Genomic DNA, 87,806 nt, shown 5'->3' on the forward strand with positions numbered 1-87,806 from the left:
AAATGCACCACAATTTTATCGGTAACTTCAAATTCTGAATCTTTTCTGATGTTCTGAATCCTGTTTACAAGTTCTCTTGCAATCCCTTCATTTTTCAATTCTTCAGATAGTGTAATGTCTAAAGCAACTGTAATATTTCCAGAATTTGCAACCAGCCAGCCTTCAATATCTTGTGATGTAATTTCTACATCTTCTTTGGTTAAAGTTATGCTATTTCCTGATAATTCAATAATTGTGAAACCACTAGTGTCCAATTGATTGATTTGATCTTGTGATAAATTCTGTATCTGTTTGGAAATCAATCCCATATCTTTACCAAAACGGGGACCAAGTGTCTTGAAATTAGGCTTAATTTGCTTGATTAGAATACCTGAAGCATCATCTAAAAGTTGGATTTCTTTCACGTTTACTTCCGCTTTTATAAGGTCGGAAATGGCTTCGATTTCGGTCTTGAAATTAGCGTCAAGTACTGGAATCATTACCTTTTGCAACGGTTGACGCACCTTTATCATTTCCTTTTTTCGGAGCGATAAAACCAAGGACGAGATGGTTTGTGCTTTCTGCATTTTGCTTTCTAACGATTTATCAACAAAGTTTTCAACTTGTTTTGGAAATTCCGCCAAATGTACACTGTCAAAATTTTCCGACTGTGTTGCCTGTGTTAAATCTCTGTAAAGCTTGTCCATAAAGAATGGAGCGATCGGAGCACCCAATTTAGCAACCGTCAAAAGACACGTATATAACGTTTGATACGCCGCGATTTTATCTTGGGCATATTCGCCTTTCCAGAAACGTCTTCTGCACAAACGAACATACCAGTTGCTCAAATTTTCCTGAACAAAATCAGAAATGGCTCGGGCCGCTTTTGTAGGTTCATATTCTGCATAAGCATCGTCCACCACTTTTATTAACGTATGCAATTCAGATAAAATCCAACGGTCGATTTCTGGCCTTTCGTTTAATGGAACTTCTGCTTCCGCATATTTAAATCCATCAATATTAGCATATAAGCTAAAAAACGAATATGTATTGTATAATGTTCCGAAGAATTTTCGGCGTACCTCTGCAACTCCTTCGATATCAAATTTCAAGTTGTCCCAAGGGTTTGCATTCGAAATCATGTACCAACGGGTGGCATCCGGACCGTATTCTTTAATTGTTTCGAAAGGGTCGGTTGCATTACCAAGACGTTTGGACATTTTTTGTCCGTTTTTGTCTAGAACCAAACCGTTTGAAACTACATTTTTATAGGCGATTTTATCAAAAACCAAAGTTCCAATTGCGTGAAGCGTATAAAACCAACCACGAGTCTGGTCTACACCTTCTGCAATGAAATCAGCTGGGAAATCTTTGTTTTCATCAATCTTGTCTTTGTTTTCAAAAGGATAATGCCATTGTGCATAAGGCATTGCACCAGAATCGAACCAAACATCAATCAGGTCGCTTTCGCGTTTCATTGGTTTTCCAGAAGCCGAAACTAATGTGATTTCATCGACTACATTTTTATGCAAATCAACCAAATCATAATTTTCTTCCGACATATTGCCGATTTCAAAACCTTTGAACGGATTTTCTTTTTGAAAACCAGCTTCGATTGATTTTTCAATGGCGTTGTATAATTCTTCGACAGAACCAATTAATATTTCTTCTTTCTTGTCTTCGGTTCTCCAGATTGGCAACGGAATTCCCCAATATCTTGAACGGGAAAGGTTCCAGTCATTGGCGTTTTTCAACCAGTTTCCGAAACGGCCTTCACCTGTAGATTTTGGTTTCCAGTTGATGGTATCGTTCAAATCGAACATTCTGTCTTTTACATCCGTCACTTTGATGAACCAAGAATCTAATGGATAATATAAAAGCGGTTCGTCTGTTCTCCAACTGTGTGGGTAACTGTGCTTGTAATTGTTGACAACTTGAAAAGCTTTATTCTCTCTTTTTAATTTTAAAGCTATCCTCTTGTCAACATTCAAATATTCTTTTAATTCTGGAATAAACTTTTTAAGACTTTCTTTTTGTTTAATGAGATCATTTTCCTTTTCTTGAATAGAAAGATAATCTTCCTTAACATATTCCCCTGAAAAACCAAAATCTTCATCGAGAATTTCTTTTCTAAATTTTCCTTGCAAATCTACTAATGGAACTGGTGTTCCGTTTTCGTCTAAAACCAACATTGGTGGCACTTCTGGCGTTGCTTCTTTTGCAACTTTTGCATCATCAGCACCAAAAGTTGGAGCCGTGTGAACGATTCCTGTTCCGTCTTCCGTCGTTACAAAATCTCCAGAAATTACTCGGAAAGCATTTTCAGGATTTTGGTAAGGTAAAGCATAAGGCAATAATTGTTCGTAACGGATTTCCAACAAACTTGACCCTTTACAAGTATCAAAAACCAAGTATGGTATCTTTTTTGAAATATTCGTTAAATATTCCATTCTAGATTTCAATTCTTCTTCCTTTGATTCGTCATCAATCGAATTTTTCAAAACAAAGAGTAATCTATCTATCTCAGCATTAACAGAATCTTCAAAAACATCAAAACTTTTATCTAACAAATCAATCAAAAATAAATCATCATTGTTTATTCTGAAAAATCTTTTATCAAATTGTTTTTCAATTAATTTTTTTGCTAAAATTACATTTGTTTCATTGAAAGTATACTGATTAAATGTCCTAACAAGTACATAATCAATATTCTTACCAACAGTAAGAGCCGTATTACTTGGCAGAGTCCAAGGTGTAGTCGTCCACGCTAAAAAATAAACAGTTTTTCTTTCCCATGGTGTAGTCATTAATGCAAAAGCCTTAGCAATAGTGTTTTTTCCTCCATTTATCGCTTTGAACTGTGCCACAATCGTAGTATCCGTCACATCGCGATAAGCTCCGGGCTGATTTACTTCGTGAGAAGACAATCCTGTTCCTGCTTTTGGAGAATAAGGCTGAATAGTGTATCCTTTATATAACAAACCCTTATCATAGATTTGTTTCAAAAGCCACCAAACCGATTCCATATATTTTGGTTTGTAGGTTACGTATGGGTCTTCCATATCAACCCAATAGCCCATTTTTTCGGTTAGATCATTCCACACATCGGTGTAACGCATTACTGTTTTTTTACAGGCTTCGTTGTATTCTTCAATGGAAATGCCACCTAGCTTCCCGATGTCTTCTTTTGTGATGCCAAGTTCTTTTTCGGTTCCCAATTCTACCGGCAAACCGTGAGTGTCCCAACCTGCTTTTCTTTTTACTTGAAAGCCTTTTTGGGTTTTATAACGACAAAAAATATCCTTAATAGCACGAGCCATCACGTGGTGAATTCCAGGCAATCCGTTTGCTGAAGGTGGCCCTTCAAAAAATACGTATGGTTGGTTTCCTTCGCGAGTAGTTACGCTTTTCTCAAAGATGTTTTCTTTTTTCCAGAAATCAAGTACTTCAGACGCTACAGTTGGCAGGTCAAGTCCTTTATATTCAGTAAATTTTGTGCTCATTTTATCGTTTTCTTAAATCAATTTGCGAAAGTAATAAATAGTTGGGAGTTATGGGTTATGAGTTATGAGTTTTTGTTTGCCACGAAGGCTCGAAGACTCAAAGTGATGTTAAAAACGAACAAAAAGTGAAAGAAGCTCAATTATATTTTAATCTTGGCGACTTTACCATATAAGTTAAATAAGGTGATTTAAGTTGGATTGTCTTCGTCGGGTTCGCGTGAGGGATTGCAGTGGAAATCCTTTTCTTTTTTTTCTTTAAAAAAAGAAAAGATTGTAACGGAAAGCCCGACAGCATTTTCAAAAAGGCTATGCACGAACTGAATTTGCCTTTTTGAAAATGGTGGCACGCCCAAATTATGCAAAAACTTCTTTCAGAACATCTAACGATTTTGGCTTTCTGAAACCATCGAGATGCAAAGTATAATAATCGATCAAGATTTTGAGTAAAATTTGCCTTTCGACAGAAGCAAAGACTTTTTGGTCGCTGTCGAATTTGAGGTTCATCAATCTTTTGAGCAGATGCGTTTCGTGATCGGAGAGACTGCTGACGGCGTGAAAGGGTGTGAAAATACCTTCGATCATTTCGAAGAATTTGGCATCGGAATCTGAATTATCGGGATAGAAACCGAGGTATTTTGTGGTTTCCAATAATAAAATTAGATGGAAATTGGCAACTTCGTCGTGGTTGTCGAGCCAAAGTAATGAGGTTTCGAGAAAGGCGAAAAAGTGTTCGTTTTTTTCTTCTTCATGAATGCTATGGTGCAAGATTTCGGAGATGAACATGACAATCGTGCTCTTCACAACATCAGTATGGATGGAATGAAACGGCGATGCGATTTTTATTTCCTTGAAGTTTTCGAGTGTTCCTTTGTTTTTGTGTACGGCTTCGATTTCAAGAATAGAAAGTGGTTGGAAATAGGCGATTTTCTGATTCGATTTTCGGTTGGAAAAAGCATCACGAACAAAATAGCTTTTGAGTCCGTCGGATTGTGTGAAGCATTTTACAATCAGGCTTTTTTCCTGGTACTTTAGGGAAGAAATGACGATTGCTTTGGTTTTGACTTGCAATTTAGATTTTAGATTTTAGATTTTAGATTTCTCTAAACCCATAATTATCGGATGATCATCACTTTTTTTACCTTGGTTTCAATCCCATCTTGGGCTGAAATAAAAATCATATAGACTCCGGAAGCGACTTTATATTTGCCGAAAGCTGTGGTGTCCCATTCGATTGTTCCTCCTTCGGAAACGGTTTCGTGAACGAGATTTCCTTCGATATCGGTAATTTTTATTCTAGCTTTGTCGAGCAATCCGGTGATTTTTACGGTTCCGTAATATTCAGGACGGACTGGGTTTGGATATACTTTTACATTTTGCAGGTTATCATTTCCAGTAGTGGAAAATCCTTTGAAGGAAACCATTCCCTTTGTTGTTGCGAAGAAAACTTCTCCTGTTATTGGATTAATGTCGATATCGTTAATGGAATTACTTGGCAAAGGTGAATTGGTAATTGTAAATCGTTGAAGGATTTGCTGTCCGTTTGAGGAAACTTGGAAAACACCTGATTCGGCTGTTCCGATCCATTTGTTGTTGGCTCCGTCTACGACGATATCGGTTATGAATTGTTCATACATCAGTTCTTGGGCAACACCTTCTTCCATAATGATGATGGCATTTGACGTCATTTGTTCATCTGAATTGTACCTGTCTACACTTGACAGGACGCGTAATCCTTTGGTGGTTCCAATCCAGAGTTGGTTTCGGTTGTCTATTGCTATCGTTCTTGTGAGTCGACTTGGTAAATTACCTTCGTCTCCTTCGGTTATTCTTTTAAAGACATTTGTTGTTTCATTAAAAGCCATTATCCCATGGTTTGAAGTAAACCATTTGGTTCCATTCTTATCAATGACCAGCTGATCATAGTATAAATCTTCTGGATCTTCAAAATCATCCGTTTCAAAACGTTGCCATTGGTTGTTTGTTTTCAAAACTTTGAGTCCATTTAAAACCATACTGTTTGTAATCCATAAATTGCCTGTTTTGTCAAATGCCGCTCCATTTATCCTTACACTAGTATAATTTGGCACAAAAGTTAATGTTTCCGGACCGTTTGGAGCACTATTGGTTTGATCATACAAATAGTTAGGAATGTCATTTTCTATTTTTAATAAACCTGAATGATAGGAACTTATGTAAACTTCGTTTGGATTGGTTGGATTTATCGTAATCTTAGAGAGTGATTTAGCTCCCAAAACATCTTCTTTTGGGATACTGAACCACTTGCTTTCTGTAAATTTTCCGACACCAAACAAATTTGGTTCAAATCCAGAATAGAGGTGGGGATCATAACTTGCATCATATCCTCCAAAAACAGCCCATATATTTTCAGTAGAGGCATTAATTCCGAAAATCGCATTCCGTTCAGGTCCGTTTGGACTTAAAAACTCGAAGGCAAAGGAATTATTCAACGATGTTGTAATTAGCCCGTTTTCCTTTGTACCGATATATACTTTTCCATTTATGACCGTTGCACAGGTAAAAACAGCTTGTACTTCGGTAATTTGATTTGTATTTATTTGTAGTGTTTGTGCAAGTTGCGGATTATAGATATGAACCTGGTTTTGAGTTGTCACGACCAAAGAGCCTTCATTTTCTCTCAAATCCAACGGAAGTTGAAACAATTGAATGAAGGGCTGAAAACTAGAACCATTAAATCGATGTATGTTTGAACTTGTATTAACTGCTACTAATTCAATTCCTATAGCCTCGACTCCAATCCAGTTTCCGGGATTGACATTTATCCATTCATTATAATCTATTAAATTCTCACTTAGAATATTGGCTCTTCGAATACCTGAAAAGGCAGTTGCTGCATAAATAAATCCATTAAAAACAACGGTTTGCATTACCTTAATTTCGGCTCCATTATCTCCAATAAAATAAGTATCTCCAAATTGAAGCGTTGCCAAATTGTATTGTACGACTCCAAAATCGCAGGAAACATAAACAATTCCTTCGTGTTCATGGAAATGATTTATTTTTTTTATGGTAGGATTTATTTGCTTGTTGATGATATCTACAACGGTTTTTATTGATCCATCTGGATTTATGATAATAAGCAATCCGTTTTCATATCCAACAAGTGTCCTATTGAACTTTTCGCTGTGGTAAAGTGCGGAAATTGTCTGACCCGGCAAACCATCAATTGTATTGGTAGTTTTTATTTCGTTTGTAATGTCGCTTTTAGAAAAAAGAGCATTTTCTGATGCTGCAAAAACCCTATCACTAGATTCAGAAACATCTTTGATTTCATTATAACTAAAATAACTGTTCCAGCTTTTACTGTTCTGGGAAAATCCAATTTGTATTGATATAAGGAAGAGAAATGCCGGGAAAAAATATTTCATTACAATTTTATTACTAAGACAAATATACTACAAAACGAATTTATTTGAATTTTAATATAGGAAACAAAAAAAAATGCTCCCAATTGAGAGCATTTTTAAAATATTTATTAAGATTTCTGATTAAACAACACCTTGAGCAAGCATTGCGTCAGCAACTTTTACGAATCCTGCAATGTTAGCACCTTTCACATAATCAACATAGCCTGAAGCATCAGAACCATATTTCACACATGAAGCGTGGATGTCTAGCATAATTCTTTTTAATCTTTCGTCAACTTCTTCTGATGTCCAGCTTAATCTCAAAGAGTTTTGAGACATTTCAAGACCTGAAGTTGCAACTCCTCCCGCGTTTGAAGCTTTTCCTGGAGCAAATAAAATTTTTGCTTTTTGGAAAACTAAAACGGCTTCTGGAGTTGATGGCATGTTAGCTCCTTCTGCAACACAGATACATCCGTTTGCTACCAAAGCTTTTGCTTCATCTTCGTTCAATTCGTTTTGAGTAGCACATGGCAAGGCAACATCACATTTCACTTCCCATGGACGTTTTCCTTCAACAAATTTGGCAGTTGGATATTTTTTCAAATAATCGCTGATTCTACCTCTCAATTCGTTTTTGATTTCCATTACGTGAGCCAATTTCTCAGCATCAATTCCGTCAGCATCATAGATATATCCTGATGAATCCGACATTGTAACAACTTTTCCTCCTAATTGAGTTGCTTTTTCAGCAGCATATTGAGCTACGTTTCCTGAACCAGAAACAACAACCGTTTTTCCTGTGAAGCTATCGCCTCTTGTTCCTAGCATACTTTGTGCGAAGTAAACATCTCCATAACCTGTAGCTTCAGGACGAATCAATGATCCTCCGAAAGAAATTCCTTTACCGGTTAAAACTCCAGTAAATTCATTTCTTAATCTTTTATATTGACCAAACATATAGCCAACTTCTCTTCCTCCAACACCGATATCTCCGGCTGGAACGTCAGTGTTTCCACCGATATGTTTTGCCAATTCTGTCATGAAAGCTTGACAAAAACGCATTACTTCATTGTCTGATTTTCCTTTTGGATCAAAATCAGCTCCACCTTTTCCTCCACCCATTGGCAAAGTTGTCAAACTGTTTTTGAAGGTTTGCTCAAAAGCAAGGAATTTCAAGATGCTTAGGTTTACAGAAGGGTGAAAACGAATTCCTCCTTTGTATGGTCCGATGGCAGAATTCATCTGAATTCTATAACCGCGGTTAACCTGAGTGTTTCCTGCATCATCAGTCCATACAATGCGGAAAGTGATTATTCTTTCGGCTTCAACCATTCTTTCCAGAAGCATTTTGTTCTGGTATTTTTTATTTTCTTCAATAAACGGAATTACTGTTTCAGCAACTTCGTGAACAGCCTGCATGAATTCAGGCTCGTTAGGATTTCTTTTAGCAACTGCTTCAACAAATGATTGAATACTTTGTGACATGATTTTTAAGTTATTAACGTTTTTGAAAACGTTTTCGTTGATGGAGCAAATATACAATTTTATGTAAATAGCAATCGTAGTTTTTTTATATTCGCAGTAAAATTACGCTTTTGTTAAGAAATCTTAATGAAAACAGCTTTTTATACAGCCTATTAAAAGTTTTCGTTAGCTTTTTACTTAAAAACTAACTATTTCTTATATATATTTTATAAGTGATAGATGTTTTTATATATTTGCCAATCCTTACACCTGAAATCTTTTTTTATTATGCTGAAAAAAATAATAACATCAATAGTGATTTTAATTAGCTGTTCATCGGTAAAAGCTCAATATGGAAATACTTACCACGAAATTGGTTTTATGGCCGGTCCTGTGTTTTTTCAGTCTGACTTTGGCGAAAAAGGCAACTTTGATAATGCAATTAAAAATGTAGGTTTCTCTGCCGGTGTTTTTTATTATTTATCTTTAAACAGCAACAGATCGCATTTTGCAGACAATTTCAAACTTCGTCTGGAAGCCTCCTTCATGAAAGTTGAATTACAGCATTATGGAAAATATGTTGAAGGAAATTCATTATTTGCACAAAAACTACGTGCTATGAGTAGTGACCTTAAGGCAGGAAATGTAGGTATTCAACTTGAATACTATCCTTTTAAAACAGATGATTACAGTGGCGCTACTTTTACTCCCTACATTAGTGCTGGTACTCAAATCACTAGTTATAATGTAACTGCAGAATCTTCTTTAGGGCCAATAGGAACCTCTAATACAATGATCAACAAATATATTGATGGTTTTAAAAGCGATTCTGGGATTGCTGTTTCTCTAACCACTAGCCTTGGTTTCAGATATAAATTGGCTGACTATCATGCGGTAATAGTTGATGCGAGATTACAATATTATTTTACTGACTGGATGGATGGAATGAACCCAGACAAAGAAATCTATAAAGAAAATAAAACGAATGATTATTCTGCTACTTTAAATGTAGGATACGTTTATTATTTCAATTAATTTATTCGCCTTTTTCCGCTAATTTTCTTTCGAGTTCTGCTTGAAACTCTTCCATTACCGGCTTCATGGTACTTTCTGGTATATCTGCAATTCTTATATACATCAGTCCATCGACAGCGTTATTGAATAAAGGATCAACATTAAAGGCTACAACTCTAGCATTCTGCTTGATATATTTCTTGATCAATACAGGCAAACGCAAGCTTCCAGGTTCTAGTTCATCAATAATCTTATCGAACTTGTTCAAATCAGATTCTGCTTCATCAAAAATGAAGTCTTTGTCTGCATCTTTAAGCTTTACTTTGTATTCTTTCTTAGGGTGAATGTATTGAGCAATGTAGGGATCATAATAATTCGATTTCATAAACTCAATCATCAATGATTTAGAAAAATCCGAGAATTGGTTGCTAATACTAACGCCACCTATCAGGTATTTATGATCGGGGTATCTTAATGTGGTGTGTACAATCCCTTTCCAAAGCAAAAATAATGGCATAGGTTTTTGCTGGTATTCCTTTACAATAAATGCCCTTCCCATTTCGATAGATTTGTTCATCATATCAAAAAGTTCCGATTCAAAACGGAAAAGTTCGTGCAAATAAAATCCTTCAATACCATATTTAGGATAAATTTCAGAACCTAGTCCCATCCTGTAAGCACCTGCTATTTTTTGGGCATCTTCGTCCCAAAGGAACATGTGATGGTAATATTTGTCAAATTTGTCTATGTCGATGGATTCATTTGTTCCTTCTCCAACTTCCCTGAAAGTAATTTCTCGAAGCCTTCCCAATTCATGAAGAATGTTTGGAATTTTGTCTGCTTGTGCAAAAAACACTTCATAGTTTTTACTTTGCAACAATCTGCATTCTAGCTTTCGCAAATTGATTACTTCCGCTACAATCTTTTCATGGTTTGCAGCAGTAACAATTTGTTTCGGACTTTTAGGTATTTTTAAAGTAGGTGCCGCCAAAAGTTTGCTTTCCTTTTCAAAAGGATTGGCAAGCATATAGGTTTTCTTTCTTAGAAATTCTGAATATTCTTCTATTGATTCATGTTCATTTTGTTCGGCAACAGAAATTGGTTTGCCGATTCGAACTTTTATGATTCTATCTTTTTGCGTTAGTACTTCCGATGGCAATTTTGCCGTTCTGAGCGTTCCGCCTAATTTGGACAACAAATAAAACAACCTGCTGTTTTTTGCATGAAAATAAATAGGCACTACAGGAACCTGGGCTTTTCTGATGACTTTAATTCCGCCTTCTTCCCAAGCTTTGTCAACTACTAATTTTCCATCTTTATAGGTAGAAACTTCTCCAGCAGGAAACATCCCCAAAGGCTTTCCATCACTCAAATGGCGTAAAGTTTCCTTGATTCCAATCACGCTGGATTTTGCATCCTTATGATTTTCAAAAGGATTCACAGGCATGATATAAGGTTTCATCGGATCAATTCTATGCAGAAGAAAATTGGCAATTATCTTGAAGTTTGGCTCTCTTTCAAGCATCAATTTTAAAAGCAAGATACCATCAATTCCACCCAAAGGATGATTGGAGATTGTAATGTAAGCTCCTTCTTTTGGAAGGCGTTTTAAATCTTCTTCAGGTATTTCGAATTTTATCTGGAATTCATCCAAAATGGCATTCAGGAATTCAACATCTTTTAAATGCTTATTCCTGTCGTAAACATCGTTTAATGTCGAAATTTTTAGCACTTTCATCAGTAGCCAGCCTGAAAAAGTTCCAAAAATTCCGTATTTTTCAGTGTTTATTGCTTTTGCAACTTCCTTCGCGGTTACTAAACCCATCTATGCTTTTAATTTATTTGGTAAAAACAAAGATAGCAAAACTTGTTATAAAAGCAACCCTAGAAGGGTCAAGTTTCAATTTCTTTATTTACTCAAATTAGTAGTTTTTTATAAAAATTAAACCTTTTTGCCTACTTTTGAAAAGACAAAATTTTTAAATTATTATGAAGATTATTTCATACAATGTTAATGGCATTAGAGCTGCAATTTCTAAAGGTTTTATCGAATGGTTGCAACAAGCCAATCCTGATGTCATTTGCCTTCAGGAAATTAAAGCAACAAAAGACCAGATTCCTGTTGAAGAATTTGAAAAAGCAGGATATCCTTATCATTATTGGTTTTCTGCACAAAAAAAAGGATACAGCGGCGTTGCAGTGCTTTCAAAAATAAAACCAAACAACGTAGTTTTTGGAACCGGGATTGATTATATGGATTTTGAAGGACGGAATCTTCGTTTGGATTTTGATGATTACTCCGTAATGAGCCTTTACTTGCCTTCTGGAACAAATATTGCTAGACTCGATCATAAATTTATGTTCATGAGGGAATTTCAGGAATACATTACCGAATTGAGAAAAGAAATTCCAAACCTGATAATTGGTGGCGATTACAACATTTGCCACGAAGCAATTGACATTCATGATCCTGTTAGAAACAAAACCGTTTCGGGTTTCCTTCCTGAAGAAAGAGCCTGGATTGATTTGTTTATGAAAAATGGATTCACCGATAGCTTCCGCCATTTCAACAAAGACCCACATCATTACACCTGGTGGAGCTACAGAGCTGGAGCAAGAGGAAACAATAAAGGTTGGCGAATTGATTATATTTTGGTGAGTAATTTAATTGAAAACAAACTGCAAAGAGCTTTGATTTTGCCTGATGCCAAACATTCTGACCATTGTCCGGTTATGATTGAAATTGAATAATAATACAAAAATAAATAGTACTTAAAAACAATTAAAATGATAAAAAAAGTTTCAATAGCCTTGCTTGTTTTGGCTTTATCAACATCTTGTGTTTCTAAAAAAGTGTACAACGATTTAGAAAACAAACTGGCCAACCAAAAAAAGGAAAACCGCAAACTTGCTGATGAAAATGAAGATTTAAATAAGGCAAAAAACCAATTAGAGCTCGATAAATCTTCTTTGCAAAAAGAATATGAAAAGCTAAAAGCCGAACGCGACAAGCTTCTTGCCGATTATACAGCATCGAGCAATAACTTGAAAAACCTGCAATCTTCCTATAATGCTTTAGAGAAAAACAGCGATGATGTCTTGAAGACAAACCTTGACAAAAACCGTGAGTTGCTTGCAAAGCTTGAAGCAAAAGAAAAAGCTTTGGCTGCAGAACAAGCCCGCTTAAACAAATTAATGGCGGATTTCCAAGAACGCTCTAACCGAGTTGCCGAACTGGAAGAAATGATTTCTTCAAAAGAAGCAGCAATGAAAAAACTGAAAGAAACTTTATCAAAAGCTTTGAATGCCTTTGAAGGAAAAGGTTTGACCGTTGAACAGAAAAATGGAAAAGTCTATGTTTCAATGGAAAATAAACTGTTGTTTCAAACCGGAAGTTGGGCTGTTGGAACAGAAGGTAAAAAAGCAGTTGTAGCAGTAGGAAAAGTTTTGGCAGATAATCCTGAAATATCGGTTTTAATTGAAGGTCATACTGATAATGACAAATTTGCTGGAGCAATGGGGCAAATTGAAAACAACTGGGATTTATCTACAAAAAGAGCCACTGCCATTGTTGGAATTCTGACAGAAAACAAAGCCATCAATAAACAAAACCTTACTGCTGCTGGAAGAGGAGAATATTCGCCGTTGGCCCCAAATGATTCTGCCGAAGGAAAAGCTAAAAACCGTAGAATCGAAATCATCCTGACTCCAAAATTGGATGAAATTTCCAAAATGCTGAACGAGTTGTAGTATCAACTAAAACAATTTTATATTGACGAAAGTAAAGAAAATAAAAACGTGGAAAAAAGTAGTAGGGCTGTCAATTTTGATTCCCCTACTACTTTTTGGCGTTTTATGTACCGTCTTGGTTTTCAAAAAAGATGCCGTTGTCGCTGAATTATTAGAAACCCTCAACAAGGATTTCAAAGGCGAAATCGCCATAAAAAGCACAAAAATTTCTCCTTTCGAAAACTTCCCTTACATTTCGATTGATTTGAAAGGCTTAGAAGTCTTTGAAACCAAAAACAATTCAGAAAAGCCCATCGTTAGCTTGCATGATGTTTATGCCGGTTTTGACATTTGGACGATTTTAGAAGGAAAATACGAAGTGAAAACCCTGAAACTAAAAGGTGGTTTTGTGAATATTGTTCAAGAACAGGACGGAACTTTCAACATCATGAAAGCGTTTGAATCTCAAAAGCCAATTGATGATCTTGAGGAAGAATTTCATTTGGACTTGCAAAAAATTCATATCAATCAGGTAAAAATTTCGAAAATAAATAAAGCAGATAGCCTTTCTGTTGATGCAAAATTAGAAAAAGCAATCGTTCGTTTTGAAAAAAATGAAACCCATATCAACATGGGATTGGATAGCGATTTTTATCTGAACATCCTGAAAAACAACGACTCTACATTTGTTAAGAATAAACATTTCGACATTTTTACTGCTTTTTCTTTCCACAAAAAAACACACAAAATCGAATTTGAACCTTCTGAAATTCAGTTTGAAAACGGACTTTTTGGGATGGAGGGAAGTATTGATTTTGATGATGATTTTAATATGGATTTGACTTTTAGCGGTAAAAAACCCAATTTCGATTTGCTCATTGCTTTTGCACCCGAACCTTTATCGGAAACCTTGAAATCTTATGACAATCGAGGCGACATTTTTTTTGAAGCTGCAGTCAAAGGAAAGTCTTCAAATGGTCACAGACCAGCTGTATCGGCTAAATTTGGTTGTAAAGCTGGTTTTTTTGACAACAAAGAAACCCATAAAAAGCTGGACCAAATGTCGTTCACGGCTTCCTACAGCAATGGCGAATCGCGAAACCTTTCCTCCAGTATTTTCAAGCTAACCGATTTTTTTGCCAAACCCGAAGCCGGAATTTTTAAAGGCGATTTGGTGGTTAAAAATTTCATTTCGCCCGAAATAGACATGAAAATTGATTCGGATTTTGACTTGGATTTCCTGACTAAATTTTTCAACCTCAAAGATTTTAGTAACCTTACGGGAAAAGTTGCCTTGAAAATGAATTTCCACGACATCATCGATTTGGCTCATCCAGAAAGAAGTTTGGAAAAACTAAACCAGGCCTACTATTCAGAATTATTGGTTACCAATTTGAATTTTAAATCAGAAAGCTATCATTTGCCAATCCGGAATTTCAATTTGAAGGCAACAATGGACGGCAACGATATTTTTATGGAATATTGCAAATTAAAAGTCGGCAATTCCGATCTTTCGCTTTCGGGTTTCATTAGCAATATTCCGGCCATTTTGCATAAAACCAATCAGGAAGTGAAGGCGAGAGTGCAAATTGATTCTAAAGAATTGGATTTGAAACAACTGACATCTTTCGATACAACTAAACTGAAACCTATTGATGAAAACATCAAAAATTTAAGACTGGGATTGCGTTTTAAAGGTGATGCCAACACTTTTATTCAATCTAAAAACATTCCGCTAGGAAACTTTTTCATTGAAGATTTGTACGGAAAACTAACGCATTATCCTCATACTTTTCATGATTTTGATGCCAAACTTTTTGTGAGAGACAACAAAATCAAAATCAAGAATTTCGACGGAATGATTGATGATAGCGACTTTCACATCACTGGATTGGTCGAAAATTATAATCTTTGGTTAGATGATGAATTGAACGGAGATACCAAATTTGAGTTTGATTTAACTTCAACATTTCTTCGTCTCAAGGATATGTTTTCCTATAAAGGCGAAAATTATGTTCCCGAAGATTATCGCCAGGAAGAAATTAGGGATTTGAAAATTCACGGAAGTCTCGCGCTTCATTTCGACAAGGTCTTGAAGTCGTCTGATCTTCATTTGCAACAGCTAAAAGGAAATTTAAAAGTGCATCCCGTGAAGCTCGAATATGGGAAAGGAAATCTTCATTTTGAAAATGACTTGTTGACTTTCAATCAATTGGAATGCAAAATTGGTTCGAGCGATTTTGCTCTTGACGGAAATTATTACATCGGTTCGGATCCGGAATCCATCAAAAAGCAAGCGTCTTTAAAATTCAAATCCAACAATCTCAATTTTGATGAATTATTTAGTTATAAACCTGTAAAACAAACCGATACAAAACAAATTGATCACGATGATGTGTTTAATCTTTTTGAAATTCCGTTTCGTAATATGAAAATCGATACTGATATTAAAAAATTAAATTTTCATCGTTATAAGGTTGCCCATTTGAAAGGAATTATCCGGGTTCAAGAAAACCACATGGTGTTTTTGGACCATTTGCAATTGAATGCCGCAAGCGGTAAAATCGACTTGACGGGCTATTTTAATGGTTCGGATCCAAAACACATCTACTTCAATCCCGACTTGAAAATCCAGAAAGTGAATCTGGACGAAGTGTTGTTCAAGTTTGATAATTTTGGACAAGACAAATTGGTTTCGGAGAATTTGCACGGTATTTTTACAGGAAGAATAAAAGGTAAAATCTTGATGCATACCGATCTTACTCCAATCATCAACCAATCGGATTTAACGATTGATGTTTCGATAGAAAACGGACGACTTGAGAATTTTGGTCCGATGGATGCACTTTCCGACTTTTTTAAGGATAAAAACCTCTCTAAAGTTATGTTTGACAAATTGGAAAATCGCCTTGAGGTGAAAAATGGTAAAATGATTTTGCCAAATATGCTCATCAATTCTTCTCTTGGCTTTATCGAACTTTCAGGCAATCACGATGTCGATATGAATATGGAATATTACATTCGTGTTCCTTTGAAATTGGTAACGAAAGTGGCTACACAAAAATTATTTGGCAAGAAAAAAGAGGAAATCGATCCGGATCAGGAAGACGAAATCATCTATAAAGACCCGAACAAACGTGTGAGTTATATCAACTTGAAAATTTCTGGAACGCCATCTAATTACAAAATTTCTTTGCAAAAAAACAAGGATATTAAAGCCGGAAAAGGTTTTGAAAAGGACGAAACTTTTCTTTTTGACCCTCTTGAAGATGGTGATAGTTTGCAGGTTGAAAATATTGATACTGTGAATGTGGCAAGATAAAATCTAGAAATATATTTAAAATTACATCATAAAAAAAGGCGGTTGAGAGAACTCTCAACCGCCTTTTCAATATATATGTTTTAATCCTACATCGGTGTCAACCAGCTTTGCGGATTGGCATAAGTTGTATTTTGGGAAATCATAAACTTCAAAACCGTTTTACCAGTATCGCCACTGGTTCGGATTTTCCCTATTGATTGTTTACGGCTCACTTTTTGACCTTTGCTAACCGAAACACTGCTCAAATTATGGTAAACCGTAAAGAAATCCCCGTGCTGTATCATTACCGATTTCTGAACAGGAGAAACATAAATAATGCTGTAAACTTCGCCGTCGAAAACTGCCCTTGCATTGGATCCATCTGTAGTAGAAATTTCAATTCCGCTGCTGTGAACTGTTAGAGAACTAATTTCTGGATGAGGCTGATTTCCAAATTTCAAGGTAACTTGTCCTTTTTCCACCGGCCAAGGCAATTTCCCTTTATTGGCTTTAAAGTTGTCCGAAACAATTTTTGCTTCGGGTGTCAATACAATTTTTGTTGAATTTTCAGTTGCTTTTGTTGCAGCAACAGTAGTGTTTGGGTTTGCTTTTTTTGCAGCAGCGGCAGCTTTTCTGTTCGCTTCGGCAATCGCTTCCTTAATCAACTTATCAATTTTTTGATCGATAACTCTTGTTTCCTGCTGTTTTTTCTTGATTTCGGCAACAATTTTCTTTTTGTCTTTCTTGATAGAATTCGCCAGTTTTTCCTGTTCTTCTTTTTCCTTTTGAAGCACAATACGTTCCTGTTCCTGCTCTTCGATCAGTTTTTGCTTTTCGGTTTTTTGAGTGTCGAGTTTATTGTTCAAATCGGCAAGCTTGTCGCTTTTTACCTTGATTTCTTCGCCTTGTGTTTTCCTATAACTCGTATATTGTTTCATGTATTGAGCTCTCTTATAGGCTTGTAGAAAATTTTCGGAAGACAAAAGAAACATCGCTCGGCTTTGTTCGGATCTACTTTTATAGGACTTTACAATCATTTGGGCATAATCTTCCTTCAAATCCTTCAATTCACGATTGAGTTTGTTGATGGCCAATTGGTTCAGATACATTTCGTCCTTTAGAATCCTCGCCTGTTTTTCGGTAGTTTGGATCAAATTTTCACGCAGTCTTATTTTTTCCTTTTGCTGGATGATAGTCGTCAAGACCGATTTCTGTTTCTGGTCTTGGCTTTGCAACAAACGTTCTTGTTCCTGAATTTCTTTAATAAGCTGTGCTTTTCGCTGTTCCAGTTTCTCTTGTTGAGTCTGGCTCCACGAAAATGAAGTCATAAAAATTAGAAGTAACGTAAGGATGTATTTCGACATATTATAAAAATATTTGTGCAAATCTAATCAATAAAAATTCTATCAAAGCCATCCGGAACGCTATATGGGAAAGAAAGTTCCTCATTAAAAGTAGCCGACTTGTATTCTATGTTTATTTTTGTTGCTGTATTGTCCTGTAGGGCTTCAATGATTAATTGAGTAGGCAAAATGACTTCCGGATAATCCTTATGGCTAGGATAACTCACCTTCAGCATTCGGTTTTTTGATTTTTGGCTTATTTCTTGTTTTTTTATTAGAAATTGTGATGCCTCAAAAAAGAACGCTTTTTCGGTATTTTTATTTGATTTATCGTTTAATTTATAGAAACCGTCTTCAATCGAAGCATCGTATTTTCCATCGTTCAAATCGTCGAAAGCCTGACCAATGAGCATATTTTGAACCTTATTGAAATCCAAATCCGTTCCGAGCCATTTGCTTAAAGTGGTATAATCCCCTTCAAAATATTTGTTTCCTGATTTTTCATAATATTTAACCTCTTTTGGAGTAATCAAGGCTTTTGCCATTGTAATTCCAAAAAAACGGAGGCTCAACAATATTTGTTCGTTCTTTTTGATGCGAATATCGGCAGAAACATTTAGACTTTGCTTATCATCCTTGTAGCTCACATCTGCTTTTATATAAGCTGTTTTAAACTCTTTTTTCACAGCATAATGATTGGAAACAATTTTGTCGGCACTCATCTTTTTGGTTGCTGTAGCTTCGGCAATTACTGCTTTGGATTTACAGGAAACCAAGGTTGCAAGAACTACCAAAAATATAATGTGGAGTAGTACTCTTATATTTTTCAACTTTTTAATCTTCATCGTTTTATTCTTTTAATAATTTATCGGCTTTTTGGAAATAGCTTTCTTTTTTCTTCATGTCGCCCAAACCGTTGTAGGCTTCTCCCAATTGAATATTGAAATTAATTTCCATTGCTTTGTTTTCTACCAGATAATCAATTCCAGTTTCCAGAATGTCTTTTGCTTTCTTGAAATTCTTCAGCTGATTATAGGCCATTCCTGCATAATAATAGAATTCCGGTTTGGAAGGAAACAATTCCATCATGTTTTCGGCCTTTTTGGAGAGTTCCTGAAACCGCTGATTTTCGGCATAAGCCTGAAACAGAAGCATCGTGTTTTCCATATTCGTAGGATTGCCACTTTCTTCCATCTCATAATATTTTATTGCCTTGTTCCAATCTTTCTTATTCTGATAGAACTTCCCGATTTCCTTGGCAACATCCACTCCATTTTCGTTTTCAAAATAAGCAATTGCCTTTTCCAGAGCTGGTTCGTATTTTGGATTTTTTGTGGCAAAAATCAGAAACTCGTTTAAAATTCGATGTTTGATCTTAAGATCAATTTCGTCGCTGTCAAGTACTGTATTCATTGAAGCAACGGCCTTATCTCCCTCATTATTGTTCAGATGAAATTTAAAAAGACTCACTTGAGCCCAAGCCGAAGTTGGAATTTCCTTTTCTAATTCTTTAGCCACTTCAAGTGCTTTTTCCTCTTCATTGCTGTTGGAATACAAATAGATCAGCGAAATGTAATTGGCTTCTTCTTTTGGATGATTCTTGATTAATTCAACCAAATTTTCCTTTTCGGCACCTTGGTATTTTGCCGTCTGAAGGATTTGCATCTTATAGCCGTTTCTCTTTTCAGACTTTCCTACGTTTTCATTCAAATCATTAATCAGAGCCAAAGCCTTGTCGAATTGCTGGGTGTACATATAAAGCGAAACCAAATCCTCTTTATATCCAGCATCAAATTTGATGAGCTTCGTTACAATAATGATAGATTGATTGTAATCCTGTGTCTGATAGCAAACATCATACATCCCGTGCCAGAACCATTTGTTTTTCGGATCGATCTGGGTTGCCTTTTCGAATGCTTCGTAGGCATCCTTGTAACCCTTATTTTTGAGATAATTCTTGCCCAATTCGTTATAGACGTTGGCATTTTGTGGTTCAAGCTTCAGGCATTTTTCTAATGCAACAATGGCCTTGTCATAATTTTCAATGCCTTTTTGTTTTAAAGCTTCAAAGAAAAGTTCTTGAAATTCATCGGTTTCCAAACCAATAGCTTCCGGTTCTGCTTGAGCAAAAACTGAAGTTGGAAAGGAAAAAAGTATTCCAAAGAGTATGATTAGGGCTGTTTTTTTCATTTTTTTTATTCTAAAACCGAATAATCTCCAATACTGATTGATGTAAAATTACCGTCAAAACTCGCATGATTTCCAATCATGGCATTATCCAGATTGGCATTTTTAATGTGTGAATGATTTTGAACCAAACTATTTTTAATCGTAGCATTCGTTACATGACAACCTTTTCCAAGCGATACATTTGGACCAACTGTTGCATTGATTAAGATGACATCCTTGTCAATAAAACAAGGAGGAATTATGGTTGAATTCTCTGATTTCACATCATAATCAACCAAATGTTCTCCGTCGTTGTGCAAGAATCCTAGCATTCTGGAATTGGTTTCGACCGTGACATTCTTGTTGCCGCAATCCATCCATTCATCAACTTTTCCTGGTACAAATTTCATACCCTTTGCCATCATCTGCTTGATTCCGTCGTTGATTTGATATTCGCCACCGTGAATGATGTTGTTGTCCAACACCGATTGCAATTCGTCTTTCAAAACCGAAATGTCCTTGAAATAATAAATTCCGATAACGGCCAAATCCGAAACGAACTCTTTTGGTTTTTCGACCAATTCCACTATTTCGTTGTTTTCATTCAAGTTTATAACGCCAAAAGCTTCCGGTTCATCTACTTGCTTTACCCAAATTACGCTATCGGCGGTTTTATCCAAATCAAAATCGGCACGAATTAGCGTATCTGCATAAGCGATAACGGCCGGACCACTCAAAGAATCCTTGGCACACATAATGGCGTGACCCGTTCCTAGAGCTTCATTTTGATAATAAATGGTTCCTTTTGCACCTAATTTTTCGGCAATTGCAATCAAATCTTCTTCTACTTTCTTACCAAAACTTTCGTGGATTACGAAGGCTACTTCTTCAATTTCTTGATTTAAAACTCCTGCGATATCTTCTACCAAACGATGCACGATTGGTTTTCCTGCAACTGGAATTAATGGTTTTGGAACTGTTAATGTATGTGGTCTCAAACGTGAGCCACGTCCTGCCATTGGAACTATTATTTTCATGTTATTGCCCGCGAAAGCGGGTATCTTTTACATACCTGCGAAAGCAGATATCTTGGTTAATAATTATTATTTTTCTCTTATTGTATTAAAATTGAAATTCCAATTTAAACTAATATCCATCCAAGCTGGATTCATATCTTCAATTAAATTTACTTTCCAATCTCTTTTCCATTTTTTTAATTGTTTTTCTCTGATTGTAGCTTTAAATCCATCTTCCCATTCTTCAAAATAAATTAACTTATTACAATTATATTTAGCTGTAAATGAGTCTGGATAAATTTTTAATTTATGTTCCTTGACACGTTCTAATAAATTATCGGTAACTCCAACATAAATAACACCTTGAGGTTTATTTGACATTATATAAAATACCATAACTTCATTTTTCTCTATTCCTGCGAAGGCAGGAAACTTTTATTTCAATCCTGCTTTTGCGATTATTTATAACTTTTAAATTTTCAATTCACGGGATTCCTGCCTTCGCAGGAATTACTTGACCCCCGTACTCCCAAAACCACCTTCACCTCTTGAAGTCTCAGATAATTCCTGAACTTCAATCCATTCGGCACGTTCGTGTTTTGCAATGATTAATTGGGCAATTCTTTCACCGTTTTCTACAACGAAAGCTTCATTGGATAAATTTACTAAAATAACGCCAATTTCGCCGCGATAATCTGCATCAACTGTTCCGGGAGAATTCAAGACTGTGATTCCTTTTTTTGCCGCAAGGCCACTTCTTGGTCTAACTTGTGCTTCAAAACCAATTGGTAATTCTATGAAAAGTCCGGTTTTAACGATTGCTCTTTCCAAAGGATTTAAGGTTATGGATTCCGTTAGATTCGCTCTCAAATCCATTCCGGCTGAAGCTATGGTTTCGTAATTTGGTAAAGGATGTTGCGATTTGTTTTTGATTTTTATTTCCATCGATGCTTATGCTTTTCTTTTAATGATTTTATTTAATGTTTCTTTTTCATTGTAATAGATGAAATACGTGAATACTAGAATCAGCGGAATTCCAACAAAATAATTCTCTCTAAAGAAATAGAACGAGAGTCCGGAAAACAAGATTGAAATTCCCAAATAGCCTCCAATTTTTTTCATATCATACGGAACCGGATAGTATTTGTTTCCGAGGATATAGGAAATTATCATCATACTTCCGTAGGCTACGATTGTTGCAATTGCTGAACCCATATAGCTGTACTTTGGAATTAAAAGATAATTTAATCCCAAGGTTGATATCGCACCAACAATTGAAATGTAAGCTCCAATTTTGGTCTTGTCGGTTAATTTGTACCAAACCGAAAGATTGTTGTAGATTCCGAGGAAGAAATTGGCCAAGATAATCAGCGGAACAACTTTCATGGCTTCCCAATAGGATTCGTCTTTAATCATTATCATCTTCAATAAATCGGCAAAAACGATTACCGTCAAAAGTATGAGTGAACCAAAAATGACAAAAAACTTGGTTATTATTGCATAGGTCTGTTTTGCATTTTCGTTTTTTGCATGACTGAAGAAAAAAGGTTCGATTCCTAAACGAAAAGCGGTTGCAAACAAAACCATAAATAATCCTAATTTATAACACGCAGCATAAGCTCCAACTTCTGCCTTACCAATGTCTTTTGGAAGAAGATGTTCCAAGATGATTTTATCCAAATGTTCATTTACGGCAAATGCGATTCCAGCAATCAGAATCGGAAAACCATAATACATCATTTTCTTCCAAAGCTGAAAATCAAAATGCCATTTGACGTGGAGATAATTTGGCGAAAGCACCAAAAAAGTGGCTAAACTAGCTATCAAATTTGCCATAAAAATATAGCCTATCTGAAAATCTTCAAAATATAATGTTGCTAGAAAAGTATCAGGATTATTCTGTGCTATTTGTGGAAGATACAACAGGAAAAACAAGTTTAATGCCATATTGATGACCACGTTTCCTATCTTGATTACGGCATAAACGATTGGTCTTTGTTCGGCTCTTAATTTGGAGAATGGAATGATAACCAAGGCATCCAAAACCAAAATCCAAATGGCATAGGTAACAAACTGAACTTCAACATTTATCCAGTTTGAGAGTGTATTCCTGAAAAAAAGTGAAAGAAATAAAAATCCAATTGAGGTCCAGAAAATGGAAATGGTGGAAGTTTCCACAACATCTTTTTTATTATTCTCAGAATTATAAAAACGAAAAAAAGCCGTTTCCATTCCGTAAGATAAAATCACATTGAAGAACACCATATAGGCCAAAAGTATGGTGGTTTCTCCATAATCGGCTTTTACGAGCTTTTCCGTGTGGACCATTACCAACAGGAAACTCAACATTCTCGGTAAAACCGTGGCGAGTCCGTAAATGGCTGTTTGCTTGAAAAGATTTTTATATAAACTCAAAGTATTGTCTCAATAATATCTAACAAAAATAACTATTTCTTTGGGTTTTCGAGTGGGTAAAGTTTTAAATTAAGTATAATACAATTCATTTATATTTGCTTTAAATCTTATCCTTTTAGAATGAACAGAATTATTTTCTCCCTTATTTGCTTTTTTTGTCTTCAGTTTTCGTTTGGACAAGGATTTCCGGTTGCAAAAAAAACACCGATAACGGTTCAAAAACATAGCATTTCATTTGTAGATGAATATCCTTGGCTGGAAAATGCTACTTCTGCTGAAACGCTAGAATGGGTAGAAAACCAGAATTTGGCTACCAATAATCATTATGCAGTAGTCACGAAAAAATATTCCTCTAGATCTAAAATTGCGGAATATGACGACCTTTCAACCAACAGCATGCCTTATAGATCTGGGAAATACTATTATTCAAAATATTTACGCGACAGAGACAAACCTGCTTCATTGTATTACAGAAAAGATTTAAATGATGAACCTCAAGAATTAGTGAATCCCTATCGAATTTACAAAAGCAATAATGTTGTTTTAAACAGTCATCATCCATCGAAATCTTCAAAATATTTAGCCGTGAAAATGAGTTTGGATGGGAGTGACAGGCAGGAAATACGCTTTTGTGACATCGATAAAGTAACAATCTTGGATGATGTGGTAAAAGATGTGAAATTTTCTACAATTGCATGGAACGAAGATAAGGGCGTTTTTTATAAAAAAAACAGCAACAAGAATGTATTTGAAAAAGATTCAACCTATCAGCTTTTTTACCACAAAATTGGAACGACCCAGGAAAATGACAAGTTGTTGTTTGATGCAACAGCACATCAAAGTGATTTTAGTTTTTTAACGAAAGAAAACAAGCTTCTGATCATCGAGAAAAATAAGGAAGAAACTGCAAGAAATTTTTATATCGTTTCCTTAGATACCGAAGATTTCAAACTAGAGAAAGTTATTGAAAATGACAAAACTCCATACGATATTCTTCATTTTTCAAAGGATCGGATTTATTTTTCTTCAATGCAATCGGATTGGGGCGAAATAAAGTCATTCAATCTTTACGATAAAACGGATGAAAAAGTGGTTATCCCGCAAATTTACAATCACCTCCTGACTAGCACTCATTTCTATCAGGATTATATCATTGGAGAATATAAAACGGAGGGCAGAAATTATATGATCGTGTATGATTCGAACGGGAAATTCATTCGAAAATTTGATGTTCCTCATAACATGGATTTTAACATCCGTTATTTTGATAAAGAGGCGAAAGAGCTTTATGTAACATTTTATTCGTATACGATTTCCTATCTTAATTATAAACTTAATTTAGAAACTGGGAAAACCGGAATTTACCTGAATGAATACATCGAATCTAAACCCAGCCTATTTACATTTGATCATTTCGAGACTAAAAAGACAACCTATAAAAGTCGTGACAATAAGGATATTCTAATGACAATCGTACATAAAAAAGGATTGAAACTTGATGGCAACAATCCAACTTTATTAAAAGCCTATGGTGGTTTTGGGGTTATAAGCGGTCCAAGCTATGATACTGGATTATTATATTTCCTAGAAAAAGGCGGTGTTTTTGCTTACGCAGAAATTAGAGGCGGTGGTGATAAAGGAAAAAAATGGCACAGGGACGGAATGGGCTTAAAAAAGATGAATACGTTTAATGATTTTATAGATGCTGCCGAATTTTTAATCAAAGAAAATTATACTAATCCTCAGAAACTTGCCATAACTGGTGGTTCTCAAGGTGGTTTATTAGTTGGAGTTGCAATGACGCAACGTCCTGAATTATTTAAAGTCGCCATTCCAGAAGTGGGTGTTTTTGATATGGCAAAATTCAATGATTATACTATTGGAAGATTTCATAATGATGAATATGGCAATCCTGATGTTGAAGAAGAATTTAATACGATGATGCAATATTCTCCTTTTCACAAAATAAAAGAAGACGTGAATTATCCTATTACATTAATAATTACTTCTGAAAATGATGATAGAGTGCCTCCTATCCATTCCTATAAGTTTGCCGCAAAACTTCAAAATAGAGCTTCTCAAAAGAATCCTATTTATCTTAAAACGCAAAGAAATTCAGGTCATTATGGAAAGATTTCCAATTATAAAGAATATCTGGAAGAAAAGGCAGAGTTTTATAATTTCCTTCTCTATCACTTGAACAATTAATTGTATTAGAGGTCTTTGCAAACCATAAAACGATGAAAACTATTCTTCTCTCCATATTTCTATCGCTTCCGCATTTTTTAATATGTCAAGAGTTTCCTGTTGTCAAAAAAACACCAATAACGGTTACTAAAAATACCGTTTCGTTTCAGGACGATTATCCTTGGCTGGAAGATATGCGTTCCAAGGAAGTAAATGATTGGGTTGATGTACAAAATAAACTCGTTGAGGAGCATTTTACAGAAATTTACAAGAAATACAATCCCTCTTCAATCATAAAAGAATACGATAAATCAACCACCTATAAGATCCCGGAGCGGAAAGGAAAATATTATTATTCCTATTATCGGAAGGAAAATAATAAATCTTCAGCCTTGTATATCCGAAACAATATTGATGAAAAATCAGTTGAAATCATTGACCCCAACACCATCTATGAAGGAAAAAATATAACCATCAACAATCATTATCCTTCTGGAAGTTCAAAATATCTGGCCTATAAAATCCGTATTGATGGAAGCGATAAGGAAGAAATTCGATTTTTTGATTTGGATAAAAGGGAAAAAATGGAAGACGTTCTCTACAACGTAAAATTTTCGAATGTTTCCTGGAATGGCAATCTTGGCATTTTTTATAAGAAGAACAGCAACCAGCAACAATTTGCAAAAGACTCTACCTTTCAATTGTACTATCACAAAATCGGTTTCAAGCAAGAAGAAGACGAACTTATTTATGATGGATCTAATGCTGAAAGCAACATTAGTTTTTTTACCGCTTGGGAAAAACTTTTTGTTATTGAAGACGATAAGAATGATGTTTCAAAAAACTACTACTATGGCAATTTGAAGGACGAGAAAATGGTTTTGGAAAAATTTGTTGAAAATGATTCAACCAATTTTAAATTTTTAAGTTACAAGAACAATCGTATCTATTATTCTACCCAAAAATACAATTGGGGCGAAATCCGTTCGTTTGATTTGAACAATACGGCCGAAAATTCTGTCGTAATTCCGCAGATTTATAATCATCTCTTGCAGAAATCGCTTTTCTACAAAGATTATATCATCTGTAAATATAAAACCATAGGCAAAAATTATTTTATTATTTACGACTATAACGGAAAACTAATTCGGAAAGTTGAAGCTCCACAGGGTTTGGATTTGGATATCATCACGTTTGATGCTTTAAGGAAAGACATTTATTACGGCACCTATTCCTATGTGAATCGATATGAAAACCATCGCTTCAATATTGACACGGATGCAGATATCCTTTATTTTACAAAGTCAACGCCTGCAAAACCGACGCTTTTCCCTTTTGATTATTTTGAAACCAAAACCATCACTTACAAAAACCGTGATAATATTGAGGTTCCTATTACCATCGTACATAAAAAAGGGATTCTTTTAGATGGAAATAATCCCACTTTGCTAAAAGCCTATGGAGGATTTGGAAAGGTAAACAGTCCTAACTATGATACTGGTTTAATTTATTTTCTAGAAAACGGAGGTATTTTCGCTTACGCAGAAATTAGGGGCGGTGGCGAAAAAGGGGTAAAATGGCATACCGATGGAATGGGCTTGAAAAAGATGAATTCCTTCAATGACTTTATAGATGCTGCCGAATTCCTAATCAAGGAAAACTATACTTCTCCAAACAAATTGGCCATTACCGGAGCTTCACAAGGAGGTTTATTGGTTGGTGTAGCAATGACACAAAGACCTGAACTTTTTAAGGTTGCCATTCCTGATGTTGGTGTCTTGGATATGGCGATTTTTCACAATTATTCAATCGGTAGGTTTCATTATGATGAATACGGCAATCCAGAAAAAGTAGAAGATTTTAAAGCTATGATTGACTATTCGCCGTATCACAACATCAAGGAAGGTATCAATTATCCAATAACATTAATTATCACATCCGAAAATGACGATAGGGTTCCACCGGTTCATTCCTATAAATTTGCCGCAAAATTGCAAAACAGGGAAGCTCAAAAGAATCCCGTTTTTATCAAAACCTTGAAAAAATCCGGACACTATGGCAACAATTCTAGCTATGAAAATAGAATTCAGGAAAAGTCAGAGCTTTATGCTTTTCTTTTATATCATTTAAACCAATAAAAAAGCCGAAAACACGATTGTTTTCGGCTAAACTTTTTTAGTCCTTAAGCAATTTAAAACTATGTTGTCCTTCTTCTGCAAATAATTTCACAACATAACTTCCCGTGGCAAGATTGCTAAGATTAACCTGAAAATCAGATTGTCCAATTTCTTTAGAAAATACTTCTTGACCTAGTAAATTATAAACCTTCACATCGTTAATTTTTGAAGAATATTTCACATTCAAGAAATCCTTTACAGGATTAGGATAGGTCGTCAGTGCTTTTTTATCCAAAGTATCTATTCCTAAAGTTGTTATATTTAGTGTGAAATCAAGAGCTTGACCATAAGATGTATCAGGACCAAATTCTTCAAATTCAACTAAAATATTACAAGGATCGGTTATTAAAGTGAAACCAAATAGGGCATCTGTATAAGTTTTTATGATCCTAATTCTAGTATTTCCTGGAACTGCATCTTCAGGAACCGTAATTTCCGTAGTAGCATTTTCAGCATCAGCTCCATCAGAATCATAAATCAAACCAATATAGAAAACCTCTCCTTCATCGTCAAGAATATCATTCTGGTTCCAGTCTATGAATGCCACATATTCGTTTTCATAATCTCCATAAGTATTTCCTTGGACTGTTAATGTGTAATTTTGTCCAGGTGCTACATTTACAACCGTAGTGGTGAAATCTAATAATACCGATGTTAAATCATCATTTGTAATGCTTGTACCGTTGAAATCTACACTGGTAATTTCTTCCACATCGAAATAGTCCTCAATCTCGCAATACGGAGTTGGAAAATTTTGAGCACTAGCTCCAAGTGCCATAAAAGCCAATAATAAAGTAATTTTTTTCATAAATCTATATTTTTTAGTGAATTACTAAATTATGAAAAAAAATAAAAAAAAGCCGACATTTCTGTCGGCTTTCAAATATATTTAACAAATATACTATCCTTTCAAGGCTTCAGCTCCACCAACAATCTCAAGGATTTCGTTAGTAATCGCTGCCTGACGGGCTTTGTTGTACGTCAATTTCAATTGATTTCTCAACTCTGTTGCATTATCGGTTGCTTTGTGCATTGCCGTCATACGAGCTCCGTGTTCTGAAGCGAATGAATCTCTGATGGCTTTGTACAATTGTGTTTTTAATGATTTAGGAATCAAAGTAAGAATGATTTCTTCTTTCTCTGGTTCGTAGATATAATCAACTGTTGAAGCTGCTTTTTCAGAAACGATTGGAGCCAATGGCAAGAATTGTTCTGTTTGAACGATTTGTGTTGCGGCATTTTTAAATTGATTGTACACCAATTCAATCTTGTCGTACTTTCCAGAGATAAACATCTCTGTTAATTGTTGAGCAATTTCAGCAACGTTCTCAAAAGTCAAGCTATCAAAAACAGCACTTTGATTATCGGTAATCTTGCACGTTTTTCCCAGAACGTCGTTTCCTTTTTTACCAATGGCAAAAACATCCACTTGCTTTCCAGCATAAAAATCGGTACGGTTTTTAACTTCCTTGATTACATTGGTATTGAAAGCACCACACAAACCTCTGTTTGAAGTTATGGCGACAATCAGTACTTTTCTTACCGCACGTTGTGTGGTAAATTCCCCCCCAACATCACCATCAAGGGATGCAGAAAGATTTTGTAATAATTCCGTTAATTTTTCGGCATAAGGTCGCATTGCTGTAATTGCATCTTGTGCTTTTTTCAACTTTGCTGCAGAAACCATTTTCATCGCAGATGTAATCTGCATCGTTGATGAAACGGAAGTAATTCTATTACGGATTTCCTTTAAATTTGCCATGTTTATTGTATTAAGATTGAAGTATTAAGTATCAAGACGTCTTAATTCTTGATACTTAGTACTTAATACTTTCTAGTTATATTTCGCTGAAACTTCTTTAGCTACGTTCTCGATAACATCAGTAATTTTGTCATCAAGTTTCCCAGCTTTCAAAGCATCAAGAGTATCTCTGTGTTTTGCGTTCAAGAATTCCAAGAAATCTTTCTCAAATTCCTTCACTTTGTTTACAGGAACATTTCTCAACAAGTTTTTAGAACCTGCATAGATAATAGCAACTTGATCTTCAACCGTGTAAGGATCGTTCAAACCTTGTTTCAAGATTTCAACGTTTCTCTTACCTTTTTCAATTACGTTCAAAGTAACAGCATCCAAATCTGAACCGAATTTAGCAAACGCTTCCAATTCACGGAATTGTGCCTGATCCAATTTCAAAGTACCTGATACTTTTTTCATTGATTTGATTTGAGCATTACCTCCAACACGAGATACCGAAATACCTACGTTGATTGCTGGACGAACCCCAGAGTTAAACAAATCTCCGTCAAGGAAAATCTGTCCGTCGGTAATCGAAATTACGTTTGTTGGGATGTATGCAGAAACGTCACCCGCCTGAGTTTCGATAATTGGCAAAGCGGTCAACGAACCACCACCTTTAACGATTCCTTTGATAGAATCTGGCAAGTCATTCATGTTTTTAGCGATGTCATCATTAGCGATAACCTTACAAGCTCTTTCTAACAAACGAGAGTGTAGGTAGAAAACGTCTCCAGGATAAGCCTCACGACCCGGTGGTCTTCTCAACAAAAGAGAAACCTCACGGTATGCAACTGCTTGTTTAGATAAATCATCATAAACGATTAACGCTGGACGTCCTGAATCTCTAAAATATTCTCCGATTGCAGCACCTGCCATTGGAGCATAAACCTGCATTGGAGCAGGATCAGAAGCATTTGCAGCAACAATAACCGTGTAAGCCATTGCACCTTTTTCTTCTAACATTTTAGCGATTGAAGCTACAGTTGAAGCTTTTTGCCCAATTGCAACATATATACAGAATACAGGCTGACCTGCATCATAAAATTCTTTTTGGTTTAGGATAGTATCCAAACAAACTGTTGATTTACCAGTTTGACGGTCACCAATCACAAGCTCTCTTTGTCCACGACCAACTGGGATCATAGCATCAACTGCTTTTACTCCTGTTTGTAATGGTTCAGTAACTGGCTGACGGAAGATAACTCCAGGAGCTTTTCTTTCCAATGGCATTTCGTATAAAGTTCCACCGATTGGTCCTTTTCCGTCGATAGGAAAACCAAGTGTGTTCACGATACGGCCTACCATTTCTTCACCTACTTTTAGAGAAGCGATACGTTGTGTTCTTTTAGCAGTAGATCCTTCTTTGATACCTGTTGATGGTCCTAAAAGTACCACACCCACGTTATCTTCTTCAAGGTTCAAAACGATAGCTTCAAGACCGTTATCGAATTCTACTAACTCTCCATATTGGACGTTTGATAACCCGTAGATACGAGCAATACCATCTCCAACATTCAATACTGTTCCAACTTCTTCCAGCGTTGCACCAGATTCAAAACCTGATAATTGCTTTTTTAATATTGCTGAAATTTCAGCAGGTTTAATTTCCGCCATAATTATATAAATAACTAGTTACTTAATTCTCTTTTTAAAACTTTTAATCTATTAGCAATTGATGCATTGTATTGCTTGTCGCCTATTCTTAGGATAAAACCTCCGATGATTGACTCGTCAACAATGTTTTCAATTGTAATTTTTTTGTTTGAAAATTCTCTGATTTTTTCTGATACTTTCGCTTCTAATGCTGCATCCATCGGAATGGCTGTAGTTACTTTTGCAACTTCAAAACCATTCATTTCGTCAGATTGCAAAACATATTGTGAAGCAACACTTTCTAAAATCTCGAATCTTTTATTTTCGAACAACAAGTGAAAAAGACCTTTTGTCAATCCATTTGTTGAAGCAAAAACTTCTGTCAAGGCACTTTCTTTAACGCTTACAGAAATCGTTGGGTTTTGAATAAAAGTACTCAATTCCGCGTTTTCTTTGATTGTTGAAGAAATCAAAACCATATCATTATAGACTTCAGTGGCAACTCCTTGAGAGAGGGCCAAGTCTAAAATTGCTTTTGCATAACGAATTGCTGCTCTGGTTCCTGACATGATCTTAGTTTAATTTTACATCACCCAACATTCGCTCTACCAATTTGGTTTGAGCTTCCTTGTTTGATAATTCTTCTTTCAATAATTTTTCAGCGATATCAAGAGACAATGATGAAACTTGAGCTTTCAATTCAGCCATAGCTGCATTTTTCTCAGATTCGATAGCCGCCTTAGCTTGCTCGATCATTCTTTCTCCTTGAAGTTGAGCTTCGTGTTTTGAATCGGCAATCATTTTATCTTTCATTTCACGTGCTTCTTTCAATAAAGCATCACGTTCCATTCTAGCTTCCTGCAAGATGCGTTCGTTATCAGCAGTTAAATTTTGCATCTCTCTACGAGCTGCTTCTGCAGATGCCAAAGCATTGTTGATAGATTCCTCACGGCTTTTTACAGCTCCCAAGATGGGCTTCCAAGCAAATTTTGCCAAAAGAAAGAAGAAAACAATAAAGATAATTGTTGTCCAAAAAATTAAACTCTCTGGTGAAGTTAATTGCATAAGATTGTATATTTAAATTTGTTTGTCTTGTTTTAAAAAAACTTCCTGAAGCCAACCGCTGCAGGAAGTTTTAGTTTTAATTAAGCGATTAACGCAACAACTACTGCGAAAAGTGCAACACCTTCAATAAGTGCAGCAGCAATAATCATAGCAGTCTGGATTTTTCCAGCAGCTTCTGGCTGACGAGCAATAGCGTCCATTGCAGAACCACCAATTTTTCCAATACCAAGACCTGCACCAATTACAGCTAATCCAGCTCCGATTCCAGCTAATACCATAATAATAAATTTATATAGTTAATAATTAATAAAACACAAATTAATGATGATCATGCTCTGCTACAGCCTGACCAATAAATAAAGCTGAAAGCAATGTAAACACATACGCTTGCAACGCTGCAACCAACATTTCCAATACACTCATGAACAATACGAACGCTCCAGAAATTGGAGAAACCGCAACTGTATCAAATATAAAGATCAAGGAAACTAAACTCAAGATGATGATGTGACCTGCTGTGATGTTTGCGAACAAACGAATCATCAAGGCGAAAGGTTTTGTCAACATACCGATGATTTCTACTGGAACCATGATTGGTGCTAACCAAAACGGAACTCCCGGTGTATTCACGATGTGACCCCAATATTCTTTGTTTCCACTGAAAGTTGTAACTACGAATGTAATAAATGCCATTACAAATGTAAAGTAGATATTTCCTGTCAAGTTAGAACTGAATGGGAAGAAAGGAATCAATCCGATAAGGTTGTTGATCCAGATAAAGAAAAAGATAGTCAAAAGATACGGCATGTACTTTGCGTATTTTTTCTCTCCGATATTTGGTCTGGCAATGTCGTCTCTAACGAACGTTACCAGTGGCTCCAAGAAACCAGCGATTCCTTTTGGTGCCTTTGGGTTTTTCTTATACGATCTTGCTACGGCAAGAAACAGGAAGAACAAGATGATGGTAGACATCAACATCGAGAACACATTCTTTGTGATAGAAAAATCTAAAGGTCTTGCATCAAAAGCAAAAGCACCGTTTTTTCTTTCGTCTTCTGTTAATGTTTCAAATTTATCTTTATAGAAAATTACTTCTTTGTAACGAACTAATTCTTGCCCGTTTGCATCTACAACGTGGTGACCTGTATTGTCGTGGTGGAATTTCTCTGAAGAAAAAACCTCTAAACCATTGTTAGTCCATAAAATAACCGGAAGGTAAAAAGAAATCGGATGACCGCCCCAATCAGCAATGTGAAATTCGTGAGCATCTCCAATGTGAGAATTGATTAATTCTTTAGCATTGAATTCTTTTTTCTCGTGAGCCGCTTCACCGTGGTGTTCAGCAACAGCTTCTGTGGTAACATGAGTACTGTCAACAGTAGGATTTGCAAATCCAACGAACGAAATACATGCTACAATAGCAACGAATAAGAACTGAAGTGGTTTATTTGAAATTACCATTATTAAATTGTGTATCTAATTTTACGTTTCAAAAATTTTTGCAAAGGTACATATTTAATTCACAATTGAAAATATATCAATTAATTTTTAGAAAATAAGCCTTTGATTGTACAAATTCGTAATAATGCTATGCTTTACTTCTTGTTTATTAAACGAATTGCAAAAATTGTCTCAAAAAACAAAAATAAAAAATAGGGTATAAAAAAGGCTCCAACATCCGGAATACGGTCAATTGTGTCGGATTGCAACAACGGAATTAAAAAAACCACTGATGCCATCATCTTAATTATACTAATTCCCATAAAGGTATAGCCTGTATAATCTGAAAAATTTTTGTTTACAAAAAGTAAAAACAGATAGGAAAGGATTGTTATGATGATATGGAATACATAAATACTCCAAGTAGAATAGAAAAAAGGAATGCTGGCAAAAAGAGTTGAAACCATGAAATGCTGTCCAAGGAAAAGCACGATTGAAAAAGGAACGAGGTATTTTAAAAAATTTAAAAATGGAGACATTATTCTTTGTTTAAGTTCTTGACCTGCCTTATCACATTGTAAAGTGCTATGAAAACAGACAACAAGGATAATACGATTGTAAAAACGGATGAGTTGGTGTATTTTTCATCCAACCAAATTCCGAGATAGGAAAATGCAAATATAATCACCCCCATTTGGATGGGAATATTTATAAAGGTCAGCCATTTTTTTGATTTATTGTCCTCCTTGTTCTCCATCGTTTGGTTTTGTGTTTTTGATAATGGGTTTCATAAAACAAGATGCACTGAAATCGGCTCCTGGTTCTACCGATAGTTTCCCGCAGATTACTTCTCCGTGAATACTGGCTTTTGATTTTACGTTTAGAATCTCTTTAACCTCTATTTTTCCATCGAATTTACCTTCGATGTCGGCATTCTTGCAGATAATATCGCCGATGACACTTCCTGCCGGACCGATTACTATTTTTCCTTTTGAAGAAAAATTCCCAACAAGCTCTCCATCCAAACGGAAATCGGCCTGTGAAATAATGTCGCCTTTAATGAGCGTTCCTTCAACAATTCTATTGGTTTTTCCTAAAAGGTCTGTGTAAGATTTTGGGCTTTTCTCAAACATTTTTTATGGCTTTTTTGTTTCTTCTTGAGGTTTTGAACTAGGTTGTAAATAAGGTGTCTGTTTCGGTTGCGATTGATTCTTCAATTGCGAAGGTCTTTTGTTTTCTTCCTTTTGCTTTGTCTTATCGTCCTCATTTTCATCTTCAGAAGAAGGTGGCCTCATTGAACCTTGTTCTTCTTTTTGTCTTTCCCTTGCTTTTGCTCTTTCCTTTGCCTTGTCCTTGTTATTTGGTTTTTCTTCTTCAACTGGCACAACTGGTTCGGGAGTTGCAGGAGCTGGTTCTATTTTTGGCCTTGGTTTCAAATATTCTTCTAAATTTTTCTTTATCTGAACAATCTTGTAGTTCTCGCTCGAAATCACAATTGACGGTTCTGTGATTTTATAATCTTTATAGTCTTTTAAAATCGTATTGATATCATTCGCATTAATCTCTGATGGTATTCCGTGAATTACAAGAAATTTTTCGTCCATGGTATAAATATCTACAGAATAGGTCAGTTTTTGAGCAGTTCTTTCAGCGGTGAATTTCTTGATTTTATCTATCAAAACCTTGGTTTTTGGGTCATCGATATTTGTAATTTTATAGATGATGTTCCAGTTTTTGGCAGGTTCGCCATCAAACCTCAATTTCTCCAAATACGGAATGCTTTTCGCCAATAGCTGTTCCGCATCTTTACCTTCTGAACTGTTCGGGTAATTTAGAGCTACAAAATTCAAGGCCTTTTTATATTCTTCAAGTCCCTTGAGTTTTCCAACCGTGTGGGCTTTCAATAATTCAAATTTCGAAACAATTTCTTCTCCTGTAAACTGATCTATCAATGCTTCTGATTCTTCTAAAACGGTAAACAAATCGCCTTGTTCATATTTGGCATATAAATTTTTATATATAACTTCTGGAGATTGGCTCAACGCCGTTTCAGACGGATTACTGCTGTTCAGGATTTGGGCATATCTTGATTCTGGATATTTCGAAATGATCTGATCTTTCATTGCAAGTGCCTTACTCTTATCGATGATTTCATATATTTTATATAAATGATACATCGAAGGAAGCACCAATCGTTCCTCTGGATTGTTTTTCAGCAATTGCTCCAACTTATTGGCGGCCAATTGATATTCCTTGAATTTTTCCTTGTAAATAAGTCCTAATTGATAGTAGGCAAAATTCCTGTCCTTAACGAGTTCGTCTATTTCTTTTTGTTCTTTTGGAAGCTGGCTTATATAAAATTCAGGTGTATATTTTGGTTCAATTGCTTTTTCGGTTTCCTTTTGATTTGGATCCTTATTATCTGCCACAGCTTCTTCGTCTTCAACTTCTTCAACGGTTTTGGATTGTCCTGCAGATAATCTCCAATTGTCCTGCAAGGCTCTTTGCCCCCATTTTTTTCGGAATTCATTTTTTCCGTAAGCAACGGTTGTTGGATTGTAAAAGTAAAATGTTGCTGAAGCGTTTGTTGGTCTTGGTCCTAAATTTTGATCTGGTGGAGCTATCGGAGATCGCGATTCTTCCTTGTTACCCGGATTATTACTGTTCTTTGAATCGCGTGGAGCAACATTATTTCCGCTAGAATTGCCTAATCTTTCGGCTATTTCCTGACGCTTTTTCTCTTCGGCAGTTGCTTTTTCATCGGCAATTTTGAGTTTTGCGATATAATCCTCAAAATACTGTCTTCTTCCGTTCTCAGATAAAGCAACCAAATTCAGTATGCTGTCGTTTTTTTGTGCAATTGCCTCGTATTTAATTACATCTTCAAGATTTTCTCTTTTCTTTTTGATGAATTTATGTTCGCGGGTTCTTGGATCTAATTTTACCAACGTACTGTCATAGTATTTTCCGGCTGTTGGATATTTTGCATTATCGAAATAAATATCGGCAAGATTCCTGTAATTGGAAGCTCCAAGATATTGGTCTTCTGATTTCAATTTTAGCGAGGCATTGTAGTATTTCTTGGCTTGATTGTCATTGTTCTGACCGTCATAAAACAGGGCTACTTGGTGGTTGATGAAGTCCAGATAAGGTCGGTTTTCGCGGTCTTCCAGTAATTCCTTATATTTTTCTACAAAGGCCAAAGTATCGCCTGTTTTGTAATTGAATTGTTTGGCCTGTTGTATATGTGCCTGAATCACATAGCGTCTTGGCGATTTTCTTTTCATGTCAATAACTGACTGATAGGCCACGAACGAGCTGTCCTTTTGACCCAGATCATCAAAAACCTGCCCGAGTATAAAGCGGTATCTTGCCTTTTCCTCATCCGATTTTGTGAATTTTGTTGCCAATCGCAATTTTGCAACCGCACTGTCTTTTTCTTGGAGATTCAGGAACGCTTGAGCCAGAGTTGCATTTGCATCGGCAAAAATCTGGTCTTTGAATTTTATTTCTTTTAATAATCTTCTGAGGTTGGTTACCGCCAATGCGTCGTTTTCCATTCGCATATTGGTTTTTTCACGCCAGATCTTCACTTCATAAATCTTGTCGCTTTCTGGGTATTTGTATAAAACGTAGTTGAAGGCTTCCAGGGCTGGGACGAAACGTTGGTCATAATAACGTGCTTTTCCTAAAAGCAAATGAGCTTCATCCATTTGCGGATTTCGTTCTTTTCCTTCAATATTCATCGAGCGTTTTTGGATGGCCTTGGTTGCTTTTTCTTCGGCTCGTTCAAAATTGGCATTCTTTTTTGCATCTCCAGGCATTCGATTTTCCTTGGAAACGGTCATTCTCTCTATAGGAAGACGTTCCCAAAAATTGTCCTTGTATTGCAGTTTCAACTCTTCGACTCCTTTTTCCAGAGCAACGTTTCCGTGATAGAGCACGTTGTATTTGGTGTTCAGGGCTTGGAATTCTCTATTGACCCACTTGTCCTTTTTGGTAGAACAGGCAATCATCAGAACAATAAATACTATTAGGGAAAAATATTTTAGTAGGCTGGTTTTCAATTTCAAAGCATTTTTATTCATGTTGTAACTCTACATTTTACATCGGTCCTGTCTTATTCGGCATACTATAAATGATTTTCCAACCACGGTTAAAGTGATGCTCCTATCATTAAACTTTTAAAAGGCAATTTTAGTATAATGACTGGTAAAAATACGTTTCTTTTTGATATGTGGAAAAAAAAGGCTGTTTTTTTGTTTTGATGGTTCTTGGATTGTAGTGTGTTGCTTGCGTGAGGGATAGTAGCGGAAACCCCGGAGCCAAAAACAAAATTGTTTCTTGGACTGAAAAAGCGACCAACGGAAGCTCTTTTCAGGCCTTAGAAACAATTTGTTTTTGGTGAGGAGTTGAAGCGGATAGCCCGACCCCGAATTTTTCTTTCGGGGTCACGCCATTATTATAATTTTAAACTGCGAAAAAGGCTTCGAGTTCTCTTAAAGTTTCGGCCGAAGTTTGAATGTCCTTTACGATTTCGCCTTTGTGAAGTGCTACAATTCGGTTTGAAACCTCAACGGTGTGAAGCAAATCGTGGCTGGAAACCAAAACAGTAACGTCTGGATTATCGGCCAAATCCTTGATGATTTTTTTCAGGCGGAACTGTGTTGTTGGGTCTAGATTTGCAAAAGGCTCATCGAGGATTACTACTTCTGGATTACCGATTAAAGTGGCGATGATCCCGACTTTTTTCTGGTTCCCTTTTGAGAAATCGCGGATGTATTTTTTGCTGTTCAATATTTCTCCGTTGAAGAATTCCTCGTGTTTTTTCAACAAGGCATCAACATCGGCTTTGTTTTGACCGCGTAAATCTCCGATGAAATAGAAATATTCTTCGGGTGTAAGGTATCCGATAAGAAAACTCTCGTCAAGGAAAGAGGCTGTGAACGATTTCCAGTTTTCACTTTCGCTTACGATGACATTGTTGTTGTTGATTTTTCCCGAAGTTGGCTGAATCAAATCTAATAAAAGGCTGAAGAAAGTGGTTTTTCCGGCTCCGTTGTTTCCAACAAGTCCGAAGCTTTCGCCTTTTTTGATTTCCAGATGATCTATTTTTAGTACGGTTGTTCCGTTATATGATTTTGAAAGGTTGTTTACTTGTATCATTTTTGAAGATATTTTGTTTGTGGTTTATGCTGATTTTTGTTTGTAGGATTCCAAAGTGGCGTATTTCTCTGATTTGTATATTCTTTCAATCAAAGTGAAAGCCTTGTCTTTGAAAGCAAATCCGAGAATTCCGGCAAGTGCAACAAAAGCCAATCCTGCATTTGGACTGATTAGATAATGCCCGGCGGAATAAAGTGCCATGGGTAATAATAACTGGGGCAGGGAAATCAATAACGTTTTGACATTATAGGCTTTTTTATCGCCAAAAGCACCTTTGCTTGAAGCCAAATCGATTGGTGTTTTGGTGTAGGCTCCGCCAAGAAGTACAAGATGTGAGTTGACTCCGATGTTGTAAATAGCCCCCACAACAATCATTAAATAGCCGTGCAATCCGAAATAAAGATAGAACGAAGCCAGAACGGTTGTAACTCCTGTTGCAATAACCATCAGCCACCATTTTGAGCTTAAATAATTTATATAGGAAATGTTTTGTGTCATCATTAAGGGATAATAGGCACTGTCCCAGCTTGGAACAAATTGTCCGAAAGTGATTAAAAATCCGCCCGAAACAAAGACTCCGCCAAACATGTGCATCACTGGATTGTCATAGCCTTCAATTGCATTGCTAAAGAACAGCAAACCATAAAACAAGAACATCACGCTCATGATAACTGTAGTTTTTGAACGCTTGTTTCTTTTTATTAATTTGATGTCGTTTTTTAAGAACGTTCCTAAAACTCCAAATTGGTTCAGCCAAGTTAGATTTTCTGTTTTAGCAATATCGTGTTTTGAGGCAAGTCCTGCATCCAAATACAAATTACTTTTGAAGAAATTAAAGGTGATGTAATACAGTCCGACTAAAACCAAAATTGGAATCAGAAACATCCATTTGGTATGGAACAATGCGTCGAAGAAATGAACGGTGTATTGTGTTACATCAAAAAGTTGGTAATATTGAGAAAGTCCAAAAGCTGCCAATATTACAAAACCAATTATGAAAAGATTGTCCTTGTTGTTCAATAAAATATTCAGGAAATTATTGATGAAAAGCAATGCTGTTATTGACAAATGCCAAAGTAGAACACTCATAACATCATAACCTTCAACCAATAAAATGATTGAAAAAGGAACGAATAAAAATCCGTGAACAATATTAAAAAAAGAGAGGTAGGTTTTGCCTAATGAAAAATTGACGATGGTTGAGGATTTGATTGGAAAAGTCAATAATGGTCGGATATTCATTACCGGAATCTTTTGCAATAAAAGCCTAATTACTAAATCCATTACGAAATAATAGATTAGGTATTTGTTGATGACATACAATGGATCGGGAAAATTATCCTTCAATCCATAAAAAGCTAAAAAACCCAATCCGACAAACATAACAGCAAAGTAAATTGCTCCAAGAATCATCAAAATTTTTAGGGCTAAATTTTTTGCGAACGAAGCCGACCTGAAAAAGGCTTTCCATTCGAGCATTATAAATTTTTTGAACATAGTTTTTGGTTATTTGGTTTTGAATGTAAGTAGGAAGTTTTTGCCTTTTGTTACAAATTATTTCAGATTTATTTATAAAAAAATCGCCTAAAAAATTAATTTTAGGCGATTCTTATTTAGAATAATATAGGTTGAATTATTGCTTAACGACTTTTATTGTTTTCGTTGAACCTTCTGTTTGAACCCTAACTATATAGTTTCCAGAAGCTAAATTTGACATATCAATTTGACCTGATGTGGCGTTTATAGCTTTAACAATCACTTGTTGTCCTAGAACATTAAATACAGTTACATCTGTAATTGAAGTATTATGTGAGAAATTCAAAACATCAGAAACAGGGTTTGGATAATATGTGAACAATTCTTGTTGCGGATTGTTTACTCCAAGTTCTCCTAATTCGATATTTACATTATCAATGGATGCTGGAGTCTGTACTCCTCCCGAAAAATCATTTCTCCACTCAAATACTAAACGTGCTGTTTGACCCGCCAAAGCACTAACGTTTACAGTGTGCTCCGCAGTGGTAAAATCTGCTGACAAGTTCTTTATTCCTCCTAAAGCTATATTTCCTGTAGCGGGAATCGCTGTTCCAGGAACAATTACATAGGATTGAGGCACTATCCAAGCTCTTAAATAATCGCTACCATCACCAACAGCTCTCCAATCAAATGAAACTATTAACTCTTCTGTTCCTGCAGGAATCTCAATCGATCTGTAAGCATGTGTCAAAGAGGTTGATCCTGTTGCATAAGCATTAGTCACTCCTGAGTCGTTCGATATGAAAAGTGTATTCATACCATCCACTGCATCTCCAACATACCATTTATTGATTTGATTTCCGTTTTGCAACGACCATCCGTGTTCGCTTGTTTCAAAGTCTTCAGAATACGGCAAACTTGTTGCGATTTGTGGAGTCATGAAAGAGAAAGGACCTGCCCAAATACTTGCATCATCACCACAATTTTGACGAACATAGAATTGGTAGGCAACTGCATCATTCAATTGATCTAAAGAATGTGGGTTTGATACCGCTGTTTCCATAGTTCCTGTTCCTAAGACGAATCCTTGAACTCCCCACTCTACATCAAATGATGTTCCTTCGCTAGTCCAAGAAAGCTGAGCCGAAGTAGCTGTTATTTCTTGGGCAGTTAATGCTGTTGGTTGCAAGCAATTTGCTTCAATGATTGTAACATTATCAATTGCTGCTGGTGGTTGAACCCCACCACTACCATCATTTCTAGACTCAAAAACCAATCTTACTACTTGACCTGCATAGGCTGAAGCATCAATTGTGAAATTTGCTTGCACGAAAGAAGTAGAACCATTGAAGTATCCTCCAACTTGCACACGACCGCTTCCTGCTGTGATTTGGGTTCCGTTTACAGGTGTAAATGTTGAAGGAACTACCCAAACTCTAAGATAATCATAGTAATTAGGTCCGAAACCTTCTCCTGCACATCTCCAATCAAATGACAAAGCTATGTTTTGAGCATTATCTGGAATCTGTACGTCTTTAAAAGCATGTGCTACCGAACTGGTTGTAATTGTATAAGCGTTTGTAGCACCATTGTCATTAGAGATGTACATTGATCTTTCACCACCATTATTTACAGCATCACCAACATACCATTTATTTACATTGGTAGCATTATTAAATTCCCAGCTGTGGTCATCATCTTCAAAATCTTCATTATAAGGCAAGATTGCCAAAATCTGAGTTGTTTTGAATGCAAAAGCTTGTGACCATATACTAACATCTTCATCACCACAATCTTGACGAACATAATACTGATAATTAGTACTAGGGTTTAAGTTCTCTAAAACATAAGAGTTGGCAACACCTTCAATTAAAGTACCTGTTCCTAATGTAAACCCACTCGGACCATATTCTATATCGAAAAGGTTTCCGTCGCTTGTCCAAGATAATTCAGCAGAATTAGCAGTTATATCGTCCGCGTCAAGACCTGTCACAGGTGAACAACTTGTAACACTCATACTTACATTGTCTATGGCTCCTGGAGGTTGTGTTCCTCCTCCTCCATCATTTCTCCACTCAAACACCAATCGTACAGTCTGTCCTGCATAGGCTGACAAGTTAACTGCGTTATTATAGGTGTTGAAAGTGTTTGATGCGTTAAAATTACCACCGATTTGTGTTCCGTTTGCAGCGATTATTTGTGTTCCTGCTGATGGCATAAACGTGATTGGAGTTACCCAAACTCTAATATAATCACAACATGTTTCTGCTACACCACGCCAATCAAAGGATAAATCAACGTTTGTAGTACCGTCTGGAATTTCTAATTCTCTAAAGGCATGCACTACAGATGTTGTATGGGAATATGCATTTGTAACGCCATTGTCGTTAGAAATATATAATGCATTTTCAGCACCGTCGTGAGGTGCGCTTCCTAGAACCCACTTGTTTGTTTGATTTCCGTTTGACAAAGTCCAATGGTTTGGTTCTGTCTCGAAATCTATACTATATGGCAAGGTTGCGACAACCTGTAAAGTTGTAAATGTAAAAGGTCCTACCCAGATACTTGTATCACCACCACAATCCTGACGAACGTAGTATTGGTAGGTTGTAGCTGAAGTCAAATTTTCTAGGGTGTGTGGCACTGTTACATTTTGAGTTAATCCTTCTTGATCCTCTTCGGGTGTGAATCCTACCGCTCCCCATGCAACATCAAAAAGAGCTCCATCGCTGGTCCAAGACAAAGTTGCTGTATCTGTCCCTAAATCGCTAACGGCAAGAGCAGTTGGCGGAGTACATGTTGTAACACTAACACTTACATTGTCTATGGCTCCTGGAGGTTGTGTTCCTCCACCTCCATCATTTCTCCACTCAAACACCAAACGTACTGTTTGACCAGCATACTCAGACAAATCAGTTACTACATTGTAGGTATTAAAAGTGTTTGATGCATTAAAGTTACCCCCTATTTGCTTTCTTCCGTTTGCGGCAACGATTTGTGTTCCGGCTGTTGGCATAAACGTGATTGGAGTTACCCAAACTCTAATATAATCACAACATGTTTCTGCTACACCACGCCAATCAAAGGATAAATCAACGTTTGTAGTACCGTCCGGAATTTCTAATTCTCTAAAGGCATGCACTACAGATGTTGTATGGGAATATGCATTTGTAACGCCATTGTCGTTAGAAATATATAATGCATTTTCAGCACCGTCGTGAGGTGCACTTCCTAGAACCCACTTGTTTGTTTGATTTCCGTTTGACAAAGTCCAATGGTTTGGTTCTGTCTCGAAATCTATACTATATGGCAAAGTTGCGACAACCTGTAAAGTTGTAAATGTAAAAGGTCCTACCCAGATACTTGTATCACCACCACAATCCTGACGAACGTAGTATTGGTAGGTTGTAGCTGAAGTCAAATTTTCTAGAGTGTGTGGCACTGTTACATTTTGAGTTAATCCTTCTTGATCCTCTTCGGGTGTGAATCCTACCGCTCCCCATGCAACATCAAAAAGAGCTCCATCGCTGGTCCAAGACAAAGTTGCTGTATCTGTCCCTAAATCGCTAACGGCAAGAGCAGTTGGCGGAGTACATGTTGTAACACTAACACTTACATTGTCTATGGCTCCTGGAGGTTGTGTTCCTCCTCCTGAATCATTTCTCCATTCAAAAACTAAACGGGCTGTACCATCATTAGCAAATGCTTCCACATTAACTACGTGGTTTGCTGTCATAAATTGTTCAACATTGTTTAGTCTTCCTCCTACTTGAATTCTATTGGCTGCAGCTGTTATTGCAGTTCCTGCTACTGGATTAAAAGAAACAGGCACGACCCATACTGTAATATAGTCATAAAAAGTACCTGTAAACCCTTCACCCTTGGCTTTCCAATCAAAAGAAAGATCTATAGATTCTGTTCCTGATGGAAGTTCTATATTTCTAAAAGCGTGTGAAGCTTGTGTTCCTGATATGGTATAAGCATAACTTGAATTGGCATCATTTGAAATATACATTGCATTTTCAGCTCCAGAGTGAGCGGCTGTTCCTACAATCCATTTGTTTGCTTGAGTTCCATTTACAAATTCCCAACCACTTATGCCTTCGAAATCTTCAGTGTAAGGCAAAGTTGCCGTAATCTGTGTTGTATTAAATAAAAAAGGCCCTGCCCAATTACTTAAATCACCATTTCCGCAGTCCTGACGCACATAATAGTGGTAACTTGTTGATTGAGTCAATCCTTCTAACGATATTGTAGTTGTAGTTAATCCATATTCTTGGTTACCTTCGCCTCCTTCTGGAACAAAACCTACTGATCCCCATTCTAAATCAAATAGGTTTCCTTCGCTTGTCCATAATAATTCGGCTGAATCCGGTGTTAAATTTTGAGCATTCAGCTGTGTTGGAGCCAAGCAAGTTGGTGGTGTAAATGTAAATATTTGATCTGTTAAAGGCTTGGTTGAAATAGTTGTTGTACTTGTTGTACTACTAACCGTAAGATCATTAATATTTGTAATGTTCAAATAGCTTCCCGCTCCAGAACCAGTTGCGCTTCCAATTCCTATAGAGGCACTTCCAGCGTTCACATTTCCAGACTCTTGTCTGTAGGCAAACTCAATTACGTTGGTTGTTTCATAAAACTTTACTTGAAAGCTGATAACAGGATTAGCACTGTTATAGTTCCATTCCCAGTTTCTCCACTCTACGGTTAAAACCTGATTCGGAGAGGTTCCTGTAACTTCATAAGCCGCAACAGATCCACCTGTTGCTCTTCCGTCCAAATCATCCCATAAAGGAGCTATAATTGGTCTTGAAGTAGCATTTGCGGTAGAAAAATCATTAGTTGTTAATGATCCGGCAGCTGTATTAAAACTAATAAAACCGTTAGATGAAGCTCTAAATTGAGTATAAGTATTACCCTCATAAACAAAGTCAAATCCAATGTCTAATACGCCACTAATTGCAGTATCAGCCAGCAATGTAGGCAATGCTGTAGCAGAGGCACTAGTTTCTTCATATGTACCCGTGGTTGAGGTAAACATATAAGATGAAGCTTGAGCCCTTGCTTCCAACCCCGTAAACAAGTAGGTACAAAACAAGAACAACAGGCATAACCTGTTTTTATTTTGCAACTTGCTTCCTAAGTGAAATAAAGTACTTTTTTTCATAGAAAAATATAAAATTGATTAATAAAAGCGAATGTAGCATATATTTTTATCGCAAAACCCAACTTTATGGTTTTTTTTGGTTTTTTTTTAGATTTTTATCGATATGTGGCTGTTTTTATCGAATTAATCTTTATAAAATCAAAAAATAATGATAATAACACAATTGATTTAAAATTTTTATGAAAAATTGTGCATGATTTTATACAATTACTTCATATAAAACCATTTTGTTTAGAACTTATTTAAAGATGCAATATTCCGGATAGGTTGCGTGAAGATATTCTTCAGTTCTGGAAGGAACTAAAAAAAGCGCGATGTATTCAAGTAAAACCAAGGCAATCAACAATCTCAATAAAAACCATTCGGGATGAATTTCAAGAAGTTTGGTGTTTTCGAGTTTATGGATGTTGTAGAAAAAGGCAGGCTGTTTTGAGGTGCAAAGCTTCCTCGAAAGTAAGTTTTGGATTTTTGTGCCATTCGGCTTCGATTGCATTGGCCAAATGATCCACCAATTCCGATTGCAAATCATACCATTCTACAAAATGCTGGCGGGTGAAAGTGTACAATTGCTCGATTTGTTGTTCGTTTAATTTCACCTTAAATAAAAATTTGTTGCTTGAGTTCTACAATGGTTTTTTTTCTAATTTCAATATAACCAAGAACTGCAAGTACGGAAAATGTAAATATAAACGTCATAAGCAACCGCATAAAAATATGGTTGAAATCAATATATTCTTTCCCAAAACTTACATATACCTGTGTAATTTGTACTCCAAAAAATGATAAAAAATAGGCCCTATTCAATATGTCTGTTTTTAAAACGTACAACTTATTGCATTTACGATACTTCCACGAATACAGCATTTGGCTAATTCCTGTAAACCCCACAATTATGATTGCGATATAATTTGCTTTGCTAGGATTCTCAAAAAAGGACAAAAAAATAAAATAAGAAATTGCAATAAAACAAGTAAATACAATTTTAGGAAAAGTAAAATAATCCTTAATCATTTTGAAATTTTCATTTCTGATTTTTTTATGAGCAAGTTTTACTTTCTCTTCCATAATACCAATATATCCCTCATTGCCAAAACCTTCTATTTTTGCTCTATCAACAGCTTTTTCAAAAGAAATGGTTTTATCACTATCCAAAATAGCTTCCACACTCAAAATCATATGGTCTAAAATTTCCATATAAATCTCGTAGTATTTGATATCATACCGTTGGATGTAATAATTTTCAATATATTCTATTTGTTCTTTATTCAGCTGCATATAAATCTATCTATTAAATATCTTAAAGGATCTTTATTTCATTAACTCCACAACAATTTATATCTTTTTTGATGAAGCTTCCGGGATTCAAAATAAAAATAATAATAGGCTATTGCTAATGAAATATAGAATGCTAGAATTGGCATCCACACCCATGTTTCAAGACTTCTTATCAGATAAATTGATCCCATTATATAGCTCATCAAAAACAGATTTGTAATTGCTACTAAGCTGATCAGGTCAGTAGATTTGTTTTTTGAAACCAATAAATTATACAACAAAATGGCTGATATTGGTGCCGGAAGAATAATGGGAATGATGTCAAAATTATGCAACAACCACTCCTTGCTAAAATAATGCTGTCCGGCAAAAACCAATAAATTGATTCCCAAAAACAAAAGCAAAAAGTGTTTGGAAAATATGTTTTGCATCAATCTTTTCATTCCTTTTGTAGATTCAGTTTTAAGATGGCTTTGCTTCATCGATTGAACAATTTCTTTCTTGCTTTCAAAAAAAGTTGGAAAGACGCTCTCAAAAGGTTCTTCAAAATTTTCCAATTCTGAACACAGATGGTCAATTATTTCAATTCTCAAATCAATATAATGCACATGATTCTTAATCAAAACAGTGTTGATTTCTTCGATGTTTTCTTGGGTTAACTTCATTACGTTTGTTTTTCAATACCTAGATTTAGACTTTTACTTTTTCGGATTGATTGTAAAATCCTTATTCCAATGCTTTATTCCCATTGCTAAAATCGGGATAAAAAGCAATACAAACAGCACATTAAATTTTTCTGGTAATACAAAAAAGGCACCTGCGGTGAAAGCCATGACCAAAACAATGATAATTTTTCTTAAATTCATTTTTATAGTTTTTAGGGGTTGATGTTTAATAACTCAATTTAGGATTCACAATATTTTGCATGTTCTTGATGAATTCTTCCAATTCCGCCAATCGATTCACGGTTTCTGTCGTTCCTTTTTCCGTGAGCTTATAATATTTTCGCATTCGATTATCCACTTTTTCAACCTCAACATCAAGCAAGCCTTCTGCTTCTAGTTTGTGCAAAGCCGGATATAAAGCTCCTTCGGTAATGTTCAATTCGCCCAAAGTGATTTCCTTAACTTTCTGGGTAATTTCATAACCATACATCCTTCCTTTTTCTTCCAAAAGCTTCATTATAATGGTATTGAGGCTTCCTTTATACAGTTGTGAGTTCTTCATAATTTAAAATTTGAATTGCAAACATACATAAGTTTCTTATACATAACAAATTTAGGTATGCAAATCTGACAATTATCATTTTTAGAAACCTTTCGCATTTAGTATCTTTGCAAAAAATCAAACAATGTCTTCATTTTATAAATTAAATATAAAAGAGGTGAAACGTGAAACCAAAGATGCGGTTTCCGTCCTTTTTAATGTGCCTGCCGAATTAAAACCCAACTATGTTTTCAAGGCCGGACAATATGTAACTTTAAAACTTACGCTTGACGGACAAGAGCTTCGTCGTGCCTATTCCATCTGTTCTTCCCCAGAAAGCGATGAATTAAGAATTGCCATAAAATCGGTTAATCAAGGTGCTTTTTCTCAATTTGCCAATAAGATCCTAAAAGCTGGAGATTTATTGGAAGTTGGCCATCCAGAAGGGAATTTCATCTTCGAACCTGTTTCCGACCGACAAAAAAACTATGCCGCATTTGCTGCAGGAAGTGGAATCACCCCAATAATGTCCATCATTAAAACGGTTTTAAAAAGTGAGCCAAAAAGTACTTTTGTATTGGTTTATGGAAATAAAACTCCGGAAAGCACACTTTTTCATCAAGAACTTCACGATTTGCAATTGCAATTTGTAGGCAGATTGTTTGTGCATTTTGTTTACAGCCAGGCAAAAATTGAAAACGAATTGTTCGGAAGGATCGAAAGATCGACTGTGAATTTTGTTTTGAACAACAAATACAAAACGCTAGAATTTGACAAGTTTTACCTGTGTGGTCCCGAAGAAATGATCAACACCGTAAATGATGTCTTAAAGGAACACAATGTTCCAGAGAAAAACATCAAATTCGAATTGTTTACATCTTCTGCTACTGAGAAAAAGATTTCAGAATCGCTAGAAGGTCACACGAAAATTACGGTTTTGGTTGATGATGAGGAAACAACTTTCGAAATGTCTCAAAAACAAACCTTGCTTGATGCGGCTTTAAAACAAGGATTGGATGCTCCATATTCTTGTCAAGGCGGCATTTGCAGCAGCTGTTTAGCCAGAATCACAACTGGTTCTGCCGAAATGAAGAAGAATTCCATTCTTACCGATAACGAAATTGCACAAGGATTAATCCTAACGTGCCAAGCCCATCCAACTTCTGCAGAAATTTATGTAGATTTTGATGATGTTTAATTAGTGTCAGTCGCAGTTTACAGTCTCAGTTAGTACTGTAAACTGCGACTGTAAACTGCGACTAAAAAAAATGAAAAAACCACGCGATTTCTTCAAGACCAATCCTGCTCTTCTGGATGAACCGGAAGTTGAGGCTCTTTTGGACTATTGCGAAAGCTTGGAAAGTGATTTGGTCGATTTTAAATTCGAGAAAAACAACAGCAAGGAATTGATTCTACTAGATATGATCAAGGAAGTCTTGAAAGGTTGCAATGCTCTTGAAAAAGAACAGAAAGAGCACGATCGTTTCGGTTTTGAAGCTCCAGATTATCAGGAAACGATTTCGAATTTAAAAAGTTATATCCACGAAATTTGCAGGATCAATAAGATTTGGCTTTGATTATTCTGCCAACTGAGACTGAATACTGACCACTATTTTCTTTGGTAAAATACTCCGCATCGCATCTTCATAACCTTCGACTTTTTTATTTCCGTAAACCGATGTCGGGAGTTTCGGGAATTGATTTCTATCCGAAACTAAGGCATTTTCCAAAGGCTGATTGAACGGTAAAAATCCAGCATACGGATGTGTCGCTCCCCAAAGTGTGATTACTTTAACCCCCAACATTGCCGCAATATGGGCATTTCCAGAATCCATAGAAAGCATCACATCCAGATTGGAAATTAGTTGCAACTCCTGCTTGAAAGTGATTCTTCCGGCAATTACAATTACGTTTTCTTTTCCTTCTGCAAATTGGTTCAGAATTTGAATTTCCTTGTTTCCACCGCCAAAAAGGAAAATTTTATTACTCGTTTTTTCTGCCAATAAATCGATCACTTGTTGCATTAAGTCTAGTGGATAAACCTTGGATTCATATTGAGCAAAAGGTGCAATTCCGATCCAGTTTTTGTTTTTTTCTCCTATCAAATCAATGATTTCCGTGTCCATGTTTTGTTTGGATGGAAAAGAAGGATTCGATAAATCGACATTGAAACCCAAATCTTGAAAAACCTTTACATGGCGTTCAAACATTGAAGTTACGGGTTTGAAAATCTTATTTTCAGCTCTTGTCAAGGCTTTCTTTTCGGCTCTGCCTTTATCAACCGAAGCTGTTTTTTTTCCGCTCAAGGCAAAAAGCGTCCGAACGACTTTAGAACGCAAAACGTTATGCAAATCAGCAAAAGCATCAATATCAAGCTTTCGCAAATCCTCGAACAATCGGATTAATCCTAAAAAACCTTTGTGTCGTTCTTTCGCATCAAATTCAAAAAATTCAAGGTTTTGAATATCATCAAAAAAAGGCTTGAAAAAAGGACGTGAAATAAAGGTGATTTTCAAATCAGGATATTGCTTTACTAAAGCCCTGATAACAGGAACCGTCATCGAGACATCTCCCATTGCGGAAAGTCGGATGACGGCTATATGTTTTATTTTTTTGGACAAATTTGAATGATTTAATTTAGAACGCTATTTGAAAATGTTGCGGAATGTGGAGAAATGTAGGTGCTTTTTTGGCCATTCTTTGGCCATTTCATTTTACATAAAGTCCTTGACAATCAAGGGACGGGAAAAACTTATTAACAAAAATGGCTGTTTTTTAACAATTTACTGGTCTTTTTTTGGCCTTTTTTTGGCCATTTCATTTTTGCTCTCTAAATCAGAAATGGTTTTTGAAATAGCTTCAGCATACACTTCCATCTTTTTTATATATTCCTCACTAATTTTATATACAGCACCTTGTTGTTCAATAGTTCCATTTGAAACAAACTTTTCAATTCTTGTTCTTACTTGTTTTCGTGATAATTTATCTTCAAATAGACCTACAAAATCTTTCATTTTAGCTTTTCCTTCTTTTAATAAAAATTGAAAAACTGTATTAAAAACCTGACCCTCATCTAATTCTTGTAAATTATAGTATTTTGCCTTTTCATCTGTGAATTCATAATAATCCTTTGATAGAATATAATAAATTGCGTTTGTCTTACCTCTTTTCTCTATTAACTTTTTGTTTAAAAGTTTAGATACAATTTCGGAATCTAATTCATATTTAGTTGTTCCCCTTTTAATCAAATTTAGAGTAATAACCTCTAAAACCGAGAGCTTTTCAGTTTCTGGCAAATCTTCTTGGACTGCAACTATAAATAGTGCAAAAGCTCTATCTTCTATAACTGCTGATAATTTTAGATTTACCTGAAAATAATCTGATTTTGAATAATCTGGCTCCGCCTTTCCTTCTATAAGTGTATTATAGAATATTTTATCGACACCTTGTCCAGAACGTTCCACAATTCCTGTTTTTTGTAGAACTTCCGCCAAAAGTCGATTTCTTGGTGTACTAGGTGTTTTTAGTAGATTTTCTAAATTGACACCTAAAGGAAATCCTCCAGCGTTAATAATATCTAATCGTTGAGGAAATTGTTTAACAACTATTTCAGATGTTTTTCTATAATCTCTATGTGTAATTGCATTATTGATAGACTCTCTTATCACTTCTTCATTGAAAAAAGGAATATTGAAAATGTAAGCACCATCTTGGATTGGAAAACTACCATTTCTTAAATTAATAGTATTCCAAAGTTCTTCTATCATAATGAAAAAAGGTTCTGAAAATGCAATTCTGTTATCAAAAGGTATTTGGCTTTCGGAATTACGGTACTCAATCATAACCGATGCCTGAGGTAACTTCTCATTTAAGACTTTTTTCTTGCCAAGTAGAATTAATGATGCATTTGTTAACTTCCCTTGTTTCGAAAGGTCTAAATCCGATAATAATTGTTCGTTGGAAAGTGTTCTAAAATTAGGATTATTTTGTTTTAAAGCATATTTGTCCTTTAAAATAGAAATTGCCTTTTCATCCAAATCAGAAATAAGCAAACCCTCACAAATTTGGCTTGAAAAATCAGGTTCTTGTTCATTAATTATCTTAAGATAAACTTCATCGGACATTGGTTTTAATTCTTCTCCAACACGCATCAAAGCAACATCCTCAAACTTGAAAACTTTGCCTGTAGGTCGTGGAGGAACTTTAATAACCAGAACACGTTTATCGTCTTCAAATAACTCGATAATTTCAGTACGAATATCTGTATCTCTATATATATTGGCTTCTAATTCTCCTATTGTATTAAGATTTTGACTGGTTCCAACTACTTCGTGAGGGTAATTGTCTGTCATCCCTATAACCAAATAACCACCTAATTCATTGCATAAAGCAGTCACATAACCTAAAATACATCTTCTTCTATCTGAAGGTTTTGTTTTCACACCACCATCATACGAAATATTTCCTCCTTCTCCTTTTTTAAATTCTACTTTGTCTTCTGACTCTTTGAATTTTTTAAGTTTTTCAATTGTAATCATAGACTAAATTTAATTATAAAAGATTACTTCTTATTCTGATACAAAACCGGATTCAATTCCTCGTCATTATACATCTTCATCTGCTTGTAAACCTTCATATACTTGTCGCCATTTGAAATATCGGTCAATAAATCGCTGATTGAGATAAACATATCGTTCTTTTGATCCAACAACACGTTTAGTTTTTCTTGGCATTTTGCTCTATGTTCTGCAGAAGCTCCCGCACGATTTGCCTCTTCACTCATGTGGTAGATCTTCAAGGCCAAAATGGATAACCTGTCGATTGCCCAAGCCGGACTTTCGGTATTGATTTTTGCACCAGCTTTTACGGCAACATTTTTATATTTATCTAAAAAATAACTGTCGATGTATTCTACCATATCGGTACGAACTTGATTCGATGCGTCAATTTTGCGTTTCAAATCCAAGGCGTCAACGGGATCAATGTTTGGATCGCGAACGATATCTTCATAATGCCATTGAACGGTATCGACCCAATTTTTTGCATAAAGCAAATACTCGATTGTTCCTTTTTCATAAGGATTGACGGTAGGCTGATACACATCATTGATGATATGATAATCGTTGATACTCTTTTCAAAGATTGGAAAGGCAAATTCTGCAAACATGATTTATTTTTTTTACAAATATAGTTTTTATACTTTTAAACTCTAAATTATCAATAAAAACTATGCAAATTCATTACTTATCAGAAGCCAACAGTGTCCTGAACCATTTTTTGGGTCAAATTCGCAATGTAAATGTTCAGAAAGACAGTATGCGTTTTCGAAGAAACATCGAACGTATTGGCGAAATCATGGCTTATGAATTGAGCAAGGATTTGCATTATAAAGATATCGAAGTCCAGACACCGCTTGGAATAAAGAAGACAACGGAAATTGAAGATGATTTGGTGTTATGTTCGATTCTGAGAGCTGGACTTCCGCTTCATCTTGGTTTCCTGAATTATTTTGACAGTGCAGAAAACGGATTTGTTTCGGCCTATCGCTACCATCACAACAACGATGATGCTTTTGAAATCAAGGTTGAATATCAAGCCGTTCCGAGCATCGAAAATAAAAACCTGCTTTTGATTGATCCTATGTTGGCGACAGGACAATCGATGGTTGCGGTTTTCAATAAATTGTTGGAAAAAGGAACTCCAAAGGAAATTCATATTGCCGTTGTGATTGCCGTTCCGGAAGGAATTGCCTATTTGGAAAAAAATCTTCCCGACAATTGCCATCTTTGGGTGGCGACTTTGGATGAAAAACTAAACGAGAAAAACTATATTGTTCCTGGTTTGGGTGATGCTGGGGATTTGGCGTATGGGAATAAGCTGTAAATTTTAGATTTTAGAGTTCAGATTTTAGATTTATTAGAAGACGATTTATTCTATAACTACTGTTTCCAACGGCGAAGCTAGCCCTGATCTCGTCTTTTTTGACGAGAGAAACCCCGGAGTTCAAAAAGCTATTTTTTACTGGACAAAAAGAGCGACCAACGGAAGCTCCTTTTTGGCCTTGTAAAAAAAGCTTTTTGAATGAGGAGTTGGAACGGTTGGCGGGAAATAGCTCCTTATAACTGCAGAAAAAACGACAAAAAGCTGAGTCCAACTACTAAAATGGCAGTGGCTTCTTTGGTCCAATTGGTTTGGTTTACCTCGAAATAACCTGTTGCCATGACGGCCAAAGGCATAAAAGTATAAATCAAAATACTATTGTTTTTGTCCGGCGAAACGACATAGACTGCAAATCCGATGAAGAAGGCGATGATGATTTTCTTGTAGGAGTTATGATGAATCAACGGTTTGCTTGGCAAGGTTAAGATTTGCGTGAAAAGGAAAAGTGCCGTGATGGCAACATAAATCGAGAGTGCGATGTTTTGGAATTTATTGGTGAAATAATTGAAATCGAAACTAATATAGGCTTTTTCTAAAAGATTATAGACCAATGTTTTGTCAAATATAAATGCAAATAACAAGAATATTATCGCAACGGTGAAAAATGCGATATACGGCAAAACCCAGTTTCTGTAATCTCTGGCAACATGCAGGATGATGGATACAAAAACCAAAATGATAAACAAAATACTCCAAAAATGAAACAAAGAGGCTATGAAAATCCATAATGAAGCATCGAATATTTTTTCTTTTGGTGTGACTAATGATTGAAGCGAAATGAGCCTTCGTAATGCCAAAAGCACGAAAAAATTGGAAATAATTAGGGTTGAAGTTCCTAGCGTTGTTGGAAACAAAATCAGGAAACTGAAAAAGAACAGGAACGGAAAGGTGTTGTCTTTACTGAGTCCGTTTTTTTTTGTGATGAAATTCGAGATGAAAAGTGAGGCTATCAACACTAGCAATAGCATTCCTTTTGTGGCGATTTCCATTCCTGTATCTATACTTGCAACGTCTTTTAATTGGTAGAGAAAGAAGCATAAAATTAGCAAGGCTGTGACCAAAATATAATTAAATGGTCTTGATTTGCTAAAAATAGTTGTTATCATAAGGATATTTTATACTTTTGTAATTGTAAATATAATACTTGTACTAAAAATGAAAGCATTTTTTGAAGGAATACAGTCTTTATTCGTTGATTTTTTATTCTTGCCTTTAGATTTTCTAAGAGAATTAGAATTAACTAGTTGGTTCACCGCCAATCTTTTGAATTGGATTTTTATGATTATCTGTGCTTATTTTATGGTTTATTGGATTAAGCAATTGAAACTTCACAAAAAGAACAACGACGAATTTCAAGATACAACGGCTCACTCTTTCTTGAAGTAAGAATTCAGAAATCAGAACAAGAAAACTCATTCTAACTTCTGAATTCAAATTTCTAACTTCAATATTAAAGGTCGAAACCGATATCTTTTCTAAAATACATCTTATCAAAATTTAGCCTGTCTATGTTTTGGTAAGATTTTTTTATGGCCTCTTCGAAACTGTCCCCAAATGAAGTTACGGTTAAAACTCTACCTCCATTACTAACAACCTGACCGTTTTCGGTTTTTGTTCCTGCATGAAAAACGATTGAATCCTGAACCAGTTCTATTCCAGAGATTGCTTTTCCTTTTTCATATTCTTCAGGATATCCGCCTGAAACCACCATGATGGTTGTAGCACTTCTTTCATCGATTTCCAGAGTTGCTTCGTCTAGTTTTTCATTGGCTACAGCCACAAATAACTCAACCAAATCGGATTTCAATCTTGGGATGACTACTTCTGTTTCTGGGTCGCCCATTCTCACATTATATTCGATAACATAAGGGTCGTTGTCAACGATAATCAATCCGATGAATACAAAACCTTTGTAGTTTATTTTATCGTGGTGAAAACCGTCGATTGTAGGTTTTACAACTCTGTTTTCTATTTTTTCAAGCAATTCGGCATTTGCGAACGGAACTGGAGAAACAGCTCCCATTCCACCCGTGTTCAAACCTGTATCGCCTTCGCCAATTCTTTTATAATCTTTTGCTGTTGGAAGGATTTTATAATTTTTTCCGTCTGTTAAAACAAAACAGCTTAATTCGATTCCTTCTAGAAATTCTTCTATAACAACTTTCGAGCTTGCAATTCCAAATTTTTCATTCAACAACATATTGCTCAACTCAAACTTGGCCTCATCCAAATCTTGGATAATCAATACTCCTTTTCCGGCCGCCAATCCATCTGCTTTTAAAACATAAGGTGGTTTCAGGCTTTCCAAGAAATGAAATCCTTTTTCGATAGTGTCTTTTGTAAAACTCTGGTAAGCCGCTGTTGGAATTCGGTGGTTCAGTAGAAATTCTTTTGCGAATTCCTTACTTCCTTCTAATCTTGCACCCGTTTTTGAAGGTCCGATTACTGGAATATTTTTCAAAAATTCATCGTCAAGGAAAAAATCCTGAATTCCTAGAACCAAAGGATCTTCTGGACCAACAACAACCATGTCTATTTTTTCGGCGATTATTAGTTTTTTAATTTCTCCGAAATCGGTAGGCGAAATGTTTACGTTTGTCGCAATACTTTCTGTTCCAGCGTTTCCAGGAGCTACAAAAAGCTTGTCGCAAAGCGGGCTTTGAAGCATTTTCCAAGCCAATGCGTGTTCTCTTCCTCCTGAACCTAGTAGTAAAATAGTCATTTTAGTGTTGTTTTAGTTGTTGAGCAAAAATAGGGCGTTTTGAGTTGAAATAATAATTTTTTAAGCATTTACTAACTTATTTATGAAATAGAACGATTCATTTTCTATCAGAAATAAATATATTTGTTGGGAATTTTTTAACAAAACCCAATGAGCGAAATTTGTAAAAACTGTACAGAAGAAATCACATTGAATTTTTGTCCGAATTGTGGTCAGAAAAAAGCAAAACGTATTGATAGGACTTATATAAAAGATGAGCTTCAATACACGGTTTTACACATGAACAAGGGTTTTTTCTATAGCATCAAAAAGATTCTAAAAGGTCCAGGAAAAACCGCAAGAGAATTTCTTGAAGGAAATCGCGTAAATCATTACAAACCGCTTCTTCTAGTCTTTGTTGTCGCAGGTATTAGTGCTTTTATAACCAATACATTGATTCATCCAGATATAATCATTGGGGAATACTTTGATAACCACAAGGTTAAAACAGCTTTTGACATGAAAAGCTATAATAGTTTTATTTATAAATATCAAGCGATATTGATGTTAGCATCGGTTCCGTTTATGGCTTTTTTTACTTGGCTGGTTTTCAAAAAATGGAATTATAATTATTGCGAAAATGTTGTAATTACCGCTTACTCATTGATCTATTTACAAGTACTAAGCATTATAATTGTTGTACCAGTACAATACCTATTAAAAGACAATCCTGAATTGTTTATGCCAATCTCCTCAGGGATGACTTTTTTACTTATGATTGGTTGTTTTATCTGGTTTTATATTGATTTTTATAATAATAAAAGTGCTGGCGATGTTATAATGAGATTATTTTTAATGGTTGTAATCTTCTTCGTAATATATCTACTTCTAATTATTATTGGTATTGTAGGTGTTCTTGTCTACTGCTATATAACAGGTATCGATCCTAAAATCCTTTTTCCGCAACCTTAAAATAATGCTAAAACTCTTCGACCTGTCTCTAAAGCTATCCGGTTTCCCGATTGAGGAAGGCAAAAAACAATTTGAAGAAATTCTGGCAGTTCCTGAATATGAATATGAAGCTTTTTTGGAAAAAACGAAAGCCGAAATCGTCAATTTTCATCTTCAAAATAATCCGTTTTATCGTGATTTGAATGGGTCTGAAACTATCAATGATTGGAATGATTTACCTGTTTTAAATAAAAAAAATCTTCAAAAACCTTTAATTGAAAGGCTTTCGGTAAATTATCCTGAAAGCAAAATTTTTGTCAATAAAACTTCGGGTTCAAGTGGCGAGCCTTTTATTTTTGCGAAAGACAAATATGCACATGCCGTAACTTGGGCTTCCTACTTTTGGCGTTTTGGTTGGTTTAATATTAATTTTAATTCATCCTATCAAGCACGCTTTTATGGTATTCCGAAGGATTTTATCGGATACAGAAAAGAGCGTTTGAAGGATTTCTTGAGCAAGAGATACCGCTTTTCTATTTTTGATTTATCCGATGAAATTCTGGAAGGATTTCTGAAAGATTTTCGAACAAAAAAATTCGATTATATCAACGGCTACACAAGTTCGATTGTCTTATTTGCAAAATTTCTAAAAAAGAAAGATATTATTCTAAAAGATATTTGTCCGACTTTAAAAGTCTGTATGGTCACCTCCGAAATGCTTTTTGAAGAAGATAAAATTCTTTTGGAGTCCCAATTCGGAATTCCGATTGTGAACGAATACGGTGCTTCTGAACTCGATTTGATTGCTTTTCAGAATCCAAAAGGCGAATGGCAAGTAAATGCAGAAACTTTATTTGTTGAAATTCTGGACGAAAACAATCAACCCGTTCCAAAGGGAAAAGAAGGTCGGATAGTGATTACTTCCCTATTCAACAAGGCCCATCCTTTTATAAGATATGATATTGGCGATATTGGAATTTTGGATGAAAAAAGCACTTTCAAGAAGCCCATCCTGAAACAATTGATTGGGCGGACGAATGATATTGCGGTTTTGCCAAGTGGAAAAAAATCGCCTGGATTGACATTTTATTATGTTACCAAAAGCATCATCGAAGACGATGGCAACGTGAAGGAATTCATCATCAAACAAACAAAAATTGACGCTTTTGAGGTGGAATATGTTAGCGAAATAGAACTTTCCGAACCTCAAATCAAAAAAATTGAAGAGGCAATTAGTTTGTATTTAGAACCTGGTTTAAAGTTTGCTTTTTTTAGAAAAACTTCCCTTGAAAGAACAAACAGAGGAAAATTGAAACAGTTTAAATCGATGCTTTGATTTTCTTTATATAGTTGGGTTTTATGATTAGTTGGGTAAATAAAAAACCAATCATATGGAGAGAAGCTACTGCAAAATTATTTTTGTGATAGGATTTGTAAACCTTGAAATTATGTTGAATCAGGTTCAATTTTGAAGCTGAAATAGAGTTCTCCCGAATACGATAAATCGCCAGGCTTTCAGGAACGGGATAAGCAATTCTTATCTTTTTTAAAACAGTGAGCCACATCATCCAATCCTGCCTTTTTCTGATAGAAGAAATTTGAATCTTGCCAAAATAATCGGCATCATAAATTCCTGTAAGATTGCCTACATAATTACAATAAAACAGCTGACGGTAAGTTAGTTTTTTTGGTGATTCGACCAATCTGTTCAATAAATTTCCTTCCTCATCCATACATTCATAAAAGGAAAAAGTAAAGTATAATTGATTTGAAATCAAAAAATTAATCTGCTTTTCTAGCTTTTGAGGTTTCCATAAATCATCAGCATCCAGAAAAGCTATATACTTTCCGGAAACTTTCTCCACGGCCGTATTTCTTGCTATTCCTGCACCAGAATTTTTTTCGAGCTTAAAGAGTTTTATCCTTTTATCAATACTAGATGCAAGCTCAACAATTTCTGCAGTTTTATCAGATGAACAATCATCAACAATAATCATTTCCCAATTTTCATAGGTTTGATTTTGAACCGATTTGATTGTTTCTGAAATGAATTTTTCTGAATTGAAAGTTGGTGTTATGATGGATACTAAAGCGTTCATTAGTAGGCTTTTTCTTCCCCTTGGAAAATATTAATCACCGTTTGAACAATGATTTTCAAATCTAAAATAATCGACCAATTTTCGATATAATGCACGTCATATTTAATTCTGTTTACCATATCTTCATCGGTTTCTATTTCTCCCCTGTAACCACGAACTTGTGCTAATCCTGTGATTCCGGGCTTCACATAATGCCTAACCATATACTTTTTGATTCGATTGCCATAGACTCTGTTCTGAGACCAAAGATGTGGCCTCGGACCAACCACTGACATGTCGCCTAATAAGACATTTATAAACTGTGGCATTTCGTCAAGGCTTGTTTTCCGGATGAACTTACCTATTCGGGTAACCCTTGGATCGTTTTTAGAAGCTTCCTTTTCGGTTGTTTTATTGATCCTCATCGAGCGGAATTTATAGCAAAAGAATTCCTTTTCGTCGATTCCGGGCCTACCCTGCCTGAAAAATATTGGTCCTTTTGACTCTAACTTGATTAAAAGTGCCAACAGCGGTGTTAGCCAAGATAGTAGAAACACGATTACAATGAGTGAAAAAACAATATCAAAACCTCGTTTAAAAGCTTTGATTATAGGTTCATGAAGTATTGTTTTTTGTAGCGAAAGCACAGGAAAAACTTCATAGTAGTCAATCTTCAAGTTCTTACTAAAAATGCCTTTGGTATCGGGAATAAATTTGATTGTCTTGTTGTTTTCATCGGCAAAATCAACCAATTCCTTGAGCTGTTCGTTTGAAATTTCATTTAGGGAACAATAAATTTCATCTACACTATTCTCAATCACAAAAGATTCTAAATCAGCTATTTTCCCTTTTATCGATTCATTGTTTTTTTTATCTGAAAAATAACCTAAGAATCTGTAGCCATAATCATTTCTTGTTTCAAAAAGCTCTTTTAGTCTTATTGATTCCTGTGAATAGCCAATGATTACTGCATTTCTGTAATTACTACCGGTAACGATCCTGTATCTTTTTAAATAATAAAACAATAAGAACTTTGATGCGGTTATGGCTAAAAAACTAACCGTAATAAAAAGAGCAATTGCCTTACCACTAAAAATAGTTTCCTTAAAAAAGGGGAAAAAGGCTATGACAACAAGCAAAAAAAGTATGCATTGCTTGAAAATTTTAGATAGAATTTCTACTGGTGTAGTAAATCGATAAATTTGATAAAATTTTACAGATAAAGCAACAACAACCCACCCAATAAATTGATAAACAATATAATAAGATATATTCACATTGAGTTCCCTGAAGAAAAATAGACATAGAATATTTAGTACAAATAGATCTATTAGTAAACTAAAAGGTCTGATGTATTTTGAATATCTTCCTGTATGGGTTGTAGTCATTATTTAATGAATATATCCAGTAAAATCTTTATGTTCTTCCTTTAAGAGCTCTTCGCTTGATAATGATTTGAAATACTCATAGGTAATTTTCATTCCTTCGCTTCTAGAAACTTTGGCTTCCCATCCTAATAGCTCTTTTGCTTTTGTAGTGTCTGGTTGACGTTGCATTGGGTCGTTTATCGGCAACGGATGGAATACTACTTTTTGGTCGGTTCCTGTTAATTTTATAATTTCTTCTGCAAAATCTTTTATCGTGATTTCATCTGGATTTCCAATATTTACAGGTAAAGCATAGTCCGAATGCAAGAGCCTGAAAATTCCTTCCACCTGATCATCTACATAGCAGAAGGAACGCGTTTGCATTCCGTCTCCAAAAATGGTTAGATCTTCACCGCGTAAAGCCTGACCTATGAATGCGGGAATTACACGACCGTCATTGAGCCTCATTCTTGGTCCATAGGTGTTGAAAATTCTAACGATTCTAGTTTCTACACCGTGAAAAGTATGATAGGCCATTGTTATGGATTCCTGAAAACGTTTGGCTTCGTCATAAACACCTCTTGGCCCTATTGTATTTACGTTCCCGTAATATTCCTCTGTTTGTGGATGAACCAAAGGATCTCCATATACTTCAGATGTTGATGCAATTAAAATTCTGGCTTTTTTAACCCTTGCGAGACCTAGCAAATTGTGAGTTCCCAATGAACCTACCTTTAAAGTCTGAATTGGAATTTTTAAATAATCGATTGGACTTGCTGGTGACGCAAAATGTAGTATGTAATCTAAATTACCGGGAATATGGACAAATTTTGTAATATCATGATGATAGAATTCAAAATTTTCAAGTTTGAAAAGATGCTCTATATTCTTCAAATCTCCAGTAATGAGATTATCCATTCCAATAACAAAATAGCCTTCGGCAATGAACCTGTCGCAAAGATGTGAGCCTAAAAAACCCGCTGCTCCAGTAATTAGTATTCTTTTCATAAATTATTTTTATTTAAGGGTATTTGTAAGTATCCTGAATTAAACAGACAATAGATAGCTGTAAAAAAAACAACTCCTCTTTGCCTTGCCAAGAAAGATTCTGTCAAAAATAAACTTATCATAAGAACTGCAAAACAAAAATGGATAAAATCTTTTGTGTTTATTGCTTTTCTTAAATTTACTATAACAATTAATAACAGCAAGAGGAGGCCAAATACCCCTGTTTCGGCAAAAATTTGTATGTATTGGTTGTGAAAATTCTTCTTTTGATATCCTTCATGCATTGCATTCCCTAAAAAAATGTTATGCTCTATGGCTTTTTCTTCTATCCTAAAATCAGTTGCATTGAGTCCGTATCCGGAAAAAAAGATGTTGTCTTCTTGAAGCATTTCTTTAAAAATTCTCATCTGATAAATTCTGAAAGCTGCTCCTGCAAAATATTCATTAGGTTGGAATTTATCTTTGGACCAAGCTTGTTGAACGCTAACATTATAAACCAATCCTCCTTTAAAATTTTGATTTACAGTTCCTTCTTCTTGGTTGGATTGAAATTCTATTAAAAAGCGATCTCTGATTTTTGAGGAGAATATTACGGTTCCCGATAAGAGTAAAACCAATATAATGGTAATCCATTTTATTTTTTGGGTGGCTCTGAAATAGAACAATTCATAAAAAAGAACCAAAAGGACAAACACCAGCATTATGTTTTTTGAGGACAAAAGAAAAATAAAACCTGCCAGAATGCACATTGCCACTTTATCGAATATATTCTTGCTTGCTTTCCTGAAAAAGCAGAAAAAAGCCAACGTAACATATACAGAAACATGGATGGCGTTTACATCCTCTGTAACCAATTCATGATAAAAGAAAACCGAACTGTCCTTGGTTGCTATAAATTTGATTAGAGCCCTGATGAGATAGAATAGCGTGAAGGTTAAGATTCCAATACTATAATAATGGATTATTTTTCGCTTTTGAACTTCCGAAAACTTTGGCATCATCATAAAGGCCAAAGGCAGAATTAGCAGCGGAAGTACTTTTGAAATGGCTCTTGAAGTTGCCTCTACATCCCTGGACCAAAGAATAGACACAGCCATTAAAAGGTATAAAAGAATGGGTAAAACAAGATTAGTCTCAACCTTAAAATTCTTTTTCTTGAAGGTCACCAAAGTTACCAAGGCAAATAGACCAACAGCCATTCCATTGACAGCATATCCTAGAGGAATGGTGAACAAAACTAAAAACAAGAATAGAAATGCTGGATTCTCTTTAGTTTCTAGCTTTATGTCCTGATACACATTCTTCAAATAATTGTAAGTATTTGCCATTGATTATATCCCAATTAAATTCTTCTACAATCGATTCAAAATTCTTTTGAACAAAGTGCAAGTTATTATTTTTTTTGATTGTTAGAAGAATATTTTTCACTTCTTCCGGATTTGAAAAATAGAGTGCATTCTCTTTTAAAACGCCCTTATTGAAGTCGTTATTGTGAGCTGCAATCAGTGCTTTTGAAGCCATCGCTTCTAGCAAAGAAGGGTTTGTTCCTCCAACCGAATGACCATGGAAATAGATGTTCGAAAAATATCTTAGATTATCCAAATGTTCCAAGTTGTAGATTCCTCCCATAAAGCGGATATTCGAAAACGGTTTGTATTTGCTTTTCAGGTATTCGCCATATTTTGTATTGTTGTTTCCTACAACTAAAATCGTCGTTTTCTCTTCGTTCATTGAAACACCTTCGAGAACCATATCTAAATTATTTTCCGGTTCAAAACGGGCCATAATCATGTTATATGCTTCTTTTTGAACATCATATATCTTCAGAATTTCCTCATTCGGATTTGTAAATGGATGTGCTCCGTAGGCAATATAAGTAGATTCTTTGTTGTATTTCTCTTTCAAGAATTTTTTAATTCCCAATGAATCTGAAACCAAATAATGGCTTGAAATGGCCGCCAATCTTTCGGCAAATTTCAAGAATTGCTGAACTGGTTTTGAATATTTTGTCCTTTTCCATTCCAACCCATCCATATTGGTGATGATGATGGATTTCCTTTTGGGCAAAAGAAAAAACCAAATTGAATTGCTGGTATAACCCAACTGCAGGATGATGTCAAAATTCCTTTTTCGGGAATCCATGATGCAGTTGTAATCATAAATAAATTGTCCAAAGGTTCCGTATTTATACTCTGGGTCATGTTGGTGAAGGATGTTTACACCACGGAATGTTTTTTCTTGAAATTTATGGTTATGGGAATTATAACAATATACTTCGTGTCCTTTTTCAACAAGATAAACCGAGAAAAATTCTGCAAACTGTTCAAAACCTCCGTAATGATTGGGTATTCCTCTGGTTCCTAATATGGCTATTTTCATTAAAACATACTCTTTGTGAGCAAAAATACATTATTTATAAATTTTTTAAATAAAGGAAGTACAAAACATTTATTAACTTATTGTTCCAAAAGCACTTTTTCAAAATTTTGAACATATCGTTCAATTGAAAATTCGTCAATAGCTCTTTGGTAGCCGTTTTCCCCGTATAATTTTCTTAATTCTGGACTTTCTACAAGTTTAGAAATTGCTTCTGCTAATTCATTTTCATTGTTTGGTTCTACCAGAAATCCTGTTTCATTATTGAGGATGATTTCGGTCAATCCGCCATGATTGGAGCCAATAACAGGTTTTTGAGCCAGCATCGCTTCTACGGCAACTAAACCAAAAGATTCTGCTTCTGATGAAGGCATAATCGCGATATCAGTTACAGACCAAATCTGTGACAATTCTTTTGTAAAAGGAATAATTTTTACCTTATCATTAATTTCATTTTCTAAAATAATTTGCTCTATTTCCTCTAAATAATATTCTTGACCTATCACAGGTGAACCAACAAATAATAACTTAACCTTTTGATTTCTAGATAATTTATTAATAAAAGTTGCTAACAACCACTTATGTCCTTTTAATCTACTTATTCTTCCAACCAAAGTTATAATTATATCGTCTGAATTAAACCCAAATTTTTCTTTTGATGAATTCGTTATTCTTAAATTACCTGTTTCTAAACCATTATAAATAACGACAGTTTTTTGGTCTAATTCAGTAATTCTATCGATTAGATTTTTTTTAGTGGAGTTAGAATTACAGATAACTAGAGCCGTATATTTATTTAATAATTTTGGGAAAATAGTAGCAATGATTTTTGGATGAACAATAATTTCATGCACATGCCAAATGTGTTTTATTTTTCTTCTATTAGCATAAATCATCCCCAGCAATACAGCTAAAGTATTCGAATAAATTAAATCAAATTTATGTTCTTTGTTTAAATTATCGACTACTTTAAATGCTTCCTTAATTTCTTTAAAAAACTTCAAAATGTTTTTGGGTGAAAACATTTTTCGATATAACTTTAAAACTGGAGCAATGATCACTTTTATGTTTGCTTTTTCAAGTTCAGCTTTCAAAGGACCGTCAAAAGGCAGAACAACAACTGAACTAAACTTTGTTTTATCGAGGTTTTTTAGTAATAATAGAAGCGTTTTATCTGAACCGTAGAGTTCTGCAGATTGATGTATGAAAAGGATGTTTTTCATTGTTTTCCTGATTTTATTAGGTGATGTTTATAGGCGAATAAAAATCCAATCAACAATATTTTTGTGTCAATCAAATTGTAAAAACCCATAAAAACCCAATTGGATATGATGAGGAAAACTCCTGTTCCTATGAACAGGTGATGGATGTTTATTAAATGAGGATCACTATAGGTATTTCGTCTAAAAAAGAAAAAAATCGAATATAAATAGATCAATAATCCTAAAAATCCAGTCTTTAAAAGGACAGTCATGTATCCATTATGAAGTATGGAAATATATCGTAAGTCCATATCCCCCAAATAAACTTTTTGTTTTAAATCTACTTGTGAGCCTATACCTTCTCCAAATAATAAAGTTGAATTATGGGACAATTGCTGAATGGTCCTTATGTTTTCATACGATCTGTAATTATCATGAAATTGTTTCCAATCGTCTCTGTTTATTTTGGTACTGAATGCTTCGGATGGAGCCACCTTGATTTTATATAAAAACTCATCGACTCCTTTACCATTCCTTACGGGATTGTAATAATAAATTGCCGTGTAGCTCGAAATTACCAGTATTACAACAGTCGTAATTACAATAAGTGCTCTTTTATTTAAAACAAAAAGCCCCTTAATTGCCATAATAAGGATGACAAATTGGATAAAGTTGGTTCTAGCCAGATAGAAGAAACTAGATATTGCTAAAATTGTCAGGAAGATTATACTTTTCCTTTTGGAAAACTCCAAATTGAATTTGTCCCTAAATATTAATAAAATCAGCGTGTATATTTCAAAATCATTAAAATATCCAGCATATTGCCTAATTTCTCTTACGTTTCTAGCCCCTTCAAATATAAATCCATATCCTATTAGAATTAAGTGATAAGATGCTATTGCAACTCCAGCATAGGCAACAAATTGAAAAGGATTTTTGATGCTTTTATGGAACAGCTGATAACCTAGAAGGAGTCCGGATATTGGTTTTAACAAATAAGTTATATCCCTTATTACAAAATAAAGCATGTAATCATAGAAGAAGCCTACAACTATTGCCAATAAAAAAATTAGAATAAAGATGCTTATATACTTTACAAATTCTATCGAATAATTGTTTTTTATGGTAAGAAGTATTGCAGTCATCCAAACTACAAAAGAGAGTTCATAGATGTTAAAAAACGGAACTATTACACAAACAATAAAAAGAAATTGATTCAGGTTTGCTTTATTGAGTACTATTCTCATCCTAAATAGATTTTAATACTTTTGCAGGAACACCTCCAATTATTGAATTGTCTGGATAAATGCCGTTGACAACTGCTCCGGCTGCAACTACAGAATTGTTGCCTACAACACAACCGTCCAGAAAAGTAACTTTGGCTCCAACCCAAATATTGTTCCCTAATTTTATCCCTTTGGATGTAACGCCTTGTTCTCTGATAAGTTTTGAAGTATCGCTATAATTGTGATTCTCTGAATGAAAACTGATGTAAGATCCCATTATCACATCGTTTCCAATTTCTATTCCTCCGGCAGCTCCAAACTCTGTAAATTGGCCAATTGCGGAATTGTTACCCATTTTTAATCCCTTTCCGTATTTTGACATGTGGCTGGTTGAACTAAGTGTGGAATAGGCTCCTATTTTTACACAATCGCCAAGGATAATCTCTTCTGATGAAAATCCATCAATACGACAATGTTCGTCAATGGTAACGCTTTTTCCGAAAACTATATTTTGTGGATTTTGAATTTTAGTATTAGATCCTATAAAAACTTTTTTTCCTGTTTTAAGAATGCCTCTGATGAGCATCGTGCTTCTTTTTAGAAGAACCGCTACAATGAGTTTTTGAGGAATTCTAGCATCTACAACATAGCTTTTTCCAGATTTATTTAATAACTTTTGAAATAAATTCTTTATCATAAAAGCTTTTGGGTTTTCTTTAGTTGGTAAAGATAAAAAATAATAACAATTAAATCCGTTGCTATCAGGGAATAAAAAACGCCATAAACCTGAAGTTTTGGCAATAGAACAACAATCGTAATCAAATTTATGACTACCATTATTGAGGTTAATTTCACATAAAAAAGTTTATAGTTTAATGCCAGGATCAATTGTTTTAAGGGAATGGAGATGGCTAAAATCAAGGGTATAAAAACAGCTACTTGTAATAAATTACTTAAAATATATCGATTTGTCGGATTAAAATACGACACAATCTCATAAGAGAACGTATATAAAAAAACCATACCTATTGCGATCAAGATTAGATTTGCCCCATTATAAATCAGCCAATTTTTGATACCTTTTTTATAATCAATTTCTATCAAATAGCAAACTTTCGGGAAAACATAATTAAAAAACAAAAAGATATAGGTCTTGAAAATAACGATAATTTGTTCTACAATTCGGTATTGTCCCGCCATCAAATTATTTCCGAAATAACTGATCAATACAACAGGGGCATATAGCTGCAATGAAACAAATATTTGTGAAGAGAACATTGAAAAATCTTTTCTGATATGATGCACAACATCCGATTTATTGACCGAAAGAAATGAGAATTGGTGCTTCCTCAACACCAATATAAACATTAAAGTGTTCGAAACAATCATTCCGATTCCCCACCACATATTGATGTAGATATAATCTGATTCCTTTTTTATGGTAATGAAAATCCCGAAAAGGTAAATTGTTTTTGAAATTATATTTAAAACCGTAATCCATTTAACGTTTTCTATTCCTTGCAAGAACCATGTTGGGTTAATGAATTGTCCTACTAGTACAAGAAGTCCGAGAAAGAACATTTGTCTTTCTGATTGAAAATAAGGAAAGGAAAAGAAAATGATACTTGTAATTACCAATACAGCAATTAAAATAATGGCTTTTACCAAATAGGTTGTGGTGAAAATCTTATTCAGAATTTCGGAATTGTCCCTGTTGACAGCAACATCCCTAACGCCAATTATATCGGATCCAAAATCAACAAAAACAATTAAGAAAAAGGCAATTGCCATTCCTACGGCTGATTTTCCAAAATTTTCTTCGCCACAAACCGATACAATATAAGGAATCACCAATAAAGGTGTTACTAGATTAAAGAGCTGACCAAAACCATAAATGCTAAGTTTTTGGAATTGCTTGTGGAATAGTATTTTCTTAAGCAATTGGTGCATTTATTTCTGATCTTTTTTAGAATACAGCTGATTTAAAGTTTTAAATAATTCATCACCGTTAGGGTATAGTGAAGGTCCAACAATTTGGTTTTTTTCTTTTCTTTCTAAACTTCCTGTAAGTTTATCAATGGTTGTGTTTGAATCATCTACTCTAAATAAATAATAAACTTCTTCACCTTTTGCAGTAAAGTTTTTATTCTTATAAGTGAATTTTACTTCGTTTATTATAATTTCAGGTTGACTGATATTTCTTCCAAAGTCAAGACGTATTTGTTTTGGCTGAATAGAATCTGGAAAAACAATTTGTATTTTTTGATTTTTCTTGCTTCCTTTTATTTTGGTCCAAAAAGACTGCTTATCATTAAATTCTATAGAATTATCGGTAGTATAATATGTGTTTATAGAATCTGTAGTTTTTATTACAGCATCTATGCTTACTACAAGCTGATTTATATTGTTTTTATTTTCACAATTAAAAAACAATGTTAATACTGCTACAAAACTTATTATTTTTATTGCTTTCATAGGTTTTTACTTGATTACGTAAAAATACTAGTTTTATTTCAAAAAAAAAGTGAACTTTCGTTCACTTTTAAATTATTTCTTTGTTGTTATTTCCTTTATCTTATCAACTGTTAATTGTGTTGGATAATAGTATGGCGTTTTATACACACCATCTTTTGCTAAAATTGTTAACGTCCCTTTTGCAGGGTCTGTTTTTGTTACAAATTGTTCGTCTTTAATAAAATAGTTAAAGAAATCTGACCCTTTAAATTGAAATTTATTACCATAATAATCAAATTTAACGCTTTTAACTACAACTGAATCTTGATTTTTTAATCCAAAATCTAAACGAACATGAGTTGGTAAAGTTTCTTCCGACAAATTATACAAAACAACTTGAGATGTCTTCCCTCCATTAATACCATACCATTTAGCATTTATGTCTTCAAAGTTTGACGTTCCATCTTCTGAAAAATACATAGCGAAATCATCAGTTTTTGACGCAAATGCATCAATTTCAACACTAAAAAACTCATTTACTGGTTCTGTGTTTTCTTTATTCTCTTTAGATTCTTCATTTTTACCGTTACACGAAACTAATGTTGCTATTGATACTAATAAAAGTATTAAAAAATTATTTTTCATTTTTTTAAGTTTTTGCAAATATATAATTTTATTTTATTTTTATTTCAATTTTTGAAATTTGTAGGTTTCTATCAACGTTTCCTTTCGAAAAATCATTAATAAAAGCTATATCTAGTTGAAAATCAGAAGATACTTCTTGATTGTAATCAATTTTGATGGTTTCAATTGCTTTTTCTGATGATTCAAATGTTCCATAAATTTTGTCATTTATAAAAACCATAAATTTTGCATTTTCGTTATCAATTTTTGATTGCGGATGACTAATACATGAAATTTCAATAGAATATTTTCCTTTTTCTAAAACCATTGGTAAAGAACTTGATTTTGAGTTTTCAAAGAACATTAGGTTTCCAGTGCCGTCAAATTGAGCATTACTAAATTGATTTAACTTTAAAGATTTTTCACTTTTAGAAATTATTTTATTGGATATGTAATGTTTAGCCCAACAATCATGTAAATCAATGCTTTTATTTAATGTGTAATTTTTATCTAAGAAATCCTGTGTTTCTGGGGCAACAGCATATGGTCTTGAATTTCCATCAATATACCAGAAGTTTTCTTGAATGACTGAATTTGTTTTAACGTCGTTTATGTACAAATCTAGGTTTTTTTCGTAAATATTTTTATTTGTGTATTCTCTATCTAAATAAAACGATAGAAGCCAACCCCAATTTGAAACTATTGTTTCTTTGTTTTTATTTTCATCTAAAACTCTAATTGCTAATTCATTAAACTGTGATTTTACTCTAGTGTTATAATAATCTTTTTGAACAAATAAACTATATAAAAAAACAAAAGCCATTATTAACGTTAGTGAAAATTTAATTTTTACATTTCTAAAATAAGATATTAATAATGATATAGATAGAACAAATCCTGGCGCTAATGCAATTAAATATCTTGGTAATATTAACGATGTTTGCCCGTAGGATTTTATTAAAATAAATAAAAAGTAAAAACCAACCCAAACAAAAACAATAATAAAATTTAATAAATTTTGGTTTTTACTAAAGTCTTCTTTCTTTTTCAAACCAATAATTATTAGTACTAAAAAGAAAGGAAATGAAAAAATTGATATTAATAATAACACATTGTTTCCCCCTGTAATTTGTTGTAAAACAAAAACAACATATTCATAACTTGGTTTTTGTGTCCAAAAAGATGATGTTGCTTTAGAAACTTTTTCTACAATTTGATAGACTGGATAAAAAACTAATAACGTTACAATTCCTGATAAAAAACTATATTTAATATAATTTATTCTTTCTTCTTTTGTTTTTAAAAACAAAAACCAGATAGCAATTATTAAATAAATACTCATTACACAAACAATTGCTATTGGTTGAGTGTTTGTAATTAACCCACTAAAAATACCTAAATAAATAGCATTTTTAAGATTTATATTTTTTAAAAACAATGTTAGCCTGTATACAGATAAAATTAAAAACATAGCTAACATTTCATACGATCTTGCTTCTTGAGAATATTCAATGAGAAAAGGGTGTACCGCTAACAAACAAGCCGCAATATAACCTGTTTCCTTATCTTTCATAGATTTCCCAAGCAAATACATTCCATAAACAGATATTACACCAGATATTACAGACACCAATCGAATTGTATATAAAGTATGTCCAAAAATTAAACTAAAAAAGCGAACAACTAAAAAGTAAAAATGAGGAATTCCTTCTCTAAACATAATTACATCATCAAATTCTTTAAAGGTTAAATTTGGGTCAGCTTCTTTTAAAGTGTGTAATTCATCTAGCCAAGCACCTTGAAAATCCAATTTATAAAGTCTTAAAATGATTGCTAAAATTATTATTGCCGTTAAAATATAATTAAACTTTATTTTTTTTGAGTTAATATTTATGTTTATGTCCATAATTTTATTTAAATCTATTTTTTAATTTAATGAAGTATTTCTCAAAAAATTCATAAGAAAAAATTGAAAAAAACACAGTGAGTGTTAGTATTGTAAAATATTCAATAAATATGTTTTTATTATTAATTATTTGCATTGTGTTTAATACCAAAACAATTATTACTGAGTGAAACATATACATACTATATGTTACTTGCCCTAAGTAATTAAAAATTTTATTTTCTAATTTAAAAATACTTTTATTGTTTTTTGATAAATTAACAATGATTAATCCAAACAAAATAGAATAAATTTGATTAATATACAAGGAAAAATATGAGTTAAAGACAATAAAAAATAATAACAACAAATATATAATGACTTGAAGAATTGGTTTATAAAAGTAGTGAAGAATTCTATAATTAATAAAAACTAAATAGGCGAAAAAACCTCCCACTAATAATGAATCAAATGATGGGAAATCAAAAAACAAAATAATTTTATCATATAAATTGTTTTTTATTAATTCACTTTTAAACACAAAAATCAGCATTGTTTTTAATATTATATAACTTGAAAACAAAATTATCATTAGGTTTTTTAATGGTTTTGTTTTTTTTAAAATCCAAGGCCATATTAAATAAAATTGCTCCTCATATCCAATTGACCACATTTGACTTGCAAACAAAACTGGAGGAAAAATGCCTAAACATAAATTTGGTAAAAAACAAATGAACAATATAAGTTTTGAAATAAAATTATCATGTATGCTATTTGAAAGTTCGTTAATTTGAAGGATTTTTATTTGTGGAAAAACAAAAAAGCTCAATACTATAAGTAAAAAATACAAAGGCCAAATTCTTAGTATTCTTCTTTTGTAAAACTTTGAAACAGATATAGTGTTTGAGTTGTTTTTTTCTGTCAATAATAAAAAAGTAATCAAAAAACCACTTAATACAAAAAATAAATTTACACCAATTTTACCAAGATTATTAATGATTAAATTATCAAAATAATTGGGTAAATGCATAATTTTTTTGAACTGTTCTATATGGTGAATCACTACTAAAATTGCAGCAATAAATCTTAAACTGTTTAAATTTTGAAAATAAACTTTACTCATTAACTAATATTCTAAAAATTTTATTTTTCAAATTAACATTGATATCCATGTTATATTTTAAAAGGTTTATTTACAGAAATAAGATGCTAAGTTTCATTGTAAGAAACTCCATCAATTATTTCATTTATTACTTCCTTTACATCTAACTCATAAAACAAAGGCAGTCTTAATAAAGTATCAGTAAAATTATCTGTATTATTTAAAATTCTTCCATCATGTTTATCAATATAATATGGGCTTGAATGCAAGCTGATATAATGAAAAACAGGATGTATGTTTTTTGATTTTAATTTATTTATTATTTCTGTACGTTGTTCAATATTTTTACATTTTATAAAAAACATATGTCCATTATTGGTAGCATAATCTGGAATTATTGGCAGTTGAATTTCATTTTTTAAAGCCCAGTTTTCTAATTGTTTTTTATAGTTTTCCCAGTGTGATTTTCTTTTTTGTTGAATATCTTCTAGATTTTCTAATTGTGCCCATAAAAATGCTGCTATGATTTCTGATGGTAAAAACGAACTTCCAATATCAACCCAGCCATATTTATCTACTTCGCCTCTAAAAAATGCAGAGCGATTGGTTCCTTTTTCCCAAATAATTTCGGCACGTTCTATAAATTGTTCGTCATTTATTGCTAACATTCCTCCTTCGCCGGAAATAATATTTTTGGTTTCATGAAAAGAAAAAGCGGCTAAATGTCCTATTGAACCTAAAGCTTTTTTAATTCCGTCTTTTCCGGTATAATAACTATCAATAGCTTGTGCTGCATCTTCTATTACAAATAAATTGTGTTCTTTTGCCAATTCCATAATTACATCCATATCACATGCAACGCCAGCATAATGAACCGGAACAATAGCTTTGGTTTTTGACGTAATTAACGACTCCAACTTACTGCAATCCATGTTTGGATGATTGGGTAAACTATCGGCAAAAACTATTTTTGCACCTCTTAAAACAAAGGCATTTGATGTTGAAACAAAAGTATATGATGGCATAATTACCTCATCGCCTACTTTTAAATCAATAAGTATTGCCGCCATTTCTAGCGCATCGGTACACGATGTTGTAAGTAATGTTTTTTTGAAGCCAAAATTATTTTCAAAATATTCCTGACATTTTTGTGTGTATTTTCCGTTTCCAGATATTTTTCCAGAAGCAACTGCATCTGAAATATATTCTGTTTCTTTTCCTGATAAATACGGCTTGTTAAATGGAATCATGTTATCTTATAAATTTTGCTGGATTACCAACGTATAATCCTTTTTTGATAATATTTTTTACAACTACAGTTCCTGCTCCGATAGTTGCTTCGTTTACAATAGTAATATTGTCTTTAATTGATGCGTTAATTCCTATAAAACATTCCTCTTCAATCAAACAAAAACCAGCTATCGAAACAGATGGTGCTAAAAAACAACTAGATCCAATAATAGTATCGTGTGCAATAGTACAATTCAAATTAAGTATGGTGTTGTGTTTTATAATTACCTTTTTATCTATTGCACATTTTGGATATATAACACATCCGTCTTGAATATTTGCTGATTTATCAACCCAAGATGTGGAATGAATTATTTTGCCAAATTTTATTTTATCTTTTAAAAAATTAAACTTTTCCTCTCTTGCTTTTAAATGATTATACCCTATTCCAATAATTAGTTCGTCAAAAAAATTAGAATTAAAATCATTAACTAAATCGTTTGTATTTCCTTTAATTTCTTTATCAATATTAAAGTCATCATAAAAAATGACCTTGCTATAATGCTTATCTATTAATGCAAAGTTTGCAATTTGTTTTCCAAGTTCTCCTGCTCCTAAAATTGCTAAAACTTTATTCATAAATCTTCTTTATTATAGCATTTGGTCTTCCTTGTACTTGTTTAAATATTTTAAAAATATAGATGCCAATCAAACCTAAAAAGGTTGAAATAATTCCTAAAATTAAAACATTAATTGCCACAATAGATGTCCAACCTAATTGCACTTCACCTTGATGAATTATTTTTTGTACAGCTAAATACATTAAAAAAAGAAAACTAAAAAAAGAAATTGATACACCTATGTAAAATAACCATTCTAATGGCTTACCAGAAAATGAAGTTATTGCCTGTAGCATCAATTCGGCTCTTTTTTTTATCGTATAAGTACTAGCTCCTTTTCTAAATCCCTTTTTAACTGAAATCCCTTTTTGATTAAAACCTACCCAATAAAACATTCCGCCAATAAATAAATTTGCGTCTTGTAATCGTAATAACTCATTAACATATTGCCTTGTCATTAATCTTTCTGTAAGTATATTATGAGGGATTTTTGTGTCTGACAATTTATTGATTAAAACCCAAAAAACACTTCCTGCTTTCTTCTCTATAAAGTTACCTTTTCTAGCTTCTTGATAACCATAAACCACATCGGTGGTAGTATCCCTTTTTATTTCATTATAAAAATCAATTAAAATACTTGGAGGCGTCTCTAAATCATTATCTATAAGAAAAATGTAATCACCAGTGGCATAACTTAATCCTGCCTGAATGGCATAATGGTGTCCAAAATTCCTAGATAAATCTATAATTTTTATTTGAGATATATCTTTTTTCCTTTCTAACAAATAGGCTATAGAATCGTCTGGCGAACCGTCATTTACAAAAATTAATTCAAAATTTTCAACCGCTATTATTTCTATAGCACTGATTATTTCTTTCAAGAAAACTTCCAGAAAACCTTTAGATTTATATAATGTAGTAACTACTGAAAGTTTCATAATAGTTTTATTTTTTTAGTATCTTGATAAATTAAATATCCAGATCTGTCGTTACTATTTGTGATATTTATTAATTCTGTATTTTGAATTTCTTTTTGAATATCAAATATATTTATTTGACTAAAATAAGGTAAAATTTGTTCGGTTTGTTTACATAAAAAATAAACTCCCGAGAAATTATTGGCTTTTAAAATTGGTTTTTTGTATTTCCCTAATGCAATATTAATTACACCTTCTAAAAAATCGTAACTAGTTGATAATTTAACTAAATGAGAACCTATAAAGTCGCCACCCATCCTTGCTCCAACTTCTATGACATAAACTTCTCCAGCTGATGTGATTTTAAATTCAGAATGTGCTGCACCAAAATTAATATCTAATGCTTTTAAACATTTAATCGCTTCTGTTTTAATTTTATCCTGGATCTCTTTTGATAATCCGGAAGGCTGATGGTGTTCTAATTCTACAAAATGTGGTGCTCCAGTTGTAATTTTATCCGTAATTGCCAATATTGTGTGTTCTCCATTCCACGAAATAGATTCCACACTTACTTCATCACCTTCAATATATTCTTCTACTATGGCTTTTTTAGAAAATGATTCATCTATAGCATAAATAATAGCTTGTAATAGTTCATTTTCAAACATAACTTTTGTCACTCCTCTACTTCCAGACCGATCTACAGGCTTTACAATAAGTGGAAATTTGAAACCCTTAATATTAAATGTGCTATTATTTATTTCTATAAATTTAGGAATACAACAATTGTCTTTTCTAAAAGCATTTCTCATTGCACCTTTGTTTGTAGAAGCAAATGAAGAAGTAAAACTATTTGAAACTAAATCCATTTTTTCTGCAACATAGCAAATGGTTGGAACCGCCATATCTGTAGCTATTGTGGTAATTCCATCAATATTAATTTCAATGCATTTCTGTAAAATATCTTCTTTTTTTAAAATAGAAATTGGATAAAAATAATCGGCAATGTCTTTACACACCGCACCTTCTGGCCAAGCAAAACAATGAGTCTCTATGCCCATTTCTTTTGCTTTTTCCACTAATGGAAGTTGTAAATAGCTAGCGCCAATAATTGCTAATTTTTTCAAATTTCTTTTAACCTTTCTTCCCAATCCGAAATTTCTTCCGAAATTTCTGAACCAAAAACCTCCTTTATCTTACTCTTATCCAAAACACTATAACTAGGACGTTTCGCAGGGGTAGGATAGCTTGAAGTAGGAATCGGCTGTAAATCTATTTCAATTTTATTAATTTCAAATATTTTTTTAGCAAATTCATACCAAGAGCACTGACCTTCGTTGCTGAAGTTGAAAATTTTAGATGAAAGATGGAAGATGGAAAATGGAAGATGGGATTGAGATGCTAAAACAAGTTCAGCATGGCAAAATGTGATAATTCTCACCAAAACTTCTGCCAAATCAACTGCATTTGTTGGAGTTCCAATTTGGTCGTTTACAACTGAAAGTGAATCTCTTTCGGCACCCAACCTCAACATTGTCTTCATGAAATTATTCCCAAATTGAGAATATACCCACGATGTCCTGATGATGAAATGTTTTTCCCAGATTTCCTGAATGGCTTTTTCTCCGTCCAATTTGGTTTGTCCATAAACTCCTGTCGGATTTGGAGTGTCGTCTTCGGTATAAGGTTTTGAAGCATTTCCATCAAAAACAAAATCGGTAGAAATATGAAGCAAAACCGTGTTGTTTTCTTTGCAAACTTTTGCCAAATTTTCAGCTCCTGTAACGTTTATTGCATATGCTTTTTCTGGTTCGCTTTCGGCTTTATCAACTGCAGTATAGGCTGCTGCATTGATGCAAAAATCAGGTTTTATTTCAGAAAAAATGGTTTTGCAATTTTCTAAATCCGTAATATTCAACTCGGATGAATTATAAAAATGAAACTTGATTTGGGGATAGTTTGGTGCAATAAATTGCAAGGATTGTCCCAATTGTCCTGAAGCTCCTGTTACTACTACTACCATGCTTTTTTTGCGTTATCAATTGTTGGTTGCACTTTGTCTTTCTCGGAAATTATAAGTTCGCTTTCTTGAAATTGCCAGTCGATGTTTAGACTTGGATCATTATAAATAATGCCACCTTCGGATTCTTTATTATAAAAATTATCGCATTTGTAGAAAAAAGTTGCTGTTTCGCTCAATACCAAAAATCCATGTGCAAAACCTCTTGGAACAAAAAATTGCTTTTGATTTTCTGCCGAAAGCATGATAGAAACATGTTGCCCAAAAGTTTCAGAATCGGGACGGATATCTACCGCCACATCCAAAACTTCGCCCGATAGAACACGAACCAATTTTGCCTGAGCATGTTCGCCCGTTTGATAATGCAACCCTCTTAAAACGCCTTTTGTAGAATAGGATTGATTGTCTTGAACAAAATGAACTTCTTGATTGGTGTTTTCTTGAAAAGTTTTTTCATTGAAGCTTTCCATGAAATAACCTCTTTCATCAAAAATTATTTTGGGCTCAAGGACAAAACATCCTTTTAATTTGGTTGGTATAAAATTCATAATTTATATAATGCTTAACAAATGCTTTCCGTATCCACTTTTCAATAATGGTTCTGCCAATTTCCTCAATTGTTCTGCATCAATGAAGCCCATCTTGAAAGCGGCTTCTTCGATTGAACCAATTTTCAATCCTTGACGTTCTTCAATAACTTGAACGAACTGTGAAGCTTGCATCAAGGAATTAAATGTTCCGGTATCAAACCAAGCGGTTCCTCTATCTAAAATACTAACTTTGAGTTTTCCTCTTCTCAAGTATTCTTTGTTGACATCAGTAATTTCAATTTCGCCTCTATGGCTTGGTTTTATATTTGCTGCAATTTCAACAACATCATTGTCGTAGAAATAAATTCCTGGAACGGCATAATTTGATTTTGGGGAAAGGGGTTTTTCTTCGATAGAAAGCACTTTTCCATTTTCGTCAAAGTCTACCACGCCATAACGTTCAGGATCGTGAACATGATAGGCATAAATAATGCCACCATCTGGGTCATTATTAGCTTGAAGCAAATCTGAAAGACCTGTTCCATAAAAAATATTATCGCCTAAAACCAAGGCTACTTTATCATTTCCAATAAATTCTTTTCCAATAACAAAAGCCTCAGCCAGACCATTTGGATGTTCCTGGACTGCATATTCAAATCGGCATCCTAACCTGGAACCATCTCCCAACAATTGCCTGAAAAGAGGCAAATCGTGAGGTGTGGAAATTATCAATATTTCTCTAATTCCGGACCAAATTAAGGACGACAACGGATAATAAATCATCGGTTTGTCATAAATGGGCATCAATTGTTTACTTACCGCCAACGTTAAAGGATGCAAACGCGTTCCTGAACCTCCCGCTAAAATAATTCCTTTCATAGCTTTTTAGTTTACTGTTCTTTCTTTGAATTTTGCAGATTGATTTTTGTAGAAACCAAAAAATAATTTTCCTATCACGAAGATAAAAATCAATAACAATGGCAGGATGAGTTTGTTTTTAGAACCTTTTTCAATATTGGCAATCACACTTACGTCTTTTATGATCTTTTCATAATTAACCAATTCAATTCTTCTATTTCCTTGTTCAGATACTAGATTGTATTTGGCCTGCAAAACTTCATTAAGCTGCGTATTTTCGTTATAATAAACCAAATTTGAATTGCTAGAACCTCTACTTACTTCATTTGCAAAACTATTCAAAACCGCATTAATTTGATTCAAGGTTTGCTCGTTATATTCCATTTTCACCTTGACATTGCTAACTATGTTTTTCTGAATTAACCTGAAATATTCACTGTCGTTAAGGCTGTTCAATAAAGGTTGAATTGTATTTTCATCCGTTGCTTTTCCTTTTGTTGAAAATGTAATACTGTGGTAGTTGTAGTTTTTACTAGTAATCTTGTCAGTTAAAACCTTGTCAATGCTACCATCTTCAGCCATCAATTTCAAAAGTTCAAAATTTTCTTCTCTGTCTCTAATGAAATTATACGGGTCAACAATTGGTTGTATTTCTAATTTAGATATTTTCTTTGGATATTTTAATCCGAGACCTTTCAAGAAAACCGTATCGCGTTCCTTTATTTTAGAATTGATCAGCTCGACTTTTCCATATAAATAATCAGCACTTCCGAAATTGGGAATTACAATAAGTTCGTGCTTGTATGATTTTTGATTAGTATCTAAAAAATATCCCAAGCCAATTCCAACTATAAATAAAACGGCAATTATGATGGCATTTTTAAAAACAAACTGAATGCAATCAAAAATAAAACCACCCATATTCTGAAATCCTTGGTTGATTTTTCTCGAAATCTGCGACAAATCAATTTCTTGATCGTCTGAATTTTGCTTTGGAGTAGTATTCATTGTAACTTATTTATTTTACGTTAAAAATTTGTTCTAATATCTTGATGGTAATCAAATAGGTTGGCTTTACACCAGTTGTTCCCAATCCGCCAGAAGCCAGTGTACTTCCCGTTTCCAGAGGATTATCCGAAGCATAATAGGCATATCTAACTTTCACATCCGGGTTGATGCTTTTCCTGATTCTTGATGCCGATTGGATGGCTTTCTGATAATATGCTCCTTCCATTTCCAAACCAATTACTCCCCAAGTCGAGTCATGGAAAAACTTTAACAAGTCTTTATTCTGCAATGATGTTCCTAAAACCGTAACCATAGGTCCGGCAAAAACAGCGATGTCATTTCCTTCGAACATATCGGCAGTCAATTCATTATCAAACCAATAATTATCGGCCGTTCCTTCGTTGATATGGGCCGATGGAATCATGATGTCTCCTTTTCCACCTTCAAGAATTCCAGCTTTACCCATGATTGAAACCGAAACCACATTCAACAATACTTTCTTGTCTTTAGATTCTTTGTAAGGTTTCAACAATTCATCGATGGTTTCATAGGCTTGTTCTCCAAACGCATAATCCATCACAATTATTACAGGCTTGTCTTCGTCTAGTTTTGCACCAGGAAAAGCCGATTTCTTCCAATCGATTTTCGCCGTATCAAAAATTTGAACGTCGATGTTGGTTCCTGAACTGTCGGGAAGCGAAATCATTCCGTGTTGTTTGGCAAATTCTTCTACCTTGTCACGAACTTCATTGGCTCCAGACTTGCTCAATTCTTCAAAAATAAAGAAATCCGACTTGTCCTTGAATTTTGTTTTCAAGACGTGTGTCGCAAAAATCGAATTCATCACACTGTGCATATTCGCACTGATGATGTGAATCGGACGGTTCAGCAAATCATTATCTCGCAGAACTTCTTTAATATTGGTGGCCCAAATTTCTCCGTGTATGTGATGTCCCAATCGTTCTCTCAAAATCGGACTAAACGTGATGGTGCGTTTCTTGTTTTCCAAAACCTCTTCCAAGGCCAATTTTCCCAACCAATAAATGACATGAAGGAAACGGTCTGGTTTTTCGGCAGTTCCAAAAGCATCATAGATATCCAAGATTTCAATAAAACTTCTTCCTAATATATTAGAAACATGTGAAATGGCTTTTTCCTTATCGTTTTGGGATAATTTTTTTGATTGTGTTACCACTTCCTCCAGTTTTTCCCAATCGCGAGTCACCTCACCATTTTCATCGAGCAAAACACTGTCTTTAATTTTATGAGATTCGATGAAGATAAAGGTCAAATGCGTCAGGATATCATAAATGTCCGAACGTCCTCGGGTAATTTCAACGTTCATCTGCTCGTCGTCAATACGGTAGCAATTTCTTTTTCGCTTTGGCGGAACAATTGCCTTGAAGTGCGATTTCGAATAGCCTTCATCCGAAGTCAGGTTGATGAAACGGCATTCCTCGATTCCAACAGGAAGTCGTTCTATAACATATAAAAGTCCGCTTAATTCTACTTTTTCTTCGGCAATTGTGCCATAAATTTCAGGTCTTAATTGCAGTAATGCTTCGCGAAGTGTATCTCCCGAAACGCCCATTGGCTTATAGAATCCTCTATTAAACAAATGTCGCATTGTAATGTACAGTCTCTCAATAGCTGCTGAAGACTCTTGGGCCCTAGAGCGTGAAATGTTTTTAATTTCTTTCATTCTTATTCTTTTCTAACCCGCAAATGTAGGTTTTTTATTTTTATTTTGTTAAAATAGCACTAGAGACATTAAGATACGAATCCAATTTAACTAAAGTATTTCTACACGAATTCCACAAATTTACACGAAAAGGCTGTTACTAAAATTTCACGAATTTAATAAAGTCAAAAAAAATTTGGTTTAAATTGCTTTTATGTTTGTATTAATTCATGAAAATTCGTGTCTCATTAATCCGTCAATATTAAATTGATATTCGGTTCATAAACACTCCTCGTTGTAGAATACGGGTTCAGTTCTTCCTTTGTTAGCTTGATCCATCTTCCTCCAGAATAGCTGAACAGATATTCTTTTTCAATCGAATTATAAAGCACTAATGGCGAATAGGTGATGTGTTTTTTGGTCGTGTTCGAATTATAATCTGTAACGGTTCGTTCTAGTTTGTTCTTTTCGATGATCAATTTCTCAAACGCTACAAAGATTCCATTCTTGGGCATCTGGATATTGAATTCGCTTACATCAACCTTATGCTTGAAAATGCCTTTTCGCAACGTCACGATATAATCCTTGCTCAACAATTCTTCGCCAGGAAAACCGTTTTCATCTACTTCGTACAGGTGCAATTTTATAGTAGCATCTTCCACTTTGCTATCGGTCAGTATCGTCACTTTCTGAATCCACTTCGTTTTTGCATATTCTTTTTGATACGGAAAAAACTTCGCGTCCATTCTTGGTCCGTTGTCAAAAGCTTCCTGGATGACGCTTTTGGTTTTGCCAATTTCAACTTGTTTTTTTTCTTTTTTGTTGGTTATCACAACTTCGCCAAGTTCTAAAGCCGAAGGAAACAAAAGTATAGATTTCGCCTCCGAAACCTTTACTACTTTCCGTTCATATCCCAAAACCGAAAAGACCAAATTCTTATTATGGTCGTTGGTGTTGATGGTAAATTCACCATTTTCTTCGGCAGTTGTGCCAATGTTTTCGTTTTCGACCCAAACGCTTACATACGGAATTGGTTGTCCTGTAATGCTGTCTTTGACGATTCCTTTGGTTTGAGCTTGTGAAACAAATACTATAAAAAAAAGAAAAATTGTTTTCATTTAATTGCTGATGGTAATATTAACTGATGGCACTAAATATTTATTATGGTATTTTTTCATCAGTATATTTTCAAAACTGTTAGGGTTTGGTATGGTGGTGATTGTAGATTTTTGCCATTTATTATCAATTTGTTTGTGCCATCCAACAGCTTCTTCAATTGGAACTAGTGGAATATCTGGCTCATAACTCATGCCTTTTGTGATTGTTTTATTTCCATTTTTGTCCTTAAAAGTATATTCTTCATAATACTTATTCTGTTCTACTTTTAATTTTTCAAAAACAATAAAAAAACCGTTTTGGGGAATTGCAATTTTTCTTGAAGATAAATCAATTACATTTTTAACTTTCCCTTTTTTTACCTCTACAATAATTTCTTCCGATAAAGTCCTTTCGCTAGGCGAACCGTCTTCGTTACTTTCAACAAGATAAATCCGAATAACTGCATTTTTATTTTTTGATAGTGTTTTGAACTTCAACTGATTGATAAACGGATACTTCTCTTTTTCTACTTCAGAAAAATTAAAATAGATTCCGTCAACAAAATGACTCATGTGATATCTAAAACCACCTGATTCATAATATCCTAGTTCCATTTTTTGCTTAACTGAATTTTGCTTAATTACAACTTCGTCAAGATGTATCGTAACCGATTTCAAAACAACTTTCTCAGCTTCTGTGGCTTTTATTGTTTTTGTTTCAAATCCTAATGCTGAAAAAATTAAGTTTTTTTCCTGATTTTTAATTTCTAAACTAAAACGGCCATCTTCTTCTGTGGTGGTACCTATATTTCCATTTTCTATCCAAATATTGACATACGGAATTGGCTTATTGTTTTCATCCACCACTAAGCCTTTGGTCTGCGAAAAACCTAAAAATCCAATCAAAAGCAACAACAAGAAACCTCTATTTTCTATCATCTATTCTCTTTTTTCAATTCATTCACAATCTTCCGATCGTTACTCAACCTCGGGATTTTATTTTGTCCGCCTAATTTCCCTATCGATTTCATATAGTCTTGAAAACCATTTTGGGCCACTTTCGTAATAACAAGTTTTCGCAACACCTTCCCTACTATCAAATCGTCATAATAGATGTTTTGTTTTCGCATCGCGTTGTCTATCGCTTCCGCAAAATGTTCCAGGTTGTCTGGTTCTCCCGAATCTTCGGAATCAAATTCTATGAACCATTCGTGGTACGGCAATCCTTCGTTTGGTGCAATTTGTGGGGCAACAGTAAATTCGTTGACACGGATGTTCGTCCCTTCCATCGCTTCCTTCAAGGCTTCCTCGACTTCCTTCCCAATGACATGTTCGCCAAAAGCTGAAATATAATGCTTGATTCTTCCTGAAACAACAACACGATAAGGTTTCAAAGAAGTAAATTGAACCGTGTCGCCAATATTGTAGCCCCAAAGTCCGGCATTTGTAGAAATAATCAACACATAATTCACTCCCAATTCGACTTCGCCAATGGTATATCGTCGTGGATTATCACTAAAAAATTCCTCTGATTTTATAAATTCATAAAAGATTCCTGCCTTCAAAAGCAACAGCATTCCCTTTTCCTTTTGTGAATCTTGGTAGGCAAAAAATCCTTCCGAAGCTGGAAAAAGCTCAATAGAATCGACTTTCCTTCCGATAAGATTCTCGAATTTTGCCCGATAGGGTTCATAATTCACACCTCCATAAATAAACAGATTGAAGTTCTTGAAGATTTCGCCAACGGGTTTGTTTGCTTTCTCTTTCAGTTTTTCAAAATACATCTGAACCCACGACGGAATTCCAGAAATAACCGCCATATCTTCGTTGATGGTTTCTTCGACAATCGCATCCACCTTGGTTTCCCAATCTTCAATGCAATTGGTTTCCCAACTTGGCATTCGGTTTTTCTGTAAGTATTTCGGAACAAAATGGGCAACGATTCCCGACAAGCGTCCGAATTGGATGCCGTTTTTTTCTTCCAAAATTGGACTTCCTTGAAGGAAAATCATCTTGCCGGAAACAAAATCGGCATTGCCTGTTTCGTGGATGTAAAGCAGTATGGCATTTCGGGCCGCTTGGATATGAAACGGCATTGATTCTTTTGTTAGCGGAATGTATTTTGCCCCAGAAGTGGTTCCGGATGTTTTGGCAAAATAAAGGGGTTTTCCTTTCCAAAGAACATCAGGTTCGCCTTTTACAACTTTGTCGATATAGGTTTTCAAACCTTCATAATCGCGAACGGGAACCTTTTTTGCAAAATCTTCGTAGGTCTTGATGTTTTCGAAATGATGGTCCTTGCCAAACTTTGTTTCCTTGGCTTGACGGATCAAATCCTTGAACACTTTTTGTTGTGTGGCAACAGGATCATTGGCCCATTTTTGGGTTTTGTTGTATATTTTTTTTGCAAAAATCTTGGCGGCTATGTTTTTTATTTTCATTTTTTATTGAGCATTGTTTGGGTTTAGCCCCGATTGAAATGGAAATCCTTGCTTTTGAAAATGTATTTTTTCCTGACAGAAAAGAGCGACCAACGGAAGCTCCTTTTGTGTCTTGGAAAAAAACATTTTCAAAAGCAAGATTGTAATGGAAAGCGGGAATAGCTCCCGATACTTCAGGGATAATATCATCATTCAAAGGCTATAAATTGTGTTGGGTCTATTGGGTATCCTTCTTTCCAGAGCTCAAAATGCAAATGTATTCCGGTTGATTGTTCGCCTGTTGAACCGGCAATTCCAATGACTTCGCCTGTTCTTACGGTATCTCCTTGATCGACGGTGAGCGACTCACAATGTTTGTAAACCGAAAGCAAACCGTCGTTGTGGCGTAAAATGGCTACGTTTCCGTTGGTTGGTGTCCAGTCGGCAAAAATCACGGTTCCGTTGGCAACCGATTTTACTGGCGTGTTCTTTGCCAAGGCGATATCTACGGCAAAGTGCTTGTTCTTTGCACTATAACCTTCAGTGATATGGCCTTTTACAGGTGCAAAAAGTACGGTTGATACTTTTGGGCTTGCTTGTTCGAATAAATTATACTTGTCTTCGTGGGCAACTTCTTCACGCAATTTTTTCTCTTGATCGGTAGGCGAAAGGTTCAGTTTCGAAAGATCGCTTGTGTTTCCTGCCTTGATGGAATCCTTGCTTATGTGGGCATAATCTACATTATCGGTCAATACCTTGCGAATCGAAGCGATGTAGGCCTCATTTTTTTGCAAAGCTTCTGAAAGCGAATCGGATTTCAAGGCTAATTCTGTTGCTTCTTTCTTGAGTTTTGACGAGGAATAGCCTGGAATATATTCCCGCAAAGGTGTAAAGGCGATGATAAAAGTGGTCACGAAAATGATGATGATCGCTCCAAGTGTGGCTACCACAAAGACGTTCATCAGGGTGAGTTTCAGCGAAAAGATTTCTTCAAAAGTGTCCTCGTTCAAAATAACCAGTCGGTTTTTTGTGAACAATTTTTTCTTGATGACCTGTCTTTTTAGTCTTTTTCCTGACATGATTGGGGTTTATGGAACAAATATAGCAATTTAAAGTTTTTTGTTGATTTTGAAATCGTGAAGAAACTATTTTACAGGTATTGCACGAATTTGCACGAATAAAAAAAATCTATAAATTACACCAAGTATAAAAAAGACCACAATAATTAATTTGTGAGAATTAGTGAAATTCGTGTCTAAAAAGAATTTAAATCTCAATACAATCAAAGCTTTAACGTTCTTTATGATAAATAATTGTAGTGCAAAACGAAGTAAAACAAATTTCTGTTTATCTTTGTGGCATATTTATACAAATTCGCGAAAGCATAAATTTATACATTATGGGAAGATTTGGAGTAACGGAGTGGGTTCTGGTTATTGCTGTAATTTTATTATTGTTTGGAGGTAAAAAAATTCCAGAATTGATGAAAGGTCTAGGAAGCGGTATCAAGGAATTCAAGAATGCAGCCAAGGGAGATGAAGACCAAACCGCAGCTAAAAAAGAAGAAGAGAAAAAATAAACGTAAAGCTTTCCATAAATGGGAAGCTTTTTTAGTTTCAGATTATTATAATCCGCAGAAAATCCGTTTGATCCGTCGAAATCTCTGCCTGTCGGCAAACAGGTGTGGCAAAAAACCGCTCATCATTATTTTCAACAACCAAGCACTTAATTTTTTAACTTCGCTATAACCAACAACTTAAAAAAGTATCAAAATGAAAATTGTAAAAACCATCCTCTGTGTCCTTTTCGGGCTGATGTTCATTAATGCCGGTCTGGATAAATTCTTTCATTATATGCCAATGCCAGAATTACCAGCTGAAATAATGAAACTTTACGAAGCTTTCGGAACCATCGTTTGGCTGATGCCTCTTGTGGGTTTTATAGAACTTGTAGGTGGTTTGCTGTTTATCTTCCCAAAAACAAGGGCTTTGGGAGCCATCGTCATTCTTCCAATTACTGTTGGAATCATTATTCATAACGCCGTTTTCATGCCAGAAGGTTTGGCTTTTGCAGGGCCATTCTTCCTGATCAATCTCTGGATGATTGCTGATAACTGGGGGAAATATAAACCGATGTTTTCTTAATAACAAGCCTCAAGTGATTGAGGCTTTTTTGGGTTTAATTACAACTTCAACACCTCAGCAATAATTTTTTGCTTGCAGGTTTCCCAGTTGAAATCTAAGTATATCGGTGGGGTCTGGTCTAAATCGGCATCAGAAAAATAGGTTAAACTTTTAATCATCATAAATTTTGAACCATCAAAATATTTTTTAAGATAAAAGTCAATCATTTCAGGCAAACTGAATTCTTGCAGCAAAAAATATAAATCAATAAAATCCTTTTTACTTCCTCTGCCATAAATGGCGTTCAATTTCATTGCTGCAACGTCTTCCCTTGATGCCATCCTTATTCCTTCTATGAGAATGGGTTTTTTCAAAAGTGCATATTGATAATTAACAAAATCGACTTTAACTCCATTAATAGAAGTAATTAATTCAAGTTGCTAGTTAATAGATTTTTTTAATTGGAGTCCAAAGACAAATAAAGTTAGCTTTATCAGAAAGCCTTCAAGTGTAACGGCG

The 87,806-nt window shown here is 34.5% G+C and carries 78 protein-coding genes (1 of these 78 only partly in view); 14 read left to right on the plus strand and 64 right to left on the minus strand.

Translation table 11 applies throughout. The features are described from left to right. From ileS to gdhA, 4 genes are all read right to left on the minus strand, one after another. Positions 1–3,482: the 5' portion of an isoleucine--tRNA ligase gene (gene ileS, locus J2X31_RS13265; protein ID WP_310027299.1), read on the minus strand. 172 nt of this gene lie to the left of the window's left edge; 3,482 of the gene's 3,654 nt are visible here — the first part of the coding sequence; its start codon is at positions 3,480–3,482; the stop codon falls past the left edge of the window. 354 nt (positions 3,483–3,836) lie between these two features. Further along, positions 3,837–4,550: a DNA repair protein RecO gene (gene recO, locus J2X31_RS13270; protein ID WP_310027300.1), complete on the minus strand. Its 714-nt coding sequence runs from the start codon at positions 4,548–4,550 to the stop codon at positions 3,837–3,839. 44 nt (positions 4,551–4,594) lie between these two features. Beyond that, positions 4,595–6,889 carry a type IX secretion system anionic LPS delivery protein PorZ gene (porZ, locus tag J2X31_RS13275; protein ID WP_310027301.1) on the minus strand — a complete coding sequence of 765 codons (2,295 nt, stop codon included), beginning with the start codon at positions 6,887–6,889 and terminating at the stop codon, positions 4,595–4,597. 120 nt (positions 6,890–7,009) lie between these two features. Continuing rightward, positions 7,010–8,353, minus strand: a complete 1,344-nt coding sequence (gene gdhA / locus J2X31_RS13280; RefSeq protein ID WP_310027302.1) for an NADP-specific glutamate dehydrogenase — start codon at positions 8,351–8,353, stop codon at positions 7,010–7,012. Positions 8,354–8,620: 267 nt separating this feature from the next. On the opposite strand from gdhA, the gene J2X31_RS13285 reads away from it, so the two are divergent. Beyond that, the gene (locus J2X31_RS13285; protein ID WP_310027303.1) at positions 8,621–9,367 is read left to right on the plus strand and encodes a THC0290_0291 family protein; all 747 of its coding nucleotides are present in this window, start codon (positions 8,621–8,623) and stop codon (positions 9,365–9,367) included. A 1-nt stretch (position 9,368) separates the two neighbouring features. Here the strand turns inward: J2X31_RS13285 and J2X31_RS13290 are convergent, their stop codons facing one another. Then, on the minus strand, positions 9,369–11,171 hold the full coding sequence (locus J2X31_RS13290) for a lysophospholipid acyltransferase family protein (RefSeq protein ID WP_310027304.1): 1,803 nt from the start codon (positions 11,169–11,171) through the stop codon (positions 9,369–9,371). A gap of 164 nt (positions 11,172–11,335) precedes the next feature. On the opposite strand from J2X31_RS13290, the gene J2X31_RS13295 reads away from it, so the two are divergent. From J2X31_RS13295 to J2X31_RS13305, 3 genes are read left to right on the plus strand one after another with little or no spacing between them, the layout of a single operon-like run. Continuing rightward, positions 11,336–12,097, plus strand: a complete 762-nt coding sequence (locus J2X31_RS13295) for an exodeoxyribonuclease III (protein WP_310027305.1) — start codon at positions 11,336–11,338, stop codon at positions 12,095–12,097. A 36-nt stretch (positions 12,098–12,133) separates the two neighbouring features. Next, positions 12,134–13,096, plus strand: coding sequence for an OmpA/MotB family protein (locus J2X31_RS13300; protein WP_310027306.1), 963 nt, complete (start codon positions 12,134–12,136; stop codon positions 13,094–13,096). Positions 13,097–13,118: 22 nt separating this feature from the next. Next, on the plus strand, positions 13,119–16,397 hold the full coding sequence (locus J2X31_RS13305) for an AsmA family protein (RefSeq protein ID WP_310027307.1): 3,279 nt from the start codon (positions 13,119–13,121) through the stop codon (positions 16,395–16,397). Between the two features lie 86 nt (positions 16,398–16,483). Here J2X31_RS13305 and J2X31_RS13310 read toward each other — a convergent pair whose 3' ends face one another. The 7 genes from J2X31_RS13310 to J2X31_RS13340 form a co-directional block, all read right to left on the minus strand. After that, positions 16,484–17,740, minus strand: coding sequence for a murein hydrolase activator EnvC family protein (locus tag J2X31_RS13310; protein ID WP_310027308.1), 1,257 nt, complete (start codon positions 17,738–17,740; stop codon positions 16,484–16,486). A gap of 23 nt (positions 17,741–17,763) precedes the next feature. After that, entirely contained in the window at positions 17,764–18,564 is an 801-nt protein-coding gene (lolB1, locus tag J2X31_RS13315) for a lipoprotein insertase outer membrane protein LolB1 (RefSeq protein WP_310027309.1), read from the minus strand. Between the two features lie 4 nt (positions 18,565–18,568). Beyond that, positions 18,569–19,909: a tetratricopeptide repeat protein gene (locus J2X31_RS13320; protein WP_310027310.1), complete on the minus strand. Its 1,341-nt coding sequence runs from the start codon at positions 19,907–19,909 to the stop codon at positions 18,569–18,571. Positions 19,910–19,914: 5 nt separating this feature from the next. After that, on the minus strand, positions 19,915–20,925 hold the full coding sequence (locus tag J2X31_RS13325; protein WP_310027311.1) for a sugar phosphate nucleotidyltransferase: 1,011 nt from the start codon (positions 20,923–20,925) through the stop codon (positions 19,915–19,917). 66 nt (positions 20,926–20,991) lie between these two features. Further along, positions 20,992–21,285: a GIY-YIG nuclease family protein gene (locus J2X31_RS13330; protein WP_374725226.1), complete on the minus strand. Its 294-nt coding sequence runs from the start codon at positions 21,283–21,285 to the stop codon at positions 20,992–20,994. 129 nt (positions 21,286–21,414) lie between these two features. Then, positions 21,415–21,849 carry a dUTP diphosphatase gene (gene dut / locus J2X31_RS13335; RefSeq protein WP_310027313.1) on the minus strand — a complete coding sequence of 145 codons (435 nt, stop codon included), beginning with the start codon at positions 21,847–21,849 and terminating at the stop codon, positions 21,415–21,417. Between the two features lie 6 nt (positions 21,850–21,855). After that, positions 21,856–23,319, minus strand: a complete 1,464-nt coding sequence (locus J2X31_RS13340) for a lipopolysaccharide biosynthesis protein (protein WP_310027314.1) — start codon at positions 23,317–23,319, stop codon at positions 21,856–21,858. A 120-nt stretch (positions 23,320–23,439) separates the two neighbouring features. Here J2X31_RS13340 and J2X31_RS13345 point away from each other — a divergent pair, with 120 nt between their 5' ends. Then, the gene (locus tag J2X31_RS13345; RefSeq protein ID WP_310027315.1) at positions 23,440–25,527 is read left to right on the plus strand and encodes a prolyl oligopeptidase family serine peptidase; all 2,088 of its coding nucleotides are present in this window, start codon (positions 23,440–23,442) and stop codon (positions 25,525–25,527) included. Positions 25,528–25,559: 32 nt separating this feature from the next. Then, positions 25,560–27,644 carry a prolyl oligopeptidase family serine peptidase gene (locus J2X31_RS13350; protein WP_310027316.1) on the plus strand — a complete coding sequence of 695 codons (2,085 nt, stop codon included), beginning with the start codon at positions 25,560–25,562 and terminating at the stop codon, positions 27,642–27,644. Positions 27,645–27,681: 37 nt separating this feature from the next. On the opposite strand, the gene J2X31_RS13355 is transcribed toward J2X31_RS13350, so the two are convergent. The 19 genes from J2X31_RS13355 to J2X31_RS13445 all read right to left on the minus strand — a co-directional run bounded on the left by J2X31_RS13355 (position 27,682) and on the right by J2X31_RS13445 (position 47,890). Continuing rightward, positions 27,682–28,491, minus strand: a complete 810-nt coding sequence (locus tag J2X31_RS13355) for a T9SS type A sorting domain-containing protein (RefSeq protein WP_310027317.1) — start codon at positions 28,489–28,491, stop codon at positions 27,682–27,684. A 93-nt stretch (positions 28,492–28,584) separates the two neighbouring features. Continuing rightward, the gene (atpG, locus tag J2X31_RS13360) at positions 28,585–29,445 is read right to left on the minus strand and encodes an ATP synthase F1 subunit gamma (protein ID WP_310027318.1); all 861 of its coding nucleotides are present in this window, start codon (positions 29,443–29,445) and stop codon (positions 28,585–28,587) included. Between the two features lie 72 nt (positions 29,446–29,517). Then, on the minus strand, positions 29,518–31,095 hold the full coding sequence (gene atpA, locus J2X31_RS13365; protein WP_026703749.1) for a F0F1 ATP synthase subunit alpha: 1,578 nt from the start codon (positions 31,093–31,095) through the stop codon (positions 29,518–29,520). Positions 31,096–31,109: 14 nt separating this feature from the next. Beyond that, positions 31,110–31,643 (minus strand): ATP synthase F1 subunit delta, encoded by a 534-nt coding sequence (atpH, locus tag J2X31_RS13370; protein ID WP_310027319.1) that lies wholly within the window; start codon positions 31,641–31,643, stop codon positions 31,110–31,112. A 4-nt stretch (positions 31,644–31,647) separates the two neighbouring features. Further along, a complete protein-coding gene (locus tag J2X31_RS13375) occupies positions 31,648–32,139 on the minus strand; it encodes a F0F1 ATP synthase subunit B (RefSeq protein ID WP_310027320.1) in 492 nt (163 codons plus the stop codon). 80 nt (positions 32,140–32,219) lie between these two features. Further along, positions 32,220–32,417, minus strand: coding sequence for an ATP synthase F0 subunit C (atpE, locus tag J2X31_RS13380; RefSeq protein WP_026703752.1), 198 nt, complete (start codon positions 32,415–32,417; stop codon positions 32,220–32,222). 40 nt (positions 32,418–32,457) lie between these two features. Then, positions 32,458–33,600, minus strand: a complete 1,143-nt coding sequence (atpB, locus tag J2X31_RS13385; protein ID WP_310027321.1) for a F0F1 ATP synthase subunit A — start codon at positions 33,598–33,600, stop codon at positions 32,458–32,460. Between the two features lie 134 nt (positions 33,601–33,734). Further along, positions 33,735–34,118 carry a hypothetical protein gene (locus tag J2X31_RS13390; protein ID WP_310027322.1) on the minus strand — a complete coding sequence of 128 codons (384 nt, stop codon included), beginning with the start codon at positions 34,116–34,118 and terminating at the stop codon, positions 33,735–33,737. After that, the gene (locus J2X31_RS13395; RefSeq protein ID WP_310027323.1) at positions 34,118–34,336 is read right to left on the minus strand and encodes an AtpZ/AtpI family protein; all 219 of its coding nucleotides are present in this window, start codon (positions 34,334–34,336) and stop codon (positions 34,118–34,120) included. Before J2X31_RS13395 ends, J2X31_RS13390 begins: the two co-directional genes overlap by 1 nt. Then, positions 34,314–34,712 carry a bactofilin family protein gene (locus J2X31_RS13400; RefSeq protein ID WP_310027324.1) on the minus strand — a complete coding sequence of 133 codons (399 nt, stop codon included), beginning with the start codon at positions 34,710–34,712 and terminating at the stop codon, positions 34,314–34,316. Before J2X31_RS13400 ends, J2X31_RS13395 begins: the two co-directional genes overlap by 23 nt. A gap of 3 nt (positions 34,713–34,715) precedes the next feature. Beyond that, positions 34,716–37,646 (minus strand): type IX secretion system periplasmic lipoprotein PorW/SprE, encoded by a 2,931-nt coding sequence (gene porW / locus J2X31_RS13405; RefSeq protein ID WP_310027325.1) that lies wholly within the window; start codon positions 37,644–37,646, stop codon positions 34,716–34,718. Positions 37,647–38,049: 403 nt separating this feature from the next. Further along, positions 38,050–38,745 carry an ABC transporter ATP-binding protein gene (locus J2X31_RS13410; RefSeq protein ID WP_310027326.1) on the minus strand — a complete coding sequence of 232 codons (696 nt, stop codon included), beginning with the start codon at positions 38,743–38,745 and terminating at the stop codon, positions 38,050–38,052. A 24-nt stretch (positions 38,746–38,769) separates the two neighbouring features. Continuing rightward, positions 38,770–40,242 (minus strand): DUF5687 family protein, encoded by a 1,473-nt coding sequence (locus tag J2X31_RS13415; protein WP_310027327.1) that lies wholly within the window; start codon positions 40,240–40,242, stop codon positions 38,770–38,772. A 136-nt stretch (positions 40,243–40,378) separates the two neighbouring features. After that, positions 40,379–45,388, minus strand: coding sequence for an NIDO-like domain-containing protein (locus tag J2X31_RS13420; protein WP_310027328.1), 5,010 nt, complete (start codon positions 45,386–45,388; stop codon positions 40,379–40,381). Between the two features lie 398 nt (positions 45,389–45,786). Beyond that, positions 45,787–45,984, minus strand: coding sequence for a hypothetical protein (locus J2X31_RS13425; protein ID WP_310027329.1), 198 nt, complete (start codon positions 45,982–45,984; stop codon positions 45,787–45,789). 1 nt (position 45,985) lies between these two features. After that, complete coding sequence (locus J2X31_RS13430; protein WP_310027330.1) at positions 45,986–46,582, minus strand: hypothetical protein; 597 nt, start codon at positions 46,580–46,582, stop codon at positions 45,986–45,988. A 122-nt stretch (positions 46,583–46,704) separates the two neighbouring features. Beyond that, the gene (locus tag J2X31_RS13435) at positions 46,705–47,328 is read right to left on the minus strand and encodes a hypothetical protein (RefSeq protein ID WP_310027331.1); all 624 of its coding nucleotides are present in this window, start codon (positions 47,326–47,328) and stop codon (positions 46,705–46,707) included. Between the two features lie 33 nt (positions 47,329–47,361). Next, a complete protein-coding gene (locus tag J2X31_RS13440) occupies positions 47,362–47,529 on the minus strand; it encodes a hypothetical protein (protein ID WP_310027332.1) in 168 nt (55 codons plus the stop codon). 25 nt (positions 47,530–47,554) lie between these two features. Next, positions 47,555–47,890: a PadR family transcriptional regulator gene (locus J2X31_RS13445; RefSeq protein WP_310027333.1), complete on the minus strand. Its 336-nt coding sequence runs from the start codon at positions 47,888–47,890 to the stop codon at positions 47,555–47,557. A gap of 124 nt (positions 47,891–48,014) precedes the next feature. Between J2X31_RS13445 and J2X31_RS13450 the strand changes: the two genes are divergently transcribed. Beyond that, a complete protein-coding gene (locus tag J2X31_RS13450) occupies positions 48,015–49,067 on the plus strand; it encodes a 2Fe-2S iron-sulfur cluster-binding protein (RefSeq protein WP_310027334.1) in 1,053 nt (350 codons plus the stop codon). A 70-nt stretch (positions 49,068–49,137) separates the two neighbouring features. Continuing rightward, entirely contained in the window at positions 49,138–49,446 is a 309-nt protein-coding gene (locus J2X31_RS13455; protein ID WP_310027335.1) for a hypothetical protein, read from the plus strand. On the opposite strand, the gene J2X31_RS13460 is transcribed toward J2X31_RS13455, so the two are convergent. The 3 genes from J2X31_RS13460 to J2X31_RS13470 form a co-directional block, all read right to left on the minus strand. Then, the gene (locus J2X31_RS13460) at positions 49,447–50,445 is read right to left on the minus strand and encodes a glycosyltransferase family 9 protein (protein ID WP_310027378.1); all 999 of its coding nucleotides are present in this window, start codon (positions 50,443–50,445) and stop codon (positions 49,447–49,449) included. It abuts the gene before it with no gap. A gap of 207 nt (positions 50,446–50,652) precedes the next feature. Further along, positions 50,653–52,407, minus strand: a complete 1,755-nt coding sequence (locus J2X31_RS13465) for an ATP-binding protein (protein ID WP_310027336.1) — start codon at positions 52,405–52,407, stop codon at positions 50,653–50,655. Positions 52,408–52,430: 23 nt separating this feature from the next. Further along, positions 52,431–53,036 (minus strand): DUF4254 domain-containing protein, encoded by a 606-nt coding sequence (locus tag J2X31_RS13470; RefSeq protein ID WP_310027337.1) that lies wholly within the window; start codon positions 53,034–53,036, stop codon positions 52,431–52,433. A gap of 62 nt (positions 53,037–53,098) precedes the next feature. On the opposite strand from J2X31_RS13470, the gene upp reads away from it, so the two are divergent. After that, positions 53,099–53,752 (plus strand): uracil phosphoribosyltransferase, encoded by a 654-nt coding sequence (upp, locus tag J2X31_RS13475; protein WP_310027338.1) that lies wholly within the window; start codon positions 53,099–53,101, stop codon positions 53,750–53,752. 233 nt (positions 53,753–53,985) lie between these two features. Here the strand turns inward: upp and J2X31_RS13480 are convergent, their stop codons facing one another. After that, on the minus strand, positions 53,986–54,915 hold the full coding sequence (locus J2X31_RS13480) for a hypothetical protein (protein ID WP_310027339.1): 930 nt from the start codon (positions 54,913–54,915) through the stop codon (positions 53,986–53,988). Positions 54,916–54,964: 49 nt separating this feature from the next. Here J2X31_RS13480 and J2X31_RS13485 point away from each other — a divergent pair, with 49 nt between their 5' ends. Further along, complete coding sequence (locus tag J2X31_RS13485) at positions 54,965–55,195, plus strand: DUF6341 family protein (RefSeq protein ID WP_310027340.1); 231 nt, start codon at positions 54,965–54,967, stop codon at positions 55,193–55,195. Positions 55,196–55,259: 64 nt separating this feature from the next. Here the strand turns inward: J2X31_RS13485 and purD are convergent, their stop codons facing one another. Continuing rightward, positions 55,260–56,531 (minus strand): phosphoribosylamine--glycine ligase, encoded by a 1,272-nt coding sequence (gene purD / locus J2X31_RS13490; RefSeq protein ID WP_310027341.1) that lies wholly within the window; start codon positions 56,529–56,531, stop codon positions 55,260–55,262. 150 nt (positions 56,532–56,681) lie between these two features. On the opposite strand from purD, the gene J2X31_RS13495 reads away from it, so the two are divergent. Both J2X31_RS13495 and J2X31_RS13500 read left to right on the plus strand, forming a co-directional pair. Next, a complete protein-coding gene (locus J2X31_RS13495) occupies positions 56,682–57,482 on the plus strand; it encodes a DUF3667 domain-containing protein (protein ID WP_310027342.1) in 801 nt (266 codons plus the stop codon). A gap of 4 nt (positions 57,483–57,486) precedes the next feature. Continuing rightward, positions 57,487–58,797 carry a phenylacetate--CoA ligase family protein gene (locus J2X31_RS13500; protein ID WP_310027343.1) on the plus strand — a complete coding sequence of 437 codons (1,311 nt, stop codon included), beginning with the start codon at positions 57,487–57,489 and terminating at the stop codon, positions 58,795–58,797. Here the strand turns inward: J2X31_RS13500 and J2X31_RS13505 are convergent. The 27 genes from J2X31_RS13505 to J2X31_RS13635 all read right to left on the minus strand — a co-directional run bounded on the left by J2X31_RS13505 (position 58,781) and on the right by J2X31_RS13635 (position 86,243). Beyond that, positions 58,781–59,560: a glycosyltransferase family 2 protein gene (locus J2X31_RS13505; protein WP_310027344.1), complete on the minus strand. Its 780-nt coding sequence runs from the start codon at positions 59,558–59,560 to the stop codon at positions 58,781–58,783. The genes J2X31_RS13500 and J2X31_RS13505 overlap by 17 nt on opposite strands. After that, positions 59,560–60,927, minus strand: a complete 1,368-nt coding sequence (locus J2X31_RS13510; RefSeq protein ID WP_310027345.1) for an undecaprenyl-phosphate glucose phosphotransferase — start codon at positions 60,925–60,927, stop codon at positions 59,560–59,562. The genes J2X31_RS13505 and J2X31_RS13510 overlap by 1 nt, the downstream gene beginning before the upstream one ends. A 3-nt stretch (positions 60,928–60,930) precedes the next feature. Continuing rightward, positions 60,931–61,914 carry a UDP-glucuronic acid decarboxylase family protein gene (locus J2X31_RS13515; protein ID WP_310027346.1) on the minus strand — a complete coding sequence of 328 codons (984 nt, stop codon included), beginning with the start codon at positions 61,912–61,914 and terminating at the stop codon, positions 60,931–60,933. Beyond that, entirely contained in the window at positions 61,911–63,242 is a 1,332-nt protein-coding gene (locus tag J2X31_RS13520) for an O-antigen ligase family protein (RefSeq protein ID WP_310027347.1), read from the minus strand. The genes J2X31_RS13515 and J2X31_RS13520 overlap by 4 nt, the downstream gene beginning before the upstream one ends. Beyond that, the gene (locus tag J2X31_RS13525; protein ID WP_310027348.1) at positions 63,184–64,293 is read right to left on the minus strand and encodes a DUF1972 domain-containing protein; all 1,110 of its coding nucleotides are present in this window, start codon (positions 64,291–64,293) and stop codon (positions 63,184–63,186) included. Before J2X31_RS13525 ends, J2X31_RS13520 begins: the two co-directional genes overlap by 59 nt. A 77-nt stretch (positions 64,294–64,370) precedes the next feature. Continuing rightward, positions 64,371–65,513 carry a glycosyltransferase family 4 protein gene (locus J2X31_RS13530; protein WP_310027349.1) on the minus strand — a complete coding sequence of 381 codons (1,143 nt, stop codon included), beginning with the start codon at positions 65,511–65,513 and terminating at the stop codon, positions 64,371–64,373. Further along, positions 65,510–66,553 (minus strand): O-antigen ligase family protein, encoded by a 1,044-nt coding sequence (locus J2X31_RS13535; RefSeq protein WP_310027350.1) that lies wholly within the window; start codon positions 66,551–66,553, stop codon positions 65,510–65,512. The genes J2X31_RS13530 and J2X31_RS13535 overlap by 4 nt, the downstream gene beginning before the upstream one ends. Before the next feature lie 187 nt (positions 66,554–66,740). Further along, on the minus strand, positions 66,741–67,415 hold the full coding sequence (locus tag J2X31_RS13540) for an acyltransferase (RefSeq protein ID WP_310027351.1): 675 nt from the start codon (positions 67,413–67,415) through the stop codon (positions 66,741–66,743). Continuing rightward, complete coding sequence (locus J2X31_RS13545; protein ID WP_310027352.1) at positions 67,412–68,668, minus strand: oligosaccharide flippase family protein; 1,257 nt, start codon at positions 68,666–68,668, stop codon at positions 67,412–67,414. Before J2X31_RS13545 ends, J2X31_RS13540 begins: the two co-directional genes overlap by 4 nt. Further along, positions 68,669–69,193 carry a hypothetical protein gene (locus tag J2X31_RS13550; protein WP_310027353.1) on the minus strand — a complete coding sequence of 175 codons (525 nt, stop codon included), beginning with the start codon at positions 69,191–69,193 and terminating at the stop codon, positions 68,669–68,671. Positions 69,194–69,265: 72 nt separating this feature from the next. After that, positions 69,266–69,817: a hypothetical protein gene (locus J2X31_RS13555; protein ID WP_310027354.1), complete on the minus strand. Its 552-nt coding sequence runs from the start codon at positions 69,815–69,817 to the stop codon at positions 69,266–69,268. Positions 69,818–69,845: 28 nt separating this feature from the next. Further along, a complete protein-coding gene (locus tag J2X31_RS13560; protein ID WP_310027356.1) occupies positions 69,846–71,702 on the minus strand; it encodes a glycosyltransferase family 39 protein in 1,857 nt (618 codons plus the stop codon). Positions 71,703–71,706: 4 nt separating this feature from the next. Beyond that, positions 71,707–72,804, minus strand: a complete 1,098-nt coding sequence (locus tag J2X31_RS13565) for an acyltransferase family protein (RefSeq protein WP_310027357.1) — start codon at positions 72,802–72,804, stop codon at positions 71,707–71,709. A gap of 86 nt (positions 72,805–72,890) precedes the next feature. Further along, positions 72,891–74,033, minus strand: a complete 1,143-nt coding sequence (rffA, locus tag J2X31_RS13570) for a dTDP-4-amino-4,6-dideoxygalactose transaminase (RefSeq protein WP_310027359.1) — start codon at positions 74,031–74,033, stop codon at positions 72,891–72,893. Between the two features lies 1 nt (position 74,034). After that, positions 74,035–74,652 carry an acetyltransferase gene (locus J2X31_RS13575; protein WP_310027361.1) on the minus strand — a complete coding sequence of 206 codons (618 nt, stop codon included), beginning with the start codon at positions 74,650–74,652 and terminating at the stop codon, positions 74,035–74,037. Next, the gene (locus J2X31_RS13580) at positions 74,645–75,571 is read right to left on the minus strand and encodes a glycosyltransferase family 2 protein (protein WP_310027363.1); all 927 of its coding nucleotides are present in this window, start codon (positions 75,569–75,571) and stop codon (positions 74,645–74,647) included. Before J2X31_RS13580 ends, J2X31_RS13575 begins: the two co-directional genes overlap by 8 nt. Further along, positions 75,568–76,677: an ATP-grasp domain-containing protein gene (locus J2X31_RS13585; RefSeq protein WP_310027364.1), complete on the minus strand. Its 1,110-nt coding sequence runs from the start codon at positions 76,675–76,677 to the stop codon at positions 75,568–75,570. Before J2X31_RS13585 ends, J2X31_RS13580 begins: the two co-directional genes overlap by 4 nt. Then, complete coding sequence (gene rfbD, locus J2X31_RS13590) at positions 76,674–77,573, minus strand: dTDP-4-dehydrorhamnose reductase (RefSeq protein ID WP_310027365.1); 900 nt, start codon at positions 77,571–77,573, stop codon at positions 76,674–76,676. Before rfbD ends, J2X31_RS13585 begins: the two co-directional genes overlap by 4 nt. Further along, positions 77,567–78,118: a dTDP-4-dehydrorhamnose 3,5-epimerase gene (rfbC, locus tag J2X31_RS13595; RefSeq protein ID WP_310027366.1), complete on the minus strand. Its 552-nt coding sequence runs from the start codon at positions 78,116–78,118 to the stop codon at positions 77,567–77,569. Before rfbC ends, rfbD begins: the two co-directional genes overlap by 7 nt. Before the next feature lie 3 nt (positions 78,119–78,121). After that, the gene (gene rfbA, locus J2X31_RS13600) at positions 78,122–78,979 is read right to left on the minus strand and encodes a glucose-1-phosphate thymidylyltransferase RfbA (protein WP_310027367.1); all 858 of its coding nucleotides are present in this window, start codon (positions 78,977–78,979) and stop codon (positions 78,122–78,124) included. 6 nt (positions 78,980–78,985) lie between these two features. Continuing rightward, complete coding sequence (locus tag J2X31_RS13605) at positions 78,986–79,966, minus strand: hypothetical protein (RefSeq protein WP_310027368.1); 981 nt, start codon at positions 79,964–79,966, stop codon at positions 78,986–78,988. A 10-nt stretch (positions 79,967–79,976) separates the two neighbouring features. Then, positions 79,977–81,668, minus strand: coding sequence for a DUF6909 family protein (locus J2X31_RS13610; RefSeq protein WP_310027369.1), 1,692 nt, complete (start codon positions 81,666–81,668; stop codon positions 79,977–79,979). A 227-nt stretch (positions 81,669–81,895) separates the two neighbouring features. Next, entirely contained in the window at positions 81,896–82,765 is an 870-nt protein-coding gene (locus J2X31_RS13615; RefSeq protein ID WP_310027370.1) for a carboxypeptidase-like regulatory domain-containing protein, read from the minus strand. Beyond that, positions 82,766–83,683 (minus strand): carboxypeptidase-like regulatory domain-containing protein, encoded by a 918-nt coding sequence (locus tag J2X31_RS13620; protein ID WP_310027371.1) that lies wholly within the window; start codon positions 83,681–83,683, stop codon positions 82,766–82,768. Beyond that, positions 83,680–85,185: a GH3 auxin-responsive promoter family protein gene (locus tag J2X31_RS13625; RefSeq protein ID WP_310027372.1), complete on the minus strand. Its 1,506-nt coding sequence runs from the start codon at positions 85,183–85,185 to the stop codon at positions 83,680–83,682. Before J2X31_RS13625 ends, J2X31_RS13620 begins: the two co-directional genes overlap by 4 nt. Continuing rightward, a complete protein-coding gene (locus tag J2X31_RS13630) occupies positions 85,112–85,381 on the minus strand; it encodes a hypothetical protein (protein ID WP_310027373.1) in 270 nt (89 codons plus the stop codon). The genes J2X31_RS13625 and J2X31_RS13630 overlap by 74 nt, the downstream gene beginning before the upstream one ends. Continuing rightward, positions 85,374–86,243 (minus strand): M23 family metallopeptidase, encoded by an 870-nt coding sequence (locus J2X31_RS13635; RefSeq protein WP_310027374.1) that lies wholly within the window; start codon positions 86,241–86,243, stop codon positions 85,374–85,376. Before J2X31_RS13635 ends, J2X31_RS13630 begins: the two co-directional genes overlap by 8 nt. Positions 86,244–86,563: 320 nt before the next feature. Here J2X31_RS13635 and tatA point away from each other — a divergent pair, with 320 nt between their 5' ends. Beyond that, entirely contained in the window at positions 86,564–86,743 is a 180-nt protein-coding gene (gene tatA, locus J2X31_RS13640; RefSeq protein WP_310027375.1) for a twin-arginine translocase TatA/TatE family subunit, read from the plus strand. Positions 86,744–86,936: 193 nt separating this feature from the next. Further along, the gene (locus tag J2X31_RS13645) at positions 86,937–87,308 is read left to right on the plus strand and encodes a DoxX family membrane protein (RefSeq protein WP_310027376.1); all 372 of its coding nucleotides are present in this window, start codon (positions 86,937–86,939) and stop codon (positions 87,306–87,308) included. Between the two features lie 38 nt (positions 87,309–87,346). Here the strand turns inward: J2X31_RS13645 and J2X31_RS13650 are convergent, their stop codons facing one another. Further along, a complete protein-coding gene (locus tag J2X31_RS13650; protein WP_310027377.1) occupies positions 87,347–87,661 on the minus strand; it encodes a nucleotidyl transferase AbiEii/AbiGii toxin family protein in 315 nt (104 codons plus the stop codon). Positions 87,662–87,806 lie beyond the last annotated feature (145 nt).

The organism is Flavobacterium arsenatis (genome assembly GCF_031456785.1).
GTDB lineage: Bacteria > Bacteroidota > Bacteroidia > Flavobacteriales > Flavobacteriaceae > Flavobacterium > Flavobacterium arsenatis.

Coding starts and splice junctions, on each gene's coding strand:
- atpH (WP_310027319.1), bottom strand. CDS start 31,643: ATGTCAGGAACCAGAGCAGCAATTCGTTATGCAAAAGCAATTTTAGAC.
- gdhA (WP_310027302.1), bottom strand. CDS start 8,353: ATGTCACAAAGTATTCAATCATTTGTTGAAGCAGTTGCTAAAAGAAAT.
- J2X31_RS13560 (WP_310027356.1), bottom strand. CDS start 71,702: ATGGACATAAACATAAATATTAACTCAAAAAAAATAAAGTTTAATTAT.
- J2X31_RS13375 (WP_310027320.1), bottom strand. CDS start 32,139: ATGCAATTAACTTCACCAGAGAGTTTAATTTTTTGGACAACAATTATC.
- atpB (WP_310027321.1), bottom strand. CDS start 33,600: ATGGTAATTTCAAATAAACCACTTCAGTTCTTATTCGTTGCTATTGTA.
- J2X31_RS13525 (WP_310027348.1), bottom strand. CDS start 64,293: ATGAAAATAGCCATATTAGGAACCAGAGGAATACCCAATCATTACGGA.
- atpG (WP_310027318.1), bottom strand. CDS start 29,445: ATGGCAAATTTAAAGGAAATCCGTAATAGAATTACTTCCGTTTCATCA.
- J2X31_RS13465 (WP_310027336.1), bottom strand. CDS start 52,407: ATGATTACAATTGAAAAACTTAAAAAATTCAAAGAGTCAGAAGACAAA.
- J2X31_RS13555 (WP_310027354.1), bottom strand. CDS start 69,817: ATGAAAAATAATTTTTTAATACTTTTATTAGTATCAATAGCAACATTA.
- rfbD (WP_310027365.1), bottom strand. CDS start 77,573: ATGGTAGTAGTAGTAACAGGAGCTTCAGGACAATTGGGACAATCCTTG.
- J2X31_RS13445 (WP_310027333.1), bottom strand. CDS start 47,890: ATGAAGAACTCACAACTGTATAAAGGAAGCCTCAATACCATTATAATG.
- tatA (WP_310027375.1), top strand. CDS start 86,564: ATGGGAAGATTTGGAGTAACGGAGTGGGTTCTGGTTATTGCTGTAATT.
- J2X31_RS13575 (WP_310027361.1), bottom strand. CDS start 74,652: ATGAATAAAGTTTTAGCAATTTTAGGAGCAGGAGAACTTGGAAAACAA.
- J2X31_RS13480 (WP_310027339.1), bottom strand. CDS start 54,915: ATGATAACAACTATTTTTAGCAAATCAAGACCATTTAATTATATTTTG.
- J2X31_RS13615 (WP_310027370.1), bottom strand. CDS start 82,765: ATGAAAACAATTTTTCTTTTTTTTATAGTATTTGTTTCACAAGCTCAA.
- J2X31_RS13510 (WP_310027345.1), bottom strand. CDS start 60,927: ATGACTACAACCCATACAGGAAGATATTCAAAATACATCAGACCTTTT.
- J2X31_RS13580 (WP_310027363.1), bottom strand. CDS start 75,571: ATGAAACTTTCAGTAGTTACTACATTATATAAATCTAAAGGTTTTCTG.
- J2X31_RS13285 (WP_310027303.1), top strand. CDS start 8,621: ATGCTGAAAAAAATAATAACATCAATAGTGATTTTAATTAGCTGTTCA.
- J2X31_RS13610 (WP_310027369.1), bottom strand. CDS start 81,668: ATGAAAGAAATTAAAAACATTTCACGCTCTAGGGCCCAAGAGTCTTCA.
- J2X31_RS13470 (WP_310027337.1), bottom strand. CDS start 53,036: ATGTTTGCAGAATTTGCCTTTCCAATCTTTGAAAAGAGTATCAACGAT.
- purD (WP_310027341.1), bottom strand. CDS start 56,531: ATGACTATTTTACTACTAGGTTCAGGAGGAAGAGAACACGCATTGGCT.
- J2X31_RS13530 (WP_310027349.1), bottom strand. CDS start 65,513: ATGAAAAACATCCTTTTCATACATCAATCTGCAGAACTCTACGGTTCA.
- J2X31_RS13440 (WP_310027332.1), bottom strand. CDS start 47,529: ATGAATTTAAGAAAAATTATCATTGTTTTGGTCATGGCTTTCACCGCA.
- J2X31_RS13390 (WP_310027322.1), bottom strand. CDS start 34,118: ATGTCTCCATTTTTAAATTTTTTAAAATACCTCGTTCCTTTTTCAATC.
- J2X31_RS13505 (WP_310027344.1), bottom strand. CDS start 59,560: ATGAACGCTTTAGTATCCATCATAACACCAACTTTCAATTCAGAAAAA.
- J2X31_RS13515 (WP_310027346.1), bottom strand. CDS start 61,914: ATGAAAAGAATACTAATTACTGGAGCAGCGGGTTTTTTAGGCTCACAT.
- porZ (WP_310027301.1), bottom strand. CDS start 6,889: ATGAAATATTTTTTCCCGGCATTTCTCTTCCTTATATCAATACAAATT.
- J2X31_RS13455 (WP_310027335.1), top strand. CDS start 49,138: ATGAAAAAACCACGCGATTTCTTCAAGACCAATCCTGCTCTTCTGGAT.
- J2X31_RS13300 (WP_310027306.1), top strand. CDS start 12,134: ATGATAAAAAAAGTTTCAATAGCCTTGCTTGTTTTGGCTTTATCAACA.
- J2X31_RS13625 (WP_310027372.1), bottom strand. CDS start 85,185: ATGAAAATAAAAAACATAGCCGCCAAGATTTTTGCAAAAAAAATATAC.
- J2X31_RS13310 (WP_310027308.1), bottom strand. CDS start 17,740: ATGTCGAAATACATCCTTACGTTACTTCTAATTTTTATGACTTCATTT.
- J2X31_RS13350 (WP_310027316.1), top strand. CDS start 25,560: ATGAAAACTATTCTTCTCTCCATATTTCTATCGCTTCCGCATTTTTTA.
- J2X31_RS13330 (WP_374725226.1), bottom strand. CDS start 21,285: ATGTCAAATAAACCTCAAGGTGTTATTTATGTTGGAGTTACCGATAAT.
- rfbC (WP_310027366.1), bottom strand. CDS start 78,118: ATGAATTTTATACCAACCAAATTAAAAGGATGTTTTGTCCTTGAGCCC.
- upp (WP_310027338.1), top strand. CDS start 53,099: ATGCAAATTCATTACTTATCAGAAGCCAACAGTGTCCTGAACCATTTT.
- dut (WP_310027313.1), bottom strand. CDS start 21,849: ATGGAAATAAAAATCAAAAACAAATCGCAACATCCTTTACCAAATTAC.
- J2X31_RS13645 (WP_310027376.1), top strand. CDS start 86,937: ATGAAAATTGTAAAAACCATCCTCTGTGTCCTTTTCGGGCTGATGTTC.
- J2X31_RS13485 (WP_310027340.1), top strand. CDS start 54,965: ATGAAAGCATTTTTTGAAGGAATACAGTCTTTATTCGTTGATTTTTTA.
- atpA (WP_026703749.1), bottom strand. CDS start 31,095: ATGGCGGAAATTAAACCTGCTGAAATTTCAGCAATATTAAAAAAGCAA.
- J2X31_RS13495 (WP_310027342.1), top strand. CDS start 56,682: ATGAGCGAAATTTGTAAAAACTGTACAGAAGAAATCACATTGAATTTT.
- J2X31_RS13635 (WP_310027374.1), bottom strand. CDS start 86,243: ATGTCAGGAAAAAGACTAAAAAGACAGGTCATCAAGAAAAAATTGTTC.
- J2X31_RS13295 (WP_310027305.1), top strand. CDS start 11,336: ATGAAGATTATTTCATACAATGTTAATGGCATTAGAGCTGCAATTTCT.
- atpE (WP_026703752.1), bottom strand. CDS start 32,417: ATGGTATTAGCTGGAATCGGAGCTGGATTAGCTGTAATTGGTGCAGGT.
- J2X31_RS13290 (WP_310027304.1), bottom strand. CDS start 11,171: ATGGGTTTAGTAACCGCGAAGGAAGTTGCAAAAGCAATAAACACTGAA.
- J2X31_RS13460 (WP_310027378.1), bottom strand. CDS start 50,445: ATGGGAGATGTCTCGATGACGGTTCCTGTTATCAGGGCTTTAGTAAAG.
- J2X31_RS13420 (WP_310027328.1), bottom strand. CDS start 45,388: ATGAAAAAAAGTACTTTATTTCACTTAGGAAGCAAGTTGCAAAATAAA.
- J2X31_RS13410 (WP_310027326.1), bottom strand. CDS start 38,745: ATGATACAAGTAAACAACCTTTCAAAATCATATAACGGAACAACCGTA.
- lolB1 (WP_310027309.1), bottom strand. CDS start 18,564: ATGAAGATTAAAAAGTTGAAAAATATAAGAGTACTACTCCACATTATA.
- J2X31_RS13355 (WP_310027317.1), bottom strand. CDS start 28,491: ATGAAAAAAATTACTTTATTATTGGCTTTTATGGCACTTGGAGCTAGT.
- J2X31_RS13565 (WP_310027357.1), bottom strand. CDS start 72,804: ATGAGTAAAGTTTATTTTCAAAATTTAAACAGTTTAAGATTTATTGCT.
- J2X31_RS13430 (WP_310027330.1), bottom strand. CDS start 46,582: ATGGAAATTTTAGACCATATGATTTTGAGTGTGGAAGCTATTTTGGAT.
- rffA (WP_310027359.1), bottom strand. CDS start 74,033: ATGATTCCATTTAACAAGCCGTATTTATCAGGAAAAGAAACAGAATAT.
- J2X31_RS13325 (WP_310027311.1), bottom strand. CDS start 20,925: ATGAAAATAATAGTTCCAATGGCAGGACGTGGCTCACGTTTGAGACCA.
- J2X31_RS13545 (WP_310027352.1), bottom strand. CDS start 68,668: ATGCACCAATTGCTTAAGAAAATACTATTCCACAAGCAATTCCAAAAA.
- J2X31_RS13415 (WP_310027327.1), bottom strand. CDS start 40,242: ATGTTCAAAAAATTTATAATGCTCGAATGGAAAGCCTTTTTCAGGTCG.
- J2X31_RS13395 (WP_310027323.1), bottom strand. CDS start 34,336: ATGGAGAACAAGGAGGACAATAAATCAAAAAAATGGCTGACCTTTATA.
- J2X31_RS13345 (WP_310027315.1), top strand. CDS start 23,440: ATGAACAGAATTATTTTCTCCCTTATTTGCTTTTTTTGTCTTCAGTTT.
- J2X31_RS13320 (WP_310027310.1), bottom strand. CDS start 19,909: ATGAAAAAAACAGCCCTAATCATACTCTTTGGAATACTTTTTTCCTTT.
- J2X31_RS13500 (WP_310027343.1), top strand. CDS start 57,487: ATGCTAAAACTCTTCGACCTGTCTCTAAAGCTATCCGGTTTCCCGATT.
- J2X31_RS13400 (WP_310027324.1), bottom strand. CDS start 34,712: ATGTTTGAGAAAAGCCCAAAATCTTACACAGACCTTTTAGGAAAAACC.
- J2X31_RS13540 (WP_310027351.1), bottom strand. CDS start 67,415: ATGATAAAGAATTTATTTCAAAAGTTATTAAATAAATCTGGAAAAAGC.
- J2X31_RS13550 (WP_310027353.1), bottom strand. CDS start 69,193: ATGAAAGCAATAAAAATAATAAGTTTTGTAGCAGTATTAACATTGTTT.
- J2X31_RS13605 (WP_310027368.1), bottom strand. CDS start 79,966: ATGAATACTACTCCAAAGCAAAATTCAGACGATCAAGAAATTGATTTG.
- J2X31_RS13435 (WP_310027331.1), bottom strand. CDS start 47,328: ATGAAGTTAACCCAAGAAAACATCGAAGAAATCAACACTGTTTTGATT.
- J2X31_RS13620 (WP_310027371.1), bottom strand. CDS start 83,683: ATGATAGAAAATAGAGGTTTCTTGTTGTTGCTTTTGATTGGATTTTTA.
- J2X31_RS13450 (WP_310027334.1), top strand. CDS start 48,015: ATGTCTTCATTTTATAAATTAAATATAAAAGAGGTGAAACGTGAAACC.
- rfbA (WP_310027367.1), bottom strand. CDS start 78,979: ATGAAAGGAATTATTTTAGCGGGAGGTTCAGGAACGCGTTTGCATCCT.
- J2X31_RS13520 (WP_310027347.1), bottom strand. CDS start 63,242: ATGGCAAATACTTACAATTATTTGAAGAATGTGTATCAGGACATAAAG.